Origin of the sequence: Sphingobium abikonense NBRC 16140 (assembly GCF_001598335.1) — a bacterium.
In the GTDB taxonomy this organism is placed as follows: domain Bacteria; phylum Pseudomonadota; class Alphaproteobacteria; order Sphingomonadales; family Sphingomonadaceae; genus Sphingobium; species Sphingobium abikonense.
This window is the reverse complement of sequence record NZ_BCYT01000001.1, coordinates 114354-228326: the sequence shown is the minus strand read 5'-3', so window position 1 is coordinate 228326 and position 113973 is coordinate 114354. Positions and strand designations below refer to the sequence as shown.

Annotated in this window: 101 protein-coding genes and 5 tRNA genes (1 of these 106 cut by a window edge); 50 read left to right on the top strand and 56 right to left on the bottom strand. The window is 62.5% G+C overall.

Annotated features, from left to right (window positions below; genetic code table 11):
• Positions 1–823 carry the 3' portion of an AMP nucleosidase gene (locus SAB01S_RS01030; protein WP_062731319.1) on the top strand. It extends 632 nt beyond the left edge of the window, so only the last 823 of its 1455 coding nucleotides appear in the window; the start codon falls outside the window, past its left edge; the stop codon is at positions 821–823.
• A gap of 9 nt (positions 824–832) precedes the next feature.
• Here the strand turns inward: SAB01S_RS01030 and SAB01S_RS01025 are convergent, their stop codons facing one another.
• The 5 genes from SAB01S_RS01025 to SAB01S_RS01005 all read right to left on the bottom strand — a co-directional run bounded on the left by SAB01S_RS01025 (position 833) and on the right by SAB01S_RS01005 (position 6360).
• Positions 833–1930 (bottom strand): GGDEF domain-containing protein, encoded by a 1098-nt coding sequence (locus SAB01S_RS01025; RefSeq protein WP_245646379.1) that lies wholly within the window; start codon positions 1928–1930, stop codon positions 833–835.
• Between the two features lie 79 nt (positions 1931–2009).
• Positions 2010–3830, bottom strand: a complete 1821-nt coding sequence (locus tag SAB01S_RS01020) for a M2 family metallopeptidase (protein WP_062731317.1) — start codon at positions 3828–3830, stop codon at positions 2010–2012.
• Between the two features lie 52 nt (positions 3831–3882).
• Positions 3883–4644: an alpha/beta fold hydrolase gene (locus tag SAB01S_RS01015; protein ID WP_062731316.1), complete on the bottom strand. Its 762-nt coding sequence runs from the start codon at positions 4642–4644 to the stop codon at positions 3883–3885.
• Positions 4644–5327: a DUF2238 domain-containing protein gene (locus SAB01S_RS01010; protein WP_062731315.1), complete on the bottom strand. Its 684-nt coding sequence runs from the start codon at positions 5325–5327 to the stop codon at positions 4644–4646. The genes SAB01S_RS01015 and SAB01S_RS01010 overlap by 1 nt, the downstream gene beginning before the upstream one ends.
• A 7-nt stretch (positions 5328–5334) precedes the next feature.
• Positions 5335–6360: an aspartate-semialdehyde dehydrogenase gene (locus SAB01S_RS01005; protein WP_062731314.1), complete on the bottom strand. Its 1026-nt coding sequence runs from the start codon at positions 6358–6360 to the stop codon at positions 5335–5337.
• A 162-nt stretch (positions 6361–6522) separates the two neighbouring features.
• On the opposite strand from SAB01S_RS01005, the gene SAB01S_RS01000 reads away from it, so the two are divergent.
• A complete protein-coding gene (locus tag SAB01S_RS01000; protein WP_062731313.1) occupies positions 6523–7233 on the top strand; it encodes a class I SAM-dependent methyltransferase in 711 nt (236 codons plus the stop codon).
• A gap of 9 nt (positions 7234–7242) precedes the next feature.
• Here the strand turns inward: SAB01S_RS01000 and SAB01S_RS00995 are convergent, their stop codons facing one another.
• From SAB01S_RS00995 to SAB01S_RS00985, 3 genes are all read right to left on the bottom strand, one after another.
• Positions 7243–9471 (bottom strand): S9 family peptidase, encoded by a 2229-nt coding sequence (locus SAB01S_RS00995; RefSeq protein ID WP_062731498.1) that lies wholly within the window; start codon positions 9469–9471, stop codon positions 7243–7245.
• A 117-nt stretch (positions 9472–9588) separates the two neighbouring features.
• Positions 9589–9663: transfer RNA gene (locus SAB01S_RS00990), tRNA-Val, on the bottom strand.
• Between the two features lie 130 nt (positions 9664–9793).
• A complete protein-coding gene (locus tag SAB01S_RS00985; protein ID WP_062731312.1) occupies positions 9794–9982 on the bottom strand; it encodes a hypothetical protein in 189 nt (62 codons plus the stop codon).
• Positions 9983–10157: 175 nt separating this feature from the next.
• On the opposite strand from SAB01S_RS00985, the gene hslV reads away from it, so the two are divergent.
• Both hslV and hslU read left to right on the top strand, forming a co-directional pair.
• Positions 10158–10727: an ATP-dependent protease subunit HslV gene (hslV, locus tag SAB01S_RS00980; RefSeq protein ID WP_062731311.1), complete on the top strand. Its 570-nt coding sequence runs from the start codon at positions 10158–10160 to the stop codon at positions 10725–10727.
• Positions 10728–10751: 24 nt separating this feature from the next.
• Positions 10752–12053 carry an ATP-dependent protease ATPase subunit HslU gene (gene hslU / locus SAB01S_RS00975; RefSeq protein WP_062731310.1) on the top strand — a complete coding sequence of 434 codons (1302 nt, stop codon included), beginning with the start codon at positions 10752–10754 and terminating at the stop codon, positions 12051–12053.
• A gap of 69 nt (positions 12054–12122) precedes the next feature.
• Here hslU and proS read toward each other — a convergent pair whose 3' ends face one another.
• Together proS and phaR are read right to left on the bottom strand one after the other, a co-directional pair.
• Positions 12123–13649, bottom strand: a complete 1527-nt coding sequence (proS, locus tag SAB01S_RS00970) for a proline--tRNA ligase (protein ID WP_062731497.1) — start codon at positions 13647–13649, stop codon at positions 12123–12125.
• Between the two features lie 86 nt (positions 13650–13735).
• Positions 13736–14320, bottom strand: a complete 585-nt coding sequence (phaR, locus tag SAB01S_RS00965) for a polyhydroxyalkanoate synthesis repressor PhaR (protein WP_021225830.1) — start codon at positions 14318–14320, stop codon at positions 13736–13738.
• On the opposite strand from phaR, the gene SAB01S_RS00960 reads away from it, so the two are divergent.
• Together SAB01S_RS00960 and SAB01S_RS00955 are read left to right on the top strand one after the other, a co-directional pair.
• The gene (locus SAB01S_RS00960; RefSeq protein ID WP_245646378.1) at positions 14319–15407 is read left to right on the top strand and encodes an alpha/beta hydrolase; all 1089 of its coding nucleotides are present in this window, start codon (positions 14319–14321) and stop codon (positions 15405–15407) included. The two genes, phaR and SAB01S_RS00960, sit on opposite strands and share 2 nt — an antisense overlap.
• A 49-nt stretch (positions 15408–15456) precedes the next feature.
• Positions 15457–16629 (top strand): acetyl-CoA C-acetyltransferase, encoded by a 1173-nt coding sequence (locus SAB01S_RS00955; RefSeq protein ID WP_062731495.1) that lies wholly within the window; start codon positions 15457–15459, stop codon positions 16627–16629.
• A gap of 51 nt (positions 16630–16680) precedes the next feature.
• On the opposite strand, the gene SAB01S_RS17980 is transcribed toward SAB01S_RS00955, so the two are convergent.
• The 8 genes from SAB01S_RS17980 to SAB01S_RS00920 all read right to left on the bottom strand — a co-directional run bounded on the left by SAB01S_RS17980 (position 16681) and on the right by SAB01S_RS00920 (position 26928).
• Positions 16681–16827, bottom strand: coding sequence for a DUF2256 domain-containing protein (locus SAB01S_RS17980; protein WP_083951094.1), 147 nt, complete (start codon positions 16825–16827; stop codon positions 16681–16683).
• Entirely contained in the window at positions 16827–17873 is a 1047-nt protein-coding gene (alr, locus tag SAB01S_RS00950; protein ID WP_062731494.1) for an alanine racemase, read from the bottom strand. Before alr ends, SAB01S_RS17980 begins: the two co-directional genes overlap by 1 nt.
• A gap of 103 nt (positions 17874–17976) precedes the next feature.
• Positions 17977–19977, bottom strand: coding sequence for an acetyl-CoA carboxylase biotin carboxylase subunit (locus SAB01S_RS00945; protein WP_062731309.1), 2001 nt, complete (start codon positions 19975–19977; stop codon positions 17977–17979).
• 357 nt (positions 19978–20334) lie between these two features.
• On the bottom strand, positions 20335–21339 hold the full coding sequence (bioB, locus tag SAB01S_RS00940) for a biotin synthase BioB (RefSeq protein WP_062731308.1): 1005 nt from the start codon (positions 21337–21339) through the stop codon (positions 20335–20337).
• A 97-nt stretch (positions 21340–21436) separates the two neighbouring features.
• The gene (gene scpA, locus SAB01S_RS00935) at positions 21437–23590 is read right to left on the bottom strand and encodes a methylmalonyl-CoA mutase (protein WP_062731307.1); all 2154 of its coding nucleotides are present in this window, start codon (positions 23588–23590) and stop codon (positions 21437–21439) included.
• Positions 23591–23735: 145 nt separating this feature from the next.
• Entirely contained in the window at positions 23736–24179 is a 444-nt protein-coding gene (gene mce, locus SAB01S_RS00930; protein WP_062731306.1) for a methylmalonyl-CoA epimerase, read from the bottom strand.
• A complete protein-coding gene (locus SAB01S_RS00925; RefSeq protein WP_062731493.1) occupies positions 24176–25366 on the bottom strand; it encodes an acetyl-CoA C-acyltransferase family protein in 1191 nt (396 codons plus the stop codon). The genes mce and SAB01S_RS00925 overlap by 4 nt, the downstream gene beginning before the upstream one ends.
• 29 nt (positions 25367–25395) lie before the next feature.
• The gene (locus SAB01S_RS00920) at positions 25396–26928 is read right to left on the bottom strand and encodes an acyl-CoA carboxylase subunit beta (RefSeq protein WP_062731492.1); all 1533 of its coding nucleotides are present in this window, start codon (positions 26926–26928) and stop codon (positions 25396–25398) included.
• Between the two features lie 123 nt (positions 26929–27051).
• Between SAB01S_RS00920 and SAB01S_RS00915 the strand changes: the two genes are divergently transcribed.
• Positions 27052–28467 carry a helix-turn-helix domain-containing protein gene (locus SAB01S_RS00915; protein WP_062731305.1) on the top strand — a complete coding sequence of 472 codons (1416 nt, stop codon included), beginning with the start codon at positions 27052–27054 and terminating at the stop codon, positions 28465–28467.
• A gap of 9 nt (positions 28468–28476) precedes the next feature.
• Here SAB01S_RS00915 and SAB01S_RS00910 read toward each other — a convergent pair whose 3' ends face one another.
• Positions 28477–28932, bottom strand: coding sequence for a DUF983 domain-containing protein (locus SAB01S_RS00910; protein ID WP_083951092.1), 456 nt, complete (start codon positions 28930–28932; stop codon positions 28477–28479).
• Positions 28933–29050: 118 nt separating this feature from the next.
• Between SAB01S_RS00910 and ychF the strand changes: the two genes are divergently transcribed.
• The 5 genes from ychF (at position 29051) to SAB01S_RS00885 (ending at position 34126) form a co-directional block, all read left to right on the top strand.
• A complete protein-coding gene (gene ychF, locus SAB01S_RS00905; RefSeq protein WP_062731304.1) occupies positions 29051–30151 on the top strand; it encodes a redox-regulated ATPase YchF in 1101 nt (366 codons plus the stop codon).
• A gap of 45 nt (positions 30152–30196) precedes the next feature.
• Positions 30197–30691, top strand: a complete 495-nt coding sequence (locus SAB01S_RS00900; protein ID WP_062731303.1) for a DNA-deoxyinosine glycosylase — start codon at positions 30197–30199, stop codon at positions 30689–30691.
• 84 nt (positions 30692–30775) lie between these two features.
• Complete coding sequence (locus SAB01S_RS00895; protein WP_062731302.1) at positions 30776–32041, top strand: alkaline phosphatase family protein; 1266 nt, start codon at positions 30776–30778, stop codon at positions 32039–32041.
• 10 nt (positions 32042–32051) lie between these two features.
• Positions 32052–33605 carry an alkaline phosphatase D family protein gene (locus SAB01S_RS00890; protein WP_062731301.1) on the top strand — a complete coding sequence of 518 codons (1554 nt, stop codon included), beginning with the start codon at positions 32052–32054 and terminating at the stop codon, positions 33603–33605.
• 53 nt (positions 33606–33658) lie between these two features.
• On the top strand, positions 33659–34126 hold the full coding sequence (locus tag SAB01S_RS00885) for a MaoC family dehydratase (RefSeq protein ID WP_062731300.1): 468 nt from the start codon (positions 33659–33661) through the stop codon (positions 34124–34126).
• A gap of 8 nt (positions 34127–34134) precedes the next feature.
• Here SAB01S_RS00885 and mutL read toward each other — a convergent pair whose 3' ends face one another.
• Complete coding sequence (gene mutL, locus SAB01S_RS00880; protein WP_062731299.1) at positions 34135–35919, bottom strand: DNA mismatch repair endonuclease MutL; 1785 nt, start codon at positions 35917–35919, stop codon at positions 34135–34137.
• 158 nt (positions 35920–36077) lie between these two features.
• Here mutL and SAB01S_RS00875 point away from each other — a divergent pair, with 158 nt between their 5' ends.
• The 8 genes from SAB01S_RS00875 to pth all read left to right on the top strand — a co-directional run bounded on the left by SAB01S_RS00875 (position 36078) and on the right by pth (position 43525).
• Positions 36078–37124 carry a rod shape-determining protein gene (locus SAB01S_RS00875; RefSeq protein WP_062731298.1) on the top strand — a complete coding sequence of 349 codons (1047 nt, stop codon included), beginning with the start codon at positions 36078–36080 and terminating at the stop codon, positions 37122–37124.
• 16 nt (positions 37125–37140) lie between these two features.
• The gene (gene mreC / locus SAB01S_RS00870) at positions 37141–38052 is read left to right on the top strand and encodes a rod shape-determining protein MreC (protein WP_062731297.1); all 912 of its coding nucleotides are present in this window, start codon (positions 37141–37143) and stop codon (positions 38050–38052) included.
• The gene (gene mreD / locus SAB01S_RS00865; protein WP_062731296.1) at positions 38049–38576 is read left to right on the top strand and encodes a rod shape-determining protein MreD; all 528 of its coding nucleotides are present in this window, start codon (positions 38049–38051) and stop codon (positions 38574–38576) included. Before mreC ends, mreD begins: the two co-directional genes overlap by 4 nt.
• Positions 38573–40618, top strand: coding sequence for a penicillin-binding protein 2 (mrdA, locus tag SAB01S_RS00860; RefSeq protein WP_062731490.1), 2046 nt, complete (start codon positions 38573–38575; stop codon positions 40616–40618). Before mreD ends, mrdA begins: the two co-directional genes overlap by 4 nt.
• Positions 40615–41727 (top strand): rod shape-determining protein RodA, encoded by a 1113-nt coding sequence (gene rodA, locus SAB01S_RS00855; protein WP_062731295.1) that lies wholly within the window; start codon positions 40615–40617, stop codon positions 41725–41727. Before mrdA ends, rodA begins: the two co-directional genes overlap by 4 nt.
• Before the next feature lie 113 nt (positions 41728–41840).
• Positions 41841–41916, top strand: a tRNA-Lys gene (locus tag SAB01S_RS00850).
• Positions 41917–42250: 334 nt separating this feature from the next.
• Positions 42251–42877, top strand: coding sequence for a 50S ribosomal protein L25/general stress protein Ctc (locus SAB01S_RS00845; protein ID WP_021225662.1), 627 nt, complete (start codon positions 42251–42253; stop codon positions 42875–42877).
• Between the two features lie 81 nt (positions 42878–42958).
• The gene (gene pth / locus SAB01S_RS00840) at positions 42959–43525 is read left to right on the top strand and encodes an aminoacyl-tRNA hydrolase (RefSeq protein WP_062731294.1); all 567 of its coding nucleotides are present in this window, start codon (positions 42959–42961) and stop codon (positions 43523–43525) included.
• 53 nt (positions 43526–43578) lie between these two features.
• On the opposite strand, the gene SAB01S_RS00835 is transcribed toward pth, so the two are convergent.
• The 7 genes from SAB01S_RS00835 to SAB01S_RS00805 all read right to left on the bottom strand — a co-directional run bounded on the left by SAB01S_RS00835 (position 43579) and on the right by SAB01S_RS00805 (position 53148).
• The gene (locus SAB01S_RS00835; protein ID WP_062731293.1) at positions 43579–46905 is read right to left on the bottom strand and encodes a M10 family metallopeptidase; all 3327 of its coding nucleotides are present in this window, start codon (positions 46903–46905) and stop codon (positions 43579–43581) included.
• 273 nt (positions 46906–47178) lie between these two features.
• Positions 47179–47460 carry a hypothetical protein gene (locus SAB01S_RS00830; protein ID WP_157078238.1) on the bottom strand — a complete coding sequence of 94 codons (282 nt, stop codon included), beginning with the start codon at positions 47458–47460 and terminating at the stop codon, positions 47179–47181.
• A 97-nt stretch (positions 47461–47557) separates the two neighbouring features.
• A complete protein-coding gene (locus SAB01S_RS00825) occupies positions 47558–48859 on the bottom strand; it encodes an HlyD family type I secretion periplasmic adaptor subunit (RefSeq protein WP_062731291.1) in 1302 nt (433 codons plus the stop codon).
• Positions 48856–50583 (bottom strand): ATP-binding cassette domain-containing protein, encoded by a 1728-nt coding sequence (locus SAB01S_RS00820; RefSeq protein WP_062731290.1) that lies wholly within the window; start codon positions 50581–50583, stop codon positions 48856–48858. The genes SAB01S_RS00825 and SAB01S_RS00820 overlap by 4 nt, the downstream gene beginning before the upstream one ends.
• On the bottom strand, positions 50580–51989 hold the full coding sequence (locus SAB01S_RS00815; RefSeq protein WP_245646377.1) for a TolC family protein: 1410 nt from the start codon (positions 51987–51989) through the stop codon (positions 50580–50582). The genes SAB01S_RS00820 and SAB01S_RS00815 overlap by 4 nt, the downstream gene beginning before the upstream one ends.
• A 239-nt stretch (positions 51990–52228) precedes the next feature.
• Positions 52229–52313, bottom strand: a tRNA-Leu gene (locus tag SAB01S_RS00810).
• 217 nt (positions 52314–52530) lie between these two features.
• Complete coding sequence (locus SAB01S_RS00805) at positions 52531–53148, bottom strand: flavodoxin family protein (RefSeq protein WP_062731289.1); 618 nt, start codon at positions 53146–53148, stop codon at positions 52531–52533.
• A gap of 189 nt (positions 53149–53337) precedes the next feature.
• Between SAB01S_RS00805 and zwf the strand changes: the two genes are divergently transcribed.
• The 5 genes from zwf (at position 53338) to SAB01S_RS00780 (ending at position 58867) form a co-directional block, all read left to right on the top strand.
• Positions 53338–54801 (top strand): glucose-6-phosphate dehydrogenase, encoded by a 1464-nt coding sequence (gene zwf, locus SAB01S_RS00800; protein WP_062731288.1) that lies wholly within the window; start codon positions 53338–53340, stop codon positions 54799–54801.
• Complete coding sequence (gene edd / locus SAB01S_RS00795; protein ID WP_062731287.1) at positions 54794–56620, top strand: phosphogluconate dehydratase; 1827 nt, start codon at positions 54794–54796, stop codon at positions 56618–56620. The genes zwf and edd overlap by 8 nt, the downstream gene beginning before the upstream one ends.
• 96 nt (positions 56621–56716) lie before the next feature.
• Positions 56717–57691, top strand: a complete 975-nt coding sequence (glk, locus tag SAB01S_RS00790; protein ID WP_062731286.1) for a glucokinase — start codon at positions 56717–56719, stop codon at positions 57689–57691.
• Between the two features lie 2 nt (positions 57692–57693).
• The gene (gene eda / locus SAB01S_RS00785; RefSeq protein WP_174525596.1) at positions 57694–58314 is read left to right on the top strand and encodes a bifunctional 4-hydroxy-2-oxoglutarate aldolase/2-dehydro-3-deoxy-phosphogluconate aldolase; all 621 of its coding nucleotides are present in this window, start codon (positions 57694–57696) and stop codon (positions 58312–58314) included.
• A gap of 40 nt (positions 58315–58354) precedes the next feature.
• A complete protein-coding gene (locus SAB01S_RS00780; RefSeq protein WP_062731488.1) occupies positions 58355–58867 on the top strand; it encodes a hypothetical protein in 513 nt (170 codons plus the stop codon).
• Here the strand turns inward: SAB01S_RS00780 and SAB01S_RS00775 are convergent.
• Positions 58842–59450: a gamma carbonic anhydrase family protein gene (locus tag SAB01S_RS00775; protein ID WP_062731284.1), complete on the bottom strand. Its 609-nt coding sequence runs from the start codon at positions 59448–59450 to the stop codon at positions 58842–58844. The genes SAB01S_RS00780 and SAB01S_RS00775 overlap by 26 nt on opposite strands.
• Position 59451: 1 nt before the next feature.
• Entirely contained in the window at positions 59452–60447 is a 996-nt protein-coding gene (hemB, locus tag SAB01S_RS00770; protein WP_062731486.1) for a porphobilinogen synthase, read from the bottom strand.
• Between the two features lie 91 nt (positions 60448–60538).
• Between hemB and mtgA the strand changes: the two genes are divergently transcribed.
• Complete coding sequence (mtgA, locus tag SAB01S_RS00765; protein WP_062731487.1) at positions 60539–61237, top strand: monofunctional biosynthetic peptidoglycan transglycosylase; 699 nt, start codon at positions 60539–60541, stop codon at positions 61235–61237.
• Between the two features lie 305 nt (positions 61238–61542).
• Here the strand turns inward: mtgA and SAB01S_RS00760 are convergent, their stop codons facing one another.
• The 3 genes from SAB01S_RS00760 to clpP all read right to left on the bottom strand — a co-directional run bounded on the left by SAB01S_RS00760 (position 61543) and on the right by clpP (position 66432).
• Entirely contained in the window at positions 61543–64017 is a 2475-nt protein-coding gene (locus tag SAB01S_RS00760; protein ID WP_062731283.1) for a TonB-dependent receptor, read from the bottom strand.
• 369 nt (positions 64018–64386) lie between these two features.
• On the bottom strand, positions 64387–65655 hold the full coding sequence (clpX, locus tag SAB01S_RS00755) for an ATP-dependent Clp protease ATP-binding subunit ClpX (RefSeq protein WP_062731282.1): 1269 nt from the start codon (positions 65653–65655) through the stop codon (positions 64387–64389).
• 141 nt (positions 65656–65796) lie between these two features.
• Positions 65797–66432, bottom strand: a complete 636-nt coding sequence (gene clpP / locus SAB01S_RS00750) for an ATP-dependent Clp endopeptidase proteolytic subunit ClpP (protein ID WP_021224726.1) — start codon at positions 66430–66432, stop codon at positions 65797–65799.
• A gap of 126 nt (positions 66433–66558) precedes the next feature.
• Between clpP and SAB01S_RS00745 the strand changes: the two genes are divergently transcribed.
• A complete protein-coding gene (locus tag SAB01S_RS00745; RefSeq protein ID WP_021224727.1) occupies positions 66559–67167 on the top strand; it encodes an HdeD family acid-resistance protein in 609 nt (202 codons plus the stop codon).
• Here SAB01S_RS00745 and SAB01S_RS00740 read toward each other — a convergent pair.
• The 3 genes from SAB01S_RS00740 to SAB01S_RS00730 form a co-directional block, all read right to left on the bottom strand.
• Complete coding sequence (locus SAB01S_RS00740) at positions 67152–68126, bottom strand: glycosyltransferase family 2 protein (protein ID WP_062731485.1); 975 nt, start codon at positions 68124–68126, stop codon at positions 67152–67154. The two genes, SAB01S_RS00745 and SAB01S_RS00740, sit on opposite strands and share 16 nt — an antisense overlap.
• Positions 68127–68274: 148 nt before the next feature.
• Complete coding sequence (gene tig / locus SAB01S_RS00735) at positions 68275–69882, bottom strand: trigger factor (RefSeq protein WP_062731281.1); 1608 nt, start codon at positions 69880–69882, stop codon at positions 68275–68277.
• Positions 69883–69951: 69 nt separating this feature from the next.
• Positions 69952–70036 (bottom strand) — tRNA-Leu (locus SAB01S_RS00730).
• A gap of 127 nt (positions 70037–70163) precedes the next feature.
• Here SAB01S_RS00730 and SAB01S_RS00725 point away from each other — a divergent pair.
• The 3 genes from SAB01S_RS00725 (at position 70164) to SAB01S_RS00715 (ending at position 72097) form a co-directional block, all read left to right on the top strand.
• Positions 70164–70361: a hypothetical protein gene (locus tag SAB01S_RS00725; RefSeq protein ID WP_062731484.1), complete on the top strand. Its 198-nt coding sequence runs from the start codon at positions 70164–70166 to the stop codon at positions 70359–70361.
• Between the two features lie 187 nt (positions 70362–70548).
• Positions 70549–71154: an RNA polymerase sigma factor gene (locus SAB01S_RS00720; RefSeq protein WP_021224731.1), complete on the top strand. Its 606-nt coding sequence runs from the start codon at positions 70549–70551 to the stop codon at positions 71152–71154.
• On the top strand, positions 71072–72097 hold the full coding sequence (locus SAB01S_RS00715; protein WP_062731280.1) for a FecR family protein: 1026 nt from the start codon (positions 71072–71074) through the stop codon (positions 72095–72097). The genes SAB01S_RS00720 and SAB01S_RS00715 overlap by 83 nt, the downstream gene beginning before the upstream one ends.
• A gap of 36 nt (positions 72098–72133) precedes the next feature.
• Here SAB01S_RS00715 and SAB01S_RS00710 read toward each other — a convergent pair whose 3' ends face one another.
• The 3 genes from SAB01S_RS00710 to SAB01S_RS00700 all read right to left on the bottom strand — a co-directional run bounded on the left by SAB01S_RS00710 (position 72134) and on the right by SAB01S_RS00700 (position 73860).
• Positions 72134–72838: an NAD-dependent deacylase gene (locus SAB01S_RS00710; protein ID WP_062731279.1), complete on the bottom strand. Its 705-nt coding sequence runs from the start codon at positions 72836–72838 to the stop codon at positions 72134–72136.
• Positions 72839–72909: 71 nt separating this feature from the next.
• Positions 72910–73569, bottom strand: a complete 660-nt coding sequence (locus SAB01S_RS00705) for an MOSC domain-containing protein (protein WP_062731278.1) — start codon at positions 73567–73569, stop codon at positions 72910–72912.
• 72 nt (positions 73570–73641) lie between these two features.
• Positions 73642–73860 (bottom strand): hypervirulence associated TUDOR domain-containing protein, encoded by a 219-nt coding sequence (locus tag SAB01S_RS00700; protein ID WP_062731483.1) that lies wholly within the window; start codon positions 73858–73860, stop codon positions 73642–73644.
• Between the two features lie 125 nt (positions 73861–73985).
• Here SAB01S_RS00700 and SAB01S_RS00695 point away from each other — a divergent pair, with 125 nt between their 5' ends.
• From SAB01S_RS00695 to SAB01S_RS00685, 3 genes are read left to right on the top strand one after another with little or no spacing between them, the layout of a single operon-like run.
• On the top strand, positions 73986–75164 hold the full coding sequence (locus SAB01S_RS00695; RefSeq protein ID WP_062731277.1) for a glycosyltransferase family 4 protein: 1179 nt from the start codon (positions 73986–73988) through the stop codon (positions 75162–75164).
• 28 nt (positions 75165–75192) lie between these two features.
• Positions 75193–76512, top strand: a complete 1320-nt coding sequence (locus SAB01S_RS00690; protein ID WP_062731276.1) for a replication-associated recombination protein A — start codon at positions 75193–75195, stop codon at positions 76510–76512.
• A complete protein-coding gene (locus tag SAB01S_RS00685) occupies positions 76509–77366 on the top strand; it encodes a hypothetical protein (protein ID WP_062731275.1) in 858 nt (285 codons plus the stop codon). The genes SAB01S_RS00690 and SAB01S_RS00685 overlap by 4 nt, the downstream gene beginning before the upstream one ends.
• Positions 77367–77384: 18 nt before the next feature.
• On the opposite strand, the gene SAB01S_RS00680 is transcribed toward SAB01S_RS00685, so the two are convergent.
• Positions 77385–77459, bottom strand: a tRNA-Thr gene (locus SAB01S_RS00680).
• Positions 77460–77540: 81 nt separating this feature from the next.
• On the bottom strand, positions 77541–77981 hold the full coding sequence (locus SAB01S_RS00675; protein WP_062731274.1) for a cupin domain-containing protein: 441 nt from the start codon (positions 77979–77981) through the stop codon (positions 77541–77543).
• A 121-nt stretch (positions 77982–78102) separates the two neighbouring features.
• Between SAB01S_RS00675 and SAB01S_RS00670 the strand changes: the two genes are divergently transcribed.
• Positions 78103–78405, top strand: a complete 303-nt coding sequence (locus SAB01S_RS00670) for a glycine zipper 2TM domain-containing protein (protein ID WP_062731273.1) — start codon at positions 78103–78105, stop codon at positions 78403–78405.
• Positions 78406–78500: 95 nt separating this feature from the next.
• On the opposite strand, the gene SAB01S_RS00665 is transcribed toward SAB01S_RS00670, so the two are convergent.
• Both SAB01S_RS00665 and SAB01S_RS00660 read right to left on the bottom strand, forming a co-directional pair.
• Positions 78501–78776, bottom strand: coding sequence for a hypothetical protein (locus SAB01S_RS00665; RefSeq protein WP_062731272.1), 276 nt, complete (start codon positions 78774–78776; stop codon positions 78501–78503).
• 153 nt (positions 78777–78929) lie between these two features.
• Positions 78930–79337 (bottom strand): EVE domain-containing protein, encoded by a 408-nt coding sequence (locus SAB01S_RS00660; RefSeq protein ID WP_062731482.1) that lies wholly within the window; start codon positions 79335–79337, stop codon positions 78930–78932.
• Between the two features lie 104 nt (positions 79338–79441).
• On the opposite strand from SAB01S_RS00660, the gene SAB01S_RS00655 reads away from it, so the two are divergent.
• Complete coding sequence (locus tag SAB01S_RS00655; RefSeq protein WP_062731271.1) at positions 79442–80386, top strand: isopenicillin N synthase family dioxygenase; 945 nt, start codon at positions 79442–79444, stop codon at positions 80384–80386.
• Between the two features lie 57 nt (positions 80387–80443).
• Here SAB01S_RS00655 and SAB01S_RS00650 read toward each other — a convergent pair whose 3' ends face one another.
• The gene (locus SAB01S_RS00650) at positions 80444–80827 is read right to left on the bottom strand and encodes a dihydroneopterin aldolase (protein ID WP_062731270.1); all 384 of its coding nucleotides are present in this window, start codon (positions 80825–80827) and stop codon (positions 80444–80446) included.
• Positions 80828–80954: 127 nt separating this feature from the next.
• On the opposite strand from SAB01S_RS00650, the gene SAB01S_RS00645 reads away from it, so the two are divergent.
• From SAB01S_RS00645 to SAB01S_RS00630, 4 genes are read left to right on the top strand one after another with little or no spacing between them, the layout of a single operon-like run.
• Entirely contained in the window at positions 80955–81473 is a 519-nt protein-coding gene (locus SAB01S_RS00645; protein WP_062731269.1) for a GNAT family N-acetyltransferase, read from the top strand.
• Between the two features lie 43 nt (positions 81474–81516).
• Entirely contained in the window at positions 81517–82083 is a 567-nt protein-coding gene (locus SAB01S_RS00640; RefSeq protein ID WP_062731480.1) for a DUF1285 domain-containing protein, read from the top strand.
• Entirely contained in the window at positions 82080–82691 is a 612-nt protein-coding gene (locus SAB01S_RS00635; RefSeq protein WP_062731268.1) for a CoA pyrophosphatase, read from the top strand. The genes SAB01S_RS00640 and SAB01S_RS00635 overlap by 4 nt, the downstream gene beginning before the upstream one ends.
• On the top strand, positions 82672–83883 hold the full coding sequence (locus SAB01S_RS00630) for a CCA tRNA nucleotidyltransferase (protein WP_062731267.1): 1212 nt from the start codon (positions 82672–82674) through the stop codon (positions 83881–83883). The genes SAB01S_RS00635 and SAB01S_RS00630 overlap by 20 nt, the downstream gene beginning before the upstream one ends.
• Here SAB01S_RS00630 and SAB01S_RS00625 read toward each other — a convergent pair.
• Together SAB01S_RS00625 and parC are read right to left on the bottom strand one after the other, a co-directional pair.
• A complete protein-coding gene (locus SAB01S_RS00625; protein ID WP_245646376.1) occupies positions 83847–85487 on the bottom strand; it encodes a putative bifunctional diguanylate cyclase/phosphodiesterase in 1641 nt (546 codons plus the stop codon). The two genes, SAB01S_RS00630 and SAB01S_RS00625, sit on opposite strands and share 37 nt — an antisense overlap.
• A 171-nt stretch (positions 85488–85658) precedes the next feature.
• Positions 85659–87947, bottom strand: coding sequence for a DNA topoisomerase IV subunit A (gene parC, locus SAB01S_RS00620; protein ID WP_062731266.1), 2289 nt, complete (start codon positions 87945–87947; stop codon positions 85659–85661).
• Positions 87948–88101: 154 nt separating this feature from the next.
• Here parC and otsB point away from each other — a divergent pair, with 154 nt between their 5' ends.
• From otsB to purC, 5 genes are all read left to right on the top strand, one after another.
• Positions 88102–88869, top strand: coding sequence for a trehalose-phosphatase (gene otsB, locus SAB01S_RS00615; RefSeq protein ID WP_062731265.1), 768 nt, complete (start codon positions 88102–88104; stop codon positions 88867–88869).
• Positions 88870–88955: 86 nt separating this feature from the next.
• Entirely contained in the window at positions 88956–90740 is a 1785-nt protein-coding gene (locus SAB01S_RS00610; RefSeq protein ID WP_281179024.1) for a glycoside hydrolase family 15 protein, read from the top strand.
• A complete protein-coding gene (gene otsA, locus SAB01S_RS00605) occupies positions 90737–92143 on the top strand; it encodes an alpha,alpha-trehalose-phosphate synthase (UDP-forming) (RefSeq protein WP_062731479.1) in 1407 nt (468 codons plus the stop codon). The genes SAB01S_RS00610 and otsA overlap by 4 nt, the downstream gene beginning before the upstream one ends.
• Positions 92144–92174: 31 nt before the next feature.
• Positions 92175–92309, top strand: coding sequence for a hypothetical protein (locus SAB01S_RS18960; RefSeq protein ID WP_281179017.1), 135 nt, complete (start codon positions 92175–92177; stop codon positions 92307–92309).
• 146 nt (positions 92310–92455) lie between these two features.
• Entirely contained in the window at positions 92456–93238 is a 783-nt protein-coding gene (purC, locus tag SAB01S_RS00600; protein WP_021224755.1) for a phosphoribosylaminoimidazolesuccinocarboxamide synthase, read from the top strand.
• A gap of 37 nt (positions 93239–93275) precedes the next feature.
• On the opposite strand, the gene SAB01S_RS00595 is transcribed toward purC, so the two are convergent.
• Positions 93276–94025 carry a sulfite exporter TauE/SafE family protein gene (locus tag SAB01S_RS00595; protein WP_062731263.1) on the bottom strand — a complete coding sequence of 250 codons (750 nt, stop codon included), beginning with the start codon at positions 94023–94025 and terminating at the stop codon, positions 93276–93278.
• A gap of 69 nt (positions 94026–94094) precedes the next feature.
• Positions 94095–95318 (bottom strand): polyhydroxyalkanoate depolymerase, encoded by a 1224-nt coding sequence (locus tag SAB01S_RS00590; RefSeq protein WP_062731262.1) that lies wholly within the window; start codon positions 95316–95318, stop codon positions 94095–94097.
• Positions 95319–95447: 129 nt separating this feature from the next.
• Between SAB01S_RS00590 and SAB01S_RS00585 the strand changes: the two genes are divergently transcribed.
• A complete protein-coding gene (locus tag SAB01S_RS00585; RefSeq protein WP_062731261.1) occupies positions 95448–96104 on the top strand; it encodes a glutathione S-transferase in 657 nt (218 codons plus the stop codon).
• Between the two features lie 40 nt (positions 96105–96144).
• Complete coding sequence (locus tag SAB01S_RS00580; RefSeq protein WP_062731260.1) at positions 96145–97809, top strand: M28 family metallopeptidase; 1665 nt, start codon at positions 96145–96147, stop codon at positions 97807–97809.
• Positions 97810–97825: 16 nt separating this feature from the next.
• Here SAB01S_RS00580 and SAB01S_RS00575 read toward each other — a convergent pair whose 3' ends face one another.
• The gene (locus tag SAB01S_RS00575; protein ID WP_062731259.1) at positions 97826–99178 is read right to left on the bottom strand and encodes a glycoside hydrolase family 27 protein; all 1353 of its coding nucleotides are present in this window, start codon (positions 99176–99178) and stop codon (positions 97826–97828) included.
• 92 nt (positions 99179–99270) lie between these two features.
• Between SAB01S_RS00575 and SAB01S_RS00570 the strand changes: the two genes are divergently transcribed.
• Entirely contained in the window at positions 99271–101589 is a 2319-nt protein-coding gene (locus SAB01S_RS00570) for a GH92 family glycosyl hydrolase (RefSeq protein WP_062731258.1), read from the top strand.
• A gap of 85 nt (positions 101590–101674) precedes the next feature.
• On the opposite strand, the gene acnA is transcribed toward SAB01S_RS00570, so the two are convergent.
• Complete coding sequence (acnA, locus tag SAB01S_RS00565) at positions 101675–104344, bottom strand: aconitate hydratase AcnA (protein ID WP_062731257.1); 2670 nt, start codon at positions 104342–104344, stop codon at positions 101675–101677.
• A gap of 327 nt (positions 104345–104671) precedes the next feature.
• On the opposite strand from acnA, the gene SAB01S_RS00560 reads away from it, so the two are divergent.
• Positions 104672–104863 (top strand): hypothetical protein, encoded by a 192-nt coding sequence (locus SAB01S_RS00560; RefSeq protein ID WP_062731256.1) that lies wholly within the window; start codon positions 104672–104674, stop codon positions 104861–104863.
• On the opposite strand, the gene SAB01S_RS00555 is transcribed toward SAB01S_RS00560, so the two are convergent.
• The 3 genes from SAB01S_RS00555 to SAB01S_RS00545 all read right to left on the bottom strand — a co-directional run bounded on the left by SAB01S_RS00555 (position 104864) and on the right by SAB01S_RS00545 (position 107141).
• On the bottom strand, positions 104864–106663 hold the full coding sequence (locus SAB01S_RS00555; RefSeq protein ID WP_062731255.1) for a DUF885 domain-containing protein: 1800 nt from the start codon (positions 106661–106663) through the stop codon (positions 104864–104866).
• 83 nt (positions 106664–106746) lie between these two features.
• On the bottom strand, positions 106747–106950 hold the full coding sequence (locus SAB01S_RS00550) for a DUF5818 domain-containing protein (RefSeq protein WP_062731254.1): 204 nt from the start codon (positions 106948–106950) through the stop codon (positions 106747–106749).
• Between the two features lie 5 nt (positions 106951–106955).
• Positions 106956–107141 carry a DUF1328 domain-containing protein gene (locus SAB01S_RS00545; protein ID WP_009821964.1) on the bottom strand — a complete coding sequence of 62 codons (186 nt, stop codon included), beginning with the start codon at positions 107139–107141 and terminating at the stop codon, positions 106956–106958.
• A 198-nt stretch (positions 107142–107339) separates the two neighbouring features.
• On the opposite strand from SAB01S_RS00545, the gene SAB01S_RS00540 reads away from it, so the two are divergent.
• On the top strand, positions 107340–107783 hold the full coding sequence (locus SAB01S_RS00540) for a PA2169 family four-helix-bundle protein (protein ID WP_062731253.1): 444 nt from the start codon (positions 107340–107342) through the stop codon (positions 107781–107783).
• A 3-nt stretch (positions 107784–107786) separates the two neighbouring features.
• Here SAB01S_RS00540 and SAB01S_RS00535 read toward each other — a convergent pair whose 3' ends face one another.
• A complete protein-coding gene (locus SAB01S_RS00535) occupies positions 107787–108800 on the bottom strand; it encodes a 2-hydroxyacid dehydrogenase (protein WP_174525595.1) in 1014 nt (337 codons plus the stop codon).
• 156 nt (positions 108801–108956) lie between these two features.
• On the opposite strand from SAB01S_RS00535, the gene SAB01S_RS00530 reads away from it, so the two are divergent.
• Positions 108957–109394, top strand: coding sequence for an SH3 domain-containing protein (locus SAB01S_RS00530; RefSeq protein WP_245646385.1), 438 nt, complete (start codon positions 108957–108959; stop codon positions 109392–109394).
• Between the two features lie 42 nt (positions 109395–109436).
• Here the strand turns inward: SAB01S_RS00530 and SAB01S_RS00525 are convergent, their stop codons facing one another.
• Genes SAB01S_RS00525 through SAB01S_RS00515 form a run of 3 tightly spaced genes read right to left on the bottom strand, consistent with a single transcriptional unit; the run spans position 109437 to position 113948 of the window.
• Positions 109437–110768, bottom strand: coding sequence for an amidohydrolase family protein (locus SAB01S_RS00525; protein ID WP_062731251.1), 1332 nt, complete (start codon positions 110766–110768; stop codon positions 109437–109439).
• Entirely contained in the window at positions 110765–112171 is a 1407-nt protein-coding gene (locus SAB01S_RS00520; protein ID WP_062731250.1) for an amidohydrolase, read from the bottom strand. The genes SAB01S_RS00525 and SAB01S_RS00520 overlap by 4 nt, the downstream gene beginning before the upstream one ends.
• Entirely contained in the window at positions 112158–113948 is a 1791-nt protein-coding gene (locus SAB01S_RS00515) for a peptide MFS transporter (RefSeq protein WP_062731249.1), read from the bottom strand. Before SAB01S_RS00515 ends, SAB01S_RS00520 begins: the two co-directional genes overlap by 14 nt.
• Positions 113949–113973: the final 25 nt, after the last annotated feature.

Below are 113973 nucleotides of genomic sequence, written 5' to 3'. Positions count from 1 at the left end.
ATTCGTCGCCTGGGCGTGCGGCGAACTGCAAGGTAAAGGGAGCCGGTTCACGGGCCTGTCGGGCGCGGGCGGCGTCTATGTCACGAAAGACACCGCTGATCCCCATGCCGCCATTGCGGAAGGCGCTTGGCGCAAGCATCAGATGCCGGCCTATCACCTGATGGCGCCCGATCGTAGTGGAATCACACTGGTCAACATCGGCGTCGGACCGGCCAATGCCAAGACGATCTGCGACCATCTGGCCGTGGTGCGTCCCGAAGCCTGGCTGATGATCGGACATTGCGGCGGACTGCGCCCCAGTCAGCGCATCGGTGACTATGTGCTGGCTCATGCCTATCTGCGCGACGACAAGGTGCTGGATGCGATGCTGCCGCCGGAAATTCCCGTGCCGGCGATCGCGGAAGTGCAGGTTGCGATGGCGAGCGCGGCGGAAACTGTGCTGGGCGGCAACGATGCCGAGGATTTCAAGCGACGCCTGCGCACCGGGACCGTGGTGACGACCGATGATCGCAACTGGGAATTGCGCTATTCGCATTCCGCGCTGCGCTTCAGCCTATCGCGCGCCGTTGGGATCGACATGGAATCAGCAACGATTGCGGCGCAGGGCTATCGCTTTCGCGTGCCATACGGAACACTTTTATGCGTGTCGGACAAGCCCATTCATGGCGAACTCAAGCTGCCTGGTCAGGCCAACCGCTTCTATGAGGAGGCGATAGCCGGGCATTTGCGCGTCGGCATCATGACGTGCGAATTGCTGCGCCAGCAGGGCGCGAAACTGCACAGTCGCAAGCTGCGCGCCTTCAACGAACCGCCATTCCGCTGACAGGACAGGTCAGGCGGCGCTGGCAATGCTGACGCGGTTCTTGCCCAGCTTTTTGGCGGTGTAGAGCGCCGCGTCGGCGCGATGGACCATGTCTTCCAAGGTCCGATCGTCGGCAAGCAAGGCGGCAACGCCAAAGCTGGCGCGCAACGTGCCGTCGGACACACGCGGCAAAGACAGATGAGCGACCTCCAGCCGCACCCGCTCCATCACGTCGGCCGCCGCCTGCGCATCGCTATCCTGCAGCAACAGGCCGAACTCGTCGCCGCCCATCCGCCCGACGATGTCGCCGCGACGCACCGCCAGCGTCAGCAATCGCGCAAAGCCCTTGAGCGCATGATCCCCGGCAATATGCCCGTACGTATCATTAAGCGCCTTGAACCCATCAAGGTCGCAAATGACGAGGGACAGGGGGCGGTCATGGCGGCGCGCCTGGGCGATGGCCTGAGCCGCAGCTTCTTCCAGCCCGCGACGATTGAGCACTTCGGTCAGCGAATCATGGCGCATCTGGCTGCGCAATTGCTGGGCAAGGTCGCCCGCGACCACCAGCACAGCTGAAATGGCCGTACCGACATAGATTGTCGGCATGCCCAGGCTCAAAATATTGCGGTAGAGATCCTTCCCTTCAGTCGCACTGCGAATGAAGGTCGCCGAAACAGCCAGCGCCAACTGACATAGCGCAAAGAGGATGAGGCAGGCGAAAAGCGCCTTTTCTGGAGGCGTCATCGCCCGGTCGAGTGGCCAGAGCGACGCTGCGCTGACGAGCAGCAACAGCCCGACATAGGCCGGAATGATCATGCCCTGCATGATCTGGTTGCCAAAAACGCCAATCGCGACCGCAATCGCGACACATACGACAGTCGCCGGGACGGCAAAGGCCATGATGTGCACGCGTCGACCAGACCGTTGCCGTATGCCGATCGCCAGCAGCGACGCACTGACGATCAGCGTGATTCCGGTGACGATGAACATTGCGGCGCTTTGCAGAAAAAAGCCGGCGGCATTGGCCAGCCACTGCAGGATGCCGGCACCATAGGATGCGGTCCATGTCAGGACATGCCTTTGCCTGCCAAAATGTGCGAAGGCGATCGCCAGGGCGATCGTCGTCACAACGGCAGTTCCAAAAAGCAGCGAAAGAAGGATAGCCGGCCCACTCATTAAGGGGTCGTTTACCAACTTTTACTGCGGCTTACCAGCCACAAGACTTGCCTTTATTCTGTTCGATCAACCACTTCTGCAATGGCGCGAAATAATTCACCAGCGCCTTGCCCGACATTTCGCGCTTGCCCGTGAAAGCCTGCAACGCGTCGGGCCATGGTTTCGACGCGCCCATTTCCAGCATGGCGTTGAGCTTTTCTCCCACTTGCTTGTTCCCGTAGAAGGAACAGCGGTGCAGCGGGCCTTTCCATCCAGCCTGGCGGCAGGCGGCTTCGTAAAACTGGAATTGCAGGACGCGGGCCAGGAAATAGCGGGTATAGGGCGTATTCCCCGGAATATGATATTTGCCGCCCGGATCGAACTTCGTCTCGTCACGAGGGACTGGCGGCACGATACCCTGATATTGCAGGCGCAGGTCGTTCCAGCCCTTTTCATACTGGCCCTGCGGGATGGACCCGTCGAACACGCCCCAGCGCCATTTGTCGATCAGCAGGCCAAAGGGCAGGAACGCGACCTTGTCCATGGCCTGACGCAGCAGCAGCCCCAGATCCTTGTCCGCGCCGGGCACCTTGGCAGGATCGAGGAGGCCGATCTTCACCAGATAATCAGGGGTGATGGACAAGGCGATGAAATCACCGATCGCTTCGTGGAAGCCGTCATTGGCCCCGTCGAGATAGAGCGGCTTTTGAATCTGGTAGGCACGCTGATAATAATTATGCCCCAATTCGTGATGAATGGTGACGAAGTCGTCGCCATTCACCTTGGTGCACATCTTGATGCGGATATCGTCCTTGTTGTCGAGGTCCCAGGCCGACGCATGGCAGACGACTTCACGGTCGCGGGGCTTTACGATCTGTGAGCGTTCCCAGAATGTCTGCGGCAACGGATCGAAGCCGAGCGAGCTGTAGAAACCCTCTCCTGCCTTGACCATCTTGACCGGGTCATAGCCCTTGGCGGTGAGCAATTCGGTGACGTCATAGCCAAGGTCGCCGGCGCCTGCGGGCGCGACAACATCATAGATATTGCCCCATTCCTGTGCCCACATATTGCCCAGCAGGTCAGCGCGGATCGGCCCGGTCGCTGGCTGCACCGCATCGCCATATTTTTCGTTCAGCTTGGTGCGCGTGTAGCAGTGCAATTCGTCATAGAGCGGCTTGACCTCGGCCCAGATCTTGTCGGTCAGCTTGGCGAAGTCGTCGGCGGGCATGTCATATTTGGAACGCCACATGGCGCCTGTATCGGTAAAGCCCAGTTCCTTGGACCCGGCGTTTGCAATGCCGACAAGTTTGACATAATCGTCGCGCATGGGCGCGCCGACATTGTCGTGCCAACTGACCCACATTTCCTTTAGCTCATCGGGATTGCGGTTGATCCCCATCTGCTCTTCAATGTCGCTGCCGTTGATCGGCTGGCCCTTGAGCGTTCCCTTGCCCTTGCCATAGGCCGATTGAAGCTTTGTCGCGAGTTCGTTCAGTTCCTCAGCGGCACCGGGCGTTGTCGGCGCGGGTAGCGTCAAAGCGGTCTGCAACAGGTTGAGCCGTCGCTTGGTTTCAGCGGACAGGGCCGGCGCAGCGGCATATTTCGCCGCCTCCAGCGCAAAGTCGACCCGCTGCTTCGTATCGATGGCCCCGAAATAGGATGCGATCGCGTCCGTGTCGTCGGTGATATAGGTTGCGTTGATCCATGCCGCCCGGCCGCTGATGATCGACTGGTCGAACAGCGCCTTTTCCGCCTTGGTCAGGAAGGCTTCCGCTTCCGTCGCGGTCGGCGCAGCGGGCGGTGCAGCCTGCGCGAGCGCCGGCGTGGCAACAAGGGCGGCCGCAAGTGCGGCCAGCGAAATCGCGATTTTCATGGATAGTCCCCTGAACGTTATGCCGGGAGACTGGCTTGCTCGACCGACACAGTCAAGCGGTGAGGAAATCCACCATCGCCTGCCCGAGCTCCTTGCGCGTCACAGCATTCATATGATTGCCGGGCACTTCAAAATAGCGGCCGTCGCGCAAAATGTCCGCCAGCTCATGCGCGCTGCCGTTGCTGTCGTCGTCCGCCCCGCAGATGACAGCCGTGCGCTGCGGGAAACTGGCGATGACGTCAGCGGGCGTGTCGACAAAGGTCTTGAGAATATGCAGCAGCGCGACCGGATCGCCCTTGGTCGTCTTCAAAAAAGCTTCGGTCATCCATTCCGACGTGCCGCGCGCGAAGGTGCCGAGATTGGTGAGGACATTGGTGTAATAGCCGCCATTGTCGAGCGTCTGGGTAAGGCCGCGCAAACCCATGCCGCTCAGTATCACGCGGCGGGGGGTCGCGCCGCGCGCGAGCATCCGCACAGTTGTGCGCGCGCCGAGGGAATAACCGCCAAGGTCATAATCGGTCAGGCCCAGCTGCTCGATAAGTCCGAGATTGTCATCGGTCAGTGCGTCTGGTGGATAGGCGGCGGCGTCATGCGGCTTTGCACTCTCCCCGTGACCGCGCAGGTCCGGCAGGATCAGTCGAAACCCCGCCTCCACCAGCTTTGCAGCATGGCCATAACGGATCCAGTTGGTCCATGCGTTGGAGAAATACCCATGGATCAGCACCAGGTCCCGCCCCTGCCCGACCATATGCACGGCGATTGGCAGGCCGTCGAACCCCTCGATATCATGACGTTCGATCGGCAGGTCGGTCATCAATGCTGTTCCTTTTGCGGCAAATGCAGCTTGCCGATATGGGGTCGCCCGCCTTGGCGCAACAGGCGTATGAATATCAGCGCGGCGCCAGCATGCGCGATCGCCATATCCTTTTGTGCATCCCACAGATCGCCCTGCTGACCATTATAGTAATCGGCCGTCCCGCCTGCCGCGACAATGGTCAACAGCCATTCGAAGATTTCATAAAGTGCGCTGCCAAGCCCGATGGCGGCAAAGGCGAAGGCGAGGCTCCAGCGATGCGCCATCCTGCCATACCTCTGCGCGACTTCCGCCAAGGGCGTCATCAACAGCGCGCCGAATGCAAAATGGACGAGACGGTCAAAGCCATTGCGGCGCAGGCCCAGAAGCCCGGAGATATCATGACCGGTCAGCAGTCGCGCCCAATCGTCATAAGGCACATAGCTGTAAATCCACCTGGCGGCGAAACTGTGGAGCAACAGAAACAGCCAGACGCAGCCCACCGCCCGATCGGACAAGGGCCAGCTCTGCAGCAACCAGGGGGCGACTAGCGCGAGAACAAGGGTGGGGCCATGTTGAAGCGGCGCTAGATCGGGAAAAGGCTGGGCGACATTGGCCAACACAATGGCCGCCAGCAGCAGCAGGATCATCCGGCGTTGCGGGCGCGGCAGAGAACGCCACGCCCCGCCAACGCCGGATACCATCGGGCGATCAGCCCTTTTTGAGGTGACGGCGTCCCAGCAGTTCCGCGATCTGCACCGCGTTCAGAGCCGCGCCCTTGCGCAAATTATCGCTGACGCACCAGATGTTGAGGCCGTTTTCGACAGTCGAATCTTCCCGCACCCGGCTGATGAAGGTCGCATAATCACCGACGCACTCGACCGGGGTGACGTAACCGCCATCCTCCCGCTTATCCACCAGCATGATGCCCGGCGCCTCGCGCAGGATATCCTGCGCTTCCTTCGCCGAAATCTCCTTCTCAAACTCGATATTGAGCGCTTCGCTATGGCCGACAAAGACTGGCACGCGCACGCATGTCGCCGTGACCTTGACCTTCGGGTCGAGGATTTTCTTCGTCTCCGCCACCATCTTCCATTCTTCCTTGGTCGACCCATCGTCCAGGAAAACGTCGATATGCGGGATCACGTTGAAGGCGATCTGCTTGGTGAACTTCTTGGGCTCGGCCTGATCACCGACGAAGATATTGCGGCTCTGCTCGAACAATTCGTCCATGCCAGCCTTCCCCGCGCCGGAAACCGACTGGTAGGTAGCAACGACGACACGCTTGATCGTCGCGGCGTCATGCAGAGGCTTCAGGGCCACGACCATCTGCGCGGTCGAGCAGTTGGGATTGGCGATGATATTTTTCTTCGTATAGCCATCGACCGCTTCCGGGTTCACCTCCGGCACAACCAGCGGAACGTCCGGGTCCATGCGATAAAGCGAGCTATTGTCGATCACGACGCAGCCGGCCGCCGCCGCCTTGGGCGCATATTCGGCCGTCGGGCCGGACCCGGCGGCGAACAGGGCGATATCCCAGCCGGTAAAGTTGAAATGTTCGATATTCTTGCATTTGAGCATCTTGCCGGTTTCACCGAATTCAATTTCGGTGCCCTGCGACCGCGGCGATGCGACCGCCGCGATCTCGTCAATCGGGAACTCGCGCTCGGCGAGAATGGTCAGCATTTCGCGGCCCACATTCCCGGTGGCTCCGACGACGACGACCTTGTAACCCATGACTGAAAACTCCACTCCGATGCACATATTGCGGAGGGGGCGGCATAGCGATACTGGGGCGTTTGTCCAGAAAGAAGGGCTTTTCGATCCCATAGCGTGCCACTGCCACAGCCTTAATCGATCGCGCCTTTCCTCTTCCTCCTGTCATCGGAAAATCCATTGATGTCGTCCCGTTCGTTGCCCCCTCTGCCCCAGCAATGGTTTCACAGTTTCGAATTTCCCGATGGTGAGCAGGTGGAGGGCATCAAGCCGCTCGCATCGCTGCGCGAGGAGGCCGACCAGATTTTTAATCAGCCGCTGGCCGGTAGGCGCGTGCTCGACATCGGTGCGTGGGACGGATTTTTTTCCTTTGAAGCCGAAAGACGCGGCGCGGCCGAAGTCCTGGCGACGGATCATTTCTGCTGGTCGGGTCAGGGATGGGGCGACAAAAGCGGGTTCGATCATGCGCATGCCCGATTTGGATCAAAGGTTCGATCGCTTGACTTGGACGTTGCCCAGCATCGGGTAGAGGAATTGGGCCAGTTCGACACCGTTCTGCTGCTCGGCGTTCTCTATCACGTCACCGACCCCTATCGCATTTTGGAAGCCGCCGCCGCAATGAGCCGGGATCATTTGGTGCTGGAGACGGTGACGGCGCTGCGCCACGAACCGGTGCCTGCAATGCGTCTGTTCACGGAACTGGAACTGGACCGCGATCCGACCAATTTCTGGGCGCCCAATATCCTGGCCCTGCGCGAGATGTGCCGGCGTTTTGGCTATACGCGCTTTGCCGTTTTGCCCGGAGCGCTCGATAACAAGGGGTGGCGCAAATGGGCCATGCCCTTCCGCCGCAAGGACCGCTATCGCCGGGCGGTGTTCCACGCCTGGCGATAGCGCAATCACTTATCGTGTTGCCGGGCCACCAGCATGGTCGGCCAGGAAATTCTCGATCGTGCGCCACAGATGCACGCTGATGCCCGGCCCGCCGACGCGGTGTGTTTGCCCCGGATAGGCCATCATCTCGAACGGCACCGCCCCGCTCTGCATCTTCGCCATCAGTGCCGTCGCATTGTCGAAAACGACATTATCATCCGACATGCCGTGGATCAGAAGCATCGGATCGCTGATCTTGACCGAATCTTCGACCGCGCCGGCAGCCGGATAGGCACTCGGCTTGTCCTGCGGCTGGCCCAGATAGCGTTCGGTATAATGGGTGTCGTACAGTTCCCATTTCGTCACCGGTGCGCCCGCGACCGCAGCTGCGAACGTCCCTGGCGCCTTTTCCAGCAATTTAAGCGACATATAACCGCCATAGGACCAGCCATAGGTGGCGATCCGGTCGGAATCGACGAAAGGCTGATTTTTGAGCCATTCGACGCCGGTCAGTTGGTCCTCGACCTCGACCGTGCCCATCGCCCGGTACAGATGGTCCTCAAACGCCTTGCCGCGATCAGGCGTGCCGCGATTGTCGATCGCAAAGACGATCCAGCCCCGGTCGACCAGATATTGATTGAGCGCGCCCGACCAGCTGTTCGTCACCTGCCGGCCGCCGCCGGGGCCGCCATAATGGATCATGAAGACCGGGTAGCGCTTGCCCGGCTCCAGCGGCGGTGTCAGCATCTTGGTGTAGAGCGTCGTGCCGTCTTTCGCTTTCACCGTGCCAAAGCGTGTCTTGACGTGACTTGCGACATAGGGCGCGTAGGGATGATCGCCAGTCAGCGCGTTCTGCGACAACCATTGCAATTGCTTGCCGTCGCTATCGGCCAGATAGACCTGCTTGGGCTGGTCCGTATTTTGACGCGACACGACGACCCGGCTTGCCGCATCGTCCATGACGGCGTCATTCCACCACCCCGCACTGGTCAACAGTCGCGCTGGGCCCGGCGTGGCGAAAGATGTGACGTACAGCTGTTGCTCAAGCGGGGTTTCGCGATTGCCGGTGAAGTAAACAAGGCCCTTGTCCTCGTCCACGCCGACAATGTCACGCACTTCCCAATCGCCGTTGGTCAGTGCGGTCCATTTTTTTCCGTCAACGCGATACAGATGGCCATGGCCCGAACGCTCCGACCACCACAAAAAGCTGTCGTCACGCAAGGGATGGAAATTGTTGGACAGGTTGATCCAGCTTTTCGCCGTTTCAGTCAGCACGATCCGCGCATTACCGGTCATCGGGTCAACGGCCAGCAGATCGAGGCGCTTCTGGTCGCGGCTTTCCCTCTGTACAAAGAGCGTGCGACCGTCCTTCGACCAGTCCACGCGCGCCAGGTAAATATCCTTATCCGAGCCAAGATCGACCTGGACCTGCCCTGACCCGTCAGGCTTCATCACGAACAGGTCGACCATGGCGTTGGGCGTGCCGGCCGCAGGATAGCGCTGCTGATAGACCTTCGTGCCCTCGCCGCCGATGGCCGTGCGGGTGACGATGCCGACGGGGCTTTCGTCCACGCGCGCGACGGCGATCATCCGGTCATCGGGCGACCACCAATAGCCGGTGCGGCGATCCATTTCCTCCTGCGCGACAAATTCGGCCACACCCCAGTTCAGGGTGTCGCTGGCGCCCTGCGTGACTTGACGTTCAGCGCTGCCGATGGGCTGGACGAACAGATTGCCATCGCGCACGAAAGAGACGAAACCGCCCTTCGGACTCACCACGCCATTGAGCTCTCCTCCCGGCGTATCGGTCAGCCGCGTGACCTTGCCATCAAGCGCCGCCAGATACAGGTCGCCGTCAACAGGCACCAATATCGTTTTGCCGTCGGGCGACCAGTCATAGCTGGTGATGCCCGTGCTGCCGGCAACCGATCGGTCACGCTCACGCTGCATCTTTTCGGCTTCGCTCAACGCAGCACCGCTGCCCGTCTTCTTCGAGTCGACCAGCATCCGCTCCGCCCCGGAGCGCGTATCGATGGCCCACAGGTCGAGCCGCTCCTTTTCGTCAGCGCGCGGCTTCAGTAAGGTGACGAGCGTGCCGTCGGGCGAGAGTTTGAGCGCACGCGGTTGCGGGCCGGCGAGATCTGGACTGGCGAAAACCCGTTCGAGTGTCAGCGGGCCATTCTCGTCGGCATGGCTGGGCACGCTGTGGATGGCCAGCAAGGCGCCAAGAGCCGCGCCGAATTTCAGATAAGGGGGCATGATCGTCCTTTCCACTGGGCGCGCTGCCGCACCCTTTGATGGCGCTGGCTTAGCGTCATGGACAAGAAAAGATCAATGCCGGGAAATATACTGTCCAGCCATCACCACCGAGGATGATGGTGGGCGCGACAGGGATTGAACCTGTGACCCCACCCGTGTGAAGGGTGTGCTCTACCGCTGAGCTACGCGCCCCCTGTAAGGAGGAGGCGGCCTTTGACATTGGCGAAGTAGACTGTCAACCGCTTCGCGCAATCGCACGCAAAAATGCTCCTGCCCGATCCTGGATTATCGTCATGCTGGGACAGCACAAGGGTATACAGGCCTATTGCAGGTTGAGATTGATGGCGGCCAAGTGGCGGGTCAATTTGACGCCGTCGCAATCCGCCTCGCCACAGTCACACACATCAATCGTGTAGCGCACGCCGCACATGACAAGCACGTCTTCGTCAAAGCTGTAATTGGATATCCCCGCCCGCTCGACCTTTTCCATGGCCCTGGCCTTGAGAGTCATCCTACTCGCTCCTGTCGAAACCGATAGCTGATCATTCGTTGTGCGCTGCACAATGTCAATTGACCCACATTGGTTCCGGCACAGCTTTGAAATATATCTGTCGCATTAACGACACAGGTGACGGTGGGAATGCCGACTCTTGCGCGCCTCCGCACGGCGTCCCATATCGCGCGGCATGACCGATCAATCTCGCGCATCCTCCATGCCCGTCTGGCATGGCACCACCATCATGTCCGTCCGAAAAAATGGAAAAGTCATCGTGGCCGGCGACGGCCAGGTGTCCATGGGGCAGACCGTGATGAAGCCCAACGCCCGCAAGGTCCGCCGCCTCCATGATGGCAGCGTGATTGGCGGCTTTGCCGGCGCGACCGCCGATGCTTTCACGCTGTTCGAACGGCTGGAAGCAAAGCTGGAACGCCACAATGGTCAGCTCATGCGCGCCGCCGTGGAACTGGCAAAGGATTGGCGCACCGACAAATATCTGCGCAATCTGGAGGCGATGATGATCGTCGCCGACAAGGACGTGACGTTGATTTTGACCGGTAATGGCGATGTCCTTGAGCCATTGAACGGCGTCGCAGCGATCGGGTCGGGCGGCAACTTCGCGCTCGCCGCGGCCCGGGCGCTTATCGACTATGAGCAGGACGCTGAAACACTGGCGCACAAGGCGATGGCCGTTGCTGCCGACATTTGCGTCTACACCAATGATCAATTGACGATCGAAGCGCTCGACAGCGTTGCCTGACCTCCAGTTTCCCAAGAAGAGATCATGAACGACAATCTTACGCCCAAAGCCATCGTCGCTGCGTTGGACGCGCATATCATCGGACAGCAGGACGCCAAGCGCGCCGTCGCGGTCGCGCTGCGCAACCGCTGGCGGCGGCAGCATCTGTCCGCCGATCTGCGCGACGAAGTGACGCCCAAGAACATCCTGATGATCGGCCCGACGGGGTGCGGCAAGACGGAGATCAGCCGTCGCCTCGCCAAGCTGGCCGACGCGCCGTTCGTGAAAGTGGAAGCGACCAAATTCACCGAGGTGGGCTATGTCGGCCGGGACGTCGAGCAGATCGTCCGCGATCTGGTCGAGGAAGCGGTGCGGCTGGAAAAGGATCGTCGCCGCGAGGCGGTGCGTGAAGCCGCGTCAGAGGCCGCCATGGCGCGTCTGCTCGATGCGCTCACCGGCAAGGAAGCGAGTGAGGCCACGCGCCTGTCGTTCCGCCAGAAGATCGAGAATGACCAGATGAACGATGTCGAGGTGGAGGTCGACGTCGCCGACAGCCCCTCCATGCCGATGGAGATCCCCGGAATGGGCGGTCAGGTCGGCATGATCAACCTGTCCGACATGATGTCCAAGGCATTTGGCCAGACCCAAAAAAAGCGGCGCAAGATGCGCGTCGCCGATGCTTGGGACAAGCTTGTCGAGGAAGAGCAGGACAAGCGGCTGGACCAGGATGACGTCGCCCGCGTCGCCATCACCAGCGCCGAACAAAATGGCATCGTGTTCCTCGATGAAATCGACAAGATCGCGGTCAGCGATGTGCGTGGCGGTTCGGTAAGCCGCGAAGGCGTACAGCGCGACCTGCTGCCACTGATCGAGGGGACGACCGTGGCGACCAAATATGGCCCGCTCAAGACCGATCATATCCTCTTCATCGCGTCGGGCGCATTCCATGTCGCCAAACCCAGTGATCTGTTGCCCGAATTGCAGGGCCGCCTGCCGATCCGTGTCGAGTTGAAGGCGCTTACCGAAGAGGATTTCGTGGCGATCCTGTCCGACACCAAGGCAAGCCTTGTCACGCAATATCGGGCGCTCCTGGCAACCGAGGAGGTGACGATCGACCTGACGCCCGAGGGCATTCGCGCCGTCGCCAAGATCGCCGCGGAGGTCAATAGCGAGGTCGAGAATATCGGCGCACGCCGCCTACAGACGGTTATGGAAAAGCTGCTGGAAGATGTCAGCTTTGATGCGGAGGACAGGCGCGGCGAAACCCTCGTGATCAACGCCGCCTATGTTGAAAAGCAACTGAGCGCCGTGGCGCGCGACACGGACCTTAGCAAATACGTACTCTGAACCGCTCGCCGCGAGCAAAGTGGAGATGATTTCCCTCTTTGCTCGCGGCAAGCGACCTATGAGTAAAAGTCAGTAGCTACGGCCAACCAGCACCCGCTCAACCGCTGCGCCACCGGTGAAGATGCAGGCACCGTCGGCCGGCGCCGCATCGCTCGGCACATTGCGCAACGTCAGCTTCTCACCCTTGAGCCATTGCACGACTTTTTCCAGGTCCGCCCCCGTGGGCTTGGCCCATTGCACCAGCGCCCAGCCCGGCTTTTTGCTCGCCCCGAAATAGGCTTTCAGCGCGTCCAGGTCGGTAATCGAATCGTCGATCGCACCATCTAGCTTGGCCTTGGCATCGGCGAACAGGGCGGCTTGGACCTCTTCCAGCATCGCAACCGCGTTTTTAACCAGATCATCCTTCGCGACGATCTGGCTGTCGAGCTTGCCATCCGCCCGATACAGCCGGTCGCGGCGAATGACCGATACATTGCCGCCCGCGACGTCACGGCTCCCCACCTCAATGACGATCGGCGCGCCCTTCTTGACCCACCCCCAGCGTTTCGTCGCGGCTTTGGCCGGGCGCTTGTCGAGCAATGCGCGCACCGGTTCCCGGAACGCGTCCAGCTGGTTCAGTCGATGAACCAGATCCGCACAATATTCGACGATCGTCGCGTCCTCGTCCGTATCGCGCAGCATCGGCACGATAACGATCTGATAGGGCGCGACGCGCGGCGGCACGCGCAGACCATCGTCATCGCCATGCGTCATGATGAGGCCGCCGATCATCCGCGTCGACACGCCCCAGCTGGTCGTTTGCGCAAGTTCCTGCTGCCCTTCGGCATTCTGGAATTTGATATTCTGCGCCTGGCTGAAGGTCGTGCCCAGAAAGTGCGAAGTGCCGGCCTGCAGCGCCTTGCCATCCTGCATCATCGCCTCGATCGAATAGGTGGCGACAGCACCGGGAAAGCGCTCATTTTCCGGCTTCTCACCCGCGATCACCGGCATTGCCACGCAATCCTCGGCAAAGGCACGATAGACTTCCAGCATCTTGAGCGTTTCGTCCATCGCCTCGTCAACCGTGGCGTGCGCGGTATGCCCTTCCTGCCACAGAAATTCGGCAGTGCGCAGAAACATGCGGGTGCGCATTTCCCACCGCACGACATTGGCCCATTGGTTGATGAGCACGGGAAGATCGCGCCAGCTTTGCACCCAGCGGCTGAACGCCGCGCCGATCACCGTCTCCGATGTCGGGCGCACGACCAGCGGCTCCTCCAGCTTCGCTTCGGGATCGGGGACCAGCTTGCCGTCCTGCTGAATCAGCCGGTGATGGGTGACGACCGCCATTTCCTTGGCGAAGCCGTCGACATGCTCGGCTTCCTTTTCAAAATAGGAAAGCGGGATGAATAGCGGGAAATAGCAATTTTCGTGGCCGGTCGCCTTGATCTGCTCGTCCAGCAGCTTTTGCATCCTCTCCCAGATGCCATAGCCCCAGGGACGGATCACCATGCAGCCGCGCACGCCGCTTTCCTCCGCCATGTCGGCTTCGGCGATGACGGCCTGATACCAAGCGGCGAAATCCTGTTCGCGGGTGACGGAAAGAGCGTGCTTCACAGAGGGCTGACCTTGGCTGATCGATTGAGGAAGATGGCGCGCCATAGGCCAGACGCGCCATCCCTGTCGACCCTTTGCCGAAGCGGTCAGCTCAGCTTGTCGATCTTGGCGTTAAGCGCGGCCAATTGCGCCTTGAGTTCAGCGATCTCGTCATCCTTCGCGCCTTCCGATGCGCTAGCCGCCGCCGGTTGGGCGCCCGGCATGCCTGGCATTCCCGGCACGCCGTTACCAAAGGCGCTGGCGGCCGCTTCGAACATCTGCATGTTGCGCTTGGCGATCTCGGCGAGCGGGCCGCCGCCGAACGCCCCTTTCATCGCTTCCTGAAATTGCTGCTGATTCTTGCGGAATGCATCCATCGACGCTTCGAGATATTGCGGCACCATGGATTGCATCGAATCGCCGTACATGGCGATCAGCTGCCGCAGGAAGTTGACAGGCAGCATATTCTTGCCGCGCTGTTCCTCTTCCATGATGATCTGCGTCAGCACATTATGGGTGATGTCCTCGCCAGTCTTGGCATCGACGACCACAAATTCCCGCCCCTCCCGCGTCATTTGCGACAGCAGGTCCAGGGTAATGTAACTGGATGTTTCGGTGTTATAGAGCCGCCTGTTGGCGTACTTCTTGATGACGACCGGTTCCGAACTATTGGCGGCCTTTGATTTGGACATGGATACCTCTCCCACACCTGCAGATGCCGCATTAGCACAGGGCGTTGCCGCACCGCAACATGGCCCCCGGCCTTTGCCCCTTTTTCTCAATATTTTATGGCGCGAAACGGAGGGCGATCCAGACTTGCGCAAGCGCGCGCTTGCGGGGCTGCGGAAATATCAAATCGCTGATCGTCCGCCGCCACATGAGGCGGGCCGCTGTATCGCCAAGGCAGGACCGGCCCGGTTGCTGCAATATGGCGCGGGAACGGAAGGCGTTCCGGTCGTTTTCATTCCCTCGCTCATCAATCCGCCGCGCGTGCTTGATCTGTCCGAGCGGCGGTCCTTGCTGCGCCACATGGCCGCAGCAGGGCATGACGCCTATCTGGTCGATTGGGGCGCGCCGGGCGCTTCGGATGCGGCGCTCGGCCTGGACCGGCATGTGACGGAAAGGCTGCTGCCGCTGCTCGCCGCCCTTCCCCGCCCGCCCATCCTTGTCGGCTACTGCCTGGGCGGCAGTCTGGCGCTGGGTGTGGCGGCGCTCATCCCAGCGACAGCCGTTGCGACCATAGCCGCCCCCTGGCGCTTCAGTCGTTTTCCTGGCGCCGATCTGGATTTGATCGCCGGGCTGTGGCGTGGCGCGAAGCCGATGTGCCAGCGGATCGGCTATGTTCCCATGGAAGTGCTGCAATCCGGTTTCTGGGCGATGGACCCTGCGCGCACCATCCGCAAATTCGCCGCCTTCGCCGACGCCGAACCGGGATCGGACGCCGAACAGGCATTTCTGGCGGTCGAGGATTGGGCGAATGAAGGTGCGCCGCTCAGTTATGCGGCGGGCCGCGATCTGTTTGAACATTTTTACGCGGCGGACACGCCTGGCCGGGGGCAATGGCGCATTGACGACAAAGTGGTCGCCCCCGAAGACCTCGACTGCCCTACCTTGTCGATCCGCTCGACCACCGACCGTATCGTCCCCGCTGCCGCCAGCCCGAACCTGCGTGACGTGCGCAACCTGTCTCTTGGCCATGTCGGCATGGTCGTGGGTGGTCGCGCGCGCGACCTGTTATGGGTACCTTTGTCCCATTGGCTTTCCAGTCATGGCGGCTGATGCTATTGCGCCTGCGAAATCCCATGCACCATCGAAGAGGATAGAGGCCTTGTTAGACATCGTCATCACCGCCGCGAAGCGTACCCCCGTGGGCAGTTTCCTTGGCGCCTTCAGCACCACGCCGGCGCATGTCCTGGGCCAGACCGCGATCCGGGCCGCGCTGGAGCAGGCACGGGTTTCGGCCGACGAAGTAGATGAGGTGATATTGGGCCATGTGCTGACCGCGGGCCTGGGCCAGAACCCCGCCCGGCAGGCGGCGGTCGCCGCCGGCATCCCGGTGGATCGCACCGCCTTTGCGATCAATCAGGTGTGCGGATCGGGCCTTCGCGCAGTCGCGCTCGCAGCGCAGGCCATCGCGCTCGGCGACGCGCGCATCATGGTCGCGGGTGGGCAGGAAAATATGTCGCTTGCGCCGCATGCCCAGTTCCTGCGCGCCGGCCAGAAAATGGGCAATGTCAGCTTGGTCGATACGATGATCGTTGACGGCCTGACCGACGCCTTCAACGCCTATCATATGGGCATCACCGCCGAAAACCTGGCTGAAAAATATCAGATCAGCCGGGAAGCGCAGGACGCATTCGCCGTTTCGAGCCAGAAGAAGGCATCGGCGGCGCGATCCTCCGGTCGCTTCAAGGATGAAATCGCGCCGGTGACGGTGAAGGGACGCAAGGGCGACACGATTGTCGACACAGACGAATATATACGCGACGGCGCGACAGTCGAGGCGATGAGTGGGCTTAAGCCCGCTTTCAAGAAGGATGGTACGGTCACGGCTGGCAATGCCAGCGGACTGAACGATGGCGCCGCCGCGCTGGTGCTGATGACGGCCGATGAAGCCGCAAAGCGCGGCGCGACGATCCTGGGTCGTATCGCGGGCTTCGGCACGTGCGGCGTTGACCCGTCGATCATGGGCATCGGCCCGGCTCCCGCGAGCCGCAAGGCCTTGGCCAAGGCGGGATGGTCGGTCGCCGATCTTGACCTGATCGAAGCCAATGAGGCCTTCGCCGCGCAGGCCCTGTCGGTCAGCCAGGAACTGGGATTCGACCCTGAAAAGGTCAATGTGAATGGCGGTGCGATCGCGATCGGCCACCCCATCGGCGCATCGGGCGCGCGCGTGCTGACGACCTTGCTCTACGAGATGGGCAAGCGCGATGCGAAGAAGGGATTGGCCACGCTGTGCATCGGCGGCGGCATGGGCGTTGCTATGTGCATCGAACGCTGATCCGCACTGCATGATCAGAAAAAGGCCGCCGGTCGATAGCCGGCTGCCTTTTCATGTCGGTTTCGACCGCCGGCAGCGTTCCGAACAATAGATGACCTGATCCCAATCGCGCGCCCATTTCTTGCGCCAGGCGAAGGGACGCTGACACACCGGGCATGTCTTGGTCGGCAAATCGGCCTTGGCGACGCCCCGCGGCATCAAGCCCATACCCGGTCATAACGCGCGCCAAGTCCTGTCAGCAGTTCATATTGCGACAGACCCGATGCGGCGGAGGCGCGGCGCAGGTCATAGTCGATGTCGATCCAGTCTCCTTCAGACAGGTCCGCCACGGCGCTGACGTCGATCGCCGCCAGGTCCATTGACACCCGTCCGAGCACCGGCAGGCGAATGCCCGCCACGCTTGCCGCACCCGTGCCGGAAAAACCACGCAGATAGCCATCCGCATAGCCAAGGTTCAAAATGGCCACCTCATGATCATCCACCGCGGTGAAGGTCGCATTATAGCCGATGCTGTCCCCGGCGATCAGCCGGCGCCGTTGCAATATCTGCGCCTGCGGTTGCACGACCTGGCGGATATGCCCGGCTGCCCTGGCATGAGGCACGCCGCCGTAAAGCGCAATTCCCGGCCGTGTCAGATCGAAGTGATAGTTTGCTCCACGGCAAATGCCCGCACTGTTCGCCAGGCTGTGGCGCTCCCCGGGCACGCGACGAGCAATGTCGGCGAAGCGGTCCTGCTGCACCCTATTAAGGGCCACCTCTTCATCGGCTGAAGCGAGATGGCTCATGACCGTTTCGACAGTCAGCCCATTAAGCGCGACCAGAGTCTCGCTCCGCCAGTCCAGTCCCAGCCGGTTCATCCCGGTATCGATCATGACATCGCACGGCTTACCGCCCGCATCGCGCCATCGCGCAATCTGGGCCGGCGTCGACAAAACCGGCTTAGCGCGCGACTCGGTAGCGATCGCCATATCCTCGCTCCGCACGCCATGCAGAACGGACAGGCGAACGTCATCCGTCACCAGTGGCTCGAGCGCTTGAGCCTCCCCCCAGTTGGAGACGAAAAAATCGCGGCACCCTGCGCGGATCAGGTGTCGCATGACGGCCTCCGCGCCAAGACCATAGCCATTGGCCTTGATCGCAGCGCCGCAGGCCGCAGAGCCGCTCATCTGTGCAAGCCAGCGCCAGTTGGACACCAGCGCTTCGCCATCCAGGCGCAGCCGAAGCGGAGCGATATAGCCGTGCATCGCGTCGCGGATAGCGGCCCACGCCCCCGCCGTCGAGGGGGAAGGCAGAGCGATCCGAGCCATCGCAGACGACTTGCTCGACAAGCCCTCTGCGGAACCCCGCCTATTCCAGTTCCAGGATCACGGCGTCGACCGGCAGGCTCTCGCCCTGCGCAGCCGACACGCTCTTGACCGTCCCGGCCTTGCCCGCGCGCAGGATATTCTCCATTTTCATGGCTTCGATTACGGCAAGCGGCTGGCCAACCTCGACCTTGTCGCCTTCCTTGACATTGAGCGCGACCAGCAGGCCGGGCATCGGGCAGATCAGATATTTGGACAGGTCTGGTGCGACCTTTTCCAGCATGTGCGCAGCATAGGGCGCAGCATGGGCAGGCAGGATGCGCAGGCGGTGGCTTGCGCCATGGGCGGTCAAGACAAAACCCGACCGTGCCGCCGCAATCCGCACAGCCAGCATGTCATCGCCAAATTCCGCCTCGATCAGCCGATCGCCGGGCGTATATTCCAGCGCCATATCGACGCTCTCGCCGTCCACGGTGACGTCATCGCCATCAATCACGACATCATGCAGCGCGTCGCCGATCTTCACCTGCCAGCCAGTGGGCGGAGACAGCCGCTTGCCCAACTGTCCTTCGATACGACGTGCGCGATCGGCCTGCGCCATCGCGGCAAATGCGCCGATGGCTGACAGCCGCTTCAGCAGTTCCGGTGACGCGGGCGCGCCCTTGAACCCTTCGGGATATTCCTCGGCGATGAAGCCGGTGGTGATGTTGCCGGAACGGAACCGCTCGTGCTGCATCAGCGCCGACAGGAAATCGATATTATGCCCCGGCCCTTCGATCTCGAACCGATCAAGCGCCTCGATCTGTTTGTCGATGGCTTCGAGACGCGTGGGCGCCCATGTCACCAGCTTCGCGATCATCGGGTCGTAGAACATGGACACGTCGCCGCCCTCGGCCACGCCATCGTCCACGCGGACCTTCGCGCCGGTCTCGTCGCCCCCCTCCTCGGGCGGATTGTAGCGGACGAGGCGGCCGGTTGAGGGCAGGAAGCCGCGATAGGGGTCCTCGGCATAAACACGGGTCTCGACCGCCCAGCCGTTGAGCTTGACCTCATCCTGGGTGAAGGCCAGTTTTTCGCCATTGGCGACGCGGATCATCTGCTCGACCAGATCGACGCCGGTAATTTCTTCGGTGACGCAATGCTCCACTTGAAGCCGGGTGTTCATTTCCAAGAAGTAGAAGCTGTCGCCGGTCGTGTCCGCGCCGCTTACGATCAGTTCGACCGTGCCGGCGCTGAAATAGCCGACCGCCCGGGCCAGCGCGACGCACTGCTCGCCCATCTTCTTGCGCATTTCAGGGGACACGAAGGGCGAGGGCGCTTCTTCGACCACCTTCTGGTGGCGGCGCTGGATCGAACATTCGCGCTCGTTCAGATAGACGATGTTGCCATGCTGATCGCCCAGCACCTGGATTTCGATATGGCGCGGGCTTTCGATGAACTTCTCGATGAACACGCGGTCGTCGCCGAAGCTGGCAAGGCCCTCGCGCTTGGTCGCCTCGAACCCTTCGCGCACATCCTGCTCGGAGTAAGCAAGGCGCATCCCCTTGCCGCCGCCGCCGGCCGACGCCTTCATCATCACCGGATAGCCGATCTCGTTGGAGATACGGACGGCGTGGTCGGTGTCCTCGATCTCCCCGACGAAGCCGGGGACGACATTGACGCCGGCCTGCTTGGCGAGCTTCTTGGACTCGATCTTGTCGCCCATCGCGGCGATGGCGTTGGCGGGGGGGCCGATGAAGATGATGCCCTCGGCGTCGAGCGCCTTGCGGAAGCTCTCGCGCTCGGACAGAAAACCATACCCCGGATGCACCGCGTCCGCGCCGGTCTGCTTGCAGGCCGCGATGATCTTGTCGGCGATCAGGTATGACTGGGCGGCGGGTGAAGGGCCGATATGCACGGCCTCGTCCGCCATCAGCACATGCGGCGCGCGCGCATCAGCATCAGAATAGACCGCGACGGTCGCGATGCCCATCTTCTTGGCCGTGCGCATGACACGGCACGCGATCTCGCCACGGTTCGCGATCAGGATCTTGGTGATTGGCATATCGTTCTAATCCTTGCCCTTATTCTTTAACCGGCGAATTACGAAGACGTACCCCACCGCTCCTAAACATAACCCACCCCAGAGGATTGGCCTTGAGGCCTCCCAACAGGCGTCATCCCCATAACTTCTGCAATGGAACGTGACGGAGATCAGCCCCAAAATTGTCAGTGCACACCACCAGTAGGCTAACGTCACGATCGCGTAGCCGAGCGGTGTGACACCCTTCATTTCAAAACTTCGACATCTTGATGCTTGTCATGCCGGACTTGATCCGGTATCCCGCTTTCTTGCCTGGCAGCGCCGAAGAAGAAGCGGGACCCCGGATTAAATCCGGGGTGACGAAGCTGGGCGCGAATGTCACTCCGCCGCCTCCAGCTCGAGCTTCACCTCCGCCTGCATCGGCACGACGCCGAGCTTCGCAAACAGTGCCGCGTCCTTGTCGTCGCCTGCATTGGCGGTGGTCAGCAGCTTGTCGCCGGTGAAGATGCTGTTCGCGCCCGCCATGAAGCAGAGCGCCTGGCACGCCTCGCTCATGCTCTCGCGGCCCGCGCTCAGCCGCACCATGCTCTGCGGCATCACGATCCGCGCGACCGCCACCGTCCGCACGAACTCGATCTCGTCGATCTTGGCGAGCGGCGTGTCGGCCAGCATATTGCCCAGCACCGTGCCCTTGACCGGCACCAGTGCGTTGATCGGCACACTTTCGGGATGGCGCGGCAGAACGGCGAGCGCGTGCAGAAAGCCGACGCGATCCTCGCGCGTCTCACCCATGCCCACGATGCCGCCGCTGCACACATTGATGCCGGAATTGCGGACATTTTCCAGCGTCATCAGCCGGTCGTCAAAGGTCCGCGTCGTGATGACCTTCTCATAATGTTCGGGCGAGGTGTCGATATTGTGGTTGTAATAGTCGAGGCCCGCCTCTGCGAGCATGGCCGCCTGGCTTTCGCTGAGCATCCCCAGCGTCATGCAGGTTTCCATGCCCATCTGGCGCACGCCCTTTACCATCTCGACGATGGCGGGCATGTCGCGATCCTTGGGGTTGCGCCAGGCCGCGCCCATGCAGAAGCGCGAGCTGCCCGCATCCTTCGCCTGCGCCGCCGCCTGCATCACGGCCTGCACGCTCATCAGCTTTTGCGCCTTCAGGCCGCTTTCGGCATGGGCGGACTGGTTGCAATAACCGCAATCCTCTGGGCAGCCGCCGGTCTTGATCGAAAGCAAAGTGGACAGTTGCACTTCGTTGCGCGGGAAGTTGGCGCGATGGATCGACTGCGCCTCGAACATCAGGTCGTTGAACGGCAGGTCAAACAGCGCGGCGATTTCCTCGCGCGTCCAGTCGGTGCGGGCGTTGGCAGTGGTCATGCGAAAGCTCCGTTCGTTTCGAGCGAAGTCGAGAAACCATAACCCTGCACTCTACGCTTCTCGACTGCGCTCGAAGCGAACGGATAATAAGTTAGCATTACGCGGCTTCCTCCAGCCCGGCGGGGGGCATGTTGTGGCCGAGGAGGCGCAGCACGTCGGCGGCGCATTCCACGACATTGGAACCCGGCCCATAAATGCCCTGAACGCCCGCGTCACGGAGGAAGTCATAATCCTGCGGCGGGATCACCCCGCCCGCGATCACCTTGATGTCGCCGCGGCCCTGCTCGCGCAGTTTCTGGATCAGTTCGGGGATCAGCGTCTTGTGCCCTGCCGCCAGGCTGGACGCGCCGACCACATCGGCATTGCTGTCGAGCGCCAGCACGACCGTTTCCTCCGGCGTCTGGAACAGCGGTCCTGACACCACGTCAAAACCCATATCGCCAAAGGCCGATGCGATGATGTTGGCGCCCCGGTCGTGTCCATCCTGGCCCATCTTCGCAACGAGAAGCTTGGGCTTTCGACCGAGGCGCCGTTCGACGGCCTGCACGCCGTCGAGAACCTGTTTCCAGCGACTGTCATCCTTGTAAGGCGCGGCATAGACGCCCTTCACCGGGGTCGGCTGCGTGCCATAACGCTGGAAGCTGTCCTCCATAGCGGAAGAGATTTCACCCAGCGTTGCACGGGCGCGAGCCGCTTCCACTGCATGGGCGAGCAAATTATTCTCGATGCCTTGCGGCCCTGCCGCAGCCAGCCGCAGCGCCTCAAGCGCCGCCTCGCAGGCCGCCTCGTCCCGCTCTGCCTTGACCCGATTGATCCGGGCGATCTGCGCCTCGCGCACCTTCGTATTGTCGACCTCCAGCGTTTCGAGCAGGTCTTCATTGGCGAGGCGATATTTGTTGACGCCGACGATCACGTCCTCGCCCCGGTCGACCCGCGCCTGACGGGCGGCCGCAGCGGTTTCGATCATCGCCTTGGGCCAGCCCGCCGCAACCGCCTTCGCCATGCCGCCTTCCGCCTCGACCCGGTCGATAATCTCCTGCGCGGCGTCGACCAGTTGCTGGGTCAGCGCCTCTACATAATAGCTGCCGCCCAGCGGATCGACGACATTGCACATGCCGGTTTCTTCCTGGATCACCAACTGGGTATTGCGGGCGATGCGTGCGGAAAAGTCGGTGGGGAGGGCAATCGCCTCGTCCAGCGCGTTGGTGTGCAAGGACTGGGTGCCGCCCAGCATCGCGGCCATCGCCTCGATCGTGGTGCGCATGACATTGTTATAGGGGTCTTGCTCGGTCAGAGAGACGCCCGATGTCTGGCAATGAGTGCGCAGCATCTTGGACCGTTCCTGCTGCGCGCCAAGCTGCGTCATCGCCCGATGCCACAGCACGCGCGCCGCGCGCAACTTGGCGATCTCCATGAAGAAATTCATGCCGATGGCGAAGAAGAAGGACAGACGCCCGGCAAATTTGTCGATGTCGAGGCCCGAAGCCACGCCGTATTTCACATATTCGATGCCGTCCGCGATCGTGAAGGCCAGTTCCTGAACCTGCGTCGCACCGGCTTCCTGCATATGATAGCCGGAAATGGAGATGCTGTTGAACTTGGGCATCTCGCGCGACGTATAGCCGAAAATGTCGCTGATGATCCGCATCGAGGGTTCGGGGGGATAGATATAGGTGTTGCGGACCATGAACTCCTTGAGGATGTCGTTCTGGATGGTCCCGTCGAGCAGCGCGCGATCGACGCCCTGCTCTTCACCCGCGACAATGAAGAAAGCAAGGATGGGGATCACCGCGCCGTTCATCGTCATGCTGACCGACATCTTGTCGAGCGGGATGCCGTCGAACAGGATCTTCATGTCCTCGACACTGTCGATCGCCACGCCGGCCTTGCCGACATCGCCGGTCACACGCGGATGATCGCTGTCATAGCCGCGATGCGTCGCGAGATCGAAAGCGACCGATAACCCTTTCTGTCCGGCCGCCAGGTTGCGGCGGTAGAAGGCATTGGATTCCTCGGCGGTGGAGAAGCCCGCATATTGACGGATGGTCCAGGGACGCCCCGCATACATGGACGCGCGCACGCCGCGCGTGAACGGCGCGAAGCCCGGCAGCCCCGGATCGACCGTCACATCCTCCGACGTGTAGAGCGGCTTGACCGTGATCCCTTCCGGGGTTTCCCAGGTCAGATCCTTGCCCTTCACCTCCTTGGCGGCAGCGGCGGCCCATTGATCCAGTGTCGGCTTTTCGGTCATTAGTTTCAGCCCAATCCAAACTTGATCCGTTCGCCCTGAGTAGAGGCTGAGCCTGTCGAAGCCTCGTATCGAAGGGTCTTGCCGTCGCTGTCCTTCGATACGCCACTTCGACACGCTCAGTGGCTACTCAGGACGAACGGTGATGTTAGTGCCCGGCACCAGCCTTGGGCGTCTCCATGATTTCGGTCAGCACCCCGTTCATGTCCTTTGGGTGCACGAAGAAGATCGGCGTGCCATGTGCGCCGATGCGCGGCTCGCCCAGTATCTTCTTCCCCAACCCTTCGAACCAGGCCTTGGCTTCCATGATATCGGCCACTTCATAGCACATATGATGCTGCCCGCCGGCCGGGTTCTTGGCCAGAAACCCATGGATCGGGCTGGCCTCGCCCAAGGGTTCGATCAATTCGATCTGCGTTCCCGCCGTGCCGTTCTCGCCAGGCGTATCGACGAAGCAGACCTTAACCCCCTGCGCCGGCAGGTCGAACGGCTCGTGCGCAAGCGTCGCGCCCATGACGTCGCGATAATAGGCAAGGCTTGCCTCCAGCGACGGCGTCGCCACCCCAATATGATTGAGCCGCCCCAGCTTCATGCCACCGCCTCGATCACCATCGCGATACCCTGGCCGCCGCCGATGCACATGGTGATCAGCGCGTAGCGCCCGCCGGTGCGTTTCAGTTCATAGGCCGCCTTGATCGTCAGGATCGCGCCCGTCGCACCAATGGGATGGCCAAGCGAAATGCCCGACCCGTTGGGATTGGTCTTGGCCGGATCAAACCCCAGTTCCTTGGCGACGCCGCACGCCTGGGCGGCAAAGGCTTCGTTGCTTTCGATCACGTCCATCTGGTCGAGCGTCAAACCCGCGCGGGCAAGCGCGACCGGAACCGCTTTCACCGGACCCAGCCCCATCACGTTGGGCTCAACGCCGGCATGGCCCCAGGCGATGATCCGGGCGAGCGGCTTCAGGCCCTTCTCCGCGACGGCCTTGCCGCTGGCCAGCACGACAGCGCCCGCGCCGTCGTTGATGCCTGACGCGTTGCCCGCCGTCACCGTGCCATCTTTCTTGAACACTGGACGAAGGCCGCCCATTCCCTCGAGCGATGCGTCGGCGCGGACATGCTCGTCGGTGTCAAAGATGGTGACGCCCTTGCGCGTCTTTATCTCGACAGGAATGATCTGCTCTTTGAAATAGCCTGCCGCGATGGCGGCTGCCGCGCGCCTATGGCTTTCGACCGCCACGGCATCCTGTTCCTCCCGGCTTATGCCGCAGCGTTCGGCGACATTTTCCGCCGTCACGCCCATATGAATATTCTCAAAGGGGTCGTGCAGCGCGCCAAGCATGGCGTCGACCATCTCGATATTACCCATCTTCTGCCCGTTGCGCGCAGACAGGACCATATGGGGGGCGTTGGACATGGACTCCGCTCCGCCTGCCACCGCGATATCATGCTCGCCCAGCGCAATCGCCTGCGCAGCCGACACGATCGCCTGAAGCCCCGAACCGCAGAGCCTGTTGACGTTCATTGCCGGTGCGTCGATCGGCACCCCAGCATTGACCGCCGCAACCCGGCTGACATAGGCATCCTTGGGCTGGGTCGGGACCACGGTGCCAATGACGACATTCTGCACGTCCGCGCCGCTGATACCCGCTCTCTCGATCGCTTCCTTGATGACGATCGTGCCGAGTTCGGCTGGCCGGAATGATGCCAGCGAGCCGCCAAATGTCCCAATCGCGGTCCGCGCACCCGCGACGATGAAGATGTCCTGTGCTTCACTCATGAAATTCACTCCGCTGATGACCAAGCCGCTTACAGCGGAATATTGTCATGCTTCTTCCACGGGTTTTCCAACTGCTTATTCCGCAGCTTGCGCAGGCCAAGGGCGATGCGCTTGCGAGTCGAATGCGGCTGAATCACCTCGTCGATGAAGCCCTTACTGGCTGCCACAAAGGGGTTGGCGAAGCGCGCTTCATATTCGGCGGTCTTTTCCGCAATCTCTTCGGTTGTCTTGCCGCGGAAGATGATTTCCACCGCGCCCTTCGCGCCCATCACCGCAATCTCGGCTGTCGGCCAGGCATAGTTGAGGTCGCCGCGCAAATGCTTGGAACTCATGACGTCATAAGCGCCGCCATAGGCCTTGCGCGTGATGACGGTAATCTTGGGCACTGTCGCTTCGGCATAGGCGAACAGCAGCTTCGCGCCGTGCTTGATGATGCCGTTCAATTCCTGCGCGGTGCCAGGCAGGAAGCCCGGCACGTCCACAAACGTCACGATCGGAATTTCGAAGGCATCGCAGAAACGCACGAAACGCCCCGCCTTCTTTGAAGAATTAATGTCCAGCACACCCGCCAGCACAATCGGCTGGTTGGCGATAATGCCCACGGTCTTTCCCTCGATGCGGCCGAAGCCGCACAGGATATTGCCGGCATGAGCCGGCTGGACTTCGAAAAACTCGCCTTCGTCCACGACTTTGCGGATCAGTTCGTGCATGTCGTAAGGTTGATTGGCGTTGGCCGGGATCAGCGTGTCGAGGCTGGGCTCGATCCGGTCCCATGGGTCCGCGCTCGGCCGTTCAGGCACCGGATCGCGGTTGGACGCAGGCAGGAAGTCCACGAAATCGCGGACCGCCAGCAACGCCTCGATATCATTCTCGAACGCCACGTCGGCGACCCCTGACTTGGTGGTGTGCGTCACCGCGCCGCCCAATTCTTCCTGTGTCACCACTTCGTTCGTGACCGTCTTGACGACGTCGGGGCCTGTGACGAACATGAAACTGCTGTCCTTCACCATGAAGATGAAGTCGGTCATGGCCGGGGAATAGACCGCGCCGCCCGCGCAAGGCCCCATGATGACGCTGATCTGCGGCACGACGCCCGATGCCAGCACGTTGCGTTGGAAAATTTCGGCATAGCCACCCAGCGACGCCACGCCTTCCTGGATACGCGCGCCGCCGCTGTCGTTGAGGCCGATGACGGGCGCGCCGACCTTCATCGCCATGTCCATGATCTTGCAGATTTTCATCGCATGTCGTTCGGACACCGCGCCGCCATAGACGGTGAAATCCTGGCTGAAGACGAAGACGAGGCGGCCGTTGATCGTTCCCGACCCCGTGACGACGCCATCGCCGGGCACATGCGCTTCGTCCATCCCGAAATCGACGCAATTATGTTCGACATACATGTCGATCTCTTCGAAGCTGCCCTCATCCATCAGCACTTCGATCCGCTCGCGCGCGGTCAGCTTGCCCTTGGCGTGCTGGGCGTCGATGCGGCGCTGTCCGCCGCCCAGACGCGCAGCGTCACGCTTGGCTTCCAACTGTTCGATGATGGCGAGCTTCGACATAAAGGGCATCTCTCCAAAAGCGGCTCAGACCGGTTGGCGTCTCTCCTAGCCAGCGCATGCGCCTCTTCGCAAATGCGAATTTGCCAATTTGCAAATCACGACTTTGCAAATTATGGCCGTCAGATGGCACGTGGCAACCGTATCTTCGCAGGTCCTCGTCTGCGCCAGCTCCGCCTGGACCACCGCATGGACCAGGCGACGATGGCGCAGGCGCTGGGCATATCCGTATCCTATCTCAGCCAGCTTGAGAATGACGACCGGCCATTGACGGCAAAGGTCAAGGCTGCGGTGGCCAGCGCCTTCCCCACCGACTGGGCAAGCTTCGACAGTCGGGAGGAGGAGCAATTGCTGGGCGCCTTCACCTATGCGCTGGCCCATCCCGAGCTGCCCGGTACGCTGATGGAGCCGGAGCGCATCGAAAAGCTGCACCTGCAATTCCCCGAATTCGCCGCCCGCTATGTCGATCTCTACAACGCCCACATGCGCGCCAATGAACGGATCAACATGATCGAGGAGGCAATCGCCAATGATCATGAGGTTCAGGCACGCCTTCCTTGGGAAGCAGCACGAGACTGGTTTCATGAATCCGGCAATTATGTCCATGCGCTCGACTGCCTGGCGGAGGACATGGCGGACAGCTTCTCGGCGGGCCAGGTGCTGGACGAAGGGATGCTGGTCGAAGCGTTGGCCCGTCGCCACGGTATCGAAACATTGATCGCCGAAACGCCCGACAGTGCGTTGCGCGCCTATCGCGCCGCCGATCGTCGGCTGTTCATCAACGCCGCGCTGCCGACCGAAAGCCGCAAGTTCATGCTGGCCCATCAATTGATGCTGCTGGAGGGGCAGGCGGTGATTGCCGATGTCGTTGAAAAGGCGGCCTTGCCCGTCCCGGGTGCTGACCGGCTGTTGGCGATCGGCCTTGGCAATTACGCCGCCGGCGCGCTGCTGATGCCCTATGCTGCTTTTCGCGAAGCGGCGCGGACGATGCGGCATGATATCGACCGGCTCGCCCGCACCTTTGGCGTCAGTTTCGAACAGGCCTGCCACCGCTTGTCGACGCTGCAACGGCCGGGCCTGCGCGGCATTCCCTTCTTTTTCTGCCGCGTTGACATGGCCGGGAACATCACCAAGCGACACAGCGCCACGCGCCTGCAATTCGCCCGCTTTGGCGGTGCCTGTCCGCTCTGGAACGTCCATGAGGCGGTGGCGGTCCCCGACCGCATCAACGTGCAGCTGGGCGAAACCCCCGATGGCGTTCGCTACGTGTCGATGGCCAAAGGGCTGGTCAAACCATCGGGCAGCTACAAGCGGACGCCGCGTCGCTACGCCGTGGTGCTGGGCTGCGAAGTCGCCCATGCCGCCAATTTCGTCTATGCCGATGGCCTCCATTTGCAGGAGGAAGGTGCGGCGACCCCGATCGGCATCACCTGCCGCCTGTGCCCGCGACAAAGCTGCGACCAGCGCGCCTTTCCACCGGCCGACCGGCCGATCCATGTCGATCCAGACAACCGCCAAATCGTGCCCTACTGGATCGGCTGAAGCGCGCGATCAGCCCTCACGTCCGTCCTTGCGCAATTTCGCCCACAGCTCGGCCGTCCCCGCTTCCTGCGCCCGCGTCGTGAACTGAGCGGCGACCAGCCAGCCCTTGATAGGACGCAGAGGCAGGACGGTCGTCAGGATCACCACGGGCAGGCCCACGGCCAGATGCACCCACCATGGCGGCCGTGCCATGATCTCCAGCATCAGGATGAAGATGACGCCAGGCACACAGGCGAACAATTGCACGAAAACGGCTGGCCCATCCGCCGGGTCGGCGAAACTATAATCGAGGCCGCACACTTCGCAATGATCGCGGATCGTCAGGAAACCCCGGAAAATATGCCCATCGCCGCAGCGCGGACAACGACCGAGCGCGCCGGTTTCCAGCGCCGGCCGTTTCTTCCACCGTCCGCCATGCGCGTCGGTCCAGAACGCGTCGTCCTGTTCGATGTCCTGCTGTGCCATGATCCTCTTATCGCGCGCGCCGGCGCTTCTGTCGATGGCGCCATTTGTCCAAGGCTGGCCTTTGCGCGCGCAAGGCGCTATCGGCGCGTCCATCACACCGATCTAATAAGGCAGTCAAATGGGTTTTCGTTGCGGTATCGTCGGTCTTCCCAATGTGGGCAAGTCCACCCTGTTCAATGCGCTCACCGAAACACAGGCGGCGCAGGCGGCGAATTATCCCTTTTGCACCATCGAACCCAATGAAGGCCGCGTCGCGGTGCCCGACGATCGGCTTCAGACCATCGCCAAGATCGGCGGCAGCGCCAAGATCATCGAAACGCAGCTCAGCTTCGTTGATATCGCGGGCCTGGTGCGCGGCGCGTCCAAGGGCGAAGGCCTCGGCAACCAGTTCCTTGCCAATATCCGCGAAGTCGACGCTATCGTGCATGTTCTGCGCTGTTTCGAGGATGACGACATCACCCACGTCGAGGGCAAGGTCGATCCGATAGCTGACGCCGACACGGTCGAAACCGAACTGATGCTCGCCGACCTTGAAAGCCTGGAAAAGCGCGTGCCCAATCTCGCCAAGAAGGCGGCGCAGGGCGACAAGGAAGCGAAAGCCGCGGCCTCGGTTCTGGGCCAGGCGCTCGACCTGCTGCGCGACGGCAAGCCCGCGCGCCTCACCGTTCCGCGCGACCCGGAGGAAGACCGTCTGTTCGCGCAGGCGCAATTGCTGACGTCCAAGCCCGTCCTCTATGTCTGCAATGTCGAGGAAGAAAGCGCGGCTACCGGCAACGCCCATTCGGCCCGCGTGTTTGAAAAGGCAGCAGCCGAAAATGCCAAGGCGGTGATCGTATCCGCCGCGATCGAGGCCGAACTGGTCACCATGCCGGTCGAAGAACGCGCCGAATATCTCGAAGCGCTCGGCCTAACGGAAGCCGGCCTCGCCCGCATCATCCGCGCAGGATACGAGTTGCTCGGCCTCATCACCTTCTTCACCGTGGGGCCAAAGGAAGCCCGCGCCTGGACTGTGGCCAAGGGGAGCAAGGCGCCTCAGGCCGCCGGCGCGATCCACACCGATTTCGAAAAGGGCTTCATCCGCGCTGAAACCATGGCCTATGCCGATTATGTCCAGTATAATGGCGAAGCCGGGGCCAAGGAAGCGGGCAAGTGGCGCTCCGAAGGCAAGGATTATGTCACCCAGGACGGCGATATCATGCTGTTCCGCTTCAATGTTTGAATATTTCCCGTCATGCCAGCGGAAGCTGGGGTGACGAGCTAGAAGATGCCCCTCAAATTCGCCTTCCCGCCCAGTGTCGATGCCACGACCCGCGTGCTGGTCCTGGGCAGCCTGCCGGGTGATGCGTCCATCCGGCAGGGCGAATATTATGCCCATCGCGGCAACGCCTTCTGGCATTTGATCGGCGATGTCGTCGGCGAAGATCTGCGGGCACAGCCCTATGCCATGCGCCTTAAACGGCTGCGCGCGCATGGCGTCGGCCTTTGGGATGTGATGGAAAGCGCGCAGCGGGATGGCAGTCTCGACAGCCGTATTCGCCAGGCTGATCTGCGCAATCTGGTCGATTTTGTGGACCGCCTTCCCGATCTTCGCGCCATCGCCTTCAATGGGAAGACGGCCGCCCTGCATGGTCGCAGGCAATTGGCCGAGCGCCCCGGCATTGCGCTGCTTGACCTTCCCTCGACCTCGGGCGCCTATGCCAGCCTCTCGCGGGAAGCGAAGCGGAACCGATGGCTGGCCCTGCGCGACCATCTGATCTGACAGGGTTGGGACAATCGGTCACTTTACCGTCACATCCTTGCTGCTAAGCGCGGGGCATATCTCTCGACAAAAAATAGAGTCGCCATGTTTCGCCTGTCCTTTCTTGCTCCTGCTCTTTTGTGCCTTGGCGCCTGCGCCACGCTGCCCGCTCAGCCTGTCGCCACGTCAGCAGCGGCGGAACAACGCGCTCCCGTCACCATATTGGTGTCGATCGACGGCTTCCGGTCCGACTATCTTGCACGCGGGGTGACGCCGCATCTGGCCGCGCTTGCCGGTAATGGCGTCCAGGCATCCATGCGGCCCTCCTTCCCAACAAAGACCTTCCCCAATCATTGGGCCATCGTGACGGGGGACAGGCCCGACCGAAACGGCATCGTTGCCAACAGCATGGAGGACGTCAGCCGCCCGGACGACAAGTTCACCATGGCGAGCGATGACCCCTATTGGTGGAGCGAGGCCGAACCGATCTGGGTGACGGCGGAAAAAGCTGGCGTGCGCACGGCCACGATGTTCTGGCCTGGTTCCAACGTGCCCTGGGGAGGCACCAAGGAACAGGCCTGGCCCTACACCATCAGCGGGGCCACGCGCCCCAGCGACTGGGCGCAGTTCAATCAGGCGATCGACGGGACGCAGCGGGTCAACATGGTGCTCGACGTGCTGCGTCGTCCCGCCGATATCCGCCCCAAATTCGTGACGCTCTATTTCGATACCGTCGATACGGCCGGGCATGTCTACGGCCCGGATGCACCGGAAACGACGCGCGCTCTGGCAGAGGTCGATTCCCGCGTGGGCGACCTGGTCGACGGCCTCAAAGCAATGGGCCAGCCGGCAAACCTCATCATCCTCGCCGATCACGGCATGGCAGCCAGTTCCAGCGAGCGCGTCGTGGCGCTCGACAAGGTCGCCAACCCTGCGGATTATCGGGTTGTCGAAAGCGGGCCTTACGCGACCCTGGCTGCCGTGCCCGGCCGTGAAAAGGCCCTCGAGGCCGCGCTCTTGAAGCCCCACCCCCATATGCAATGCTGGCGAAAGAGCGAGATTCCGGCTCGCTTTCATTACGGCACCCATCGGCGCATTCCGCCCTATTTCTGTCTTGGGCAAACCGGCTGGGAAGTCCAGGCGACGACCCCCACAAAGCCCAGATCGGGCGGAAGCCATGGCTGGGACGATAGGGCGCCCGAAATGCAGGCGCTGTTTATCGCCAACGGCCCCGCCTTCGTGAAAGGCGCAAAGCCCGCGCCTGACTTCACCAATGTCGATGTCTATCCAATGCTCGCGCGGTTGATCGGGGTCACGCCCCGCCCCTCCGATGGTAACCCCGCCGCGCTTTCCAGCATCGTCGCGCAATAAGGGATCGATCATGTTCACGCGCCGCCAGCTTCTCACCATCGCTTCTTCGACGCCGCTGATCGGCGCGCCGGCCATCGTCCGTGCGCAAAGCTGGTTCGCCGGCTATCCCTTCGCGCTGGGCGTCACATCCGGCGATCCGTCGCCCGACGGCTTTGTCATCTGGACAAAGCTCGCGCCCAAGCCATTCGAAGCGCATGGCGGCATGCCGATGGTGGCGTTGCCGGTGTCATGGGAAGTCGCGGGCGATGATCGGTTCAAGACCATCATCGCCAAGGGTGAGGCGATCGCGCGACCGGAACTTGGCCACAGCGTCCATGTCGAAGTCGCAGGCCTCCAGCCCGATCGGCCCTATTGGTATCGCTTCACGCTGGGGGGCGACCGATCGATGCGCGGCCGCGCGCGGACTTTGCCACTTGCGTCCGCCAGCCCCGCCCGCCTCAAATTCGGCGTTGCTGGATGCCAGAATTACGAGGACGGCTATTTCACCGCCTTCCGCCATCTGGCCAAGGAGGATGACCTCGCCTTCGTCTATCATTATGGAGACTTCATCTACGAATATAAGCAGCGCGGACCGGATTATGGCAAGGATGGCCTGCCCGTCGATCAGGTGCGCCATCATATTGGCCAGGATTGTTTCGACCTGGCCGACTATCGGCTGCGCTACGCCCAATATCTGAGCGACTATGACCTCCAGTCCGCGCGCGCCATGCACAGCTGGTTTCCGACTTTCGATGACCATGAAGTCCAGAATAACTGGGTCGGTGACATTGACGGCCGCGATCAGTCACCCGCCGAAATATTCCGTTTGCGCCGGCAGGCCGGGCTGCAAGCCTGGTATGAATATATGCCCGTCCGCGCCGCGATGCTGCCCCGCAATGGCATCATCACCGACATGTATCGGGAAGCGCGCGCAGGCGACCTGCTCTCCATCGACTTTCTCGACACCCGCTCCTTCCGCAGCGACCAGCCCTGCGGCGACGGCTTCAAGCCCTTTTGCCCCGCCATGGACGATGGCAGGGCGCAAGTGCTGTCGCCCGAAGAAGAAGGCTGGCTGACTCGCAACCTGACCCGCGGCAAGACGCGATGGAACTGCCTGGCGCAGCAGGTGATGATGATGTCGCTCGATCGCCGGCGCTATGCCGACGAAAAGGAACCCATCTATAATATGGACACATGGGCGGCCTATCGCGTGCCACGCGACCGGCTGCTGGCGAAGATGCGCGGCCTTGATAATGTGGTGGTGCTGACCGGGGACGAGCATCAGAATTACGCCGGTGTGCTGGAAAGCAATAATAAGCCGGTGGCGGTGGAGTTTGTGTCGACCTCCATTTCGTCGGGCGGCGACGGATCGGATCTGCGCGCTGGCAGCGACATGATGCTGCGCGATAATTCGCAGCTCAAATTCATCAATGACCAGCGCGGCTATCTGATTTGCGACGTGACGCCCGACGCCTGGACCACGCAGTTCCGCGTGATGGATCGCGTGTCCTCGCCGGGCGGCGATATTGCGACGCGCGCCAGCATCACGGTGCCGCACGGACAGCCATCGCTGACGATCGCCTGACATTGACGTAAACGGAAACTCCTCCTACGCCATTGCCGACAAGGAGACGGACGATGGCGCAGGACCCGCATTATTTCGAAGACCTGGAAATTGGCGACAGTTTCGAATTTGGCCCGCTCACCATTTCCCGTGAGGAGGTGATCGCATTCGCGTCGGAATTCGACCCACAGCCTTTTCACCTGTCCGACGAGGCGGCGGCGCAGACCCATTTCGGCACCCTGTCCGCCAGCGGCTGGCACACCACCGCCCTGTTCATGAAGATGTTCGTCGCCGACATGCAGGCCAACCCTGAACGGCAGGCGGCCAGCCTTGGCGCCATGGGCGTCGATGAATTGCGCTGGCTGCGTCCCGTGCGCCCCGGCGACACGCTGCGCGGCCACACGGAAGTAATCGACAAGAAGGCATCGCTGACACGCCCGGAAATGGGCATCGTCCGCAACAAAGTGACGATCTTCAACCAGCATGACGAACCGGTGATGACGATGATCCCCATCGCCATGTGGCGCACCCGCCCGGCCTGAACCCGCTGCTATTTTCGCCCGAACAGTTTGTCGATGTCGCCATGGCCCAGCTTGACCCAGGTCGGTCGGCCATGATTGCACTGGCCGGATCGGGGCGTAACTTCCATCTCGCGCAGCAGCCCATTCATCTCGGCTACGCTCAGCACCCTGCCGGCGCGGACGGATCCGTGGCAGGCCATCGTCGCCGCGACCAGATCCAGCCGCTCTTTCAGCGACAAGGCGCTGTCATAGGCCGCCAGATCATCGGCCAGATCCGTGACCAACCCATGCACGTCCGATTGTCCGAGCATCGCGGGCGCTGCGCGCACCAGCATCGCTGACGGGCCGAAGCGCTCCAGTTCCAGCCCGAATTCCCGCAACTCGTTGGCGCGCGCCTCCAGCCGATCGCAGGCCGGTTCGTCCAATTCCACGACTTCGGGCAGCAACAGCGCTTGGGCGGCGACGCCCTGCCCCTCCATGGCGCGCCGCATCCGCTCCAGCGTCAGCCGTTCATGCGCGGCATGCTGATCGACGATGACAAGCCCATCCTCCGCCTCGGCCACGATATAGGTCCGCGCCACCTGACCCCGCGCCACCCCCAGGGGAAAAGTCGCGCCTTCAGGTGCAGGCGCGGCGGCCGGTTCCGCGCGGGCCTGCGGCAACGGCGCCTGAAAAGCCGCGCGGCGATCGGCGACCGTCTGGAACGACGGATTGTAGCTGACGGGCTGCCCGGCCGCCTCGAATATCGGCATCGCGCCGATCGGTGTCGGCGATACCGGCTCGGGCCGCCAGGCCGAAAGTCCTGCCGGATCGGCATGCTGCACCGCGCGAAACCCCTCCGCATCCAGCGCGCGCCGCAAGCCGGACACGATCATACCGCGGATCAACGCCGGATCGCGGAAGCGCACTTCGGTCTTGGCCGGATGGACATTGACGTCCACCTCCTGCGCCGGGACGTCCAGGAACAGGGCGACCACGGGATGCCGGTCGCGCGCCAGCATGTCGGCATAGGCGCCCCGCAGCGCCCCGATCAGCAGCCTGTCCTTCACCGGTCGGCCGTTGACGAACAGATATTGATGATCGCCCACCCCACGATTGTAGGTGGGCAGGGACGCCACACCGGACAGGCGAACGCCCTCCCGCTCCAGGCTGACGATGACATGATTGTCGGCCAGCTGGCGATCGGTCAGCGCCGCGACCCTGTCTTCGCGCGCCTCTCCCTCCTGGACACCCAGTACCCGGCGGCCGTCATGCTCGACGGAAAAGGCGACGGCGGGATGCGCCATGGCCAACCGCCGAATGCAATCGAGGCAGGCGGCATATTCGGCCTTGGGTGAACGCAGGAATTTCCGGCGCGCCGGCACCTTGGCGAAAAGCTGCTCGACGGTGATGCGCGTGCCGGGCGGCAGCGCGGCCGGGCCTTCCGCCACCAATTGCCCGTTATCGACCGTCCGGTTCCATCCATCCGCGCCGCGTCGGCGGCTGTCGATCGACAGCCGCGCCACGCTGGCGATGGACGGTAGCGCTTCGCCGCGAAAACCCAGCGTCGCCACATTCTCGATCGCATCGTCGGGTAGCTTCGATGTCGCATGGCGCTCGAGCGCCAGCGCCATTTCGGCCGAATCCATGCCGCAGCCATCGTCGGTCACTTCGATCCGGTCCAATCCGCCATTGGCCAGCCGCACCGCAATGCGGCGCGCGCCCGCATCCAGCGCATTTTCGACGATTTCCTTCAGCGCGCTGGCGGGTCTTTCGACCACTTCACCGGCAGCGATACGATTGACCAGATGTTCGGGCAGACGGCGTATTGACATTGATTAGTGACTAGCCCAAGCGAGCGCTCTCCGCGAGCCGCGAACTCAAAGTTTTTTTGCACCGCAAGGCGCAAGGACGCCGGGCAAGTGGCCAAGCGAACCGTAATCCGACCGGCCCCTTTTGCCTCGCGGGGACGGCGGGCGAAACAGGATAAGGCATGTCGATCTTTTCGCGTCTCTTGAAATTCTCCTCTCAGGATATGGCCATCGACCTCGGCACCGCGAACACGGTCGTCTATGTGCGCGGCCGTGGTATCGTGCTCAATGAACCGTCGGTCGTCGCGGTGGAAACGCTCAATGGCGTCAAGCGGGTGAAGGCCGTGGGCGAAGATGCAAAGCTGATGATGGGCAAGACCCCGGATTCGATCGAGGCCATCCGCCCCCTGCGCGATGGCGTCATCGCCGACATCGACGTCGCCGAACAGATGATCAAGCATTTCATCACCAAGGTGCATGGCGGCAAGCACAGCCCCTGGCGCGCGCCCGAAATCGTGATCTGCGTGCCATCGGGATCGACCAGCGTCGAACGCCGCGCCATCCGTGATGCGGCCAGCAACGCGGGCGCCAGCCAAGTCTTCCTGATCGAGGAACCGATGGCCGCCGCGATCGGCGCCGACATGCCCGTCACCGAACCGATCGGCTCCATGGTGGTCGACATTGGCGGCGGCACGACCGAGGTTGCCGTGCTTTCGCTTCGTGGCCTGGCTTACACCACGTCGGTCCGCGTCGGCGGCGACAAGATGGACGAAGCGATCGTCTCCTTCGTGCGCCGCCACCACAATCTGCTGATCGGTGAGGCGACGGCGGAACGGATCAAGAAGCAGTTTGGTGTCGCTCAGCCGCCCGAAGATGGCGTTGGCGAAACCATCCACATCAAGGGCCGCGACCTCGTCAACGGCGTGCCCAAGGAAATCTCGATCAACCAAGGGCAGATTGCGGACGCGTTGGCCGAACCCATCAGCACCATCGTCGAAGGCGTGCGCATCGCCTTGGAAAATACCGCGCCGGAACTGGCCGCCGACATTGTCGACCAGGGCATCGTTCTGACCGGCGGCGGCGCGCTGCTCCAGGGACTGGACGATGAATTGCGCGATGAAACCGGCCTGCCCGTCACCATCGCGGAAGATCCACTGACCTGCGTTGCGATCGGCACCGGCCGCGCGATGGAGGATCCGATCTTCCGGGGCGTGCTTCAGACCGCCTGATTGAAGGGGACCGCACATGGCGCGGCCACCCAGCCGCCGCCCCGGCATCAACCGGAAGGCGCAATATAGCCTGTTTGCAAGCTATGTCGTCGCGGTCGTCGGCGCGGTAGCGGGCCTGCTGCTGGTTGTGATCGCGATTTTCGATCCGACCGGCTTCGCTGGCCTGCGCACGGTGACGGCCGAAACGACCCGGCCGATATCGGTCGGGCTCAAAAATATGGTGAGCGGCATCAGCTCCGTTGACGAGGTGCTGGCCGCCTATTGGCGTGCGGGCTCGCAAAATGTCGCGTTGCGCCGGCAGGTAGAAACAAATCGCAACCGCATCATCGAAGCGCGCGCCATCGCTCAGGAAAATGCGCGGTTGAAACGGCTACTGAAGTTGGTGGACGAGGATCAGAGCGACCTGCTGACGGCGCGGCTCATCAGCTCCAGTTCCGGCAGCACCCGTCGTTTCGCCCGCCTCAACGCCGGACGCTGGCAGGGCGTTCGACCCGGCATGCCCGTGCGCGCGGCCGAAGGGCTGGTGGGGCGGATCGACAGCACGACACCCAACACATCCGAAGTATTGCTGCTGACGGACACAGGGAACATAGTCCCCGTTCGCCGCGCCAATGACAGCGTGCCGGCCATTTCCACCGGTGCGGGCGACGGGTCGCTGGAAATCCGCGCGCTGTCGGCTGGTCGCAACCCGTTCAAGCCCGGCGACCTGCTGGTGACATCCGGCATCGGCGGCATTTACCAACCCAATATTCCTGTCGCGGTCGTTGTCCGCGTCCAGGGCGAAATCGCCTGGGGCTTCCCGCTCGCAAACCCCTCGCGCATCGACGCGGTCGTGGTCGAACGCGCCTTCGAAGAGGTGGTTACGCGGCAGGACCCGGCCGTCGCGCCAGCGGGGGATACGCCGTCTGGCAATGCGAGCGCGCCGTGATCGACCCGCATCTCCACCATGTGCCGCGGCTCGGGCGTCACCCGGGCCGCTTTCGCCTTGCCGGAACGCCGGTGATCGCGGTCATGCTGGGTTCTTCCCTGACGGCGCTGCCCCTTATCGCCCAGTCCCCCGTCCTGCCGCCTTTTGGCCTGCTGTTGCTGCTGGCCTGGCGTCTGTTACGTCCGGAACTGTGGCGGGCGTGGATCGGCCTGCCGCTCGGCCTGTTCGATGACCTGATGAGCGGTCAGCCTGTCGGATCGGCCATGTTCCTGTGGACCGTAACCCTGATCGGCGTCGATGCGTTTGAGCATCGGCTGGTCTGGCGCAGTTATCGGCAAGACTGGCTAATTGCCTGTCTTGCCATTATCTTCTGCCTCATTGGTGGATGGTTCTTCGCCCGGATCACGGGCGGGGGCCGCGTAGAATTGCTTTTGGTCGCCCCGCAAATGCTCTGGTCGATGCTGCTTTTTCCCTTCATAGTCCGGCAGTGCGCGCGGATCGATCGCTGGCGCGTCATGGCATGAAGTTTCCGTCCAAGCGCAAGCCCGTCACCGAAGCCAGCCAGACCTTCACCTTCACCCGCCGCGCGATGGTGGTAGGTGGATTGCAAGGCGCTATCGGCGCCATGCTGATCGGACGAATGGGCTGGATCAGCGTGGCGGAAAACGAACATTATACCGCCCTGTCCGAAAGCAACCGCGTGAACCTCACGTTGATTCCACCAAGGCGTGGTTGGATTCTCGACCGGCATGGCAGGCCGCTGGCGAACAATCGCACCGATTTTCGCGTCGACCTCATCCCCCAGCGGATGGTCGATGCCGACGGCACGATTCGCCACCTCGCACAATTGCTCAGCCTGGAGTCGGATGAAGTCGACCGCATCCGCGATGAACTGGAAAAGTCCGCCGGCTTCCGCCCGGTACAGGTCGCCGACAAGCTGACCTATGACCAGTTCGCGGCGGTGAGCGTGCGCCTGCCCGACTTGCCCGGCGTCGCGCCTAGCCAGGGATTCTCCCGCTATTACCCGGCCGGAGCGACGGTCGGTCATCTGTTGGGCTATGTCGGCGCCGCCACGGCCGAAGAATATAAGGAGCGCAAGGACCCGCTGCTCATCACCCCGGGCTTCAAGGTCGGCAAGGACGGGCTGGAAAAGGCATTCGATCGGCATCTCACCGGCAAACCCGGGGCAAAGCGCGTCGAAGTCACGGCGCGCGGCAAGATCGTGCGTGAACTGACAACCCGGCCAGACACCCCTGGCCGTTCGATCAAGCTGACCATCGACGCTGGTTTGCAGGAATATGCCGGCCGGCGCCTGGCGACGCAAAGCGGCGCCGTCGTCGTGCTGGATTGTCAGAATGGCGACGTGTTGGCCATGGCCTCCATGCCCAGTTTTGACCCCAACAGTTTTTCCGACGGGATCAGCCATCTGGAATGGAACATGCTGTCCCAGGACGATCATGTTCCACTGCGCAACAAGACGTTGCAGGGGCTGTATCCGCCCGGCTCCACCGTCAAGCCGATGGTCGCGCTGGCGCTGCTGGAGGCGGGCGTCGGGCCGCAGGAAACGATCAGCTGCGGCGGCGCGATCCGGGTCGGCAACACGCTGTTCCACTGCCACAAAAGGCGCGGCCATGGCCCGCTCAACATGCGCGGGGCAATCGCCCAGAGCTGCGACATTTATTTCTATCAGATGGCGCAGCGGATCGGGATGGACCGCATCGCCAACATGGCCCATCGCGTCGGCATGGGGCAGCGCTTCGATCTGCCCTTCCCCAGCCAGAGTTACGGCACGGTGCCAGACCCCGCCTGGAAAGAACGGAAATATAACCAGAAATGGCAGGTCTATGACACGGTGAATGCCACCATCGGTCAGGGCTATATGCTGATCAACCCGCTGCAAATGGCGGTGATGGCGGCTCGCCTTGCCACCGGTCGTCAATTGATGCCCAATTTCCTTTTCGGTGCACCCCGCCCGGACCCTGCGCTGGTCGGCGCGAGCGAGGACCATCTGGTCATCATACGTGACGCGATGAGCGCAGTCGTCAATGGCGGCGGCACCGGTGGCGCTGCGCGCATGAATATCCCGAACGTCCTGATCGCGGGCAAGACCGGCACGGCGCAGGTCCGGCGCATCACCATGGCGGAACGCGCCGGCGGAGTGCGTGGCAACAGCTCGCTCGCCTTCAAGCTGCGCGATCATGCCCTGTTTCAGGGCTTCGCGCCCTTCGACAAGCCGCGTTATGCAGTGGGATGCATCATCGAACATGGCGGCCACCTGATCCGCAATGAGGATGCGCCCATGATCGCCAGCGATACGCTATCCTATTTGTTCGACCCCGAACGGGCGATGGAAAAGCTGGTCACGCTGGAAAAAGGATGGGGCGGAACGCCGGCCGAGCGGCAAAATAGGCAGATGGCGGCCTTTCGCATGGCGGAAGCGATCCGGAAGGGCGAGGTTCCGCCGCCCGAGGCAGCCGACGCGTCCAATGCGGCCAACGCGACCGAAGCCGCCAACGCCTCTGTCCCCCTGCCAGAAGATGGCAACGACGCGGCCGACGCCCCATGAGCATCGTTCCGCAACCCCTTACTCAATTCCCCTGGCGCGTGCTGGCCTTGTTGCTGGCAATCGCTGGATTCGGGACAATTGTGCTGTACAGCTCTGCTGGCGGCAGCATTTTTCCTTGGGCCGCCAATCAGGCAGTTCGCTTCTGCATCTTCACGGTCATGGCGCTGGTGCTCAGCCGCATCCCCGTCGAAGTCTTCGCCCGCTATACCTTTCCGGCCTATGGCGCGGTGCTCGTCGCACTAGTGCTGGTTGAGCTGATCGGTGGGGTCAGGGGCGGGAGCCAGCGATGGATCAATCTGGGCTTCATGCAGCTCCAGCCGTCCGAATTCATGAAACCGATCATCGTGCTGACGGTGGCGCGCTTCTATGCGCTGCTACCAGTCGGCGAAATCCGGCGATGGAATGCGATCTGGCCGGCGCTGGTGCTGATCGGCTTGCCATGGGCGCTCGTGCTGGTGCAACCTGATCTTGGCACCGCGACGATGATTGCAGCGGGCGGCGTCACTGTCATGTTCCTGGCAGGCCTGCCATTGCGCCTCTTCATCGGGTCGGGCCTCACCGTCGCTGCCGCCATCCCAATCGCCTTCAGTTTTCTGCACGATTATCAACAAAAACGAGTTCTGATTTTCCTCGACCCGGAAAGCGACCCGCTAGGCGCCGGCTATCATATCAGCCAGTCGAAAATAGCGATTGGCTCTGGCGGCATATGGGGCAAGGGGTTCCTGCAAGGAACACAGAGCCACTTGGATTATCTACCGGAGGGCCACACCGATTTCGTGTTCGCCACGATGGCGGAAGAATGGGGCCTGCTGGGCGGCGTGCTGATGATCGGGGCCTTCCTGCTCCTGTTCCGCTGGGGCCTGCGCGTATCCATGCGCACGCAGGACAAGTTCGCACGGATGGCCGCCGCCGGCCTCACCACGACGATTTTCTTTTACGTCGCGATCAATCTCATGATGGTAATGGGCTTGGCGCCCGTTGTCGGCATTCCCCTTCCCTTCATGTCCTATGGCGGATCGTCCATGCTGACCGTGATGCTGTGCATCGGCATCATCATGGCCATCGACCGGTCGGGCAGACGACAGCGGCGGCCCGGTAACTGGGCCTGATCGCAATTTCGCTAAAAAACGCGACAAGCTGTAAATAAGGGTTTGCAAAACATGCCGTCGCTGCTAGCAGTCCGGCCACTTCGGAACGCTGGCATGATCGGCGTCCTCCGGATGGACGCATAGCTCAGTTGGTAGAGCAGCTGACTCTTAATCAGCGGGTCCTAGGTTCGAGCCCTAGTGCGTCCACCATTTTTCGATGACGTTGCTATGCATGGGCGCGGCCGTCACCTATTGCAGCTCAGGCAGATATCTCTCGGCCGTCGGGCAGGGAAATGGCCCGTGCAGGGGGGCATTGGCAATTTTTCCAAGACATTTCGACGGTTACTCATGTCTGCAAAAAGCTGCGTTGGCATAGCATCCGTTGTTATGGCCGAACGGCACATTTTCCTGCCAGTCATTTTCAGACCATTGCCGCCGCTGCACTTGCTTTCTGCCCCTGTTCTGCTAATGGCGCGCCTTCCCGCGATGGTCATCCCTGGAGGCGTGGCGGGAATTTGTGCAATCAAGCTTTTGGAGACACGCAATGAGCGAGCAGCTTACGCTGTCGGCCGAGGCACGCGATCGGGCAGGCAAGGGAGCCTCCCGCGCTCTCCGCCGTGAGGGCCGCGTACCCGCCGTCATCTATGGTAACAATGAAGAACCCCAGTCCATCCATGTCGAGGAAAAGCTGCTGAGCAAGCTGCTCGGCACCGGACACTTCTTCAATTCGGTCGTCATGGTCGAGGTCAACGGCAAGGCCGTGCGCACCCTGCCCAAGGATGTCGCTTTCCATCCCGTGACCGACCGTCCGCTGCACGCCGACTTCCTGCGCGTTTCGGAACATGCCACCGTCAACGTGAACGTGCCGGTGCGCTTCGAGAATGAAGACGCGGCGCCCGGCCTCAAGAAGGGCGGCGTGCTCAACGTGGTGCGTCATGACGTCGAACTGATCGTCGATGCCGCCAACATCCCCGAAGACGTCGTCGTCGACCTCAAGGGCTTTGAAGTGGGCGATTCGATCCACATCAGTTCGGTGACGCTGCCCAAGGGCGCCAAGACCGCGATCGACGACCGCGATTTCACCATCGCCACCATCGTCGCGCCGTCCGCTCTCAAGAGCTCGGAAGGCGACACGACCAAGGAAGGCGAAGGCGAGGCAGAGGCCGAATAAGGCCCTTGCCGGCCTTTCGGCTGGAAAAGATCATCCCGTCCGCCTACCCGGCGGGCGGGATTTTTCATGGGAGCGCGGGATATGCAGCTTTGGGTGGGCCTCGGCAATCCGGGCACGCAATATGCGATGCACCGGCATAATGTCGGCTTCATGGCCATCGACCTGATCGCCGACATGCACCGCTTTTCCGCGCCGAAGAAGCAGTTCCAGGGCTGGGTTCAGGACGGTAGGATCGGCGACGAGAAAGTCCTGTTGCTGAAACCGGCAACATTCATGAACGAAAGCGGCCGGTCGATCGGTGAGGCGATGCGCTTCTACAAGCTGACGCCCCAGGACGTTACGGTCTTTCATGACGAGCTGGATCTGGTGCCGATGAAGGTGAAGGTGAAGCGCGGCGGAGGCAATGCCGGGCATAATGGCCTGCGGTCGACCGACGCGCATATCGGCAATGATTTCCGCCGCGTGCGCATAGGCATCGGCCATCCGGGACATAAGGATAGGGTCCACGGCTATGTGCTGGGCAATTACGCCAAGAGCGAGATGGACGCGCTCGCCGACATGCTGGGCGCGATCGGTGCGGAAGCGCCCTGGCTCGCCGCAGGCGACGACGCGCGTTTCATGAACGAAGTGGCATTGCGCCAGGCATGAAGACAGCGCCCGGTCGCCCGGGCGCTGTGATATTGCTATGACCTAACTTTTACTTAGACGATGACGAATTCCGCGTTGGTCATCGCCAGACCAGCGGACAGATGCGCGAACAGCACCGCTGCTCCTGCGCCGCTGCCATCGGCATCGTAAAAGAGATCGCCGGTCGCGCTGTTGTAGATGATCCGGTCATTGGCATCCGCGGCCGCCGCACCGATATGGAAGGCGTTTGCCGCCAGCGTACCCGTGGGCAATCCGCCGACTGCCGCCGACAGGATGTTGATCGTATCGTTCGCGACACTGTAATCAGTTATCGTGTCAACATTGGTCGGACCAAAGCCGTTGAGGAAGGCAAAGACATCATTGCCGCCGCCGCCGGTCAGCATGTCACTGCCCGACCCGCCGTTGAGGTAGTCGTTACCACCCCCGCCGTCGAGTTCATCGTCGCCGCCACCCCCGCTCAAGGAATCGTTACCGGCACCCGATATCAAGATATTGACACCGGAGTTACCGGTGAGCGTATCCGCATATGCGGAGCCCAGAATCTTTTCGATACTGACCAAAGTGTCTGTCCCGGCACCCACTGTGTTCTGTGCCCCGGCGATAGCGAGACTTACAGTTACACCTGTCGTAGCAGAGCGGTAATCCGCAGTGTCGATGCCATCGCCGCCATCCAGAGCATCATTGCCAGCGCCGCCGTCGAGAATGTCATCGCCGTTATTTCCGACGAGCGTGTCATTGCCACCGCCGCCGACGAGCTTGTTGTTTCCGCCATTGCCGGTGAGAATATTGTTCAGCCCGTTGCCGGTGAGGCTGGAATTCATTGATCCAAGCAAAGTTACGTTTTCAACATTTGTGCTTTGCATGGAGTAGGTCACTGAGGTGTAGACCAGATCGGTCCCCCCGCCGCTTGCTTCAGTCACGACGTCGTTGACATTGTCGACATAGTAGATGTCGTCTCCGGCGCCGCCGACCATCGTGTCGATACCCTCGCCACCATCGAGAATATCATTGCCGTCTTCGCCGTACAGGAAATCATTACCGCCCAGGCCGAGCAAGATGTCATTGCCGCCTCGTCCCCAGAGCGAGTTGATTTCGCCGGATCCTGTAATCGCATCCGCGCCGCCGTTGCCGATCGCGTTTTCGATACTGGACAGGCTGATCGCGCCGGCACCGCCGGGCGTATAAGTGAAAGTCCCGTCGGCCAAATTGATGGTCGAGGTAGCGACGGATGTTCCGGAAATATCGAAGGTGTCCGAACCTTGACCGCCGACGAATATTTCCCCGTAGCTGCCGTTCCATCCATCAAACAGGCGGAAAAGATCGTCGCCTGCTTCACCGTAGATAAGGTCACGGCCGCTGCCTCCATCGAAGATGTCGTTTCCGTCGCCCCCGATCAGCAGGTCATCCCCGTCGCCGCCATTGATGATGTCGTTCCCGGCGCCACCATAGATCGTGTCGTTGTCGCTTCCCCCATCGACCAGGTCGTTGCCATCTCCGCCATAAAGCGTGTCGACACCGGTGCCGCCATAAATGGTATCGTCCCCAGTGCCGCCGTCGATCCAGTCATTACCAGCACCGCCATCAATGAGATTGCGGGAGGCATTCCCAGTAATCGTATCGGCCAACTGAGTGCCGTAGACATTTTCGACCCCCGTGATCGTCCAGGGGCCACCATAGAGCGGATTATATTGCCAGGTGCCGCCGGCAAGATCGACAATCGCTCCATATAGGTCGATCTGTCCGAGATCGAGCGAATCGACACCGATCCCGCCATTGATGTTGTCGCCAAATTCCGCGACTCCGCCGATCTGGCGCTGGATGAACCAGTCGTTCCCCGCTTCACCGTAAACGGTGTCCGTGACGAAACCGCCATAGATAAAATCGTTACCGGCGCCGCCGTAAATGACGTCGGATCCGCCCGCGCCATCCAATATGTCGTCGCCATCGCCGCCATAGAGCGTGTCATCGCCCTCGCCGCCGGCCAGATAATCATTGCCAGCATCGCCATAGAGCGTGTCATTGCCATTATTGCCATAGAGGCTGTCATTGCCGCCATTGCCGCGCAGCACATTGTCGATGCTGTTGCCGCTGATGACGTCATTGCCCGACCCGCCATTGGCATTTTCGATCATCGATGCGGTATTGCCCTGATAGAGCATCGCATTGAAGATATTGCCGCGAGCATAGACGCTGCTGCCATTGTTGCCCAGATAAGCGAGTTGCGCCTGGCTGAATACGGAATAGCCGCCAGGGTTCAAGTCCAGCGTCAGGTTGCTGGAGTAATTGGACAGGTCATAGGTATCGACGCCGCCGCCGTCCCAGATTGTCGCGAAGATGCGATTGCCACCCGGATCGATCGCGACTTCCCCGTTGATGTAGGTTTCACCGGTTGTCGGATTCCAGGAATAGGTGGTGTTGCCCGAGTTGACGGTGAAATCCGCGCCGTACATCGCCTGCAATGCGGCAATGTCGAGCATCATATAGGTCTGCGGCGCGCCCCATTGTTCATAGGAATAGCCGCTGAGCGGCGCGCCCACATAGCTGCGATAGGTCATGACCGTGAATTCGATCGAATCCCATGCGGTCGGCAATGCGCCATAGGCGCCGCCCGTCTGGCCATGTGCTAGGCCCAGCGAATGGCCCAATTCATGGAACATCGTGTGCCAGGCATAATTGCCGGCGACGGGCGTCTTGTAGGAATAGATGGTCCCGTCATAGCCATTGCCGAAGAATGTATCCCCGCCATAGATGCTGCTGCTGGGATAATAGGCATAGGCTGTGCCCGGATCGCTGGAATTTGCGCCGCGGATCGTAGCGATCGACGAGCCTGCTCCATCGTAGGACAGGCTCAATCCCGTGAAGGATTCGACGCCGAAAGCAGTAGCCGCGCTGGTCTGGGTATAGGCGACTGAGTTGAGCGCCGTGTGGAAAGCCACCATCTGCATCGCGGTGAACTGAGAAAAGCCTTCATTCTGCGCGCTGATGCCGTCGCCATCGGAATCCGAAACATAGCCGGACTGATAATCCGCCGGTGAATCCGTGTCGCTATAATAGACGGTTTGCGACGGGTCCCATTTGATCCCGCTCAAAATGCCATCGATCAATTGATTGCCGGTGGCCGCCTGCGCCAGCGTGGTATTGCCGTTCCCGTTGAATTGCGGATCGTCCAAACTGCCTGGTTGTCCGACCGGATCGCCGGGATCTTCCATGACATCCTGGGGATATAGCAACAGAATGTCGCTGCGCACGGTTTCGTTGCCCAACATCGACCAAAGATCGGCGGTGCTGCTGATGGAATAGGACGTAGGAGAAACAGACGCGCTATTGTCGTCTTCGTTGAATATGACCTTGGCCGGCCCGGCCCCCGAGAGCTTGAGCATACATCCTCCTGCAAGATGAGTTGGATGACACGTTCACTGTGCCCGTTGGCGACCCCTTACCCAAGTCGATATAATCTTTATTTCAATTTATTTCCAATCATTAGTTTTTACTGATTTTTCATTGTTATAGCGTTTAGTAGAAGCCAAGATATTGAAATGGTTTAACTTATTTTCGTCTTTGTCGCCAATTAAATTGCCTCCATATATCAAGATGTTAGCGTTTTATTTTCGGCGCTTTGGTGATAGTTGCGACGAGCAGGATTTTTCCTTTGGTCAGCGCTGCGAATTGACCAATGAGTCGAGCCTCTCTGCGGCGTCCCGTGCCAGCGGATGGTCGGGATAGCGGGACATGAACAGCCGATAAGCGGATGCTGTGTTTTGCCTTACCGCCTCTGCATATTGATCGCGGATCGCCTTTTCAGCATCGCCTGGGGGTGGCATCACGCCGCTTGTTCCCGGGGGTGCATGCAGCGTGGTCGCAGGACCGGCATCACGGGTGGAGGCGGAAGAGGCGGCGTTGCCCGCACAACCGCTCATCGCGGCGAGGATCATCAAGACCGGAATGGCATTATGGACAGGCATGGCGCGTCCCTCTCCACTTGATCATATCAGCGCTGATGCGCGCAACTCGACTCAAAGCCGGCCGCGGGCTTTATTCGCGGAATGCCGTTTCGTTGAGGCGCGTCAACGGTGTCAAAATATAGGCCAGCACGGTCCGCTTGTCGCCCAGAAGATTGACTTCGGCACCCATGCCAGGACCGATCGGCAGCCGACGCCCGGCGTCGTCCGTGATGGCGTTCGTATCGGTGCGGACCCTGACGAGATAATGGCTTTCCCCGGTCCGTTCGTTGAGCACCGCGTCAGGCGACACAGCCACCACCCTGCCCTTCATCGACCCGTAGACGGCGCTGTCATAAGCGGAAATCTGAACCTTGGCCTGCTGACCCAGCTTGACCGACGCGATATCCTTTGCCGCCACAGCGGCTTCGATCAGCAAAGTGTCGTTGACCGCGACCATTTCCAGCAAGGGATCACCGGGACGGACGCTACCGCCGACCGTGGTTACGAAAACCCGATTGATCCGGCCGTCGAGCGGCGCGCGAACGACCGTTCGCCGTAGCTTATATTCATAGGCCGGCATCGTCGCCTGCCGCACGGACAACTCGGCGCGCGCGGCGGTGAGTTCATCCGCCGCGCGGGCGAGCCAGTCCCGCTTTTGCTGTTGTGCGCTCGCCTGCGCTTCGGCCAATACCGATCGCGCCCGACCAAGAGCCGCCGCCGCGCCCGCTGCCTCGCTCGCCGACACGGCATAGGCGCTTTGCGCCTGGAGAAGGGAACGGCGTGGCTCAATACCCTCCTGCACCAGAGGCTGAAGGAGGGCGAGATCGGCTTTGGCGGCATCGCGCGCGGCAATACGCGCCTCCTCGGCCGCGCTCGCTTCGGCTATCGCACGTCGGGCCTGATCGACGCGGGCCGACGCGACATTGGAGATGCTAGCCAATTCGGCCATTCGCGACCGGTACAGACCTTGCTCGACTGCGATCTGGCCGGCCATCAGGGCGTTGCGCGATTGCGGAAAGACAGGCGCCTTGCCGGCAATCTCCGCTGTCAGGCGGATGATCTTGAAATTCAGCGCATCGCTGCTGGCAAGATTGCTTTCCAGTTCGGCGCCCGGCTGAACCGGGCTGAGCCGGATAAGCGGCGTGCCTGCCTTTACGTCTTGACCGACCTTCACCATGATCTGATCGACCACGCCGCCTTCCAGGTTCGACACGACCTGCAATTGCGAACTGGGGATGACGCGGCCGTTGGCGCGGACCGTGCGGTCGATTTCCGTCAACGCGGCCCACCCTATCGCGACCACCACGAACGCCAGGATGATCCACAGGATGATGTTGGCCGGCACCTTCGGCTTGATGGTCATGGGATGGCGAAAGCCGATCTGTGCGGTCATGCCGCCTTCCCCCGTGCAAGGCGTTGCAGGACCGCATCGCGCGGCCCGTCCGCCACGATCTTCCCGCCGTCCAGGATGACGATGCGATCCACCAGCGCGAGCAAAGAGGTACGATGCGTGATCAGGATCATCGTCTTGCCGGCGACTTCCGGCTTGAGCCGGGCGATCAGATCCGCTTCGGTCTGCGCGTCCATGGCGCTGCTGGGTTCGTCGAAGATCAGCACCTGCGGGCCGCCTGCCAATGCGCGCGCGATCGCGATCGACTGGCGCTGCCCACCAGACAGGCCGTCGCCCCTGTCGGCCAGGCGCAAATCATAGCCGTTGGCGATTTGCCCCATGAAGCGATGCGTACCGCTGATTTCACAGGCGCGTATCATCTCGTCCTGGTCGACGGCCGCCCTGTCCAGGCAGATATTCTGCCGCACTGATCCGGCAATCAGGACATTATCCTGCATCGCAGATCCGATCAGCGCGCGAAGCTGTGCCGGCGCATATTGGCGCACGTCGATCCCGTCGATCATGACCACGCCTTCTTCGGGTTCGTAGAGGCCAAGCACGAGACGAGCGAGCGTCGACTTGCCAGAGCCGACCCGGCCAAGAAAGCCGACCCGCTCACCAGGCTTGATGGCAAGAGTGACGCCATCGAGCGCGCGTTCGGGGGCGCCGGGATAGCGAAATCCGACGTTGCGAAGCTCGATGGCCCCTTCAAGGCGTGCGGGATGCAGCGCGTCGCCCGCTGGCCCTTCCGTCGGCGTCTCCATCAGCGCGCTGATCTGCCGGTAGGCCACGCGCGTAGCGGACAGGCGGGAGAGCAAGGTCGCGATCTGCGCAAGCGGCGCCAATGCCCGTCCACACAGGATCGAGCAGGCCAGCAACGCGCCCGTGGTGATCGTGTTGCTGCGCAACAGGCCGACACCCACGATGATGATCCCGCAATAGGCGATGGTCGACGCGCTGTTTGCAACCGTCATGGGGATGGCGGCGGCAAGGCGCTGACCCAGCGAACTTTCCGAATGGCTGACCAACGCCGATTGCCAGCGACGGCTAAGCATCGGGCCAGCGCCGATCGCCTTGACCGTTTCAAGGCTGCCGATTGCTTCGACCAGCACCGATTGCTTGACGAGGCCATCACCCAGGCTGCGCGAGGACAGGCGATCAAGCGATGGGGTGGCCAGCAGCCCGGCGCCAATGACGACCGGGATCATCGCCAGCGGCAGCGCCACCAGAACGCCGCCCAGCATGGCGATCACGGCCAATGTGACGATGATGAACGGCACGTCGATGATGGCCGTCAGCGTCACCGACGCAAAAAAGTCGCGCAGCGTTTCCAGCTCCCGCATCAGTCCGGTCAATGTCCCGGTGGAGCCGCGCTTCTGGTCCAATCGCAGCGCCAGCAATTGCGAGAACAAGGTTTCGCCGACATCATGGTCGATATTGGCGCCGGCGATATCGACGAAATAGACGCGCAGAAGGCGCAGGACAAAATCGAAGATAATGACGAAGACGAGCCCGATGCTGAGGCCAATGAGCGAGGATGATCCTTCGTTCGGCACGATCCGGTCATAGACCGTCATCGTGAACAGCGAGGAGACGAGCGCGAAAATATTGATCAGCGCCGCCGCTACGGCGACCTTCATATAGGTCGCGCGATTGCGCAGCATCGGTTGGACCAGCCATGGGGCGAAACGCGCCTTATGCGCCGCGAGCAAGCTGTCTTCCCTCATGGCATGCGCCTTTCGTCCTGCCGCTCGTCCGCCGGGTTCACCTGAATGTGCAATTCGTCCAGCAAGGCCCCTGCCTTGGCTAGCAGCACGAAGCGGGACAGGTCGCGCTCGGCCAGCGTCTGCACATAGGTTGCGATCGCATAGAAATAATTATCTTCGGATGTAACGAGGTCGAACAGCGTGCCGCCCGAGGTTTCGAACCGCGTGGCATAGACGTCGCGATTGTTTCGGCTGGCCACATAAGCGGCCTCGGCAGCCGCCAACTGCGCCTCCAGTCCCTCCACATCGCTCCATGCCATTTGCACGTCCCGCAGCGCCTCCTGCCGGATGCGCGAAGCGTAGGCGTCCGCCGCGTCTGCGCGCGCGGACGCCTGGTCTGCGCGCGCGTTGAAGCCGGCGCCGATCTGCGCGCGTACGATCACACGCCCGCGCACGTCATAGTCGCCGGAATTTTCAAATACACCGTACCGCCCTGCATCGACTCCGGCGGCAATGGTGGGGAGCCGTTCGGACCGGGCGGCGCGCGCATCCTGCCGGGCGGCGCGGGCTTCCGACTCGGCCTTCTGAACGATCGGCGCGCGCAGGGCCATAGCCTCCACAACGTCCTGACTGATCTGATCGGTCAGCGCCAGCGGAACACGGTAGACAATGTCCGGCGCGTCATGCCCGGAAAGTGCGCGATATTGCGCCTCGGCGCTGGCCCGATCGCGACGGAACATCGCCAGCCGGGTGCGGACATTGGCAATCGCGCTGTCAACGCGCGGCAGGTCGCCGGTTGCGGAAAATCCCTGTGCGATGCGCCGTTCGACCGCAGATCGCAGTTCAGTCTGCCGCGCTCCATAGTCGACCGCCGCCTGCTCCATCAGACGCTGCGCCAGAATGCTGTACCAGGCCGTCACGAGGCGCAGCGCCACATCGGTTCCCGACGCGAACGTTGCGGCGCGCGCTGCGCCCACGCGCGCATTGCCGGCATTGATCCGGCTCGACGTCGCGCCAAAATCCAGCAAACGCTGGCGGACCGATGCGGTCGCGTCGGTGCGGCCTTCGGGTCGCGATCGCTCGATAATGTTGCCGGGATCGTTCGAGAAATTCCGTGCGAGCGACCGATTGGCGTCGACCGTCAGGTCCAATGAGGGAAAGAGCGCAGCGCGCGATTGTACGCGCGCAGCTTCGGCTTCCCGCTCGCCGGCGCGCGCTTCCTGCGTCAACATATTGGTTTGAACGGCCGCTTCCACCTCGCTGCGGAACAACGCCATCGGCCCGGTCTTTTGCGACATTTGCAGCAGCGGGTCGGATTGCACCGGTTGCGAAAAGGGTACGGGATTGGGTGGCAGAAGCAGGCCTTGCTCCCCCGCGGCCATGGCGCTGCCGTCAGGCACCAGAAGAAGGGCGAGCGTCGCGGTCACCCGCTGCGCCCAACCGGCATGGACGGCCGGCCTTCCCCAAGGCCGAAACTTCCTGAACAAAATGCCTGGCACCCCAAAAGTCGCAACAATTCCCCGCTTCCACAGGCCCCTTATTCAATAGGGATTCTGTGAAAGTGCGACCGACGCAAATATGCCCTAATTCAAAAGCCTGCGCAATGCGGGCCGTGAGCATGAACAGACTTTGTCATCAACAGGAAAATGGTCACAAACGGACCGGATGGTGCGGGTGGTCGGGCTCGAACCGACACTCCTTTCGGAACCGGATTTTGAGTCCGGCGCGTCTACCAATTTCACCACACCCGCATCATCTGCACACAGCGATGGCAAGACCATTCGCGGTGCAATCGGCGTCATCCAGAGCCTTGTAAAGGCCGCAGGACTATGCCGGGTCCGCCAGATGGCAAAATCCGGTCCCGCCGTCCAGCCGAAAAACATCCTGTACGACAAGGATATGCAGATGGCCGCAGGCGCAGCGCTTGGCTCGGCAGGCCAACCGGACATCAGTGGCGGAATTTATAATCTATTCCTGCTTCTGTCCGGGGAAAGGATCGGCGGCCAGCAGGCGAGCCAGATGCGCGGCATTGCCGGCAACCATCTTGGCCGTTTTGGTGACAGTATCGGGCGTGCGGTCCAAATCCTTGAAGTCGGTCGACCCCATTGCCTCCCCTACCCAGTAACAGGCGGCGACTCCGGGGATAGTCCATCCTACATCGTTGAGCGACTGGAAAATCTGGGCCGATGCGAAATGGGCGCCATCCTCATTCCCGACGATCGCCGCGACTGCTACTTTGGAATAGCTTGGCATACGCCCCTGATCATCTGTTTCCGACAGAAAGGCATCCATGCGTTCCAACGCCCGTTTGGCGACGCTGCAAGCCTGCCCCATCCAGATTGGCGTGCCAAAGATCAGGATGTCCGCATCCAATATCTTTTCCCGGATGGCCGGCCATTCGTCACCGTCGCCTTCGTCCGAGGAAACGCCAGGCGGAACATTGTGCGCGGCCAGGCGGATCGTGTCCGCCACCTCCACGCCCAATGCTGTGAGTTCCCGTGCCAAGACGGCGATCATCGCATCGGTGGAACTTGGCGCGGAGGTATCCCGCTTGAGTGTGCAGTTTAGCGGCTGGGCTTTCAGCATCCTAATCTCCTATGTCTGGGACCAAGCGCAGCGCGACTGGGTAAGTTCCCGGGCAACCAAAGCCTGCCATCAGACGTAATGTTGCGACACTGCCCTTCGGGCGATAGCCTGCTTGCGTAACGATCCGCGCTCGGTATAAGGGCGCCATCGTGCAGACATGACAAACACCAAACGGAGAAGGATCATCCTTTGACCGAACCGTCTGCCACATTCCTGTTGTTCGGCGCCACCGGCGACCTTGCCCGGCGCATGATCTTTCCTTCGCTCTACAATCTGCTGGCCGATGGCCTGCTGCCCGACGATTTTCTGATCCTCGCGTCCGGCCGGTCCGAAATGTCGGACGATGCCTTCCGCGAAGAAGTTTGCGCGGCATTGCGGCAGTTTCTGCCCGCGGATCGCTATGACGACGAAGTCGCGTCACAGTTCCGCACCATGATCGGCTATCAGCCGGTGGATGCTGCCAAGCCTGATCAGTTTGCGGCACTGGCGCAACGTATCGATGGACGGCTGGAGCGTGGCCTGTCGGTCTATCTGTCCACGCCCCCTTCGCTGTTTGCCCCGACGGCCCAGGGGCTTGCCGACGCCGGTCTGATCGCAGCCAATACGCGCATTGCGATGGAAAAGCCCATAGGCAAGGATCTGGCGTCGTCGAAGCAGGTGAACGACGGGATTGGCGCCCTGTTCGCCGAAGACCAAATTTTCCGCGTCGATCATTATCTGGGCAAGGAAACGGTGCAGAACCTGCTGGCGCTGCGCTTTGGCAATGTAATGTTCGAGCCGCTCTGGAATACCGGGGCGATTGATCATGTTCAGATCACTGTGGGGGAAACCGTCGGTCTGGAGGGCCGCGTGTCCTATTACGACGGCGTCGGCGCGCTGCGCGACATGGTGCAGAACCATATCCTCCAGATCCTCTCGATCATCACCATGGAGCCACCCGCGCGCATGGACCCGACGGCGGTGCGCGATGAAAAGGTGAAAGTGCTGCGGTCGCTGCGGCCGATGACGGCGGAAACGGTCAAGACCAACAGCGTGCGCGGCCAATATACGCCCGGCGCCGTGCAGGGCGAAATCGTTACCGGCTATGCCGATGAATTGGGCCAGCCGTCCGACACGGAAACCTTCGTCGCGCTCAAGGCCTATATCGACAATTGGCGCTGGCAGGGCGTGCCTTTCTATCTGCGTACCGGAAAGCGCATGCCGGCGCGCCAGTCCGAAATCCTGATCCAGTTCAAGCCGGTACGCCACTCCATCTTCTGGCGCGCGGGGCATGGCACCGGCCTGGAGCCCAATACGCTGATCATTCGCTTGCAGCCCGAGGAATATATCCGCCTGCTCATCATGAGCAAAAGGCCGGGGCTGGAACGGCAGGTCCATCTGGAGGAAGTGACGCTCGACGTGTCCCTCACCGCGGCCTTCGCCGGGCAGCGACGTCGTATCGCCTATGAACGGCTGATCCTGGACCTGCTGGCAGGCGACCAGACGCTGTTCGTCCGCCGCGACGAGGTGGAGGCGCAGTGGACTTGGATCGACAGCATCATAGATGGCTGGAAAGAGGCGAATATGAAGGTCGCCCCCTATAGTTCGGGGAACTGGGGTCCGTCCTCGGCCATTGCCCTGATCGAACGCGACGGAGCAAGCTGGCATGACTGATCTGCACCCCACAATAGCCAAGGTGACTGAGCGCATCGTTCGGCGGAGCGCTGCGAGCCGACGCAAATATCTCGACCTCATCGAACGGGGCCGTGACGCGGGCACCAATCGTGATCAGCTGTCCTGCGGCAATCTGGCCCACGGCTTTGCCGCCAGTGGTGAGGACAAGCCGGTGATCCGCACCGGCAACGCCATGAATATCGGCATCGTCACAGCCTATAATGACATGCTGTCGGCCCATCAGCCCTATGGCCGCTATCCTGAACAGATCAAGATCGCCGCCCGCGAAGTCGGCGCGACGGCGCAGGTGGCCGGCGGCGTGCCGGCGATGTGCGATGGCGTGACCCAAGGGCAGGCAGGCATGGACCTGTCCTTGTTCAGCCGCGACACGATCGCGCTGGGCACCGCCGTTGCGCTCAGCCATGCGATGTTCGAGGGCGCGCTGCTGCTCGGCATTTGCGACAAGATCGTGCCGGGGCTGCTGATCGGCGCGCTGCGCTTTGGTCATTTGCCCACCATCCTCATTCCCGCGGGGCCGATGCCGTCGGGCTTGGCCAACAAGGAGAAGGTCCGCATCCGCCAGCTCTATGCGGAAGGGAAAGTCGGGCGCGACGAGTTGCTGGAATCGGAGAGTGCCTCCTACCATGGCGCAGGCACCTGCACCTTCTATGGCACCGCCAACAGCAACCAGATGATGATGGAGATGATGGGCCTGCACATGCCCGCCGCCTCCTTCGTCAATCCGGGCACCAAGCTGCGGACCGAACTTACTCGCGCGGCGACGCACAGGGTGGCGCAGATCGGATGGGACGGTGATGATTATCGGCCGCTCGGCCATTGCGTCGATGAAAAGGCAATCGTCAATGCGATGATCGGGCTGATGGCCACGGGCGGATCGACCAACCATGCGATCCACCTGCCCGCCATCGCGCGCGCGGCCGGTATTCACATCGACTGGACCGATTTTGCCGAGATTTCCGATGCCGTGCCGTTGCTGGCCCGCGTCTATCCCAACGGATCAGGAGACGTGAACCATTTTCATGCGGCCGGCGGCATCAGCTTTGTCATTCGCGAATTGCTGGATGCCGGATTGCTGCACCGGGACATCCGGACCGTCGCGCGGCAGGACCTGACCGACTATGGCAAGGAACCGGTGCTGGAAAATGAGGCGCTGACGTGGAAGGAGGTGCCGTCGTCACGCGATGAAGCGATGCTGCGGCCGGTGTCCAATCCGTTTCAGCCCGACGGCGGCATGAAGCTGTTGCAAGGCAATCTGGGTCGCTGCGTCATGAAGACAAGCGCGGTCGATCCCGAACGCTGGACGATCGAAGCGCCGGCCGCGCTGTTCCATGATCAGGACGATGTGCTGCGCGCGTTCAAGGCGGGCGAGCTGGAGCGCGATGTGGTCGTGGTCGCGCGCTTTCAGGGGCCACGCGCCAATGGCATGCCGGAACTCCATAAACTGACGCCGGCGCTTGGCGTGCTCCAGGATCGCGGGTTCAAGGTCGCGCTGCTGACCGACGGTCGCATGTCCGGCGCGTCCGGCAAGGTGCCTGCCGCCATTCATTTGTCCCCCGAGGCATTGGGCGGCGGTCCCATTGGCAAGCTGCGCGATGGCGACATGGTGCGCGTCTGCGCCAGGACCGGATCGGTCGAGGCCTTGGTGGATGAAGCGGAATGGGAGCGGCGCGACCACCCCGAAGCCCCGCCCCCGCCTTATGACACGGGTCGCGAGCTGTTCGCCCTGTTCCGCCATCATAGCGACCTTGCCGAACAGGGTGCGTCGCCGATCCTGGCGGCAATGGACAGCGAAGTTTGATTTGATTCCGTTCGCCACGACCCCTCGATGCCCTTCTCGCTTTGAAGAGAAGCAGGGCCCTTCGACAATATTCGGGGTGAACGGAGGGAGAGTGACATGACCGATATCATCGCCGCCGACATTGGTGGCACCAATGCCCGCTTCGCCCGCGCCACCCTGGACGAAAAGGGCGTGCCCACGCTTGGCACCGTGCGCAAATATAAGGTGGAGGATTATCCCACCTTGACCGCCTGCTGGGCGGCTTTTGCGGCCGATGAGCGCAAAGAGGGCGCAGGCGATCTGCCCGACGCCGCCTCCATTGCCTTTGCGACCGCCATCGGCCGCGACGTCATCAAGTTGACCAACAGCAACTGGGTGATCCGCGCCGACACGCTGGCCTCCGATCTCGGCGTGCGCACCGTGCGCCTGGTGAATGATTTCGAGGCCGTGGCCTTTGCCGTCTCGCGCCTGCCGCGGGAAAATCTGCCGCTGCTCTTTGGCGAGGACAAGCCTTTCCCCTTTGACGGTGGCGTTACCGTGATGGGACCAGGCACTGGCCTTGGCGTGGCGATGATCGCGTTCGACAACGGCCATCCCCATGTGGTCGCGACCGAAGGCGGCCATCTGGATTTCGCGCCGCTCGACCATATGGAAGAACGCATCCTGTCCTATCTGCGCGACAAATTTCTGCGTGTGTCGACCGAGCGTATGGTGTCCGGGCCGGGCCTCAACAACATCTACAAGGCGATGGCGACCATCGGGCATGAACGTGTCGTGCTGATGGAAGACCCTGAATTGTGGCAGGCGGCGCTCGACGGGACGGATGATTTTGCCCGGCGCGCGCTGGAGCGCTTCTGTCTTTGCTATGGGTCGGTCGCGGGCGATCTGGCCTTGGCGCATGGACCGCATGGCGTTGTTCTGGCTGGTGGCCTCACCCAGCGGATGCGCGATTTCCTGCCGCAGAGCGGTTTCCATACGCGGTTCAAGGCCAAGGGCCGGTTCGAGAGCCTGATGGCGACGGTGCCGATCCGCTGCGCCGTCCATGACGAAATCGGGCTGTTCGGCGCTGCCGCGGCCTTCAGGGAGAAATGAGAATGAGCAAGCTGACGGTAGAGCAGGTGATGGAGCTTGCCCCGGTCATTCCGGTGCTGGTGGTCGATCGGGTCGAGGACGCGCTGCCGATTGCGCAGGCGCTGGTCAAGGGCGGCCTTCCCGCTTTGGAAGTCACGCTGCGCACGCCCGCTGCGCTGGATGTCATCCGCGCGATGGCGCAGGTGGAAGGCGCGGTGGTGGGCGCTGGCACCGTGCTCAACCCAGCGCAACTCGACGCGGCGATGGAGGCAGGCGCGCGCTTCATCGTCAGTCCCGGCCTGACCGAGCCGTTGGGCAAGGCGGCGATCGCGGCGGACGTGCCGTTCCTGCCGGGCACCGCCACGGCCGGAGATATCATGCGCGGCATGGACATGGGACTGTCGCATTTCAAATTCTTCCCCGCCGAAACGTCCGGTGGGTTGCCGGCGCTCAAGGCCCTGGCCGCGCCTCTCCATAGCGCCCGCTTCTGCCCGACCGGAGGAATCACGCCCCAAAGCGCGCCCGAATGGCTGGCGCAGCCCTTCATAAAATGCGTCGGCGGCAGCTGGGTCGTGCCCAAGGGACCGGTCGACCCGCAGACGATCGAGACGCTGGCGCGGGAGGCGGCGGCGCTGCCGCGCTGAGGCGGTTGCCATGGTGCCCGGCGCGTCCTAGATGCAGAGCATGACACCCAGACGCCTGCTTGCTGCCCTCGCCCTGATGCTGTCGGGCTGCGCCAGCGCGCCGCAAAGCTATCCCTCGCTCGCCAAAAGGCCGATCGAAAGCGCGCCAGTGGCGGAGGTCGCGCCGCCCCCGACGCCGCAGCCCGCAGATGCTGCCCTGTCGGCTGAGATCGCCCGCTATGTCGAACAGGCCGACAGGGGCGCGTCGGCGTTCGACGCGGCTTATGCCAAGGCGGATCGTCTGGTCGGCGCGGCGCGCAATGCCGGCGTGTCGAGCGATGCCTGGGTCAGCGCGCAAGTCGCGATCAGCGAGCTCGAATCGGCGCGCAATGACAGCGTGTCGGCGCTCGCCAGCCTGGACACGCTCTATGTCCAGCAAAGCAACGCCGTGGCCGATGGGAAGGCCGCAGGCGGCGTCGAAGATATCGACGCGGCCCGCAGCGCCGCGCTGGCGCTGGTCGATCAGCAGAATGACCGGATCGATGCGCTCAAGGCGCGCCTGCCGCAACCCTGATCGCCTCATCGAAGGCCGCCTTGGCCGCGCCCTTGTGCGCCTTTCCATTATGAACATAATGATCGACGCCTTCGCGCATGTCGATCAGTGCTTCATCACTGAGATCACGCATATATTTGGCCGGGCGGCCCGCCCATAGCTGCCGGTGCCCCACTGTCTTGCCCGAGGTCAGCATCGCACCCGCCGCCAGCATGGCGTCGCTTTGCACCGTGCAGCCGCTCATGACGATCGCGCCCAGCCCGACAAAGGCGCGGTCCTCCAGCACACAGCCATGCACCATCGCCATATGGCCGATCAGCACATCATCGCCGATGATCGTGGGCCAGCCATCGAGCGGCCGCCCATCCGCCCGATCCCCGGCGCTGTCGCAATGAATGACCGTTCCATCCTGAATATTCGTTCGCGCGCCGATCCGGATGCGGTTCACGTCCGCACGAATGACGCAATTATACCAGATGCTGGCATCCTCCCCGATTTCCACGTCGCCGATGATCCGACACCCCGGCGCAATGAAGGCGCTGGGATGGATGACCGGCGTCTTGCCGTTGAAGGGGATGTTGCTGGTATCTGGATGGTTGGTCATGTCAGCCCTCCAGCAACCGCGCCGCGTGCAGCGCATGGTAGGTCAGCACGCCCGAACAGCCCGCCCGCTTGAACGCCATCAGCGTTTCGAGGATCAGCGCGTCGCGATCGCCTGCTTCAGCCGCGGCGGCATGTTCGATCATCGCATATTCGCCCGACACCTGATAGGCGAAGACGGGGACAGAGAAACGGTCCCGCACGCGCGCGACAATGTCGAGATAGGGCAGGCCCGGCTTCACCATCACGCTGTCCGCGCCCTCGGCCAGGTCCAGCGCGACTTCGCGCAGGGCCTCTTCCCCATTGGCGGGGTCCATCTGGTAGTTTTTCTTGTCGCCCTTGAGCAGTCCGCGCGATCCCACCGCGTCGCGGAACGGGCCATAAAAGGCGCTCGCATATTTGGCGGCATAGGCCATGATCTGGACATTGGCGTGGCCGGTTTCCTCCAGCGCCTCGCGGATCGCCCCTACCCGGCCGTCCATCATGTCGCTGGGCGCGATGATGTCCGCGCCCGCTGCCGCCTGGTTCAGCGACTGGCCGATCAGCACGTCCACCGTCGCGTCATTAACGACATAGCCGGTGGGGTCGAGCAGGCCGTCCTGCCCGTGGACGGTATAGGGATCGAGCGCGACATCGGTCAGCACGCCGATGTCGGGCACGGCATCCTTGATCGCGCGGATGGCGCGGCACATGAGATTGTCGGGATTGAGCGCTTCGGCGCCATCGTCGCTGCGCCGGTCCGCCTGGGTATTGGGGAAAAGGGCGAGGCACGGGATGCCGGCATCGCGAGCTTCCCGCGCGCGCGCCACGATCCCGTCGACCGACCAGCGCGATACGCCGGGCAGCGTGGCGATCGGCTGTTCCACCCCTTCCCCGTCCGTCACAAAAAGCGGCCAGATGAAGTCGCTGGCGGAGAGGCGATTTTCCGCGTGCATCGCGCGGCTCCACGCCGTTGCGCGGGTGCGGCGCAGGCGCAGCGCCGGATAGGGGGCATAGGTCATGGCCAGGGTGTAGGCGTGGGCGCGGAGGCGATCAAGCATGGCCGCGCGCCTTGCACTTGAAGCGTGCGAAGGGCGCGCTAACGATAGGGGCATGACCGCCAAGCCCGCCGCCGCCCATCGCCGCCGATCCCGCTGGATCACCATCCCCCTGCGGATCATGCTGGGCTTCGTCCTGCTGTCCTTGCTGCTGGTGACGATCTATCGCTTCGTACCGCCGCCGGTCACGATGACGATGCTGCTCGACCCCAAGGGCATCACCAAGGACTGGACGAGTTTGGGCGAGATCGACCCCGACATGGCGCGCGCCGCGATCGCGGCCGAGGATGGCAAATTCTGTAGCCATCACGGCTTCGACGTCGACGCCATCGCCAAGGCGGCGATGCACAATGCCAGCGGCGGTCGCATTCGCGGCGGATCGACGATCAGCCAGCAGACGGCGAAAAATGTGTTCCTGTGGCAGGGGGGCGGCTTCGTTCGCAAGGGACTGGAAGCCTGGTTCACCGTGCTGATCGAGGCGATCTGGGGCAAGCGGCGGATCATGGAGGTGTATCTGAACGTCGCGGAAACGGGTATCGGCACCTATGGCGTACAGGCCGGGGCGATCCGCTATTTCCGCCATGGCGCCGAACGACTGACCCGCGCGGAAGCGGCGCGGATCGCGGCCGTGCTGCCCTTGCCCAAGAAGCGCGCGGCGGTGGCGCCAAGCGGCTTCACCCGGCGCTACGGCAACACGATCGCCGCGCGAATCGGCGTGGTGCAACGCGACGGGCTGGACCGCTGCGTCCGGTAGCGGGATCGACCTGTCAAAGTTCACAGTGTCATCGGGGGTTTTGAGGCCCGAAGCGACCATGAGGCGACTGCGAAGCGCCACCGAAGCGACCGGCAGGCGACTGCCGCGGCGGGCGCTTTTGGCCCCGTTGACAGGGGTGAAAGTGATCGCGGGATGGCGCATCCGACAGGATAGATCGCAAAATCTCCTACATTTCCAGCGAATAGGAAAAGGGAACGAATTGCGCGCGAACGGCCGGGTCGGATGGCCAAAGAAAAAGGGCGGAGATTTCTCCCCGCCCCTGTCTTTTCTAGTGTTCTGATCGATCAGAAAGCGACGACCAGCGAGCCGCTGATGGCGCGCGGGGCGCCATAGTTGACGAAGGTGCTGGACGCCGTCGTCAGGCCGCCGCTGAACGAACCGATGTAGAATTTATCAAACAGGTTCGACACGTTGAACTGAACGAAGGACTTTTCCAGGCCCAGGTTCGCCAGATTGTAGCGCAGGTCGAGATCGACGACCGTGTAGCCAGCGACCTTGAACGTGTTGATATCATTCAGGTAGCGCGAACCGGTGCGCTTGATCTGGGCGCCAAGGTCCACCGGACCCAGCGTACCCTGAATGCGGCCGCCCACCAGATAGGACGGGGCGCCGCGCTCACGATTGCCCTTGGTCGCGGCGAAGGTGTCCGCACCGGTCTGAACGTCCGAACCGATTTCCGATTCGATCCACGAACCGAATGCGTAGACCAGCAGGCCGGGGGTCGGACGGACCGACACATTGGCGTCGATACCGTATTTCTTCACCCCGCCCAGATTGGTGTCGATCGAGCAATCGCATTCGATGCTGTAGGCCGACGCAATGCGGTTCTTATACTTGGCATACCAGCCGGTGACGGCCGCCTGCACGATGTTGTTCTGATAGCGCAGGGCGAGGTCGAAGCTGTCCGAGGTTTCGGCAACCGGCTTCGACGCGGCGTTGTCGGCCGGCAGATAGACCGAGTTGTAGAGCGTGTCGGTGCCGGGAACCGAGATGTTCGCGGCATAGCTGCCCGCGATGCTGACTTCCGGCGTGATCTTGAAGATCGCACCGACGTTCGGCAGCAGCTTGTCATATTTATAGTTGCGCGACTGCGGCGCGGCAAAGGTCGGGTTGGCCGCGGCATAGGCCGCCACATCGCCACCAGCGACGCAGTTGACGTTGCCATTGGGAGCGGAGGTGAAGCAATATTGGTTCAGCTCGCGCTTGAAGAAGGGCGCACGGACACCAAGGTTGACGGTCAGAAGGTCGTCGAAGAAGGTGCCGCGATATTCGCCCGCGACCTGGTTCAGTGTAGCATAGGATTTGCGGTCACGCTTTTGCAGGACATTGCCGTCGGCATCGGTCAGCGGATCATTGACCGGGAAGACGTCGGTCGGCTCACCGTTGAACAGCACGCGCGCGCCTTCGCCGGTCTGACGGTGACGGGCACGGTCGAAGCTGTAGGAGAGGCGGACGCGATTATTGTCGTCAATCTCGTAGGAGAGGTTGGCGATCGCGACATAACGCTTCGTCTGCGTCTGGCTGGGGTTGTTGATGAGGACGCGGTCCGATTCCGCCGGATCGATCCGGCCATTGCCGTTGGCGTCGACGCCGAGCGTGCCGTCACCGTTCAGATCCCGGCCGAAATAGGCGCTGCCGTTGAAATAACCGGTGAGGGCGTCCGTGCCCGAATAGAAGGGCGCTTCATAGGCAGACGTCGTGCCGCCGCCATTCGCCTTCACATATTGATAGGCTGCGTCCGCCGAGAAGATCAGGCGATCGGTCAGGGTCAGACGCGTGCTGAGACGCGCGTTGCCAGTGTTCGACGGATTGTAGCGACGTTCGAACTGCGTGCCGCAGCTGTTGGTCTGGTCCGCGATCGCCGGATTGGCTTCGGTGTTGATTTCGCACGGAATGCCGCCCGAGACATTGTAGAAGCGCGCGCTCTTGTCGCCGCTGAACGCTGCCGCCGAGGCGGGCGAACCGCCGAAATTGTTGCGGTTGACGTTATAGTGACCGGCGAGCGAGATGAAGTCGCCGTTCGAACCGATATCCTGCCAGATCTTGCCGTTATACTGGGCCTTTTCGATCTTGCCATAATCGGCGAAGCTCGCCTTGTTATACGCGCGCGACGCGGACACCCATGCCTTGGTGCCATGGCCGGTGAAATCGCCGGTCTGGATCATGCCGAAGACGCGATGGAAGGGACGATCACCCGAGCCGTCGGCGACAATGTTGCCGTAGCTGACGCTGCCCATCGCGCCGAAGTCATCCTTGGGCACCATGGTGTTGATGTTGACGGTGCCGCCAACCGCAGCGGCGGTCGGGCTGTCGACATCGGTCGCGCCGAGATTGACGTTGATGCTTTCGACGATTTCGGGGTCGACCTGCTGGTTGGTGTAGATCGCATAGTTGCCCGAATCGTTGAGCGGAATACCGTCAAGGATCTGTGCGATACGGTCCGAGTTGAAGCCGCGGATGGTGAAGTTGCCGCCCGAGGAACCCCAGGGGTCGTTGTTGGTGAAGCTGACGCCCGGAACCAGGTTGATGATTTCGTTGACCGACTGGCCGGGGCGCTGACGCTCGATGATTTCCTGCGTCAGGACGACCTTCGCCTTGGGCGAGTCGGGGATCTTCACGCCGCCGACACCCTGGTCGACGGTCGCGCCGGTGACGACGATCGTATCTTCGAAATCCTGCGAACCGGTCGACTGCGCGAACGCAGCGCCAGGAATGGCCACGGCGAGAACCGCCGCGCTGCCCATGAGAAACTGTTTCATTTGACCCTTGTTCCTTTGCAAGAGTGGCGTCCGCCACGCTTCAAACTGCTTTGCTCTCTCAAGCTGACGCCGCTCTTTACGGCTTCTGGCGTCGCCCCTGTGATGCTCCTTTTGCAGTTTTGTTACAGCGCATCATCAGGATTGTCACAATCCCCCCGCCGCCCGCCCGGACTGGATCAGCGGCAGCGCCCCTATTACGCCAATATATTGAAATTTAGTGACATTATGGGAACTGAGAGCAGTATCAGGCGTATGATGCAATTTTGCAACGCAGCGGAATTATTTGTGCGAGGGCGAAGCAAAATGAGAAAAGCCGGCAATCGCTTGCCGGCTTTCCGTAAATTTATGGCTTGTCAGCGCTGATAACGATCAAGCGGCGTCGTCGGCCCGCTTCTTCGTTTCGCTAAAGACACGAATCGGCTCCTTCGTGCCGGCCACCACGTCCTTGTCCACCACAACCTCGCCCACGCCTTCCATCGAAGGCAGGTCGAACATGGTATCGAGCAGGATCCCTTCGAGGATCGAGCGGAGACCGCGCGCGCCGGTCTTGCGCTCGATCGCCTTCTTCGCGATCGCGGTCAGCGCGTCATCGGTGAAGCTGAGTTCCACATTTTCCATGTCGAACAGCTTGGCATATTGCTTTACCAGCGCGTTCTTGGGCTCGACCAGAATCTTTACCAGAGCGGACACGTCAAGGTCTTCCAGCGTCGCGATGACGGGCAGGCGGCCGACAAATTCGGGGATCAGGCCGAATTTGAGCAGATCCTCCGGTTCGCTCTGGCGCAGCAATTCGCCGGTCTTGCGCTCCTCGGGCGCGGCGACATGGGCGCCAAAGCCGATCGACTTGGCTTCCAGACGATCGCCGATGATCTTTTCGAGGCCTGCAAAGGCGCCGCCGCAGATAAACAGGATGTTGGTCGTGTCGACCTGGAGAAACTCCTGCTGCGGATGCTTGCGGCCGCCCTGGGGCGGGACGCTGGCAGTGGTGCCTTCCATCAGCTTGAGCAGCGCCTGCTGCACGCCTTCGCCCGATACGTCGCGCGTGATCGAGGGGTTTTCGGCCTTGCGGCTGATCTTGTCGATCTCGTCGATATAGACGATGCCGCGCTGCGCCTTTTCGACATTATAGTCGGACGCCTGGAGCAGCTTGAGGATGATATTTTCCACATCCTCGCCGACATAGCCCGCTTCGGTCAGCGTCGTCGCGTCCGCCATGGTGAACGGCACGTCGAACGTCTTGGCGAGCGTCTGCGCCAGCAGGGTCTTGCCGCAGCCGGTGGGACCGACGAGCAGAATGTTGGATTTGGCAAGCTCCACCTCGCCCGGCTTGGAACCGTGATTGAGCCGCTTATAGTGGTTGTGGACCGCGACCGAGAGGACGCGCTTCGCGCGGCTCTGGCCGATCACATAGTCGTCGAGCACATCGCAGATTTCCTGCGGGGTCGGAACGCCGCCATCCTTCTTGCCGACAAGACCGCCCTTGGTCTCCTCGCGGATGATGTCGTTGCACAATTCCACGCATTCGTCGCAGATGAAAACGGTCGGCCCGGCAATCAGCTTGCGCACTTCATGCTGGGATTTGCCGCAGAAGGAGCAGTAAAGCGTGCTTTTCGAGTCCGAACCGGTAAGCTTAGTCATTCGCCATTCTCTCTATCCCCCCCGGAAGTTAATCACCAGATCCGCGCCGGCGGGGGATTTTTCTGGTCCAAAGGCCTTTCTAGCCCGCGGCACGTCCGTTTCACAAGGGGGGAAAGTGACGCACCGCGGTAAAGATAGTCTTTAGGCCTCGTTGGGATCCGCCATTTGCGGGCGGCGATCAAACACCTCGTCAACCAGGCCAAAAGCCTTGGCCTCGTCCGCTTCGAGGAAGGTGTCGCGGTCCATCGCCTTCTCGACCTCTTCCAGCGACCGTCCGGTATATTTGACATACAGGTCATTGAGGCGGCGGCGGATGCGCAGGATTTCCTTGGCCTGGATCTCGATGTCCGAGGCCATGCCCTGCGCGCCGCCGGAAGGCTGGTGCACCATGATGCGCGCGTTGCTGAGCGCGATGCGCTTGCCCGGTTCGCCGGCGGCGAGCAGGAAGCTGCCCATGGATGCGGCCTGGCCGATGCAGACCGTGCCGACCTGCGGCCGGATATATTTCATCGTGTCGTGGATCGCCATGCCGGACGTCACCACCCCGCCAGGCGAGTTGATATACATCCAGATGTCCTTCTTCGGATTTTCCGATTCCAGGAACAGCAGCTGCGCGACGATCAGCGAGGCCATATGATCTTCGACCTGGCCCGTCACGAAGATGATCCGTTCCCGCAGCAGCCGCGAATAAATGTCGAAGCTGCGCTCGCCGCGATTCGACTGTTCGATGACGATGGGGACCAGCGCGGCCATGGGGTCGGACATGATATCGGTCATTTTTCTCTTTTCCGGGAAGTTGCTTTTGCCCAAGCCCTACATCGGCACAAAAAGCGGCGGGTTCAAGGGGGAACCAACCATCGCGCCATCTATTGATCGGCCAGCATATTGTCGAAGGAACAGCGCGTGACCGATCCGTCCCCACCCTTTGCCACCATGGCCGGCGGACGCTGGCCCTATTCGTCCCGGTGGAAGGCGTTGCTGGCGCGCGGGGTTATCGGCGTGCTGTTGGGCATTGTCGCGATGCTCTATCCCTTCACCGCGCTGGTCGCCTTCACCATGGTGTTTGCGGTCTATGCCTTTGTCGACGGGGTGTTTTCGGCCATCGCCGCGATCCGGCGCGCGGGCGAAGGCGCGCACTGGATCGCGATGCTGGTGCGCGGCTTGCTGGGCATCGCGCTAGGCGTGCTGTTCGTGGTGATGCCACTGGCCGCGACGGTCAGCTATGCGATGCTGACGCTGTTTTTCGTCGCTGGTTGGGCGATATTGGCGGGGATGCTGGAAATCGCCGCGGCGATCCGGTTGCGCGACGAGATCGAGGGCGAATGGCTGCTGGCGCTCAACGGGCTTTTGACGCTGGCGCTGGGCATCGGCATCATCATCCTCTTCACGCTCAATCCGGTCGTCAGCATCCTGTCGCTGGGATGGGCGATCGGCGCCTATGCCTTGTTGTCCGGCGTGGTGCTGATCGTCCTGGCTTTTCGCCTGCGCAGGACGGTTCAGGGCCGGGCGTAGTCGGACGGCGCACGGAAGCCCAGATAGGAGAGCCGGCGCACCTCCCGCCGGCCACGCACGACAGTATCGAGGATGAGGCCGCACATGGCGGACAGGGTGGCGAGGATCATGAGGCCCGTCACCAGGATCGCCGTCGGAAAGCGCGGGACAAGGCCGGTTTCCAGATAGGTGACGATGAGCGGCGCGGCGAGCGCCAGGCCCAGCACGGCCAGCAGCGCGGCGATGATCCCGAAGAAGAGAATGGGCCGCTCGATCCGGTAGAGCGTGATGATCGTGCGCAGGATGCGAAAGCCGTCGCGATAGGTGCTGAGCTTGCTGACCGATCCTTCCGGGCGCGCGCCATAGGCGGTGACGACTTCGGCGACGGGCATGGCCAATTCCAGCGCATGGACGGACATTTCCGTTTCAATTTCAAAGCCCGCTGACAGAACGGGGAAACTTTTCACGAAGCGGCGGGAAAAAACGCGATAGCCCGACAGGATGTCGGTGAAGCTGCGCCCGAACAGCTGCTTGAGCAGGGTGGTGAGCGCCCAGTTGCCAAAGCGATGGCCCCGGCGATAGGCCGCCTCCACCTCGTCCCGGCGGCTGCCCACGACCATGTCGAGATTATCCTCCAGCATGGCCGCCACCATGCGCGGCGCGGCGGCCGCCTCATATGTCGCGTCGCCATCGGCCATGACATATATGTCGGCGTCGACGTCCGCGAACATTCGGCGCACGACATGGCCCTTGCCCTGCTGCGCGACGCGGCGGACGATGGCCCCTGCCCCGGCCGCCAGTTCGCGGCTGCCGTCGCTGCTGTTATTGTCGAACACATAGATGTCGGCATGCGGCAAGGCACGGCGGAAATCCTCCACCGTCTGCACGATCGCGCCAGCCTCATTATAGCAGGGCAGAAGCACGGCGATGCGCGGGGCGGCCGCGCCCGTTTCGCTGTTCACTGCGGGAAATTCCTTCATCGCCTGATCATGCCCTGTCTGATGCGTGCGACAGCCATGGCGCATCATGTTTAAGATTTCATCTGCCATGCCGGTGCCGAAATGAAAAGCGCCCGCGCTTCCATGGAGGAAGCGCAGGCGCTTGAGCATCCGCTGCTATGCGAAAGCCTTATTCAGCCTTGGCAGCGGCTTTCTTGGGAGCAGCCTTTTTCTTCGGCTTTTCCTGCGCCGCGGCGTCGGCCTCTACGGCCTCGTCCTTCTTGGCCGCAGCCTTTTTGGCGGCCGGCTTCTTGGCAGGCGCTTCTTCGGCGGCGGGCGCTGCGTCTTCGTCAGCCTTGGCAGGCTCGGCGGCCTTCTTCTTGGGCGCCGCCTTCTTCGCCTTAGGCTTTTCGTCGTGGTCATGGTCGTGACCGCAGTCGGGGCCATGGACATGCGGCTTGATGTCGCCATCCTCCGCCTCGATCGCAGCTTCCAGTTCCTCACGGGTCACGGCGCGATCCGTGATGTCCGCCTTTTCGAACAGGAAGTCGACGACCTTGTCCTCATAGAGCGGCGCGCGCAGCTGCGCGGCGGCCATCGGGTCTTGGCGGACATATTGGACGAAGCGCTCGCGATCCTGCGGACCGTACTGCTGCGCGGCCTGCATGATAAGGCGGTTCATTTCCTGATCCGACACGGTCACGCCATTGGCCTGGCCGATTTCCGAAAGCAGAAGGCCAAGGCGGACGCGGCGCACGGCGATGGCGCGATAATCGTCCTTTTCGGCTTCCATTTCCTTGAGCGCCGCTTCGGTGTCTTCCTCATGGCTGGCTTCATGCTGAAGCTGCTGCCAGATCTGGTTGAATTCGGCTTCCACCATGCTGGGCGGCACGTCGAAATCATGGTTGGCGGCCAACTGATCAAGCAGCTTGCGCTTCATATGCGTGCGGGTAAGGCCGTTATGCTCCTGCTCGATCTGCCCCTTGAGCAGTTCATTGAGCTTGTCGAGGCTTTCCAGGCCGAGCGACTTGGCGAATTCCTCGTCCACCTTGGGCTTGTCGCCGTTCAGCACCGACTTGACCGTCACGTCGAAGGTCGCGGCCTTGCCGGCAAGATGTTCAGCGCCATAATCTTCGGGGAAGGTGACGTCGATCGTCTTTTCCTCACCCTTTTTGACGCCGGTCAGCTGCTCTTCGAAGCCGGGGATGAACTGGCCCGAACCCAGCTTCAGGCGGATATCTTCCGCGCTGCCGCCTTCAAAGGCTTCGCCGTCGACCTTGCCGACGAAGTCGATGACCAGCGTGTCACCTTCGGCTGCTGCATGGTCGTCAGCATGCTCTTCCAGAGCCCCCTGCTGGCTGGCGATACGGGCGGCGGCTTCCGCGACCTTGTCGTCGGCGACGTCCACGGTCAGCCGCTCCAGCTTCAGCCCTTCGATGCTGGGCGCCGCGATTTCGGGCAGCACTTCCAGTTCGACCTTGACCTGCGCGTCCTTGCCGAATTCGAAATTCTCGTCCAGCTCGACCGAAGGCTGCATCGCGGGACGCAGCTTCTGGTCTGCGATCAGCTTCTGAATGCTGTCCTGGATGCTGTTGTTGAGCGCATCGCGCTGCAGCGATTCCCCGTGCATTTTCTTGACCAGGTTGGCCGGCACCTTGCCGGGGCGAAAGCCGGGCATCCGCACCTGCGGCGCGATCGCCTTCACTTCCTTGTCAACGCGAGCGTCGATATCCTTCGACGTGATGGTCACGGTGTAGGCGCGCTTCAGGCCCTCGTTCAACGTCTCGACAGTCTGCATCTCTTCTCTCAAACGCTTTCTTCAGCTGAATTTCGGTGGCGCCTGCGATGGCCCGAAAGCCTGGCGCACTGGTGCGGGCGAAGGGACTCGAACCCCCACATCTTGCGATACCAGAACCTAAATCTGGCGCGTCTACCAGTTTCGCCACGCCCGCATCGGTCGCCGGTCGGCGCGGCATAGAGAAAAGCGGGGGCAGTGGCAAGGGATAGTGGATCAGACGGCGGAACTGGCTGAACGCGCCATGCGTAACGGTGATGACAGCTATCGACAAGGAAAGTGACATGGCCACCCAGCCCGACCCGAACCCCGCCGCCGTCCCGCCGCCGGACCGGATCGAACCGCAGTCGCCCGATGAAATGCCCGTACCCGACCGGCCAGCCGAAACGCCGATGACGGAGCCGGACGAAATCGCGCCGGTCGCGCCCGATTATGACCAGCCCGATCAGGCACCGACCGAGCTGCCGCCGCCGCCCGATTGAGGCCCGGCGCATCAACTGTGCGCCATATGCCACATCGGAATAATAAATTTACCCGGATTTGGAACTTTTGGGTCGATCGTTAAAAATAGGCTTCCGATCGGGTGGACAGGCCCCTGCATCCATGATTGAACTATGACAGATAAAAGAAATCGGGAGAGGCGCGGCTGACAACGATCAGGGGGTCCATGTGCAACGGGTTCGCGCCAAACTGGAATGGTTCAAAACGGTCATATTGCCACAGGAGGCTGCGCTTCGCGGCCGTCTGCGGCGGATATTGCCGTCCACGCATGAACTGGAAGACATGGTCGCCGAGGTTCTGGCCCGCGCCTATGCCACGGAAAATTGGGAAAATGTGACGACGGGCCGGGCCTATCTGTTCACGATTGCCCGCAATTTGGTCATCGACACCGCCCGCCGTAACAAGGTGGTGAGTTTCGAGACGATCGCCGACCTGGAACTGCTGGGTGGCGAGAATAATATCGAGGCGCAACTCCATGCCCGCGAGGCGCTGCGCCAAGTGGAAGCCATCGTCGAGTCGCTGCCGCCGCAATGCCGCCGCGTCTTCATCCTGCGACGCATCCATGAAAAATCGATGCTGGAAATAGCGGACGAAATGTCCCTGTCCGTTTCAACGGTTGAAAAACATCTGGCCAAAGCAATCGCAATAGTTATGCGGGCCTGGGCGGAACGTGAGGAAACGGACTTCGAACGTGCAGGCGTCGGAACCAGGTTCAAGCTACGCGGACAGGAACGCGATCGAGGCGGAAGCCGCGCGCCTGCTGGCCAGGCTTAACAGCGACCCCAGCCCGGACGACGAAGCGGCCATCTGCGCCTGGATCGAGGCCGATCCCCGCCATGCCGTCGCCTTTGCCCGCGCGGAAGCCGCCTGGGAGGCATCGGAACGGCTGAAAAGCGCAGCCGCCGACATCACGCTGCCGCCGATACAGCAGATCATCAGCGAAGCCGACCAGCGCCGCCTGTCGCGCAACATCATGGTCGCCGCCGGTGTCGCCATATTATTGTTCGTCTTCGCCGCGATCGTGACCGTGCGCACGTTCAGTGGGGTGGAACGATACGAAACGGGCGTGGGCCAGATGCGCGACATCGCGCTGGAGGACGGGTCCATCCTCCACCTCAACAGCGATAGCGAGGTCGAGGCGCGATTCACCAGCAATGGCCGCAAGGTGCGCCTGATGAAGGGCGAGGCATCGTTCGAAATCAGCCATGACCCCGAGCGCCCGTTCGACGTCGAAGCGCGCGCCGCGGTCATCCGGGCGGTCGGCACCGCCTTCAACGTTCGGATGCGGCCATCGTTGGTGGAGCTGACCGTCACGCATGGCCAAGTGAGCGTCCATTGTGGCGACAGCCCCTTGCAAAAGGTGGCGGCTGGCAGTGGCGCGGTGATCCAGCCGCGCAGCATCTCGCTCACCCGGTTGGGATCCAAGATCGTCGAGCAGCGCACGGCCTGGCGCGACCAGATGGTCGAACTGGACGGCGAAACCGTCGAGCAGGCGGCGGACGAGTTCAACCGCTATCGCAAGACGCCCATCCTGATCGGCGATACCCGCGTGTCTGCGCTGCGAATCGGCGGTCGGTTCCGCACCACCGATAGCCAGGAATTCCTGTCGGCGCTGCAATTGACGCTGCCGATCCGGGTCGTGGATGGCGAGGATGGATCGGTGATGTTGTTGTATCGCGACAATGGCGCGGAGGGTGAGCACCCTCCGCTCGCCTAGGCCCGTTCGGGAGCGACACCCCTTGCCGTAGTGCGTTCAGGCCAGCAGCGCGTCGACCAGATCGGGCACCAGTCGCGTCGCGGGGCCGAGTCGGGTTTCATCGAACAGCGCGCTACCTGCCGAAGGCTCCAGATTGAGCTCGATGGTGCGCGCGCCAACGGCGCGGGCGGTCTGCACGAAGCCGGCGGCAGGATAGACCGCGCCCGACGTGCCGATCGACACGAACAGGTCCGCGTTTTCGAGCGCCTCGTAGATCCGATCCATCCGATAGGGCATCTCGCCGAAAAAGACGATATCGGGACGCAATCGCGGCTCGTTACATCTGGCGCAGGCCGAAGCGGGCGGCAGGGCGTCCGACCAGGGCGCAGCTTCCCCGCAGGCGGCGCACAGGGCGGACTTCAATTCTCCATGCATGTGAAGCAACCGCTTCGCCCCCGCCCGCTCATGCAGGTCGTCGACATTCTGCGTGACGATCAAGAGATCGCCAGCCCATCGCGCATCCAGCCGCGCCAGCGCCTGATGCGCGGCGTTGGGCGACACCTGCGCCAGCTTGGCGCGCCGTTCGTCATAGAAACGGTGGACCAGCACCGCGTCCCGCGCCAGCGCCTCGGGCGTGCAGACGTCTTCGACCCGATGCCCCTCCCACAAGCCATCAGGACCGCGAAATGTCGCGAGGCCGCTTTCGGCCGAGATGCCGGCGCCGGTCAGGATGACGATGGAGTTGATGGCGTCTTTCTGCATGATGGCCTTCCGCTTACAAGAGAAGCCATGGCGCTGCCACTATCAGGCGCGTTTGGTAAGATGCCGACAGCCTAACCGGTGGGGGCCAGCTTGCGCGCGCGGTCGCGCCATGTTTCCGCCAGCACCGGCATGTCCGCGAGCGCGCGCAGGCCGGCGGGATCACCCTTGTGACCGCCGCTGATCAGCAGGCGGAACAGGCGGTCGATGGGCCATTGCGGAAAGGGTCGTTCGAGCAGGGTCATGCGGGTCCCCGCTTCCACCTCGCCTTCCTGGATGACGCGGCAATAGATGCCGCAACGGCCGGTTTTGACGATCGTCGCCATGACGTCGCGAGCGCCGAAGCGATGGTCGAGTTTCCAGCAGGGCTGGCGGCCATGGCTGATTTCCACCACGGCGCTGCCGAGCGTGAAGCGATCGCCCAGACAGAGTTGCGATTCGGTGAGGCCCCGCGCCGCTATATTTTCGCCAAAGGCGCCAGGAGCATCGAGCAGCTGGTGGCCTGGCAGACGCGCACGCCACCAAGCATAATGATCCTGCGCGTAAAGGTGGATCGCCTTGTCCCAGCCGCCATGATGGACACGGTCGGCGACGGCGTCCCCTTCCAGCCCGCCCCAGCCGATGCGGACCGGCCCCGTCACGGGCTGTTTGGCGATGGCGCTATAGGCTTCGCCGCGAAAGGGCACGGGCGTGCCGACGAGCAACGCGTCGATGGTCATGAAGTCCGCAGTCATCCCGTCCAGATGCCATGATGGCAGGCGGGACGCCATGGCCGATCGGGGCGGATCGGCCTCTGCGAGCAGCTGTTAGCTGGCGCTCAGTTCCGATCCGAGCTTGAGTACTTCGCCGCCATCATCGACCTTGATCAGATAGGCGGGATTGTCCTTGCTGCCATTGCGGCGAATCTTGGAGCCTTCGATGGTGCGTTCGACATGGCGCTCAAACCGTTCTTCCACGCGCCCCCGGCCGACGCCCTGCCCCCAGTTCCACTTGACCCTTTTTCCCTTGCGGAAGCTGTCGGTCATAAGGGCATCCTCTCCATTTTCGGGCGCATGCCGCGCCGGCCGGTTCATCATCGTGCGAAAGCAAAATTCCCAAGGGCTTGCGCGGTTCCCTTGGGTTTTCTTTTTGGTTCGGCTAAGGCGCTGCGATGGATGCTACCGGCCTTCGTGTCGCCCTGTTCAGCGGCAATTATAACTATGTGCGTGATGGCGCGAACCAGGCGCTCAACCGGTTCGTATCCTATCTGCTGCGCCAGGGGGCCGCTGTCCGCGTTTATTCGCCAACGGTCGAGACGCCCGCGTTCGAGCCGGCCGGCGACCTGGTGAGCGCCCCGTCCTTCGCGGTGCCGGGGCGGAAGGAATATCGCGTCCCCTATCGTTTGTCCGGGGCGTTGCGCCGCGACCTCAAAGCGTTCCGCCCCAATCTAGTGCATGTGTCGAGCCCCGATCCGCTGGGGCATCGTGCGGTCAGCTGGGCGCGCGCCCAGGGCTTGCCCACGGTCGCGTCGGTGCACACGCGGTTCGAAACCTATCCGCGCTATTATGGCCTCGCCTTTCTGGAGCCGCTGATCGAATCGATGCTGCGGCGGTTCTACCGGCGGTGCGACGCGATCGTCGCGCCGTCCGAATCCATGGCGCAGCTGCTGCGCGATCAGCGGATGAGCTATGATGTGGGCATCTGGACCCGTGGAATTGATCGCGAGATTTTCTGCCCCGCGCGGCGCGACATGGCCTGGCGGCGATCGCTTGGCATCGGCGACGATGTGCCGGTGATCGGCTTTATCGGCCGGCTGGTCATGGAAAAGGGGCTGGACGTGTTTTCCGACACCGTCGATCAGCTTGCGCAGCGGCAGGTTGCGCACAAGGTGCTGGTGGTGGGCGAAGGTCCGGCGCGCGAATGGTTCGAAAACCGCCTGCCCAGCGCGGTCTTCACCGGATTTCAGAAAGGCGCGGACCTGGGCCGCGCGGTCGCCAGCATGGACATGCTGTTCAATCCGTCGGTCACGGAAACCTTCGGCAATGTGACGCTGGAGGCGATGGCGTGCGGTTTGCCCACGGTCGCCGCGCGCGCGACGGGCAGCGAAAGCCTGGTTACGCAGGGCGTGACCGGGCGACTGATCCGGCCCGGCGCGATCAGCGATTTTGCTGATGCCCTGCAAGCCTATTGCGAGGACCCCGCGGCGCGCGCGGCCGCGGGTCAGGCAGCCCAGCAGCGGGCCGAACGCAACGGATGGGATCAGGTCAATCAGGCATTGGTCGACACCTATTTGCGCATCATCCGCCAGCGCGCCCAGGGACTGGCTCCCCGCTCCAGCCCTGTTCCCTGACCGCGCGGGCGTTCCTATATCGCTGGCGATGGCCGACCTCTTCGCTTCCCACGATGATGCCGCTGACGCTGGCGCGGCCGATACCGCTCCGCTGGCCGACCGGCTGCGCCCCCGCACTTTGGCCGATGTCGTGGGTCAGGAGCATCTGACCGGGCCGGATGGCGCGATCGGCCGGATGGTGGCGGCGGGGCGATTATCGTCCATCATCTTCTGGGGGCCGCCGGGCACGGGCAAGACGACGATATCGCGCCTGCTGGCCGATGCGGTCGGCATGCGGTTCGAGCCGATCTCCGCAGTGTTTTCCGGCGTTGCCGACCTCAAGAAAGTGTTCGCGGCGGCCAAGGAGCATGCGCGCCACGGGGAAAAAACGCTGTTGTTCGTGGACGAGATTCACCGGTTCAATCGCGCGCAACAGGACAGTTTCCTGCCCTTTGTCGAAAATGGCACGGTGACGCTGGTCGGCGCGACGACGGAAAATCCCAGTTTCGAACTGAATGCGGCGCTCCTGTCCCGTGCGCAGGTGCTGATCCTGCGCCGGCTGGACGCGGCTGCGCTGGAACAATTGCTGGACCGCGCCGAAGGCCTGATGGGCCGGCCCCTGCCGCTCGATCCGGCCGCACGGGAGGCGTTGCTGGCGAGCGCCGATGGCGATGGGCGGTTCCTGCTGAACCAGGTCGAAACGCTGTACGCCATCGACATTCCAGAACCGCTCGACCCCGCCGGGCTGTCAGCGCTGCTCCATCGCCGGGTCGCCGTCTATGACAAGGATCGAGAGGGGCATTATAATCTGATTTCCGCGTTGCATAAGTCGCTGCGCGGGTCCGATCCACAGGCCGCGCTTTATTATCTGGCGCGGATGCTGACGGCGGGCGAGGAGCCGCTCTATGTGCTGCGCCGGCTGGTCCGGTTCGCGACGGAGGATATCGGCCTCGCCGACCCGCAGGCGGTGGTGCAGTGCCTTGCGGCCAAGGACGCCTATGATTTTCTGGGCAGTCCCGAAGGCGAACTGGCGATCGTGCAAGCGTGCATCTATTGCGCGACCGCGCCAAAATCCAACGCGGCCTATATGGCGATGAAGGCGTCGTTCCGATCTGCGCGGGAGACGGGATCGCTGATGCCGCCGATGAACATCGTCAATGCGCCCACCAAGCTGATGAAGCAGGTGGGCTATGGCAAAAATTATCAATATGACCATGATGCGGCGGAAGGCTTTTCCGGCGCCAATTACTGGCCAGAAGAGATGAAGGCGCAGACTTTCTACGCGCCCACCGATCGCGGGTTCGAGGCGCGCGTGGCGGAACGCATGGCCTATTGGGACAGGTTGCGTTCGGAGCGAGACGCGGGGTGATGCCCCGGTTCGCGCGGTTTGCCGCCATCGACTGGTCCGGTGCGAAAGGCGCGCGCCACAAGGGGATAGCTGTCGCGCTTTGCGAGGCGGGCGACGCGGTCCCGCACCTGGTGAGCGGTCCGGGAGGCCCATGGTCGCGCCGGCAGGTGGCGGACTGGGTGATGATGGAAGCCCAGAGCGCGGACACGCTGTTCGGGTTCGATTTCAGCTTCGCCCCGCCTTTTGTGCGCCGTGGCGGCTATCTACCCGGAGACGATGTGCCCGATGACGGGCCGGCCTTCTGGGCCTATGTCGATGCGATCTGCGACGACATGGATCTGGGGGCGGCGAGCCTGCTGGAAGTGGCGCATCGCCGCCACTTCTATTTCGGCAAGGCGGATGGAGAGAAGGCGGCCTTTCTGCATCATCGCGTGTGCGAGGCGCTCTATAATGCGGGCGGCGGCGGCAAGCCGTCCACCGTCTATGACGCCATTGGCGCGGCGCAGGTGGCCAAGGCGAGTTTCGCAGGCATGCGGATGCTGCACCATGTGCGGCCGGAGGTGCCGGTTTGGCCGTTCGACCCCTTGCCCGCCGCCGGATCGCTGATCGTCGAAATCTACACCAGCATCGCCGCGCGCGCCGCCGGACGGCCCAAGGGGCGGACGAAGATGCGCGATGCCCTGGCGCTCAATGATGCGCTGGCGACGCTTGGATCGAGGCTGCATGACGGCCCCATGCCCGATGACCATGGCGCGGACGCGATCGTCACCGCCGCCTGGATGCGCCAAGCGGCGACGAACCCCGCGCTCTGGGCACCGGCCGGGTTGACGAACGACGTCGCGCGCACCGAAGGGTGGACCTTCGGGGTGGTGTGACATTGCCTGAGAAGGAAATGGTGCCGGCTGAGGGGATCGAACCCCCGACCTTCGGTTTACAAAACCGCTGCACTACCGCTGTGCTAAGCCGGCTGGATGGCGAGTGCCCTAATGACGGGCGGCATCGCGGTCAACGGCGAAATGCCGATGCGGCGTCTGGCGAACAAGCGCGCTCTAGCCGCCGGGCGACCAACCTGGCGGCGCGAGGGTGAAACCGGCAAATTCGAAGCCCGGCGTGACGGTGCAACTGACCAGGGTCCATCCGCCCAGTGGGGTGGCCGATTGCCAATGATGCGCGGGGACCAGCATCTGCGGCGTCTGGCCACCGATGACGTCGGCCCCCAATATGGTGTCGGACGCGGGACCGTCAGCAGGCGCGATGGACAAGGTGAGCGGCGCGCCGGCATGCCAGAACCATTGTTCGTCGGCATCGACCCGGTGCCAATGGGAGCACTGATGGGCTTCGAGCAGGAACAGGATCGCGGTGCCGGCAGCGCGCGCTCCCGCTTCACTGGGCGCTCTCCACGTCTCCCTATACCAGCCGCCCTCGGGATGGGGCGACAGGTCGAGCGCCGTGATCAGCGCCTTTCCATCCTGTTCATCGATGCTGCGCATCCTCTCACCTCAAATTTTATGGCTGTGGAAACAGAGGCTTGCGCTGTTGCCGCAGGTTCATGCAACCTCGATCAATAGAAGGGGGTTCAAGCTTCAAATCACGCTAAAGGAGGAGATACTCATGCGTAAAGCTCTTATGGCCCTTGCCGCCATCTCGCTGGCTGTTCCCGTTTCCATGACCGTGCCCACCGATGGCGCGCAGGCGCGGAAGCATCATCGCTACAAGGAATGGCGCGGCCGCGACGGGCGCACCTATTGCCGCAAGTCCGATGGCACCACTGGCCTCATTATCGGCGGCGTCGGTGGCGCGCTGGTGGGCCGGGCGATCGACACGCGCGGTGATCGCGCGACGGGAACGATCCTAGGCGCAGCCGGCGGCGCGCTGCTGGGCAAGGAAATCGACAGCAAGCGTCGTTGCCGCTGATCGGAGGTTGCCGGGCGATACCCCGACAATACAGACAAAAAAAGGGACGGCGTCCTCATTGGATGCCGTCCCTTTTTGTTGTTTGAACGCAGGCGTCAGTTGGAAGCGGCGCCGCGGGCTTCCTCGACGGGGAAGCTGACCTGGTGGCCGTTCGATACGCCCGAAACCTTGCCGTCCTTGACCGACAGGTTGAAGGCGACGGCGCCGGGGTAGCGACGGCCGGAAATCTTTTTGCCGGCAGCGGTATCCTGAACGTCATAGACGTAGGTATAGCCTTCGTGCGTGAAGCGCTGCTTGGCCGTGCCTTCAGCCTGGGCAGCGGTGGCGGCGATGGCGCTGACGGCGCCGGCGACAATGAACTTGGACAGCATTCGCATAGGGTTTCTCCTTGTGAATGCCGATCAAACACCTCTTGAACATATTATTATCTGGTTGCCCCCGTGATATGCTGCGGCGCAGCAGAGGGACAATCGCAAAAAATGTCGTTCCGGTTGCGTCGGATGCAATCGCTTGAGCTAGATGCCTCAAGCCTTTGACATGGCGACGATTTGGTCGAACTCCGCCTTGGTGAGCGGGCTGACGGACAGGCGAGGCTGCCGGATGATCGCCATGTCGGACAGAGAGGCTTGCGCCTTCATCGCCTTGAGCGGCACAGGATTGGCCAGCTTTTCCTTGGGCGCGACCTGGACGGCGATCCATTTGCCCGAATCATCGGTACTGTCGGGCGCGGCTTCCCCAACGATCGTCATGATGCCGACCGCCGCCAATCCGATATTGCTGTGGTAGAACAGGGCCAGATCGCCCTTGCGCATGGCCTTCATATGCCCCTGCGCGGCGTGATTGCGCACGCCGTCCCACTCCGCCTGCCCCTTGGCGACAAGATCGTCATAGGAGAAGACATCGGGTTCCGATTTCATAAGCCAATAGTGCATCATGCCTTCTTGCAACAGCGGCCCGGGACGATCAAGGATGCCGCCATGCACGGCCCTGCCCCAATGGCGGACGGGGGCCATCAAAAGACTATGGAGATAGAAAAGTGTCGCAAACGGTGCTGGATCAGGTGCCCGTCCTGTCCATGGCGGACATGCCCAAGGCGGATTTCGCCCAGGCCTTCGGCCAATCCTTTCAGCGGTTCGGCTTCGCGATGGTGCGCGACCATGGCATGGACCCCAAATTGATCGACGAAGGCTGGTCCATGGCGCGGCGCTTTTTCGATCTGCCCGAGGAGGTGAAGCGGCGCTATGACGCCAAATATAATGGCGGGCAGCGCGGATATACCGCGTTCGGGACGGAAATCGCTAAGGGCGCGAGCGAGAATGACCTGAAGGAATTCTGGCATGTGGGCCGCGACCTGCCGGAAGGCGACCCTTTGGCGCAAAGTATGCCGCCCAATGTCTGGCCGGCCGAAATGCCTGAATTCAAGCCGCTATTCGCCAGCCTTTATCGCGAGTTCGACCGGGTCGGCGCGGAGCTCCTGTCGGCCATCGCCCTTTATCTCGACCTGCCCGAACGCTGGTTCGATGGGCCGATCGAAAATGGCAATTCGATCCTGCGGTTGCTCCATTATCCGCCGGTATCGCCGCAGGCGCCGGGCATCCGCGCGGGCGCGCATGAGGATATCAATCTCATCACCCTGTTGCTGGGCGCCGAGGAAGGCGGGCTGGAACTCAAGGATCGCGATGGCAACTGGCTGCCGGTCGTGCCGCCGCCCGGCGCGCTGGCGATCAATGTCGGCGACATGCTCCAGCGGCTGACTAATCATGTGCTGCCATCAACCAGCCATCGCGTCGTCAATCCGCCGCCCGAAAGGCGCGGCCATTCGCGCTATTCGATGCCCTTCTTCCTGCATCTGCGACCCGACTTCATGATCGACGCGCTGCCCCAGTGCGTGAGCGCCGACAATCCGCGCCGCGACCCGCCGATCAGCGCGCATGATTATCTGACCGAGCGATTGATCGAGATCGGGCTGATCAAGGCGTGATTGCCCATGGCGCTGGTTCCGGTCGGGTCCGAAAGTGTCGGCCGGCCGGGCCAGCGCCTATCTGCGCCCGCGGCCGAGCGTAATGCCGATTTCCTCGCCGCGCTCGCTAAGCGCCAGCTTGACGATCTTCACCTCCACATGGCTGACCTTGTCGTCCTGAAGGAAGATGGTGTCGATGATATGGTCGGCGACCGCCTCGATCAGTGTGAAATGCACGCCTTCGGGCAAGGCGGTCGAGGCCGCATGTTTAAGGTCCATATAGTTTTTGGACTGGCTGAGCGGCGTTTCCGGCTCGTAATGGTCGGCGATTCGCAACCGGGCGCGGATCGAGATGCGCAACGGCTGGGGAAGATGCGTTTCTTCCGAATAAATGCCGGTGAGCACGTCGACATGGAGGTTATTGACCTCCAGCGTCAGAAAATCGTCAAAACCCGTGTGCATAGCCTGCCAACCATCGCCCGCGGCCTGACATCAGGCGGGGACTATTTTCTTTCCTTTTGCGGCGCGGGCGCTAAAGCCCCCGCTTCCGGCGCTGCCCCATGCGCCATAGATCGCGGATCGGCAAGTCGTGTCTGATATTATCCCTCTGGATGCCATCGCGCCGCAGTTCGTGGAAGCCCTGCTGGACGCGGCCTTCGGGCCCGATCGCCATGGCCGGACCGCCTATCGTATCCGGGAAGGCATGACGTTCATTCCCGATCTTTCGGTCTCCATCGTCGGTGCGGACAATGACCTGATCGGCACATTGCAAAGCTGGCCGGTCGCCCTGACGCAGTCCGACGGTCGGCAGATGCCGCTCATCATGATCGGGCCGGTCGCGGTCGCCCCCGCGCATCAGCAGGACGGGCATGGTCGGGCGATGATGGATGCCGTGATCGGCAAGGCCCGCGCGTTAGGCACAGAACCGCTGATGATGATCGGCGATCCGGAATATTATGGCCGCTTCTGGGGATTTTCCGCAGATGGCACAAGCGGATGGGACGCCCCCGGACCATTTGAAAAGCGCCGCCTGCTCGCGCTGTCGGTCGACGGGCGACCGGTGGACGGCGAAGGCATGTTGACGCCCCGGATCACAATCACGGCCTGATTCCCCCTTTGCCTTCGGCACGATGGGCACCTATCTCGGAGCCATGCCTATGGACCCCCTGCCCGACCTTGCCAGCCTGTCGCTGTCCGACATTGCCCGGCTGCTCGCCGAGAAGAAATTGCCGCCGGTCGAGCAATGGAATCCCGACCATTGCGGCGATAGCGAGATGCGGATCGCGCGGGACGGCACCTGGTATCATCAGGGGTCGCCGATCGGCCGCGAAGCGATGGTACGGTTATTTTCCACCATCTTGCGGCGTGAGGACGATGGTAGCCATGTATTGGTGACGCCGGTCGAGAAGCTGGACATTGCGGTCGAGGACGCGCCCTTCGTTGCCGTCGAACTCAAAAGCGAAGGCGAAGGCCGCGATCGCGCGCTTGCCTTCCGGCTCAACACCGGCGACCTGGTGACAGCGGGGCCTGACCATGACCTGATCCTGCGCGATACGGACGATGGCCCCCGCCCCTATCTGCATGTGCGTCGCGGGCTGGAGGCGCTGATTGCGCGCAGCGTCTATTATGAACTGATGAACCTGGCGCTGGAGGACGGCGGGGAGCCTGTTGGCCTCTGGAGCCATGGCACCTTCTTCCCGCTGGACCGCGCCCGATGACACTGGCGTTGCGGCTGCGCGCCGCGCTGGAGGAAGGACATCGGCGAACCGACATGCTGCCGCTGTCCGATGTGCGCGATCCGCGGATAGAAGGCGAGATAGCATTGGCCCCGGCCGCCGTGCTGGTTGCGATCACCGATCGGCCGGAGCCGGGATTGATCCTGACGGAGCGATCCACGGCGCTTCGCAAACATGCCGGGCAGGTCGCCTTTCCCGGCGGCCGCGTCGACCCGTCGGACGCCGATGCGATCGCCGGCGCGCTGCGTGAGGCGCAGGAGGAGATCGCGCTGCCGCCCGACCGGGTCGAGCTTGTCGGCATCTCCGACCGTTATCAGACCTTTACCGGTTTCGACATCGTGCCCGTGTTGGGCGTGATTCCGCCGGACCTGCCGCTACGCGCGCAGGAAAGCGAAGTGGCTGCCTGGTTTGAAGTGCCGCTCGCCTTCGCGCTCGATCCCGCCAATCGCATCCGCCATGAGGTCGAATATGCCGGCGCGATGCGGGCCTATTATGAAATCCATTGGGAAGGTCGCCGCATATGGGGCATCACCGCCGCCATTCTCGCCAATCTGTCGCGCAGGCTTGGCCATGACCGCCTTGCTGCCTGACGCGCCCTGGCGTCATCGGCCGGGCCTCGACGCATTGCTGTTCGCGCTGGGGGCAAGAGACGGCCTGGCACGCTATGTCGGCGGGGCCGTGCGTGACGGATTGCTGGGCCTGTCGGTCAATGATCTGGACCTCGCCACATCGCTGCCGCCGACGGCGGTCATGGAACGCCTGAAGGATGCGGGGATCAAGGCGGTGCCGACCGGGATCGACCATGGCACGGTTACGGCCGTGCTGGCCGACGGCCCGGTCGAGATCACGACATTGCGGCGCGACGTCAGTACCGACGGCAGGCGCGCGACCATCGCCTATACCGACGACTGGCGCGAGGACGCGGCGCGCCGCGACTTCACGATCAACGCCCTGTACGCCGACCCGATGACAGGCGCGATCAGCGATTATTTCGGCGGTATCGCGGACCTGGAGGCGCGGCGGTTGCGCTTCATCGGCGATGCGGAGGCGCGGATTGCGGAGGATCATCTGCGCATCCTGCGCTATTTCCGGTTCCTGGCGCGCTATGGCGACAATGAGGTGGACGGCGATGCCTATGCCGCGTGCGTGGCAGCGGCCAATAGCCTGATGGCGTTGTCACGCGAACGGATCGCCGACGAATTGATGAAGCTTCTGGCAGTAGCGTCACCGGTCACGGCCCTGCGCCTGATGGTCGAAGGCGGCATATTGCGCCCGGTGCTGCCGGAAGTCGGGATGGAGGGCGTCGATCGGGTAGCGGCGCTGATCGCACGGGAGGCCAAGGCCAGTTTACCCCCGTCGGCCGTGCGGCGGCTTGCCGCGCTGCTGCCGCCCGATGCAGCCGTGGCCGATCAGGTGGGAGCGCGGTTGAAGCTGTCAAACAAGGCGCGCAAGCGGCTGGCAGTGGCGCTGGCACGGGATGGCGCGGGAGAGAGCATGAAGGCTCTGGCATTCCGCATCGGGACGGAAGGCGCGATCGACCGGTTGCTGCTGGAGAGCGCCCAGCCGGTCGAGGCGCTGGCGCAGTTACGGGGGTGGACGCCGCCCAGGCTGCCGATCAGCGGCGGCGCCCTGATCAAGCGCGGCCTGACGCCGGGACCGGATGTGGCCAAGGCCCTGCAACAGGTTGAGCGGCAATGGGTGGCGGAAGATTTTCCCGATGAGGACCGGGTGCAGCAACTGGCCGATCAGATCGTTTCGAAATTCCAGCGCGCGCGCCAATAGTCGAAGGCGTCGGCTTCGTTCATCGGACGGGCGAAATAATAGCCCTGCGCTTGCCAGCAGCCCATATTCTGAAGCTGGAGCGCGAGCGCCTGGGTTTCGATGCCCTCCGCCGTAACCTTGAGATTAAGCGATTCCGCGAGCGACAGGATGGTTCGCACGATCACCATCTTGTCATGATCCTCCAGCATGGACGACACGAAGCTGCGGTCGATCTTGAGGATATCGATCGGGAGGCTGTGAAGGCTCGCCAGGTTCGAAAAACCCGTGCCGAAATCATCCATCGCGATGGACATGTCGAGATCCTTCAGCGCGACCAGCCATTTGCGCGCCTTGTCAGGATCGGCGACGATCGCGCTCTCGGTCAGTTCGGCGGTCATGCGCCGACCATCGATCCCGGCATAGCGGACCGCTTCTTCAAACATGCTCTCTACGTCATCACGCGCAATCTGAATCGCCGACACATTGACGTTAACCCCCACGGGCATCGGCTGGCCATATTTCGCGTCCCAGCGCGACAGGGCCTGCGCCGCTTCATAGGCGGCCCAACGCCCCAGGGAGGTGATAAGCCCGCTTTCTTCGGCAACCGCGATAAATTCGGTCGGCGGCACATTGCCCAGTTCCGGGTCGTTCCAGCGCGCCAGAGCTTCGAAACCCGTGATTTCGCCGGTCTGAAGGTGAATGAGCGGCTGATAAGCGAGCGACAATCCACCCTGCGACAAGGCGTCGCGCAGGCGGCTTTCAATCGAGAAGCGACGTTGCGCCTCCTTGAGCACGCCATTGCGATAGATTTCGACCTTGCCCGTCCGCTTGGCGATCTTGACCGCAGCCTGCGCCTTGCGAACGACATCATCGGGGTCTTCTTCGAGGTCCAGCGACAGCGCACAGCCGATGGCGCAATCGACGCGAATTTGCAGGTCGCTCAACCGGATGGGTGATCCCATCGCTTCCTGAATTCTCCGAACGATATGAAGAGCGTCTGACAAGCCATTGTTGAGCCGAGCGAAAATCGCGAAATCATTGCCGCCGATCCGCGCCAGAACGTCACCCTGGCGCAGGCAGGATTTCAGGCGCTTCGCCACCGTGATGAGCAATTCGTCGCCGGCCATCGGCCCCAGCGACTCATTGACCCGGCTGAAGCGGCTGAGATCAATGGCGATGATGCCGAATTGCGCCGAGTCGGGCCAGACGCCATTTTTCAGGCGATCGTCAATTTCCTCGCCAAAGCCGGTGCGGTTGGGGAGCGCGGTCAGCCCGTCGGCCAGCAGCTCGCGCCGCAAATTTTTTTCGATCGCCCGTTCGTTGGTCCGGTCCGTCGCCGTGAACAAAAGCAAATGCTGCGCCGGGTCATCGCTGTGCAACCGACCGATGGTGCACATATGATATTCCGGCCCGAGCTTCCCTTCGCGCCGCGTTTCGAAAATTACATTATCCTTGCCCGAGTCAATGAAGTGGCGGATGCGTTCGGCCCAGACCGAATTGGGCAGAATATCGGCGGGACTGACCCGTCCTTGTTCCATCGCCTGATTGAAGCGGGCGTTACCCGCAATCACCGAAAGCCCGGCCCCCCGATAGGCCACGATCGCTGCGGCCTGCGGCAGCGCCATGAGGAACTCGGCGGGATCTTCAAGCGAGCAAACGCAAGGGCCCGCGTCACCGCAGCTAGCTTCGCTACGGATCGTCTGAGCCAGCCGAGGACGCACGGACGCGGATTCCATGGCACCGGGCTAGGGCGATTAGGTAAATATTCCGAAAACGAAATTCCGATTTAGAACAATCTAGAAGCGATTATCGCGCGGAAATCCATTGGGGGGCATCCGGCCGGCAGCACCCCTGGCAACCTTCCACGGCGTCATGTCGGTTTCATTGCGGGTTCGACCGGAGTCGCCCCCCATGGCCCAGGTCAACCCGTCGGCGAGACGGAAAGCGATGGCGTCCGACAGGCCACCGTCGCGATATCGCTGAAGCTGAACCCCCTGCCCGCGCGCCATGCGGGGCATTTCGGTGATGGCGAAGACCAGCAATTTGCGGTTCTCGCCAATGACCGCGACGCTGTCGGCTTCGGCCGGCACGGGATGGACCACGGCGAGCCGCGCGCCCGCGCGGACATTCACCACCTGCTTGCCCTTGCGCGTTTCAGCCATGATGTCGGATGTTGCGGCAATAAACCCGCGCCCGTCCGACGACGCGAGCAATAATTCTCCGCCGGGTCGTGCGGGCATCAGGGCCACGATCGCCCCTTCATTATCCATGTCGACAAGCGAGCGCACCGGATCGCCAAAGCCGCGTCCACCAGGCAATTTGTCCGACGACAGGGTGAAGACGCGCCCGGTGGAGGTCGCCAGCAACAGCTTGTCGGTCGTATAGGCGTGAAAGGCGAATTGCGGCCCGTCGCCTTCCTTGAACTTGAGCGTATCGGCGGCGGCAAGGTCGCGGTGGCCGCTCATCGCGCGAATCCAGCCGCGCTCGGACAGGATCACGGTGATCGGCTCACGCTCGATCATCGCTTCCAGCGGGATTTCGCGCGCAGGCGCAGCTTCCTCGACCAGGGTGCGCCGGCGGCCCAGATCGGTGTCGGGACCATAGCGCTTGCGCAGGGCGGCAAGGTCCTTCTTGAGCCGGGTACGCTGCCGAGCCGGGCTTTCGACCAGCTTTTCAAGCTCATCGCGCTCTTTCAACAATTCGCCATGTTCGCGGCGAAGCTCCATTTCCTCCAGCTTGCGCAAGCTGCGCAACCGCATGTTGAGAATCGCTTCGGCCTGGCGGTCGGTGAGGCCGAATTCGGCCATCATCACCTCCTTTGGCTCATCCTCCGTGCGGATGATCTCGATAACCCGATCGAGGTTCAGATAGGCGATGATATAGCCGTCGAGCAGCTCGACCCGGGCCGCGATCTTGTCGAGCCGGTGACGCGCGCGCCGGACCAGCACGTCGATCTGATGCTGCAGCCATTCGACCAGCAACGGCTTCAAGCCCAGCACCCGCGGCGTATGGGTGGCGTCGAGCACGTTCAGATTGAGCGGAAAGCGGTTTTCCAGGTCGGTCAGGCGAAACAGGCTGTCCATCAGCAGCTGATCGTCGACCGTGCGGGCGCGCGGTTCGATGACGATGCGAATCTCCGCGTCGGATTCGTCGCGCACATCGGCCAGGATCGGCAGCTTCTTGTCGTTGATCAGCGCCGCGATCTGCTCGATCAGCTTCGACTTCTGCACCTGATAGGGAATCTCAGTGACGACCGCGATCCAGGTGCCGCGGCCATGATCCTCCTTGTGCCAGCGCGCGCGCGTGCGGAAGGCGCCTCGTCCGGTGGCATAGGCTTCGGCAATGATCGACGGGCTGTCCACCAGCACGCCGCCGGTCGGAAAGTCAGGCCCCCGAACGATCTGCATCAACGCTGCATGATCGGCATCGGGATCGTCGATCAGCAGATTGGCGGCGTCGATCAGTTCAGCGACATTATGCGGCGGGATGCTGGTCGCCATGCCGACCGCGATGCCGCTGGCGCCATTGGCGAGCAGATTGGGGAAAAGGCCGGGAAATACCTCCGGCTCCTCATCCTCGCCATTATAGGTCGGGCGGAAATCGACCGTGCCTTCGTCCAGCCCCGCCATCAGGTCGGCCGCCGCCTGGGTCAGTCGCGCTTCGGTGTAGCGCATGGCCGCGGCATTATCGCCGTCGATATTGCCGAAATTCCCCTGCCCGTCGACCAGCGGCGTGCGCAGGGAAAAATCCTGCGCCAGCCGCACCATGGCGTCATAGACCGACGCGTCGCCATGGGGGTGATATTTGCCGATCACGTCGCCCACGACACGCGCGCATTTCTTGTAGGCGGTGGTGTTTCGGGCAGGATTGGCCGAGAGTATGTCGGCGCTGGCCCCGCCCGGCTCCATCCGCAACAGCCGCATCGCCCAGAGCAGGCGCCGATGCACGGGCTTCAACCCATCGCGAAGGTCCGGCAGCGACCGCGCGGTGATGGTCGAGAGCGCATAGACGAGATAGCGCTGGGAAAGCGCTTCGTCGAAAGGATGGTCCTTGATGGCGTCGAACGGGTCGCGAAAGTCTGTCATTCCCTCCGGAATAGCAGCGCCCGCCGCTTTGGCAAAGATGGCAGTCCGTTGCCTAAATCGGCGTGCGTTCCCCATGCTGACCTGAGGATATTTTTTGCGTGCGCTGCACCATAAGAGGGGTTGCGGTTTGAACGGGAAGCGCCACTTTGCCCCCGTGTCTGATTCTGCTTGCTCCCCAAACCCCGCCCCGCTCCCCTCCCCGTCCGTCGGACTGCTGGACGGCGCGTCGCTGTTTCTGGATTTCGACGGCACGCTCGCGCCGATCGCCGATACGCCCTGCGGCGTTGAGGTGGGCGACGATCTGATCGCGACGCTGCTCCGGCTGCGCGATGCGCTGGACGGCCGGCTGGCGATCGTCAGCGGCCGGTCGGTCGCGACCCTGCGGGATTTTGGCTTTACCGATTTCCTGATTGCCGGCACGCATGGGCTGGAATTCGCCGCGCCTGGCGCGCACGTCGATGCGCCCGCGCGCTTGCCGGCGATCGACGCGGTTGAGGATGCATTCAACGCTTTTGTCGCGGACAAGCCGGGCATGCTGGTCGAACGCAAGACCATCAGCGTCGGGCTGCATTTTCGCGGTGCGCCGCAATGGGGCGATGAAGCCCGCGCGCTCGCCATGGCGCTGGCCGCCGACCATGACCTGGCGGTGCAACCGGGCAAGATGCTGTTCGAATTGCGACCGGGCGGAGCCGACAAGGGCAGCGCGGTGCGCCGGCTGATGACGCAGCCGCCCATGGCGGGTGGCGTTCCTGTCTTTATCGGCGACGATGTGACGGATGAGGAAGGCTTTGCCGCCGCAGCCGAGCAAGGCGGCGCGGGCATCCTGGTCGGCGCACCGCGATCGACTTTTGCTGCTTTCGGGTTGGAACAGGTTGCCGCCGTCAGGCATTATCTGGCGGAAGGGGCTGCCCGGCTCGGCTGAACGGCGGCCTATCGGCTTGGGTTGCAGTCAAAGGGGGCAGAAACATCAGCAACAGCAACGGCGAAACGCACGCGAACGAACAGACGCTGGACCTGTGGCCCATCGGCAATTGCCAGGCATCGGCCCTGATCGATCGCGCCGGGCGCATGGTCTGGGGCTGCGTGCCTCGCGTGGATGGCGACCCGGTCTTTTCCGCCCTGCTCGATAATCAGTCCTGGGATGAGCCGGACGCGCGCGGCTTCTGGGCGATCGAGCTGGAAAATGTCGTCGCGATCGAACAACATTATATCCGCAACACCCCGATCCTGGTGACGCGCCAGCGCGACGCGCAGGGCAATGCGATCGAAACCTATGATTTCTGCCCGCGCCACCGACACAAAGGGCGCATGTACCGCCCGGTTGCCTTCGTGCGCATCGTGCGCCCCGTCGCGGGCAGCCCGCGCATCCGGGTGCGGCTGCGCCCGACGACTAGCTGGAACGCGGAAAAGGTGCCGATCAGCTACGGCTCCAACCACATCCGCATGGTCCTGTCCTACATGGCGATGCGGGTATCGACCAATGCGCCCATAGGCCTCATCAGCCAGGAAAGCTGGTTCCGGCTGGAAGCCGACATGCATTTCTTCATGGGGCCGGACGAAGGCTTTTCCGACGCGCTGCGCCCCGCGATCGAGCGGATGCTGGACGACACCATCCTGGAATGGCAGGTCTGGGTGCGCGGGCTGGCGATCCCGGCCGAGTGGCAGGAGGCGGTCATTCGTTCCGCCATTACCTTGAAACTTTGCCAGCATGAGGAAACCGGCGCGATCGTCGCGGCGCTGACCACATCCATTCCCGAACATGCCGATAGCGGCAGAAATTGGGATTATCGCTACTGCTGGGTACGCGACGCCTATTATACGGTCGAAGCGCTCAACCGGTTGGGCGCGCTGGACGTGCTGGAATCCTACCTCGTCTATCTGCGCAACATCGTCGATGGGGCCAAGGGCGGGCATATCCAGCCGCTTTATGACGTACGCGGCAATGCCACGCTGACCGAATGGGAAGCCGATGGCCTGCCGGGCTATCGCGGCATGGGGCCAGTGCGCGTCGGCAATGCGGCCTATGAACAGATACAGCATGACGCCTATGGGCAGATCGCCCTATCATCGGTGCAGGGCTTTATCGACCAGCGGTTGCTGCGGATGGCGGGCCACGCCGATTTCGAGGCGCTGGAGGCGGTCGGCGAGCGCGCCTGGCAAGTCTATGACAAGCCGGATGCTGGCCTGTGGGAACTGCGCACGCGCGCCCATGTGCACAGCTATAGCGCCGTCATGTGCTGGGCGGCGTGCGATCGGCTGGCCCATGCCGCCAAGGCGATCGGCCTGGACATGCGCGCAGCCTATTGGGAAAATCGTGCGGAAACGATGCGGACGCGTATCCTGGACGCAGCCTGGCGCAGCGACAGCAACGCGATATCCGCCAATTTCGAGGATGATTCGCGCGACGCGTCCTTGCTGCAACTGCTTGACCTGCGCTTCCTGAGCGCCGATGATCCCAAATTCATCGGTACATTGGCGGCGCTGGAGGCCGATTTGCGGCGCGGCAACGACATGCTGCGCTACAGCGCGCCCGATGATTTTGGCGAGCCGGTGACGGCGTTCAACGTCTGCACATTCTGGCTGATCGAGGCGCTGCATCGCACCGGCCGCACCGAAGAAGCGCGCGAATTGTTTGAAGTCATGCTGTCGCGGCGCACCGCCGCGGGCCTGTTGTCGGAGGATATCGACCCCGTGACCGGGGAATTATGGGGCAATTATCCCCAAACCTACTCGTTGGTCGGCATCATCAATTGCGCCGTCTTGCTGAGCAAACCGTGGAGCGCGATGCGATGAGCCGCCTGATTATCATCTCCAACCGGGTTAGTCGCCCCAGCAAGAACGGCAATCAGGGCGGGCTGGCCGTCGCCTTGTCGCAAGCGCTGCGCGAAAGCCGGGGCATATGGGTCGGCTGGTCGGGCGAGGTGACGAACAATTTTACCGGGCATATCGGCTTTGCCGAATATGACGGCGTCAAGACCGCGACAATCGACCTGGAAGAACAGGATGTCGACGAATATTATAATGGGTACGCGAACAAGACTCTGTGGCCGCTTTTCCACTTCCGTATCGACTTGGCCGAATATGCGCGCGATTTCGAAGGGGGCTATAACCGCGTCAACAAGCGCTTTGCCGAGACGACCAGCCCGCTGATCGAACCGGACGACATCATCTGGGTCCATGATTATCACATGATCCCGCTCGGCCAGATGCTGCGCGACCGCGGCCTTAAAAACCGGATGGGTTTCTTCCTCCACATCCCCTGGCCGCCGACGCGCCTTCTGGTTTCACTGCCGCATCACACCAAGCTGGTGAGTTCGCTTTTCGCCTATGATGTGGTGGGATTTCATACCGAGGAATGGCTCGAATCCTTCCGCCATTATGTCGAGAAGGAAATGGGCGGCAAGGTCGATGGCGACTTCGTCACGGTCGGCGACCGGACAATCCAGGCGATCGCCTGCCCCATCGGCATCAACGCGCAGGAATTTGCCGACGCCGCCGTCAGCGACGCCGCCAAGGATATGTACGGGCAGGTCCGCGCGTCCTTGCAGGACCGGTCGCTGATCGTGGGCGTCGACCGGCTGGATTACAGCAAGGGTCTGGAGGAGCGCTTCAACGGTTACGCGCGGTTCCTAAAAGACCATCCCGAACATCATCGTCAGGTCGTGCTGACGCAGATCGCGCCGCCGTCGCGTGGGGAAGTCGAAAGCTATCGCGACATTCGCGCGACGCTGGATTCGCTCGCCGGGCGGATCAATGGCGAATATAGCGATGTCGACTGGACGCCGATCCGCTACGTCAACCAGGGTTATCCGCGCGACAAGCTGGCGGGAATCTACCGCGCGGCGCGGATCGGGCTGGTGACGCCGCTGCGCGACGGCATGAACCTGGTCGCCAAGGAATATGTCGCGGCGCAGGACCCGGAAGATCCCGGCGTGCTGGTGCTGTCGCGCTTTGCGGGCGCGGCGATCCAGCTGCGCGACGCGCTGCTCATCAACCCCTATAGCAGCGAGGAAATGTCGGACGCGATCAACCGCGCGCTGGCCATGCCGCTGGGCGAACGCAAGCGCCGCTGGCGCGCGATGATGGACAGCGTGGAAACACAGGATATCAGTTGGTGGCGTCAGACCTTCACGGAACGGCTGACGGCCGCCGAACCGATTCCCAAGGAGGCCGCCATCGCGCCCGTCGAGGGTTGAGCGCGTTCGCAGCGCTCGTTAGGCTGCGTTGATGCAGCGGGATGATGACAATGAGGCGGGCGGGCCGTGGGCCGCCATTCAGGCGCGCTCGGGCGTCATCATCGCCGCGGTGGGACTGGTCGCTTGGGTCGCGCTGCTCTGGTTCATGTTTGGCGATGTGCTCTAGCCAAGGGACAGCGTTTCTGCCCGCCAATTGCACCGGCGGTGAGATTGCTCTATGGGCCTGCGCGAACAGCCCCGGCACCCGCTGATCCTTTTCGATTCGCGATTGCCGGGGCGCAGTGTTTTTGAGAAAAAAGGTCAGGAACGCGCATGGCCCGTCGCCGCCAGATTTACGAAGGCAAGGCAAAGATCCTTTATGAAGGCCCCGAGCCGGGCACGATCATCCAATATTTCAAGGATGACGCCACTGCCTTCAACGCGCAGAAAAAGGGCACGATTTCCGGCAAGGGCGTGCTGAACAACCGCATTTCCGAGCATGTCTTCACCCTGCTCGGCCAGATCGGCGTGCCGACCCACTTCATCCGCCGCCTCAATATGCGCGAGCAGCTGATCCGCCAGGTCGAAATCGTGCCGATCGAGGTGATCGTGCGCAATGTTGCCGCCGGGTCGCTCTCCAAGAAGCTGGGGATCGAAGAAGGCACCCAGTTGCCGCGCACATTGATCGAATATTGCTACAAGGACGACGCGCTGGGCGATCCGCTCGTGTCCGAGGAACATATCGCCTGCTTCGGCTGGGCGACGCAGGAAGAAATGCACGACATTGCCGACATGGCGATCCGCGTGAATGATTTTCTGTGCGGCCTGTTTGCGGGCATCGGCATCCGCCTCATCGACTTTAAGCTGGAGTTCGGACGGCTTTACGACGGCGATTACAGCCGCATCATCCTGGCCGACGAGATCAGCCCGGACGGTTGCCGCCTGTGGGACATGGCTACCAACGAGAAACTGGACAAAGACCGGTTCCGCCGCGACCTGGGCGGCGAAGTCGAAGCCTATCAGGAAGTCGCGCGGCGGCTGGGTCTGCTGCCAGAGGGGCTGGACACCACTGTCCTGGACCTCGACACGCATCGCAAGAAGCGCGAAAAGGAATAAGGCAAAGGCCGGCCACAGCGCCGGCCTTTTTTCTGGCTCATGCCAGCAACGCGTCGGCCATCAGCTTGAGGCCGAGCAGGATCATCAAAATATAGATGAGCGTATAGAAACGCGCCGGATCGACCCGCCGTACCAGCGTGACGCCAGCAAATGTCGACAGGATCGCGACCGGCGCCAGCATGGCGGTGGCCATCAGATTGTCGCGGCTGAACTGGCCGAGCGCGGCATAGGCCGGCACCTTCATCCAGTTCATCGCGGCAAAGGCGAAGGCGGTGGTGCCAACCAGCATGTCGCGGGTCAGTCGCTTGGGCAGGACCCACATCTGGAACGGCGGCGAACCGGCATGGGCGATCTGACTGGTGAAGCCGCTGGCGATGCCAAACAGAAAACCCATCCAGGCAGGGGAGTTGGACGGCAGCGTAATCGCCCCGCCGCGTTCCACCCATAGTCTTTGCAGGCCGAACAGAACCGAAATGACGCCCAATACGCCCAGAACCGCCACCTCTGACACCTGAGCGGCAAAAAACCAGCCCAGCAGGATGCCAACGGCCGCGCCCGGCAGCATGACGGCCAGGATGCGCCCATCCCAATTGCGGCGATAGGCCCAGACGCCGACAGCGTCCTGCAAGATCAGGATCGGCAGCAGGATCGCCGCGCCGCGAACCGGGTCAATCGCGAGCGCCATCACCGGCATGGCAAGCGCGCCGACGCCTGCAAAGCCCCCTTTCGCCAGTCCCGACAGGACGACGGCAGCAAGCGCACAGGCAATGAACAGCGGATCAGCCATGAAGCAGGCTCAGCGAACACTCGCTGGATAAAGACAATCTGGAGATGGGAAGGCCAAAAGCGATCGGCGTCAATTCATCGCCAGGATCATGTTCCGAACCTGGGGATAGACCTGCTTTTCCCATTTGCTGCCGGAAAAGACACCATAATGGCCGACCCCGGGCTGAAGATGATGGCGCTTGAGATGCGGGCGCAGACCGGTGCACAATGCATGCGCGGCGGATGTCTGCCCAACCGCGCAAACGTCATCGCGCTCCCCCTCCACCGTCAGCAACGCCGTCTTGTGGATAGCGCCGGGATCGATTTTGCGGCCGCGCACGGTCAGTTCCCCCTTGGCCAGCAGGGCGCGCTGGAACACCATGTCGACGGTTTCGAGGTAAAATTCCTTGGTCATGTCGAGGACCGCGAAATATTCCTCGTAGAACGTCTTGATCTTGTCGGCTTCTTCCGTCTTGCCGTCAGCCAGCAACTGGTAGAGTTCGCGATGCTGCGCCCCGTGCCGGTCCATGTTCATGGACATGAAGGCGGACAATTGCAGAAAGCCTGGATAGACTTCACGCCCGCGCCCGGCATAGCGAAACGGGACGACCGAAATCAGATTTTCCTCAAACCATTTGATCGGCTTTTCGTTGGCGAGGTCGTTGACGACCGTGGGCGCGGCATTGGGGTCGATCGGCCCGCCCATCAGCGTCATGGATCGCGGAGTCGCCTTGTCCTGATCTTCCGACATCAGCGCAACAGCCGCCATCGCCGGCACGCAAGGCTGGCAGACGGACACAAGATGCGCGCCCTCCCCCAGTTCCTGCAGGAAGCGGACCACATAGTCGACATAATCGTCAAAGCCGAAACGGCCGGCCGACAGCGGCACGTCGCGCGCATTTTTCCAGTCGGTGATGTAGACGTCATGATCGCGCAGCAATGTTGCGACCGTGCTGCGCAGCAAGGTGGAGAAATGGCCGGACATGGGCGCGACGACCAGCACGCGCGGCTGCTCGACCGAGACATCATCCTTCACGAAATGCAGCAGGTCGCCAAAGGGCAGGTCGAGCGCGATTTCCTCTCGCACGGTGACATCCGCATTGCCGCTTTGCACCATGTGGATATTATAGGCCGGGCGCTTGTGCGTCAGCTTCGCGCCCTGGAACACGTCCATCAGCGCGAACATACGACGCGGCATTGCCCATTCTGCCATCGGCCCCATGGTCCTGCGCAGGCTGAGCGCCCATTCCGCGCCCAGACGCGCGGGCGCCAGCATGTCGTTCCAGGCCTGATAGCCGCTGTAGAGCATCCGCATGATCGCACTTTTGCCTTATATTGACCCTGTGACCCGAATCGGTTCTTTCCTAAAACGCTATACAGGCATTTTCTGTTGCACTGCATCATCATAAATGGGAGTTAATGGGCGATAGCGAGGGGTAAAGCCATGGCCGATGCGCAACTCACTCTTTCCAGCCGCACTTATTCATCCTGGTCGCTGCGCGGTTGGCTGTTGTGTCGACTCGCGGGGCTGACGGTCCGGGAAAAGATGGTTGCTTTGGACGATCCGGACAATCGCGCGGAATTGCTCTTACTCTCCCCCTCTGTTCTTGTGCCGCGCCTGACGCATGAGGGCGCAAGCGTGTGGGACACGCTGGCGATCGCGGAATATCTGCACGAACTGTATCCGGACCGGGGCATGTATCCCGCAGACCGTATCGCCCGCGCGCATTGCCGGTCGGTATCGGGCGAAATCCATTCGGGCTTCATCAATCTGCGCTCCGCGCTGCCGATGAACCTGAAAGTCCGGCACGACCGCTTCCCGATCTTCCCCGGCGCCCGCCCCGATATCGAGCGAGTGGAAACAATATGGGCGGAATGCCTGAGCGACTATGGCGGCCCCTGGCTGTTCGGCGCATCGCCCACCGTGGCCGACGCCATGTTCGCCCCGGTTGTGCAGCGGTTCCTGACCTATGCGGTGGCCGTCAATCCGACGTCGGCCGCTTATTGCGAGACAGTCAATGAATGGCCGCTGATGCGCGAATGGATCGACGCCGCCCGCCAGGAACCGGACGAAATGATCGAGCTGGAAACCGAGTTCTAGGGCCTTTCGCCTTCGTCTTTGGGCAGTTAAGGCTAAGGCCATGACTGTTCGCACACTGATCCTGGCCCTAGGCCTGTCCGCCGCCCCTCTCCTCCCCACCATCGTGCAGGCTCAGACGATCACGCCTGATCGGCTGGAATCGTCCGTCCGCACGCTGGCGTCGGACCTGTTTCAGGGCCGTGCGCCCGGCACGATCGGGGAGGAACGGACGATCGGCTATCTGATCGGCCGGTTCGAGGCGCTGGGTCTGGAGCCGGGCGGCCCTGACGGCCAATGGGTGCAGACCGTGCCGTTGCTGCACACCCGTCTGGGCAAGCCGTCGCGGCTGGCCGTGACGCAAGGCACCGAAACGACGCCCTGGACCTTCGGCGAAAATGTCTATGTGTCGACGCTGCAACCCAAGAATGAAGTCAGCATCGACAAGGCGCCGATGGTCTTTGTCGGCTATGGCGTGTCCGCGCCGGAACGGGGCTGGGACGATTTCAAGGGCGTCGACCTGAAAGGCAAGGTCGCGGTCTTCCTGGTCAATGACCCCGATTTCGAAGCGGTGAAGGGGGAGGATGCAATCGGCAAGTTCGGCGGCAAGACCATGACCTATTATGGCCGCTGGACCTACAAGTTCGAGGAAGCCGCGCGGCGCGGTGCGATCGGCGCGTTGATCGTGCATGATACGCCCGGTGCGGGCTATGGCTGGAATGTGGTAAAAAGCCCGGCCGGCGAAAACTACGATCTGGTCCGCCCCGCCGACAAGCTGACAAGCCTTCAATTGCAGGGCTGGATCGCGGGGGATGCGGCCAAGGCGCTGTTCGCCGGCGCGGGTCAGGATCTGGCGGCGCTGCGCAGGCAGGCGCGATTCGCCGCTTTCAAGCCGGTCGAACTCAACGGCGCGACATTTTCAGCCAGCTTCCCGGTAACGCAGGATGTGGTGCAGCGCGCCAATGTGCTCGCGCGCATTCCGGGGGCCAAACGCCCTGACGAAACGGTAATGTATGGCGCGCATTGGGACGCCTATGGCAAGGGCGAACCCGATGCGCAGGACCGCATCTATCGCGCCGGGGCCAATGACGACGCGCTGGGCGTCGCCGCCATGTTCGAGATCGCCCGCGCGTTCAAGGCCGGGCCGACGCCAGACCGTTCGGTCCTGTTTGCCGCCTGGACGGCCGAGGAACGCGGCCTGCTGGGGTCCGAACATTATGCGCTCAATCCCGTCTATCCGCTCGACAAGACGGTCGCGAACCTGACCATCGACATTCTTCAGACCGCCGGCAAGGCGAAGGATGTCATCCTGGTCGGAAAGGGGCAGAATATGCTGGAGGACGACCTTGCCCGCTTCGCCGCGAAGCAGGGCCGCGTCGTGACGCAGGAAAGCCTGCCCGAACGCGGGCTTTTCTATCGCGCCGATCATTTCTCCATGGCCAAGCGCGGTGTCCCTGTGCTGCTGATGATGGGCATTGCCGGGGCGTCGGACCTGGTTGAGGGTGGCCGGACCGCTGGTCAGGCTTGGGTCGATGCCTATACCGGCAAATGCTATCACCAGGCCTGTGACGCGGTGGACGATAGCTGGAACCTGGACGGCGCGGCGCAGGACATCGACCTGATGCTCGACATTGGCCGGGACCTCGCCACGTCGGACCGCTGGCCCGAATGGAAGCCGGGGTCCGAGTTCAAGGCCATCCGCGACAAAAGCGCGAGTGTCCGGCAGTGACCGGGACCGTGCCGGCTCAACTCAATCGATAGAGCGCCGCACCATGTGCCGGCAACGCGGCAGCGACGCGCTCCGCCTGTGAACCCAGCGCCGTTCCGGCCCACAGGTCGCGCACGGCGACGGGCCGGGTGAGGCCGAGGGTTTTGAGGTCGATGCCGACCTCCCGCGCCTTGTCGCTGGTGTTGAACAGCGCCAGATAGCGGCCGCCACCATCCTCCGCCGTGGCGGACCAGATGCGCGTGCCATCCTCGATGAAATGCGGGCGACTGTCGCGGCTTGCCTGGTTGACCGCAATCACCTCCCGATTGGTGAGCAGCGACAGGGTCGCTGCGTCGAGATGACGCAGGTCGCCCCCCATGATCAGCGGCGAACGGGCAATCGCCCAGAGCGTCACCAGCGTGCGCTGCTCGTCAGGCGTGAAGCGGGTATCGCGTTCGCCCAACGCCAGCCGGCCGAGCGGCAGCATGTCGGCGTCGGGCCAGCTGTCCGGCCCGCGCCAAGGCGTCCAGTTTTCCAGACGCGTGAACTGCGCCTCCAGCATGGGCCATTCATCCCAGAAATCATCGGAGATGCGCCACATCTGCGCATATTTGCGGACATGGTCGCCCCGGATCACCGGTGTTTCGCCGGGGGAGAGGCTGAGGATGATGGGACGTCCAGTCGCCTGGATCGCCTTATGCGCCGCCTCGATCTCCGCCGCATGCGCGTCATAGGGGCGGCTCATATCGTCCATCTTGACGAAATCGACGCCCCAGTCGGCATAGAGGCGGAAGATGCTGTCATAATAGGCCTGCGCGCCGGGCCGGGCCATGTCAACGCCGTACATGTCCGGGTTCCAGGAACAGATGCTGGTCCGGTCGGCAATGTCGGCGGCGCGATATTTGGTGCCAAGGATCGGCAGGTTTGCCTCCACCGCCGCTCGCGGAATGCCGCGCATGACATGAATGCCGAATTTGAGGCCCAGCGCATGTACTGCCTGCGCCAGCGGCGCGAAGCCCTTGCCGCCTGCGCTGGAGGGAAAGCGATTGGGCGCGGGGATCATCCGGCCATAGGCGTCCATCGCTGGTTTGGGCTTTGCGTTATAGCTGTAGCTGGATGCTTCGGGTTCATACCACTGGATGTCGACCGTGAAGATGTCATAGCCGAAGGGCAGCAGCTTATCCGCCATGATCCGCGCGGTTTCGCGCGCCTGCGCTTCAGTGATGGTGGTGGCAAAGCTGTTCCAACTGTTCCAGCCCATCGGCGGACGGGGCGCCAACAGTGATGCCCCATCGGCGGCGCGGCGCTGTGGGGCTTGCGCGACTGCGGCCGCCGTCAGCCCGGCCATGCTGCCCGCCAACATCGTGCGGCGGCTTGTTTGCAAATGCATCCTCTTCATTTGTAGGAGTAAACCGCAGCCAGCCTGTCAGATCAAGCGCTAAGCGCTTGGCGGACAGTCACAGCCATGGTTTAACTGTCTTCATGTCCTGTCGCTTCCTCCGTCTGGCCGTCGCGGCCAGCCTGCTCAACAGCACCGCCCTATCCGCCCAGCAGCCCGCACCCGATCCTGTAGAGGCGGTCGATCCGTTCATCGGTACAAGCGGTGAGGGACACACCTTCCCCGGTGCGGTCGCACCTTTCGGCATGGTGCAATTGTCGCCCGACACCCGTGTCGGCGCGGCGCGGGAAACTTATGACTGGGCGTCGGGCTATCGTCATGAAGACCCCGTGATACTGGGCTTTTCCCACACCCATTTTTCGGGGGCCGGCCATAGCGACCTTGGTGATTTTCTGGTCATGCCGGTCAGCGGGGACACTGTGCCCCTCAAAGCGGGCGACGCGGACACACCGGGCTTTCGATCGCGCAAGGCCGATGAGATGGCGACGCCGGGCTATTATGCGGTGACGCTGACTGACCCCGGCGTGCGGGCGGAAATGACCGCAGGAACGCGCGTCGGCGTTCATCGCTACGCCTTCCCGGCCGGCAAGGTGGCGCATCTGCTCATCGACCTGCGCAGCATCATCTATGATTATCCCGGCAAGATCCTGTGGTCGTCGGTGCGAATTAGGCCCGACGGCACGATCACCGGATCGCGCGAGGTACGCGGCTGGGCAAGCCCACGCCGCATCTTCTTCGCCATGCGCTTTTCCGCGCCGGTGACCGGCCATAAGCTGATCAGCACGGAGGAGAATATCCTCTACAAGGGGTTCAAGGGGCCGGGTCGCGGTTCCGAAACGCTGGATTCCCTGTCTGGCCGGGCGCTGATCGCGCAGTTCGACTTCGGCGCACTGGGTAAGCCGTTGGAGGTGAAGGTCGCGCTATCGGGCGTGGACGAGGATGGCGCGATTGCGAACCTCGACGGCGAGCCGGGCGATTTCGATGCGATCCGCGCCAGAACCCGTGCCGCCTGGGCCGAGGCGCTGGGCCGCGTGAAGATCGATGCGCCAAAGCCGATGCGCATCAATGTCTACACCGCGCTCTATCACAGCCTGATGGCGCCGAGCGTGTGGAGCGATGCCGACGGACGCTGGCGGGGGCCGGACGATCAGGTCCATGCCGGCGACAGGACCACCCGCTATTCCACTTTTTCACTATGGGACACGTTCCGCGCCGAACACCCGCTACTGACGCTGATCCAGCCCGAAGAACGCAACGCCGACTTCGTCAATTCGCTGGTCGCCAGCCAGAAGGCCAGCCCGTTCGGTATCCTGCCCGTCTGGCAGTTTGCGGGCAAGGAAACCTGGACGATGATCGGCTATCATGCCGTGCCGGTCATCGCCGACGCCTGCCTCAAGGGGATAAGGGGCATAGACTGCGCGGGCGCGCTCAAGGCCATGGTGGCCAGCGCCGATTATGCACCCTATGGCGGCCTTAGCGATTATATGTCGCTCGGCTATGTCCCCATCGATCGCGAACCCGAAGCCGCGTCCAAGACGGTCGAATATGCCTATGATGACTGGACCATCGCGCGCCTCGCCCGCAAGCTCGGCGAAACGGCGATCGCGGCGCGGTTCGAAAAGCGGGCGCAGAATTGGCGCAACAGCTTTGATCCGAAGACCGGATTCCTGCGCGCGCGAAAATCGGATGGGTCCTTCCGCACGCCATTCGATCCGACCGCGATCAACTATGGCAGTGACTATACGGAGGGCAATGCCTGGCAATATAGCTGGTTCATGCCGCACGATCAGGGCGGGCTGTTCCGCCTGCTGGGCGGCGACGCCAGGGCCGTGGCCAAGCTGGACGCGATGTTCGATTATGACAACAGCAAGATCGACTATAGCCATGCCGAGGATATTGCCGGCCTGATCGGCCAATATATCCATGGCAACGAACCCAGCCACCATGTCGCCTATCTCTATAATTATGCAGGGCAGCCATGGCGGACCCAGGAACGGCTGAAACAGATTGTCGAGAGCCAGTATAAGCCCACGCCCGATGGCCTTTCCGGCAATGACGACCTGGGTCAGATGTCCGCTTGGCTGGTATTCACGGCGCTCGGTTTCTATCCGGTGGCGCCGGGCAGCAACGAATATGTGATCGGGCGGCCGTTCGTAGAGCGGGCGGAGATGACCTTGCCGAATGGGCAGCACTTCATCGTGATTGCTGACGGCCTGTCCGACGCGAACCGCTATGTCGGTGGCGTGACTTTGAACGGCAAGCCGCTGGAACGCAGCACAATCACAGACGCGCAAATCCGGGCGGGCGGCGAATTGCGCTTCACCATGCAGGCGACGCCGAACATGTCATGGGCGACGAAGCCCGGCGCGCGCCCCTTCTCCACCACCGCCTATCGCCCTTGAGGCCTCAGCCTGCCGATCAGCGATGCCAAGAAAAAGGGCTCCTCCCACCGGGGAGAAGCCCTTTGTCATTCAACCGCTCGCCCAATCAGGCGGCGAGTTTACGCAGCACATATTGCAGGATGCCGCCGTTCAGGAAATATTCCAGTTCGTTGACGGTATCGATGCGGCAGAGCGCGGTGAAGCTGAAGGTCGAGCCGTCGGCGCGCGTCACTTTCACCTCGACATCCTGGCGGGGCTTCAGGTCAGCGACGCCTTCGATGGTGAAGCTGTCGTCGCCCTTGAGGCCCAGCGTCTCGCGGCTTTCGCCATCCTTGAACTGCAAGGGCAGCACGCCCATGCCGACCAGGTTCGACCGGTGGATGCGCTCGAAGCTTTCGACGATGACCGCGCGCACGCCCAGCAGGTTGGTGCCCTTGGCCGCCCAGTCGCGCGACGATCCGGTGCCATATTCCTTGCCGCCGATGACGACCAGCGGCGTGCCGTCCGCCTTGTGCTTCATCGCCGCGTCATAGATCGGCATGACCTCGCCATTGTAGCTGGTCATGCCGCCTTCGACGCCGTCCAGCATCTGGTTCTTGATGCGGATATTGGCAAAGGTGCCGCGCATCATCACTTCATGATGGCCACGGCGCGCGCCATAGCTGTTGAAGTCGGCCTTGCTGACCTGATGCTCCATCAGCCACTGGCCCGCCGGACTGTCGACCTTGATCGAGCCGGCCGGCGAGATGTGGTCGGTGGTGATGGAGTCGCCGAAGATGGCGAGCGGCTTGGCGCCCTGAATGTCGGTCACGGCGTCGGGTGTCATCGACATGCCCTCGAAATAGGGCGGGTTGGCGACATAGGTCGAACCGGCGCGCCACTGATAGGTGTCCGACCCGGTGACTTCGATCGCCTGCCAGTGCGCGTCGCCCTTGTAGACATTGGCGTAGCGGGCCTGGAACATCTGGCGGTCCATGCAGCCGGCCATCACGGTCGAAACCTCGTCATTGCTGGGCCAGATGTCCTTCAGATACACCGCTTCGCCATCCTTGCTGGTGCCGATCGGGCTCGTGATGAAATCTTCCACCACGGTGCCCTTGAGCGCATAGGCGACGACGAGCGGCGGGCTGGCGAGGAAGTTGGCGCGCACGTCGGGCGACACGCGGCCTTCGAAGTTGCGGTTGCCCGAAATCACGGCGGCGGCGACCAGGCCATTGTCGTTGATCGCCTTGCTGATCGGTTCGGCCAGCGGGCCGGAATTGCCGATGCAGGTCGTGCAGCCATAGCCCACCAGGTTGAAGCCGATGGCATCAAGATGCGACTGGAGGCCGGCCTTTTCCAGATAGTCGGTCACGACCTGGCTGCCCGGAGCGAGCGAGGTCTTGACCCAGGGCTTGGGCTTGAGGCCGAGTTCGTTCGCCTTCTTCGCGACCAGGCCAGCAGCGACCAGCACGCCAGGGTTCGACGTGTTGGTGCAGCTGGTGATCGCGGCAATGGTGACGTCGCCGTCGCCAATGTCGAAATCCTTGCCGTCGACCGGTACGCGCTGCTGCGCCTTCTTGTAGGTCTTTTCCATGTCGGCGTTGAACACGTCGTCGACGTCCGGCAGCGACACGCGGTCTTGCGGGCGCTTGGGACCAGCCAGGCTGGGGACGACCGTCGACAGGTCCAGTTCCAGCGTGTCGGTGAAGACCGGTTCGACCGCCGGGTCGATCCAGAAGCCCTGTTCCTTGGCATAGGCTTCGACCAGCGCGATATTCTCGTCGCTGCGGCCGGTCAGGCGCATATAATCCAGCGTTTTGTCGTCAATGCCGAAGAAGCCGCAGGTCGCGCCATATTCGGGCGCCATGTTGGCGAGCGTAGCGCGGTCGGCGAGCGACAGGGTGGCAAGGCCGGGACCGAAATATTCGACGAAGCGGCCGACGACGCCACGCGCGCGCAGCATCTGGGTACAGGTGAGCACCAGGTCGGTCGCGGTCACGCCTTCCTTGAGCGTCCCGGTGAACTTGAAACCGACGACTTCGGGGATCAGCATGGATACGGGCTGGCCCAGCATCGCGGCTTCAGCCTCAATCCCGCCAACGCCCCAGCCCAGCACGCCAAGGCCGTTGACCATGGTGGTGTGGCTGTCGGTGCCGACGCAGGTGTCGGGATAGGCGACGGTGACGCCGTCCGGACCTTCGCTCGACCAGACGGCCTGCGCGATATTTTCCAGATTCACCTGGTGGCAGATGCCGGTGCCGGGGGGCACGGCGTAGAAATTGGCGAGGCTCTTGCTGCCCCATTTCAGGAAGTCGTAGCGCTCCATATTGCGCTGATATTCGATCTCGACATTCTGCTCGAACGCCTGGGGCGTGCCGAATTCATCGACCATGACCGAATGGTCGATGACGAGGTGAACGGGAACCTGCGGGTTGATCTTGGCGGCGTCGGCGCCCAGCGCGGTCATCGCGTCGCGCATCGCGGCAAGGTCGACGACGCAGGGTACGCCGGTGAAATCCTGCATCAGCACGCGCGCGGGACGATACTGAATTTCGCGCTGCGCCTGGCCGCGATCCTTCTGCCAGTCGACGATCGCCTGAATGTCATCGGTGGTGACGGTGACGCCATCTTCGAAGCGCAGGAGATTTTCGAGCAGCACCTTCATCGAGAAAGGCAGGCGCGAAACGTCTCCAAGCTTCGCAGCGGCCTTCTTGAAGGAATAATAGGCAATGTCCTTGCCGCCGACATTCATGATGTCGCGCGTGCCCAGCGTGTCCTGTCCGATGGCGGTCATAAGATGTGCGTCTCCTCGCATGGCGCTTCGGCAGAGGATGACGCGATTCCACCGGAGCCTCGCCGGACAGCGAACGGACTGGACGGCGAAGGTCAGGGATGCGCCTCAACCGGTGGTCGAAGCAGGTATGTCCCGATGGTGCAGCGCCATACAGAATGGGGCGGCGGTGTCAAATGGACAAAATCGCGGATTATTCGGCTTTCCTGCGATTTTCGCTGCTAATGGTTCGCAACAGGAAACAAGCAGGTCGGACGGCGTTTGGATGGCGATCAACAGGGAACCGCCTCTATGCCATTGCCCTTGCCGAGCGGCACGAATGACCCCGCCATGTCCCTGCTCTTCTATCGTCCGGGCCGGGCGATGCCCTGCCCATCCTGCGGCGAAAGCCAGTGGCTGGTCGGCCGGGTCATGGCGCAATGCGCCTGTTGCGACGCAGCCGTGCCGATCGATGGCGCCTATCGCTGCTGGTCGGACGGGGGCGCATTCTTCCGTCGGCCAGAGCGGATGCCGATCGCCTGATCAGGCTTTTCGCGCCTTCTCGGCGGCGATCCAGGCGTCCATCTGGCTTTCCAGCACTGTCAGCGGCACTGCCCCCTGCGCCAACACCGCGTCATGGAAACGGCGCAGGTCAAATTTCGGCCCCAGGGCTTTTTCGGCTCTGGCGCGCAGTTCCCGTATCTTGATCTCGCCCAGCTTGTAGCCGAGCGCCTGGCCCGGCCAGCTGATATAGCGGTTCACTTCCGCATCAATATTGGCGTCGGACAGGGCACTGTTCGTCTTCATGAATGCGACGGCTCGCGCCTTGTCCCAGCCCTTCGCATGGATGCCGGTATCGACCACAAGCCGGCAGGCGCGCCACATTTCATAGGACAAGCGGCCCATCATCTTCTCGGGCGTGTCATACAGGCCCATTTCTTCACCCAGATATTCGGTGTAGAGCGCCCAGCCCTCCACATAGGCGGTGAACCCGGCGAGATATTTGCGGAACGGCGGGAGCGGCAATTCCTGTTGCAACGCAATCTGGTTGTGATGACCCGGCACCGCCTCATGCGCGGTCAAGGCCGGAACTTCCCAGAAGGGGCGCTGATCCAGCTTGGACGTGTTGACCCAATAGGTGCCCGAAATGCCGGCTTCCGGCGCGCCCGGCCCATAATAGGCCGTCGTGGTGCCTTCGGCTTCTGCCGCCGGGATGGGCTTGAGGCCATAGGGCAGACGCGGCAGCGTGCCGAAATAGCGCGGCAGCAGCCCGTCGATCGTCTTGGCCTGCCGCGCTGCGACGCGCAACAATTCCTCCGGTGTCTGGGCATAATAGGATGAGTCGGTGCGCAAATGGGCGATATAGGCGGCGCGACTGGGATAGCCCGCCTTGGTCGCAATATCGTCCATACGCTTGCCGATCCGGGCGACCTCGGCCAGACCGATCTGGTGGATTTGATCGGGTGTAAGGTCCGTGGTGCTATGTGCCTTCACCCGGCTGGCATACCAGGCGGCGCCACCCGGCAGCGAGGAGGCGCTGTCGCTCTTGCGGCAATGGGGCAGATAGTCCGTGACGAACAGGTCATGCCATTTGCGATATTCCGGTGTCAGAACGTCTCGGATCAGCGTTACCGCGCGCGTCTGCATCGCCGCCCAGTCCGCATCGCTTATGTCGCGTGGCTTGGTGCGCGTGAAGGGTTCGTAGAAACGCGTCTCCTGCGGAGGCCCTTCCACGATCCCGCTGATCGTGCCGGCGTAATTTTGCAGGACGGAACAGGGCTGAACATAGCCGCCCGCGATGGCCTGCCGCGTGATGGCCAGCGCATCGCCATTTTGTTTGGGGTAAAGCGCGAGGCGCTCCAGATAGCTTTCATAGTCGGCGCGATTGTAGAATGGCAGTCCGTCGGCCATGCCCGAAAAGCCCTGATGCCAGCCATAATAGGTGGTGAACAGCATCAGCCGTTCCGCCTGATGGCTGTTGCTGGCGATATCATCGCGCAGCATCCATAGCAGGACATTGCGATTGACCATGTCCGCCGCGCTCAATTGTGCTTCGGGCACGGCTTCCAGTCGCCGGACGAATTGCTGTTCGGTCCTGATCTGCGCGTCTCGCGCGGCGAGCGACATGTCGTAGATGCGGTCGTCATAGTCGCGCACACCGCGCGCGGTTGCCTCAACGGGGTGGACGGACAGATACCAGGTCCAGTGCTCATCCAGGATGCGGGCGAGTTGCGCTTCTGCCGTCACCGCCTGGCCGAATGCGCCGGCATCCTGCGCCTGTGCGGCGGCAGGGATCGTGGAAAGATAAAGCGGGATAAGGGCGGTGCAGAGGATTTTACGCATAGCGGCGATGGTTCGCGCGCGCAGGATCTCTTGGCAAGCCCGATTGTGAAATCGTCTCGCCAGAAAAGCATTGATCAGGGAGGTCAGGCGGGCGCCACGCCTTCGGCTTCGACCACGTCTTCGCCGACATGGATACCGCGTATGCGGACACGCTTTTCCACTAGGTCGACCGGGACCCGCAGCAGGACCAGCCTGTAGCTGCCACCATCTTCGCGCCGTAACAGGAAGCCGGCCGCGTCGCGCACCAGCCTCCCGGTTTCATCGACAGTGGCGCCCACCATGGTCATGATGGTCAGTCGATGGCGTCCTTGACGCCCTTGCCCGCCAAGATGCCGAGAACGAGAAAGACGACAAACACGGCGAGCGCGATAAAGAACAGGATTTTGGCGATGCCGACAAAGGTGCCGGCGGCGCCGCCGAAGCCGAGCAGCGCCAGCACAGCGGCGATGACCAGCGAGATGATCGCGAGCTTGATCATGATCAGGATCCTTGAAATGCGAGAAAAAAGACATTTCTCCAACCCCTGACCGGCTGGCTTGTTCCACATGCGTAGCGGACCACCTGCCATGCCTAACGCCACATTAAGGTTGAATATCAGGCGGTTGATTGAACTGTGCGCCACGCAGAACCGTTTGGACGGCAGATTGCCCGATGGGCCTTAAGGACGGAGACGGTCATGCACAATCACACCATCAGCAAGCTGGACGACCTTATCACCACGCTGATCGACAGCGTGAAAGGATATGCGCATAGCGCGGAGAAGGCCAAATCCGCGCCGTTTGAAACCTTGTTCCGCGATCTCGCGACCGAAAGGCAGGCGGCGGTCACGCTGCTGCAGGAGCGCAGCCGGCAGCTGGACGGCAAGCCCAATGAATTCGGCTCTGCGGCCGGCACGGTCCACCGCTGGATCGAGGATATCCATGTCGCGCTGGGCGGCGGCGACAAGGCGGTCATCCAGGCGATCGACCGGGGCGAGGATTATCTGAACGAAGAATTCGAGCGCGTATTGAGAGACGATGCGATCGACGCGGAAACGCAGTCCATCGTCCGCCGCGCACATGGATCCGTTCGCCACGGGCTGACCCTGGTCGATCAGTTGAAGCAGCAGGTCGCCGCCTAACCGTTATACCCAGCCTTCCAGCACCTGATTGGGTGGCCGGTGGCCGTCCACCCAGGTGCGGATATTGGCGATGACGCGGGCGCCGGTGGCATGGCGCCCCTCTATCGTGGCCGATCCCATGTGCGGCAGCAGCACGACGTTGGAGAGGGCGAGCAGACGTGGATCGACCGCCGGCTCATGGGCATAGACGTCCAGCCCCGCGCCCGCGATGCGGCTTTCCTCGAGCGCGTCGATCAACGCGCCCTCGTCCATGATTTCCGCGCGGGATGTGTTGATGACATAGGCATGGGACCGCAGGAGGCCGATCCGGCGCGCGTCCACCAGCCCGCGGCTGTCGGCATTGAGCGGGCAGTGGATCGACAGGATATCGCTGTCCGTCAGCAAGGCATCGAGATCGCCCTGCCAGCGCGCCTCAAGCTCCTGCTCGACCTCGAAGGGCAGGCGATGGCGATTGTGATAAGCGATGGACAGGCCAAAGGCGCGCGCCCGGCGCGCAACGGCGCGACCGATACGTCCCATGCCGATGATGCCCAGCGTCTTGCCGCCGATCCGGTGGCCCAGCATGCCTGATGGGCTCCACCCCTGCCACGCGCCGGAGCGCACCAGCTTTTCGCCCTCGGCCAGTCGGCGCGGCACCGACAGGATCAGCGCCATCGTCATGTCGGCCGTGTCCTCGGTCAACACGCCGGGCGTATTGGTGACGATGATCCCCTTCTTCCGCGCGGCGACAAGATCGATATGGTCGACCCCGCTACCAAAGCTGGCGATGAGGCGCAGCCTGTCCGGCGCGCCGTCGATCAGGTCCGCGTCGATCTGATCGGTGATGGTGGGCACCAGCACGTCGCAATCAGCCATGGCGCGCGCCATGGCTGCCCGGTCCATCGCCGCGTCGGCGACATTGAAACCGGCGTCGAACAATTGCGCCATGCGCGCTTCCACGTCAGGCGGCAGGCGGCGCGTGACGATGACGCGCGGCTTGGCGGGACGCGGCGGAGTCTTGCGCGGTTCTTGGACCATGACGGTGGCGCTATTGCGCGGCAGGGTGCGGGTCAAGCGGATAAGCCCTATCAAGGCGAGGAAAGACTGTCGCGCCGACGATCAACGGGGTATGGATCGGCCATGGGTAACAGGATTTCGACTATTCACATCGCCTTGGCCGTGGCCGGCGCGACCATGCTGGGCCTTGCCGCTGCGTCCGCAAATGCCGCGCCGGCCAAGAAGACCCCCTATTGGGCGTCGCTGTCGCATGACGAAGCGCGCATGCGCGTTGGCCCCAGCCTGGATTACCCGTCCAACTGGGTCTATCGCCGCCGCGACCTGCCGGTGAAAGTGGTGCAAGTCCTCGGCCTGTGGCGCAAGGTGCAGGACCCTGATGGCGCGCAGGGGTGGATGCATGTCCGCCTGCTCAGCGATACGCCGACCGCCATCGTCCGATCGGCGATCGCGCCGCTGCATGGATCACCCAGTGACGGATCGGCAACGCTGTTTCGCGCCGAACGGGGCGTCGTGGGGCGGATTTCCGACTGTTCGGGCGGCTGGTGCGCTTTCGACGTCAAAGGCCGGCGCGGCTATGTGAAGGCCAGCGATATCTGGGGCAATATCGACGGCTGAGGGCTGGCCTATTGAGGCGGAGCATAGGCTCCGCCCCGGTCATCACCATTCATAGGCCTTGGGAAGGCTGCCTTCGTCCGGCGTTGCATAACGATCACGCAGACGCGTCTGGCGATCCGTCATCGGCTGGGCCACGCCGTCGATCCAGACGGCCACCGGCGCGGACGTCATTTCCAGCGGATCACCATCCCATATCACCACGTCGCCGGCTTTCCCGGGTTGCAGCGAGCCGAGCCGGTCCCCCAGCCCCATCGCCTCGGCCGGAGCGAGGGTGATGGTGCGCAGCGCCTGGCCCCAGCTCAAACCGGTCGCGCCCGGCACCTTGGTCAGCGCCACCATATTGCCTGCCTGCTGGTTGGCGACTCGCAACTGGAGCGCGTCGTCTCCTGTCAGCATGCCCATCGACACGGAAACGCCCGCCTGCACCAGCCGGCCGACATTGCTCTGCGTCGCGGCGAGCTTTTCAAAGGCGGACGGCAAATCCTCCAGCCCCGCGGTAATGACGGGCACCTTGGCCGCCGCGATTTGCGGCGCGACCATCCAGCCTTCGGTAGCCCCAGCCAGGATCAGCCGCAGCGCCGGAAAATCCTGCCGCAGGGCAAGCGCGGCCAGAATATCGCGCGCGCTTTCGGCATGGACCATCAGCGGCATCGCCCCGGTGATGACCGGCACCAGCGCCTCGGCGTCGACGCGGTTCAGCAGCGAATCCTTGGAATTGCCGTCAAAGGCAGCCGGCGCCCTGGCATAGTCCTGCGCCTGCCGCAGCATCATCTTGAACGTCAGGATCATCGCGGCGCGGCTGCCCCCCGCCTCGGCCGCGCCGGCCTCCCCCATTTCGACATATTCGAAAGCGCGCGCCTTGGTGATCGGACTTAAGTCCGCGCCCAGATCGATGACTGCGCCCTGCCCGGCGAATATGCCGCTGGAGGCTGCGGGAGCGACCACTGCCCGGGTCACGCCGCCATTGCGGCTGATCGCGACCGGGTTGGCAAGCGGATTGATGGCGGGGGCAACGTCGATCGCCGCCGAAAAAGGCGAGTTGGCGCTGATATCATTGGTTTCGCGCACCGCCGGCACTTCGGCTAGCCCCACACGCGAAAAGCCCGACACCAGGCCCGGCGTCACCCATTTACCCGATGCGTCGACGATCTTCGCACCGGCGGGCACGGCGATGCCCGCGCCGGCGGCCACGATCTTACCAGCGTCGATCACGACCGTGCCATTCTGTATCGGCTCCGATCCGTCGCCGATCGCCAGCGTCGCGCCGGTAATGGCGATTGGCTGGGCCAGCGCCGGGACGGCCGCGATCAGGGCCAGCAGCGCCGCTGCCCCCATCCGGCATGCGCGGGCGCGAACGGAACATATCTTCGTCATTTCACGTCTCCCGCGCCGATCTGGCCCAGTTCGAAATCGCTCACCGGTCGGCGCTTGGGGTCGAATGCGTCATAGAGCAGCGCGCCGTCGATCCACACCTTTTCCGGCCGGGTATAGGTGCTGAACGGATTGCCGTTCCACAGCACGACGTCCGCCATCTTGCCGACCTTCAGGCTGCCGGTGCGATCGGCAATGCCCATCGCCCGCGCCGGATTGATGGCGAGCCAGGTCCAGGCGACCTCGTCGCTGATGTCGATGCCCATGCGCCGCCCCGCGCCCAGCGCCTTGGCCGCTTCCTGATTGAGCCGCTGGATACCGTCCTGATCGTCGCTATGAACGATGGCGCAGGCTCCGGCCTTGTGGACCAGCGGGATATTCTCCTTGATCCCGTCATAGGCCTCCATCTTGAAGCCATACCAATCGCCCCACAGGGCCGAGCAGATGCCATTGTCGCGCAGCAGGTCCGCGATCTTGTAGCTTTCGACGGCATGGTGGAAGGTCGACACCTTGTAGCCGAATTCCTTGCTCATATCGATGACGTTGGCCATTTCGTCGGCGCGATAGCAATGGTTGTGGACCATGATCTTGCCTTCGAGCACGTCGGCCAGCGTTTCCATGCCCAGGTCGCGCGTCTGATCCTTTCCGGCGGCGCGTTTCTGCTGATATTCGCGCGCCTTGATCCACGTCTGGCGATTGACCGCCATATTTCCCATGCGGGTGCTGGGTTCGCGGCCCTTGCTGCCATAGACTCGCTTGGGATTTTCGCCGCACGCCATTTTGAGCCCCTGCGGTGCGCCGGGAAATTTCATCCCCTGCATCGTGCGCGCCGGCACATTCTTGAGCGTTACGCTGCGCCCGCCGAACAGGTTTGCCGATCCCGGCAGAATCTGGAGCGTGGTCACGCCGCCATTGGCGAGCGCGCGGGAAAAGCCGGGGTCCTGCGGCCAAACGCTATGTTCCGCCCATACATGGGGGGTGACGGGCGACGTCGCCTCATTACCGTCGGACAAGGCATCGACGCCGGGCGATGGATAGTCGCCCAGATGGCTGTGAATATCGATGACGCCGGGCGTCACATATTTGCCCTGGGCGTCGATCACGACCACGTCGGCGGGAATCGGCGTGTCCGCCCCGCCGATCGCCATGACCTTGCCTTCGGACAGGAAGACGACGCCATTGTCGATGCGTCCGCCCTCCCCGTCAAAAATGGTCGCGCCGCGCAGCACCGTCGGCCGACCGCCATAGGGGCGATAGGCCGAAGGATAGGGATTTTCGGGCTCCGCCGACGCCCCTTGCGAGGCGGGTCGCTCCTCCTTGTCCTTGCGTGCGGCCAGCGGCGTGGTGCCGCTTGCCAGCAGGACGGCCGCGACCGTCAGTGAAACACCCCTGTTACTGAACGCCATGCATCCACCTCTTGATCGGAAATGCGAGGATGAAAAGGAGGACGCCAAGACCAATCGACGCAAGGCCGATCGTGCGGAACACGTCCACATAGGTTTGCAGGCTGACGGCCAGGTTCGTCACCTGCCCGCCCACCGTTTCGACGCTGGCGATCTGCGCGATCATGCCGCCGACATATTGGGCGACGGAAATCGACATGAACCAGACGCCCATCATCAGACCGACGATCCGCACGATCGACAATTTGGTGATCATCGACAGGCCGACCGGCGAAATGCACAGCTCCGCCATGGAATGGATCAGGTAAAGCAAGGCCAGCCACCAGATCGACACCTTGAAATCCGCGCCGGCAAAGGCGCTGCCCCAGACGAGGACTAGGAAGCCGAGGCCTACGCCCACCAGCGCGATGGCGAACTTGACCGGGATGGACGGCTCCAGACCCCGACGGCCGAGCGCGTTCCAGCCGATGCTGAACAGGGGCGCCAGCGTGACGATGAAGAAGGCATTGAAAAACTGCGTCTGGCCAGCCGACAGGCTGAACAGGCCGAAGACCGACAGGTCGGTATTGCGATCGGCAAACAGCGTCAGCGACGATCCGGCCTGCTCGAACAGGGTCCAGAATACGACGTTGAAAACGATCATCACCATCGCCGCCAGCATCATCTGAAATTCGACCTTGCTGCCCGCGCGCCAAGACCAGATGAGAATGGCGGGCACGGCGATCAGGAAGGTGATGAACAGCAATTTGCCCAAGATCGGCAGCGCCATCAGATAACCGATGATGCCAGCGCCCGCCTGTGCCTGCGCGGCGTCCATCACATTGACGAACAGGAACCACATCAGGGGAATGGCCGCGATGGACAGGGCGTAGATCAGCAGGTCCTTGCGCGGATTGGCGCCTTCGGGCCGTTCGCCATAGCCGCCGAGTTTTCCGCCATCGAACTGGATCAGTGCCCAGGAACAGAGCATGCCTATCGCCGCGAGCAGGAAGCCCGCCCACCAGCCGACCGACGTCGCGAGCCAGGGGCAGAGTATCTGCGAAAACAGGCTGCCCAGATTGATGCCCATGTAGAAAATGGTGAAGCCGGCATCGCGGCGACGGTCGCCGACCGCGTAGAGCTCGCCCACGATGGTCGAGATATTGGGTTTGAAGAAGCCATTGCCGACGACGATGGCCGACAGGGCGATCAACATCAGCATGGTGAAGAAGGGGCTGCGTTCGCCGCCCGCGACAAAGCCACCCTTTTCGACCTTGCGCTCGACAGCGCCCGCGTCGTTCACCAAGTCGACCGAGCCATCCTCATGCCCGCGAATGGCAAGGCGCGCGTCACCGTCGATCAGATATTGCTGGCGCGCGTCGCCCTGTTTGGCGACCTGCACCTCGTATCGCTGGCCATCGACAAGGGCATAGGGCTTGGCCGCCTCCCCGCCGAAACACAGCGTGAAATAGCCGATCGCCATGATGATCGCGCCGAACTTCACCGACCGTTTCGACCCCAGATACCGGTCGGCGATGAAGCCGCCGATGAACGGGGTCAGATAGACCAGCGACATATAGGCGCCATAGGTTCCGCTGGCGCTGGTGTCGGAAAACAGGAAATGGTCCGTCAGGTAGAGGACCAGCAAGGCCCGCATACCGTAGAAACCGAATCGCTCCCACATTTCGGTGGTGAACAATCTGGCAAGCTGACGTGGATGGCCGAACCAGGATGCGTCGGCGTCATTGATATGTTCGGCCGCCTGGGCCGCCCGGTTCGGGTCGGCGGGTGAAATGGCCATGGCGCGGTGCTCCCCGATCTTCTAG

Excerpts from the sequence above, each read along its gene's own strand:
- SAB01S_RS01020 (WP_062731317.1), bottom strand. The coding sequence starts at position 3,830 with ATGAAAATCGCGATTTCGCTGGCCGCACTTGCGGCCGCCCTTGTTGCC.
- SAB01S_RS01015 (WP_062731316.1), bottom strand. The coding sequence starts at position 4,644 with ATGACCGACCTGCCGATCGAACGTCATGATATCGAGGGGTTCGACGGC.
- SAB01S_RS01010 (WP_062731315.1), bottom strand. The coding sequence starts at position 5,327 with ATGGTATCCGGCGTTGGCGGGGCGTGGCGTTCTCTGCCGCGCCCGCAA.
- SAB01S_RS01005 (WP_062731314.1), bottom strand. The coding sequence starts at position 6,360 with ATGGGTTACAAGGTCGTCGTCGTCGGAGCCACCGGGAATGTGGGCCGC.
- SAB01S_RS01000 (WP_062731313.1), top strand. The coding sequence starts at position 6,523 with ATGTCGTCCCGTTCGTTGCCCCCTCTGCCCCAGCAATGGTTTCACAGT.
- SAB01S_RS00995 (WP_062731498.1), bottom strand. The coding sequence starts at position 9,471 with ATGCCCCCTTATCTGAAATTCGGCGCGGCTCTTGGCGCCTTGCTGGCC.
- SAB01S_RS00985 (WP_062731312.1), bottom strand. The coding sequence starts at position 9,982 with ATGACTCTCAAGGCCAGGGCCATGGAAAAGGTCGAGCGGGCGGGGATA.
- hslV (WP_062731311.1), top strand. The coding sequence starts at position 10,158 with ATGACCGATCAATCTCGCGCATCCTCCATGCCCGTCTGGCATGGCACC.
- hslU (WP_062731310.1), top strand. The coding sequence starts at position 10,752 with ATGAACGACAATCTTACGCCCAAAGCCATCGTCGCTGCGTTGGACGCG.
- SAB01S_RS00960 (WP_245646378.1), top strand. The coding sequence starts at position 14,319 with ATGGATACCTCTCCCACACCTGCAGATGCCGCATTAGCACAGGGCGTT.
- phaR (WP_021225830.1), bottom strand. The coding sequence starts at position 14,320 with ATGTCCAAATCAAAGGCCGCCAATAGTTCGGAACCGGTCGTCATCAAG.
- SAB01S_RS17980 (WP_083951094.1), bottom strand. The coding sequence starts at position 16,827 with ATGCCGCGGGGCGTCGCCAAGGCCGATTTGCCGACCAAGACATGCCCG.
- alr (WP_062731494.1), bottom strand. The coding sequence starts at position 17,873 with ATGCACGGCTATATCGCTCCGCTTCGGCTGCGCCTGGATGGCGAAGCG.
- SAB01S_RS00945 (WP_062731309.1), bottom strand. The coding sequence starts at position 19,977 with ATGCCAATCACCAAGATCCTGATCGCGAACCGTGGCGAGATCGCGTGC.
- bioB (WP_062731308.1), bottom strand. The coding sequence starts at position 21,339 with ATGACCACTGCCAACGCCCGCACCGACTGGACGCGCGAGGAAATCGCC.
- scpA (WP_062731307.1), bottom strand. The coding sequence starts at position 23,590 with ATGACCGAAAAGCCGACACTGGATCAATGGGCCGCCGCTGCCGCCAAG.
- mce (WP_062731306.1), bottom strand. The coding sequence starts at position 24,179 with ATGAAGCTGGGGCGGCTCAATCATATTGGGGTGGCGACGCCGTCGCTG.
- SAB01S_RS00925 (WP_062731493.1), bottom strand. The coding sequence starts at position 25,366 with ATGAGTGAAGCACAGGACATCTTCATCGTCGCGGGTGCGCGGACCGCG.
- SAB01S_RS00920 (WP_062731492.1), bottom strand. The coding sequence starts at position 26,928 with ATGTCGAAGCTCGCCATCATCGAACAGTTGGAAGCCAAGCGTGACGCT.
- SAB01S_RS00915 (WP_062731305.1), top strand. The coding sequence starts at position 27,052 with ATGGCACGTGGCAACCGTATCTTCGCAGGTCCTCGTCTGCGCCAGCTC.
- SAB01S_RS00910 (WP_083951092.1), bottom strand. The coding sequence starts at position 28,932 with ATGGCACAGCAGGACATCGAACAGGACGACGCGTTCTGGACCGACGCG.
- ychF (WP_062731304.1), top strand. The coding sequence starts at position 29,051 with ATGGGTTTTCGTTGCGGTATCGTCGGTCTTCCCAATGTGGGCAAGTCC.
- SAB01S_RS00900 (WP_062731303.1), top strand. The coding sequence starts at position 30,197 with ATGCCCCTCAAATTCGCCTTCCCGCCCAGTGTCGATGCCACGACCCGC.
- SAB01S_RS00895 (WP_062731302.1), top strand. The coding sequence starts at position 30,776 with ATGTTTCGCCTGTCCTTTCTTGCTCCTGCTCTTTTGTGCCTTGGCGCC.
- SAB01S_RS00890 (WP_062731301.1), top strand. The coding sequence starts at position 32,052 with ATGTTCACGCGCCGCCAGCTTCTCACCATCGCTTCTTCGACGCCGCTG.
- SAB01S_RS00885 (WP_062731300.1), top strand. The coding sequence starts at position 33,659 with ATGGCGCAGGACCCGCATTATTTCGAAGACCTGGAAATTGGCGACAGT.
- mutL (WP_062731299.1), bottom strand. The coding sequence starts at position 35,919 with ATGTCAATACGCCGTCTGCCCGAACATCTGGTCAATCGTATCGCTGCC.
- SAB01S_RS00875 (WP_062731298.1), top strand. The coding sequence starts at position 36,078 with ATGTCGATCTTTTCGCGTCTCTTGAAATTCTCCTCTCAGGATATGGCC.
- mreC (WP_062731297.1), top strand. The coding sequence starts at position 37,141 with ATGGCGCGGCCACCCAGCCGCCGCCCCGGCATCAACCGGAAGGCGCAA.
- mrdA (WP_062731490.1), top strand. The coding sequence starts at position 38,573 with ATGAAGTTTCCGTCCAAGCGCAAGCCCGTCACCGAAGCCAGCCAGACC.
- rodA (WP_062731295.1), top strand. The coding sequence starts at position 40,615 with ATGAGCATCGTTCCGCAACCCCTTACTCAATTCCCCTGGCGCGTGCTG.
- SAB01S_RS00845 (WP_021225662.1), top strand. The coding sequence starts at position 42,251 with ATGAGCGAGCAGCTTACGCTGTCGGCCGAGGCACGCGATCGGGCAGGC.
- pth (WP_062731294.1), top strand. The coding sequence starts at position 42,959 with ATGCAGCTTTGGGTGGGCCTCGGCAATCCGGGCACGCAATATGCGATG.
- SAB01S_RS00835 (WP_062731293.1), bottom strand. The coding sequence starts at position 46,905 with ATGCTCAAGCTCTCGGGGGCCGGGCCGGCCAAGGTCATATTCAACGAA.
- SAB01S_RS00825 (WP_062731291.1), bottom strand. The coding sequence starts at position 48,859 with ATGACCGCACAGATCGGCTTTCGCCATCCCATGACCATCAAGCCGAAG.
- SAB01S_RS00820 (WP_062731290.1), bottom strand. The coding sequence starts at position 50,583 with ATGAGGGAAGACAGCTTGCTCGCGGCGCATAAGGCGCGTTTCGCCCCA.
- SAB01S_RS00805 (WP_062731289.1), bottom strand. The coding sequence starts at position 53,148 with ATGCTGAAAGCCCAGCCGCTAAACTGCACACTCAAGCGGGATACCTCC.
- edd (WP_062731287.1), top strand. The coding sequence starts at position 54,794 with ATGACTGATCTGCACCCCACAATAGCCAAGGTGACTGAGCGCATCGTT.
- glk (WP_062731286.1), top strand. The coding sequence starts at position 56,717 with ATGACCGATATCATCGCCGCCGACATTGGTGGCACCAATGCCCGCTTC.
- eda (WP_174525596.1), top strand. The coding sequence starts at position 57,694 with ATGAGCAAGCTGACGGTAGAGCAGGTGATGGAGCTTGCCCCGGTCATT.
- SAB01S_RS00780 (WP_062731488.1), top strand. The coding sequence starts at position 58,355 with ATGACACCCAGACGCCTGCTTGCTGCCCTCGCCCTGATGCTGTCGGGC.
- SAB01S_RS00775 (WP_062731284.1), bottom strand. The coding sequence starts at position 59,450 with ATGACCAACCATCCAGATACCAGCAACATCCCCTTCAACGGCAAGACG.
- hemB (WP_062731486.1), bottom strand. The coding sequence starts at position 60,447 with ATGACCTATGCCCCCTATCCGGCGCTGCGCCTGCGCCGCACCCGCGCA.
- mtgA (WP_062731487.1), top strand. The coding sequence starts at position 60,539 with ATGACCGCCAAGCCCGCCGCCGCCCATCGCCGCCGATCCCGCTGGATC.
- SAB01S_RS00760 (WP_062731283.1), bottom strand. The coding sequence starts at position 64,017 with ATGAAACAGTTTCTCATGGGCAGCGCGGCGGTTCTCGCCGTGGCCATT.
- clpX (WP_062731282.1), bottom strand. The coding sequence starts at position 65,655 with ATGACTAAGCTTACCGGTTCGGACTCGAAAAGCACGCTTTACTGCTCC.
- clpP (WP_021224726.1), bottom strand. The coding sequence starts at position 66,432 with ATGACCGATATCATGTCCGACCCCATGGCCGCGCTGGTCCCCATCGTC.
- SAB01S_RS00740 (WP_062731485.1), bottom strand. The coding sequence starts at position 68,126 with ATGAAGGAATTTCCCGCAGTGAACAGCGAAACGGGCGCGGCCGCCCCG.
- tig (WP_062731281.1), bottom strand. The coding sequence starts at position 69,882 with ATGCAGACTGTCGAGACGTTGAACGAGGGCCTGAAGCGCGCCTACACC.
- SAB01S_RS00725 (WP_062731484.1), top strand. The coding sequence starts at position 70,164 with ATGGCCACCCAGCCCGACCCGAACCCCGCCGCCGTCCCGCCGCCGGAC.
- SAB01S_RS00710 (WP_062731279.1), bottom strand. The coding sequence starts at position 72,838 with ATGCAGAAAGACGCCATCAACTCCATCGTCATCCTGACCGGCGCCGGC.
- SAB01S_RS00705 (WP_062731278.1), bottom strand. The coding sequence starts at position 73,569 with ATGACTGCGGACTTCATGACCATCGACGCGTTGCTCGTCGGCACGCCC.
- SAB01S_RS00700 (WP_062731483.1), bottom strand. The coding sequence starts at position 73,860 with ATGACCGACAGCTTCCGCAAGGGAAAAAGGGTCAAGTGGAACTGGGGG.
- SAB01S_RS00695 (WP_062731277.1), top strand. The coding sequence starts at position 73,986 with ATGGATGCTACCGGCCTTCGTGTCGCCCTGTTCAGCGGCAATTATAAC.
- SAB01S_RS00690 (WP_062731276.1), top strand. The coding sequence starts at position 75,193 with ATGGCCGACCTCTTCGCTTCCCACGATGATGCCGCTGACGCTGGCGCG.
- SAB01S_RS00675 (WP_062731274.1), bottom strand. The coding sequence starts at position 77,981 with ATGCGCAGCATCGATGAACAGGATGGAAAGGCGCTGATCACGGCGCTC.
- SAB01S_RS00670 (WP_062731273.1), top strand. The coding sequence starts at position 78,103 with ATGCGTAAAGCTCTTATGGCCCTTGCCGCCATCTCGCTGGCTGTTCCC.
- SAB01S_RS00665 (WP_062731272.1), bottom strand. The coding sequence starts at position 78,776 with ATGCTGTCCAAGTTCATTGTCGCCGGCGCCGTCAGCGCCATCGCCGCC.
- SAB01S_RS00660 (WP_062731482.1), bottom strand. The coding sequence starts at position 79,337 with ATGCACTATTGGCTTATGAAATCGGAACCCGATGTCTTCTCCTATGAC.
- SAB01S_RS00650 (WP_062731270.1), bottom strand. The coding sequence starts at position 80,827 with ATGCACACGGGTTTTGACGATTTTCTGACGCTGGAGGTCAATAACCTC.
- SAB01S_RS00640 (WP_062731480.1), top strand. The coding sequence starts at position 81,517 with ATGCCTATGGACCCCCTGCCCGACCTTGCCAGCCTGTCGCTGTCCGAC.
- SAB01S_RS00635 (WP_062731268.1), top strand. The coding sequence starts at position 82,080 with ATGACACTGGCGTTGCGGCTGCGCGCCGCGCTGGAGGAAGGACATCGG.
- SAB01S_RS00630 (WP_062731267.1), top strand. The coding sequence starts at position 82,672 with ATGACCGCCTTGCTGCCTGACGCGCCCTGGCGTCATCGGCCGGGCCTC.
- SAB01S_RS00625 (WP_245646376.1), bottom strand. The coding sequence starts at position 85,487 with ATGGCGCTGCCGCAGGCCGCAGCGATCGTGGCCTATCGGGGGGCCGGG.
- parC (WP_062731266.1), bottom strand. The coding sequence starts at position 87,947 with ATGACAGACTTTCGCGACCCGTTCGACGCCATCAAGGACCATCCTTTC.
- otsA (WP_062731479.1), top strand. The coding sequence starts at position 90,737 with ATGAGCCGCCTGATTATCATCTCCAACCGGGTTAGTCGCCCCAGCAAG.
- SAB01S_RS18960 (WP_281179017.1), top strand. The coding sequence starts at position 92,175 with ATGCAGCGGGATGATGACAATGAGGCGGGCGGGCCGTGGGCCGCCATT.
- purC (WP_021224755.1), top strand. The coding sequence starts at position 92,456 with ATGGCCCGTCGCCGCCAGATTTACGAAGGCAAGGCAAAGATCCTTTAT.
- SAB01S_RS00595 (WP_062731263.1), bottom strand. The coding sequence starts at position 94,025 with ATGGCTGATCCGCTGTTCATTGCCTGTGCGCTTGCTGCCGTCGTCCTG.
- SAB01S_RS00590 (WP_062731262.1), bottom strand. The coding sequence starts at position 95,318 with ATGCGGATGCTCTACAGCGGCTATCAGGCCTGGAACGACATGCTGGCG.
- SAB01S_RS00585 (WP_062731261.1), top strand. The coding sequence starts at position 95,448 with ATGGCCGATGCGCAACTCACTCTTTCCAGCCGCACTTATTCATCCTGG.
- SAB01S_RS00580 (WP_062731260.1), top strand. The coding sequence starts at position 96,145 with ATGACTGTTCGCACACTGATCCTGGCCCTAGGCCTGTCCGCCGCCCCT.
- SAB01S_RS00575 (WP_062731259.1), bottom strand. The coding sequence starts at position 99,178 with ATGCATTTGCAAACAAGCCGCCGCACGATGTTGGCGGGCAGCATGGCC.
- SAB01S_RS00570 (WP_062731258.1), top strand. The coding sequence starts at position 99,271 with ATGTCCTGTCGCTTCCTCCGTCTGGCCGTCGCGGCCAGCCTGCTCAAC.
- acnA (WP_062731257.1), bottom strand. The coding sequence starts at position 104,344 with ATGACCGCCATCGGACAGGACACGCTGGGCACGCGCGACATCATGAAT.
- SAB01S_RS00560 (WP_062731256.1), top strand. The coding sequence starts at position 104,672 with ATGTCCCTGCTCTTCTATCGTCCGGGCCGGGCGATGCCCTGCCCATCC.
- SAB01S_RS00555 (WP_062731255.1), bottom strand. The coding sequence starts at position 106,663 with ATGCGTAAAATCCTCTGCACCGCCCTTATCCCGCTTTATCTTTCCACG.
- SAB01S_RS00550 (WP_062731254.1), bottom strand. The coding sequence starts at position 106,950 with ATGACCATGGTGGGCGCCACTGTCGATGAAACCGGGAGGCTGGTGCGC.
- SAB01S_RS00545 (WP_009821964.1), bottom strand. The coding sequence starts at position 107,141 with ATGATCAAGCTCGCGATCATCTCGCTGGTCATCGCCGCTGTGCTGGCG.
- SAB01S_RS00540 (WP_062731253.1), top strand. The coding sequence starts at position 107,340 with ATGCACAATCACACCATCAGCAAGCTGGACGACCTTATCACCACGCTG.
- SAB01S_RS00535 (WP_174525595.1), bottom strand. The coding sequence starts at position 108,800 with ATGGTCCAAGAACCGCGCAAGACTCCGCCGCGTCCCGCCAAGCCGCGC.
- SAB01S_RS00530 (WP_245646385.1), top strand. The coding sequence starts at position 108,957 with ATGCTGGGCCTTGCCGCTGCGTCCGCAAATGCCGCGCCGGCCAAGAAG.
- SAB01S_RS00525 (WP_062731251.1), bottom strand. The coding sequence starts at position 110,768 with ATGACGAAGATATGTTCCGTTCGCGCCCGCGCATGCCGGATGGGGGCA.
- SAB01S_RS00520 (WP_062731250.1), bottom strand. The coding sequence starts at position 112,171 with ATGGCGTTCAGTAACAGGGGTGTTTCACTGACGGTCGCGGCCGTCCTG.
- SAB01S_RS00515 (WP_062731249.1), bottom strand. The coding sequence starts at position 113,948 with ATGGCCATTTCACCCGCCGACCCGAACCGGGCGGCCCAGGCGGCCGAA.